91 protein-coding genes, 2 tRNA genes and 1 pseudogene are annotated in these 115,343 nt (G+C 40.0%); 54 read left to right on the top strand and 40 right to left on the bottom strand.

Annotated elements, in window-relative coordinates:
• Positions 1–367: 367 nt before the first annotated feature.
• A complete protein-coding gene (locus IPI99_00470) occupies positions 368–577 on the top strand; it encodes a hypothetical protein (GenBank protein ID MBK7338979.1) in 210 nt (69 codons plus the stop codon).
• A 655-nt stretch (positions 578–1,232) separates the two neighbouring features.
• Here the strand turns inward: IPI99_00470 and IPI99_00465 are convergent.
• From IPI99_00465 to IPI99_00455, 3 genes are all read right to left on the bottom strand, one after another.
• Positions 1,233–3,062: a T9SS type A sorting domain-containing protein gene (locus IPI99_00465; protein ID MBK7338978.1), complete on the bottom strand. Its 1,830-nt coding sequence runs from the start codon at positions 3,060–3,062 to the stop codon at positions 1,233–1,235.
• The gene (locus tag IPI99_00460) at positions 3,059–5,782 is read right to left on the bottom strand and encodes a hypothetical protein (GenBank protein MBK7338977.1); all 2,724 of its coding nucleotides are present in this window, start codon (positions 5,780–5,782) and stop codon (positions 3,059–3,061) included. The genes IPI99_00465 and IPI99_00460 overlap by 4 nt, the downstream gene beginning before the upstream one ends.
• 797 nt (positions 5,783–6,579) lie before the next feature.
• Positions 6,580–6,954: an activator of HSP90 ATPase 1 family protein gene (locus IPI99_00455; protein ID MBK7338976.1), complete on the bottom strand. Its 375-nt coding sequence runs from the start codon at positions 6,952–6,954 to the stop codon at positions 6,580–6,582.
• A 208-nt stretch (positions 6,955–7,162) separates the two neighbouring features.
• On the opposite strand from IPI99_00455, the gene IPI99_00450 reads away from it, so the two are divergent.
• From IPI99_00450 to IPI99_00440, 3 genes are all read left to right on the top strand, one after another.
• On the top strand, positions 7,163–8,032 hold the full coding sequence (locus tag IPI99_00450) for a sigma-70 family RNA polymerase sigma factor (protein MBK7338975.1): 870 nt from the start codon (positions 7,163–7,165) through the stop codon (positions 8,030–8,032).
• Between the two features lie 73 nt (positions 8,033–8,105).
• Positions 8,106–9,575, top strand: a complete 1,470-nt coding sequence (locus tag IPI99_00445; protein ID MBK7338974.1) for a glyceraldehyde-3-phosphate dehydrogenase — start codon at positions 8,106–8,108, stop codon at positions 9,573–9,575.
• A complete protein-coding gene (locus IPI99_00440; GenBank protein MBK7338973.1) occupies positions 9,575–11,110 on the top strand; it encodes a hypothetical protein in 1,536 nt (511 codons plus the stop codon). Before IPI99_00445 ends, IPI99_00440 begins: the two co-directional genes overlap by 1 nt.
• 29 nt (positions 11,111–11,139) lie before the next feature.
• On the opposite strand, the gene IPI99_00435 is transcribed toward IPI99_00440, so the two are convergent.
• Positions 11,140–11,727, bottom strand: coding sequence for a Sua5/YciO/YrdC/YwlC family protein (locus IPI99_00435; GenBank protein ID MBK7338972.1), 588 nt, complete (start codon positions 11,725–11,727; stop codon positions 11,140–11,142).
• Between the two features lie 601 nt (positions 11,728–12,328).
• Between IPI99_00435 and IPI99_00430 the strand changes: the two genes are divergently transcribed.
• The 7 genes from IPI99_00430 to IPI99_00400 all read left to right on the top strand — a co-directional run bounded on the left by IPI99_00430 (position 12,329) and on the right by IPI99_00400 (position 20,011).
• Positions 12,329–14,632, top strand: coding sequence for a gliding motility-associated C-terminal domain-containing protein (locus IPI99_00430; protein MBK7338971.1), 2,304 nt, complete (start codon positions 12,329–12,331; stop codon positions 14,630–14,632).
• 82 nt (positions 14,633–14,714) lie between these two features.
• Positions 14,715–15,077: a 50S ribosomal protein L19 gene (gene rplS / locus IPI99_00425; GenBank protein MBK7338970.1), complete on the top strand. Its 363-nt coding sequence runs from the start codon at positions 14,715–14,717 to the stop codon at positions 15,075–15,077.
• Between the two features lie 175 nt (positions 15,078–15,252).
• On the top strand, positions 15,253–16,536 hold the full coding sequence (locus IPI99_00420) for an aminotransferase class V-fold PLP-dependent enzyme (GenBank protein MBK7338969.1): 1,284 nt from the start codon (positions 15,253–15,255) through the stop codon (positions 16,534–16,536).
• A gap of 57 nt (positions 16,537–16,593) precedes the next feature.
• Positions 16,594–17,793, top strand: a complete 1,200-nt coding sequence (locus IPI99_00415) for a glucose-1-phosphate thymidylyltransferase (protein MBK7338968.1) — start codon at positions 16,594–16,596, stop codon at positions 17,791–17,793.
• Positions 17,790–18,494, top strand: coding sequence for a hypothetical protein (locus IPI99_00410; GenBank protein MBK7338967.1), 705 nt, complete (start codon positions 17,790–17,792; stop codon positions 18,492–18,494). The genes IPI99_00415 and IPI99_00410 overlap by 4 nt, the downstream gene beginning before the upstream one ends.
• Positions 18,495–18,532: 38 nt before the next feature.
• Positions 18,533–19,495 (top strand): TerC/Alx family metal homeostasis membrane protein, encoded by a 963-nt coding sequence (locus IPI99_00405; protein MBK7338966.1) that lies wholly within the window; start codon positions 18,533–18,535, stop codon positions 19,493–19,495.
• 348 nt (positions 19,496–19,843) lie between these two features.
• Positions 19,844–20,011: a hypothetical protein gene (locus tag IPI99_00400; protein ID MBK7338965.1), complete on the top strand. Its 168-nt coding sequence runs from the start codon at positions 19,844–19,846 to the stop codon at positions 20,009–20,011.
• Positions 20,012–20,014: 3 nt separating this feature from the next.
• Here IPI99_00400 and corA read toward each other — a convergent pair whose 3' ends face one another.
• Positions 20,015–21,058 carry a magnesium/cobalt transporter CorA gene (gene corA, locus IPI99_00395; protein ID MBK7338964.1) on the bottom strand — a complete coding sequence of 348 codons (1,044 nt, stop codon included), beginning with the start codon at positions 21,056–21,058 and terminating at the stop codon, positions 20,015–20,017.
• A 182-nt stretch (positions 21,059–21,240) separates the two neighbouring features.
• Here corA and IPI99_00390 point away from each other — a divergent pair, with 182 nt between their 5' ends.
• The 3 genes from IPI99_00390 to IPI99_00380 all read left to right on the top strand — a co-directional run bounded on the left by IPI99_00390 (position 21,241) and on the right by IPI99_00380 (position 24,320).
• The gene (locus IPI99_00390) at positions 21,241–21,678 is read left to right on the top strand and encodes a hypothetical protein (protein MBK7338963.1); all 438 of its coding nucleotides are present in this window, start codon (positions 21,241–21,243) and stop codon (positions 21,676–21,678) included.
• An 85-nt stretch (positions 21,679–21,763) separates the two neighbouring features.
• Positions 21,764–23,782 (top strand): T9SS type A sorting domain-containing protein, encoded by a 2,019-nt coding sequence (locus IPI99_00385; GenBank protein ID MBK7338962.1) that lies wholly within the window; start codon positions 21,764–21,766, stop codon positions 23,780–23,782.
• Positions 23,783–23,828: 46 nt separating this feature from the next.
• Positions 23,829–24,320, top strand: coding sequence for a hypothetical protein (locus IPI99_00380; GenBank protein MBK7338961.1), 492 nt, complete (start codon positions 23,829–23,831; stop codon positions 24,318–24,320).
• Here the strand turns inward: IPI99_00380 and galE are convergent.
• A complete protein-coding gene (galE, locus tag IPI99_00375; protein MBK7338960.1) occupies positions 24,317–25,345 on the bottom strand; it encodes a UDP-glucose 4-epimerase GalE in 1,029 nt (342 codons plus the stop codon). The genes IPI99_00380 and galE overlap by 4 nt on opposite strands.
• A 69-nt stretch (positions 25,346–25,414) precedes the next feature.
• Here galE and IPI99_00370 point away from each other — a divergent pair, with 69 nt between their 5' ends.
• The gene (locus IPI99_00370) at positions 25,415–25,903 is read left to right on the top strand and encodes a thioredoxin family protein (protein MBK7338959.1); all 489 of its coding nucleotides are present in this window, start codon (positions 25,415–25,417) and stop codon (positions 25,901–25,903) included.
• An 11-nt stretch (positions 25,904–25,914) separates the two neighbouring features.
• Here the strand turns inward: IPI99_00370 and murA are convergent, their stop codons facing one another.
• Positions 25,915–27,228, bottom strand: coding sequence for a UDP-N-acetylglucosamine 1-carboxyvinyltransferase (gene murA / locus IPI99_00365; GenBank protein MBK7338958.1), 1,314 nt, complete (start codon positions 27,226–27,228; stop codon positions 25,915–25,917).
• 212 nt (positions 27,229–27,440) lie between these two features.
• Between murA and IPI99_00360 the strand changes: the two genes are divergently transcribed.
• From IPI99_00360 to IPI99_00340, 5 genes are all read left to right on the top strand, one after another.
• Positions 27,441–29,102 carry an Omp28-related outer membrane protein gene (locus tag IPI99_00360; GenBank protein MBK7338957.1) on the top strand — a complete coding sequence of 554 codons (1,662 nt, stop codon included), beginning with the start codon at positions 27,441–27,443 and terminating at the stop codon, positions 29,100–29,102.
• A 98-nt stretch (positions 29,103–29,200) separates the two neighbouring features.
• Positions 29,201–29,611 carry a RidA family protein gene (locus IPI99_00355; protein MBK7338956.1) on the top strand — a complete coding sequence of 137 codons (411 nt, stop codon included), beginning with the start codon at positions 29,201–29,203 and terminating at the stop codon, positions 29,609–29,611.
• Positions 29,612–29,658: 47 nt separating this feature from the next.
• A complete protein-coding gene (locus IPI99_00350; GenBank protein ID MBK7338955.1) occupies positions 29,659–30,660 on the top strand; it encodes an amidohydrolase in 1,002 nt (333 codons plus the stop codon).
• Positions 30,661–30,770: 110 nt separating this feature from the next.
• The gene (locus IPI99_00345) at positions 30,771–32,039 is read left to right on the top strand and encodes a PQQ-like beta-propeller repeat protein (GenBank protein MBK7338954.1); all 1,269 of its coding nucleotides are present in this window, start codon (positions 30,771–30,773) and stop codon (positions 32,037–32,039) included.
• A 207-nt stretch (positions 32,040–32,246) separates the two neighbouring features.
• The gene (locus tag IPI99_00340) at positions 32,247–33,716 is read left to right on the top strand and encodes a hypothetical protein (GenBank protein MBK7338953.1); all 1,470 of its coding nucleotides are present in this window, start codon (positions 32,247–32,249) and stop codon (positions 33,714–33,716) included.
• A gap of 112 nt (positions 33,717–33,828) precedes the next feature.
• Here the strand turns inward: IPI99_00340 and IPI99_00335 are convergent, their stop codons facing one another.
• Positions 33,829–35,247 carry an HD domain-containing protein gene (locus IPI99_00335; protein ID MBK7338952.1) on the bottom strand — a complete coding sequence of 473 codons (1,419 nt, stop codon included), beginning with the start codon at positions 35,245–35,247 and terminating at the stop codon, positions 33,829–33,831.
• The gene (dusB, locus tag IPI99_00330) at positions 35,244–36,263 is read right to left on the bottom strand and encodes a tRNA dihydrouridine synthase DusB (protein ID MBK7338951.1); all 1,020 of its coding nucleotides are present in this window, start codon (positions 36,261–36,263) and stop codon (positions 35,244–35,246) included. The genes IPI99_00335 and dusB overlap by 4 nt, the downstream gene beginning before the upstream one ends.
• Before the next feature lie 224 nt (positions 36,264–36,487).
• Between dusB and IPI99_00325 the strand changes: the two genes are divergently transcribed.
• Positions 36,488–39,664, top strand: a complete 3,177-nt coding sequence (locus IPI99_00325) for a SusC/RagA family TonB-linked outer membrane protein (protein ID MBK7338950.1) — start codon at positions 36,488–36,490, stop codon at positions 39,662–39,664.
• A gap of 71 nt (positions 39,665–39,735) precedes the next feature.
• Positions 39,736–41,178, top strand: a complete 1,443-nt coding sequence (locus IPI99_00320) for a RagB/SusD family nutrient uptake outer membrane protein (GenBank protein MBK7338949.1) — start codon at positions 39,736–39,738, stop codon at positions 41,176–41,178.
• Here IPI99_00320 and IPI99_00315 read toward each other — a convergent pair.
• A complete protein-coding gene (locus tag IPI99_00315; GenBank protein ID MBK7338948.1) occupies positions 41,175–42,686 on the bottom strand; it encodes an amino acid permease in 1,512 nt (503 codons plus the stop codon). The two genes, IPI99_00320 and IPI99_00315, sit on opposite strands and share 4 nt — an antisense overlap.
• Before the next feature lie 112 nt (positions 42,687–42,798).
• Between IPI99_00315 and IPI99_00310 the strand changes: the two genes are divergently transcribed.
• Both IPI99_00310 and IPI99_00305 read left to right on the top strand, forming a co-directional pair.
• Positions 42,799–42,871, top strand: a tRNA-Arg gene (locus tag IPI99_00310).
• A 370-nt stretch (positions 42,872–43,241) separates the two neighbouring features.
• Complete coding sequence (locus IPI99_00305; GenBank protein ID MBK7338947.1) at positions 43,242–43,988, top strand: hypothetical protein; 747 nt, start codon at positions 43,242–43,244, stop codon at positions 43,986–43,988.
• Between the two features lie 5 nt (positions 43,989–43,993).
• On the opposite strand, the gene IPI99_00300 is transcribed toward IPI99_00305, so the two are convergent.
• Positions 43,994–44,899 carry a DMT family transporter gene (locus IPI99_00300; GenBank protein ID MBK7338946.1) on the bottom strand — a complete coding sequence of 302 codons (906 nt, stop codon included), beginning with the start codon at positions 44,897–44,899 and terminating at the stop codon, positions 43,994–43,996.
• Positions 44,900–44,953: 54 nt separating this feature from the next.
• A complete protein-coding gene (locus tag IPI99_00295) occupies positions 44,954–45,367 on the bottom strand; it encodes an SET domain-containing protein (GenBank protein MBK7338945.1) in 414 nt (137 codons plus the stop codon).
• Positions 45,368–45,498: 131 nt separating this feature from the next.
• Between IPI99_00295 and IPI99_00290 the strand changes: the two genes are divergently transcribed.
• The 8 genes from IPI99_00290 (at position 45,499) to IPI99_00255 (ending at position 55,170) form a co-directional block, all read left to right on the top strand.
• Complete coding sequence (locus IPI99_00290; protein ID MBK7338944.1) at positions 45,499–48,357, top strand: hypothetical protein; 2,859 nt, start codon at positions 45,499–45,501, stop codon at positions 48,355–48,357.
• Positions 48,276–49,169: a LamG domain-containing protein gene (locus tag IPI99_00285; protein ID MBK7338943.1), complete on the top strand. Its 894-nt coding sequence runs from the start codon at positions 48,276–48,278 to the stop codon at positions 49,167–49,169. Before IPI99_00290 ends, IPI99_00285 begins: the two co-directional genes overlap by 82 nt.
• Positions 49,166–49,444 carry a T9SS type A sorting domain-containing protein gene (locus IPI99_00280; protein MBK7338942.1) on the top strand — a complete coding sequence of 93 codons (279 nt, stop codon included), beginning with the start codon at positions 49,166–49,168 and terminating at the stop codon, positions 49,442–49,444. Before IPI99_00285 ends, IPI99_00280 begins: the two co-directional genes overlap by 4 nt.
• A 133-nt stretch (positions 49,445–49,577) precedes the next feature.
• The gene (locus IPI99_00275) at positions 49,578–50,732 is read left to right on the top strand and encodes a HAMP domain-containing histidine kinase (protein ID MBK7338941.1); all 1,155 of its coding nucleotides are present in this window, start codon (positions 49,578–49,580) and stop codon (positions 50,730–50,732) included.
• A 195-nt stretch (positions 50,733–50,927) separates the two neighbouring features.
• A complete protein-coding gene (pckA, locus tag IPI99_00270; protein MBK7338940.1) occupies positions 50,928–52,520 on the top strand; it encodes a phosphoenolpyruvate carboxykinase (ATP) in 1,593 nt (530 codons plus the stop codon).
• A gap of 141 nt (positions 52,521–52,661) precedes the next feature.
• Positions 52,662–52,736, top strand: a tRNA-Val gene (locus tag IPI99_00265).
• A 30-nt stretch (positions 52,737–52,766) separates the two neighbouring features.
• Entirely contained in the window at positions 52,767–53,333 is a 567-nt protein-coding gene (locus IPI99_00260) for a hypothetical protein (protein MBK7338939.1), read from the top strand.
• 199 nt (positions 53,334–53,532) lie between these two features.
• Positions 53,533–55,170, top strand: coding sequence for a vanadium-dependent haloperoxidase (locus tag IPI99_00255; GenBank protein ID MBK7338938.1), 1,638 nt, complete (start codon positions 53,533–53,535; stop codon positions 55,168–55,170).
• 370 nt (positions 55,171–55,540) lie between these two features.
• Here the strand turns inward: IPI99_00255 and IPI99_00250 are convergent, their stop codons facing one another.
• The 5 genes from IPI99_00250 to IPI99_00230 all read right to left on the bottom strand — a co-directional run bounded on the left by IPI99_00250 (position 55,541) and on the right by IPI99_00230 (position 59,491).
• Positions 55,541–55,969, bottom strand: a complete 429-nt coding sequence (locus tag IPI99_00250) for a VOC family protein (protein MBK7338937.1) — start codon at positions 55,967–55,969, stop codon at positions 55,541–55,543.
• Positions 55,970–56,013: 44 nt separating this feature from the next.
• Entirely contained in the window at positions 56,014–56,424 is a 411-nt protein-coding gene (locus IPI99_00245; protein MBK7338936.1) for a VOC family protein, read from the bottom strand.
• 121 nt (positions 56,425–56,545) lie between these two features.
• Positions 56,546–57,088 (bottom strand): GNAT family N-acetyltransferase, encoded by a 543-nt coding sequence (locus IPI99_00240; GenBank protein ID MBK7338935.1) that lies wholly within the window; start codon positions 57,086–57,088, stop codon positions 56,546–56,548.
• Positions 57,089–57,355: 267 nt separating this feature from the next.
• The gene (locus IPI99_00235; protein MBK7338934.1) at positions 57,356–58,735 is read right to left on the bottom strand and encodes a tryptophanase; all 1,380 of its coding nucleotides are present in this window, start codon (positions 58,733–58,735) and stop codon (positions 57,356–57,358) included.
• A 435-nt stretch (positions 58,736–59,170) separates the two neighbouring features.
• Complete coding sequence (locus IPI99_00230; GenBank protein MBK7338933.1) at positions 59,171–59,491, bottom strand: hypothetical protein; 321 nt, start codon at positions 59,489–59,491, stop codon at positions 59,171–59,173.
• A 711-nt stretch (positions 59,492–60,202) separates the two neighbouring features.
• Here IPI99_00230 and IPI99_00225 point away from each other — a divergent pair.
• The 3 genes from IPI99_00225 to IPI99_00215 are packed head-to-tail and all read left to right on the top strand — an operon-like array spanning position 60,203 to position 61,458.
• Positions 60,203–60,448, top strand: coding sequence for a hypothetical protein (locus IPI99_00225; GenBank protein MBK7338932.1), 246 nt, complete (start codon positions 60,203–60,205; stop codon positions 60,446–60,448).
• Between the two features lie 25 nt (positions 60,449–60,473).
• Entirely contained in the window at positions 60,474–60,806 is a 333-nt protein-coding gene (locus IPI99_00220; protein MBK7338931.1) for a transposase, read from the top strand.
• Positions 60,748–61,458, top strand: a complete 711-nt coding sequence (locus tag IPI99_00215) for a transposase (GenBank protein ID MBK7338930.1) — start codon at positions 60,748–60,750, stop codon at positions 61,456–61,458. The genes IPI99_00220 and IPI99_00215 overlap by 59 nt, the downstream gene beginning before the upstream one ends.
• A gap of 640 nt (positions 61,459–62,098) precedes the next feature.
• Here IPI99_00215 and IPI99_00210 read toward each other — a convergent pair.
• Together IPI99_00210 and IPI99_00205 are read right to left on the bottom strand one after the other, a co-directional pair.
• Positions 62,099–63,052, bottom strand: a complete 954-nt coding sequence (locus IPI99_00210; protein MBK7338929.1) for a putative sulfate exporter family transporter — start codon at positions 63,050–63,052, stop codon at positions 62,099–62,101.
• 212 nt (positions 63,053–63,264) lie between these two features.
• Positions 63,265–63,678 (bottom strand): MaoC family dehydratase, encoded by a 414-nt coding sequence (locus IPI99_00205; GenBank protein MBK7338928.1) that lies wholly within the window; start codon positions 63,676–63,678, stop codon positions 63,265–63,267.
• Positions 63,679–63,786: 108 nt separating this feature from the next.
• Here IPI99_00205 and IPI99_00200 point away from each other — a divergent pair, with 108 nt between their 5' ends.
• Both IPI99_00200 and phaC read left to right on the top strand, forming a co-directional pair.
• On the top strand, positions 63,787–65,232 hold the full coding sequence (locus tag IPI99_00200; GenBank protein ID MBK7338927.1) for a hypothetical protein: 1,446 nt from the start codon (positions 63,787–63,789) through the stop codon (positions 65,230–65,232).
• A gap of 91 nt (positions 65,233–65,323) precedes the next feature.
• Positions 65,324–66,376: a class III poly(R)-hydroxyalkanoic acid synthase subunit PhaC gene (phaC, locus tag IPI99_00195; protein MBK7338926.1), complete on the top strand. Its 1,053-nt coding sequence runs from the start codon at positions 65,324–65,326 to the stop codon at positions 66,374–66,376.
• A 711-nt stretch (positions 66,377–67,087) separates the two neighbouring features.
• Here the strand turns inward: phaC and IPI99_00190 are convergent.
• Both IPI99_00190 and IPI99_00185 read right to left on the bottom strand, forming a co-directional pair.
• The gene (locus IPI99_00190; GenBank protein ID MBK7338925.1) at positions 67,088–68,161 is read right to left on the bottom strand and encodes a regulator; all 1,074 of its coding nucleotides are present in this window, start codon (positions 68,159–68,161) and stop codon (positions 67,088–67,090) included.
• Between the two features lie 185 nt (positions 68,162–68,346).
• A complete protein-coding gene (locus IPI99_00185) occupies positions 68,347–68,850 on the bottom strand; it encodes a hypothetical protein (protein MBK7338924.1) in 504 nt (167 codons plus the stop codon).
• A gap of 261 nt (positions 68,851–69,111) precedes the next feature.
• Here IPI99_00185 and IPI99_00180 point away from each other — a divergent pair, with 261 nt between their 5' ends.
• A complete protein-coding gene (locus tag IPI99_00180; GenBank protein MBK7338923.1) occupies positions 69,112–69,414 on the top strand; it encodes a hypothetical protein in 303 nt (100 codons plus the stop codon).
• Positions 69,415–69,832: 418 nt separating this feature from the next.
• Here the strand turns inward: IPI99_00180 and IPI99_00175 are convergent, their stop codons facing one another.
• Positions 69,833–70,858: a hypothetical protein gene (locus tag IPI99_00175; protein MBK7338922.1), complete on the bottom strand. Its 1,026-nt coding sequence runs from the start codon at positions 70,856–70,858 to the stop codon at positions 69,833–69,835.
• A gap of 82 nt (positions 70,859–70,940) precedes the next feature.
• On the opposite strand from IPI99_00175, the pseudogene IPI99_00170 reads away from it, so the two are divergent.
• Positions 70,941–72,401 (top strand): annotated as a pseudogene (locus IPI99_00170) (IS1182 family transposase).
• A 723-nt stretch (positions 72,402–73,124) separates the two neighbouring features.
• On the opposite strand, the gene lon reads toward IPI99_00170, so the two are convergent.
• Entirely contained in the window at positions 73,125–75,542 is a 2,418-nt protein-coding gene (gene lon, locus IPI99_00165) for an endopeptidase La (protein MBK7338921.1), read from the bottom strand.
• 134 nt (positions 75,543–75,676) lie between these two features.
• Positions 75,677–76,042 carry a hypothetical protein gene (locus IPI99_00160; GenBank protein MBK7338920.1) on the bottom strand — a complete coding sequence of 122 codons (366 nt, stop codon included), beginning with the start codon at positions 76,040–76,042 and terminating at the stop codon, positions 75,677–75,679.
• A 211-nt stretch (positions 76,043–76,253) separates the two neighbouring features.
• Here IPI99_00160 and IPI99_00155 point away from each other — a divergent pair, with 211 nt between their 5' ends.
• Entirely contained in the window at positions 76,254–78,164 is a 1,911-nt protein-coding gene (locus IPI99_00155; protein ID MBK7338919.1) for an amino acid permease, read from the top strand.
• A gap of 26 nt (positions 78,165–78,190) precedes the next feature.
• On the opposite strand, the gene IPI99_00150 is transcribed toward IPI99_00155, so the two are convergent.
• Positions 78,191–79,090 carry a M23 family metallopeptidase gene (locus tag IPI99_00150; protein MBK7338918.1) on the bottom strand — a complete coding sequence of 300 codons (900 nt, stop codon included), beginning with the start codon at positions 79,088–79,090 and terminating at the stop codon, positions 78,191–78,193.
• A gap of 152 nt (positions 79,091–79,242) precedes the next feature.
• Between IPI99_00150 and IPI99_00145 the strand changes: the two genes are divergently transcribed.
• From IPI99_00145 to IPI99_00130, 4 genes are all read left to right on the top strand, one after another.
• Entirely contained in the window at positions 79,243–82,200 is a 2,958-nt protein-coding gene (locus IPI99_00145; protein MBK7338917.1) for a hypothetical protein, read from the top strand.
• Between the two features lie 70 nt (positions 82,201–82,270).
• A complete protein-coding gene (locus IPI99_00140) occupies positions 82,271–83,002 on the top strand; it encodes a shikimate dehydrogenase (GenBank protein MBK7338916.1) in 732 nt (243 codons plus the stop codon).
• A gap of 109 nt (positions 83,003–83,111) precedes the next feature.
• Positions 83,112–84,200, top strand: a complete 1,089-nt coding sequence (locus tag IPI99_00135) for a proline dehydrogenase family protein (protein MBK7338915.1) — start codon at positions 83,112–83,114, stop codon at positions 84,198–84,200.
• Positions 84,201–84,238: 38 nt separating this feature from the next.
• Positions 84,239–84,964 carry an outer membrane beta-barrel protein gene (locus tag IPI99_00130; GenBank protein MBK7338914.1) on the top strand — a complete coding sequence of 242 codons (726 nt, stop codon included), beginning with the start codon at positions 84,239–84,241 and terminating at the stop codon, positions 84,962–84,964.
• 189 nt (positions 84,965–85,153) lie between these two features.
• Here IPI99_00130 and IPI99_00125 read toward each other — a convergent pair whose 3' ends face one another.
• The 4 genes from IPI99_00125 to hemW form a co-directional block, all read right to left on the bottom strand.
• On the bottom strand, positions 85,154–86,389 hold the full coding sequence (locus tag IPI99_00125; protein MBK7338913.1) for an MFS transporter: 1,236 nt from the start codon (positions 86,387–86,389) through the stop codon (positions 85,154–85,156).
• Between the two features lie 445 nt (positions 86,390–86,834).
• Positions 86,835–87,674 (bottom strand): SPFH domain-containing protein, encoded by an 840-nt coding sequence (locus IPI99_00120; protein ID MBK7338912.1) that lies wholly within the window; start codon positions 87,672–87,674, stop codon positions 86,835–86,837.
• Positions 87,675–87,813: 139 nt separating this feature from the next.
• On the bottom strand, positions 87,814–88,857 hold the full coding sequence (locus tag IPI99_00115) for a hypothetical protein (protein MBK7338911.1): 1,044 nt from the start codon (positions 88,855–88,857) through the stop codon (positions 87,814–87,816).
• A 117-nt stretch (positions 88,858–88,974) separates the two neighbouring features.
• Positions 88,975–90,096 (bottom strand): radical SAM family heme chaperone HemW, encoded by a 1,122-nt coding sequence (gene hemW / locus IPI99_00110; protein MBK7338910.1) that lies wholly within the window; start codon positions 90,094–90,096, stop codon positions 88,975–88,977.
• On the opposite strand from hemW, the gene IPI99_00105 reads away from it, so the two are divergent.
• Positions 90,095–91,858, top strand: a complete 1,764-nt coding sequence (locus IPI99_00105; protein ID MBK7338909.1) for a BamA/TamA family outer membrane protein — start codon at positions 90,095–90,097, stop codon at positions 91,856–91,858. The two genes, hemW and IPI99_00105, sit on opposite strands and share 2 nt — an antisense overlap.
• Here IPI99_00105 and IPI99_00100 read toward each other — a convergent pair.
• The 7 genes from IPI99_00100 to IPI99_00070 form a co-directional block, all read right to left on the bottom strand.
• Positions 91,844–92,713, bottom strand: coding sequence for a hypothetical protein (locus IPI99_00100; protein ID MBK7338908.1), 870 nt, complete (start codon positions 92,711–92,713; stop codon positions 91,844–91,846). The two genes, IPI99_00105 and IPI99_00100, sit on opposite strands and share 15 nt — an antisense overlap.
• Before the next feature lie 8 nt (positions 92,714–92,721).
• Positions 92,722–93,366 (bottom strand): class I SAM-dependent methyltransferase, encoded by a 645-nt coding sequence (locus IPI99_00095; protein MBK7338907.1) that lies wholly within the window; start codon positions 93,364–93,366, stop codon positions 92,722–92,724.
• A 10-nt stretch (positions 93,367–93,376) separates the two neighbouring features.
• Positions 93,377–97,681, bottom strand: a complete 4,305-nt coding sequence (locus tag IPI99_00090) for a gliding motility-associated C-terminal domain-containing protein (protein MBK7338906.1) — start codon at positions 97,679–97,681, stop codon at positions 93,377–93,379.
• A gap of 272 nt (positions 97,682–97,953) precedes the next feature.
• Positions 97,954–98,301 carry a 4Fe-4S dicluster domain-containing protein gene (locus tag IPI99_00085; protein ID MBK7338905.1) on the bottom strand — a complete coding sequence of 116 codons (348 nt, stop codon included), beginning with the start codon at positions 98,299–98,301 and terminating at the stop codon, positions 97,954–97,956.
• Positions 98,302–98,371: 70 nt separating this feature from the next.
• Positions 98,372–99,631: a metal ABC transporter permease gene (locus IPI99_00080; GenBank protein ID MBK7338904.1), complete on the bottom strand. Its 1,260-nt coding sequence runs from the start codon at positions 99,629–99,631 to the stop codon at positions 98,372–98,374.
• A gap of 227 nt (positions 99,632–99,858) precedes the next feature.
• Positions 99,859–100,341, bottom strand: a complete 483-nt coding sequence (locus tag IPI99_00075) for a hypothetical protein (GenBank protein ID MBK7338903.1) — start codon at positions 100,339–100,341, stop codon at positions 99,859–99,861.
• 11 nt (positions 100,342–100,352) lie between these two features.
• Entirely contained in the window at positions 100,353–100,955 is a 603-nt protein-coding gene (locus IPI99_00070; protein MBK7338902.1) for a PorT family protein, read from the bottom strand.
• A gap of 164 nt (positions 100,956–101,119) precedes the next feature.
• Here IPI99_00070 and IPI99_00065 point away from each other — a divergent pair, with 164 nt between their 5' ends.
• The 8 genes from IPI99_00065 (at position 101,120) to gldN (ending at position 109,811) form a co-directional block, all read left to right on the top strand.
• On the top strand, positions 101,120–101,410 hold the full coding sequence (locus tag IPI99_00065) for a hypothetical protein (protein MBK7338901.1): 291 nt from the start codon (positions 101,120–101,122) through the stop codon (positions 101,408–101,410).
• Positions 101,407–102,177 carry an MBL fold metallo-hydrolase gene (locus tag IPI99_00060; protein MBK7338900.1) on the top strand — a complete coding sequence of 257 codons (771 nt, stop codon included), beginning with the start codon at positions 101,407–101,409 and terminating at the stop codon, positions 102,175–102,177. Before IPI99_00065 ends, IPI99_00060 begins: the two co-directional genes overlap by 4 nt.
• The gene (locus IPI99_00055) at positions 102,174–104,144 is read left to right on the top strand and encodes a thioredoxin domain-containing protein (protein MBK7338899.1); all 1,971 of its coding nucleotides are present in this window, start codon (positions 102,174–102,176) and stop codon (positions 104,142–104,144) included. The genes IPI99_00060 and IPI99_00055 overlap by 4 nt, the downstream gene beginning before the upstream one ends.
• Positions 104,145–104,206: 62 nt before the next feature.
• On the top strand, positions 104,207–105,100 hold the full coding sequence (locus IPI99_00050; GenBank protein ID MBK7338898.1) for a type IX secretion system membrane protein PorP/SprF: 894 nt from the start codon (positions 104,207–104,209) through the stop codon (positions 105,098–105,100).
• Between the two features lie 238 nt (positions 105,101–105,338).
• The gene (locus tag IPI99_00045; GenBank protein MBK7338897.1) at positions 105,339–106,577 is read left to right on the top strand and encodes an SUMF1/EgtB/PvdO family nonheme iron enzyme; all 1,239 of its coding nucleotides are present in this window, start codon (positions 105,339–105,341) and stop codon (positions 106,575–106,577) included.
• Between the two features lie 130 nt (positions 106,578–106,707).
• Positions 106,708–107,301: a gliding motility protein GldL gene (gldL, locus tag IPI99_00040; GenBank protein ID MBK7338896.1), complete on the top strand. Its 594-nt coding sequence runs from the start codon at positions 106,708–106,710 to the stop codon at positions 107,299–107,301.
• 48 nt (positions 107,302–107,349) lie between these two features.
• On the top strand, positions 107,350–108,921 hold the full coding sequence (locus IPI99_00035; protein ID MBK7338895.1) for a hypothetical protein: 1,572 nt from the start codon (positions 107,350–107,352) through the stop codon (positions 108,919–108,921).
• A gap of 11 nt (positions 108,922–108,932) precedes the next feature.
• Positions 108,933–109,811, top strand: a complete 879-nt coding sequence (gldN, locus tag IPI99_00030; protein MBK7338894.1) for a gliding motility protein GldN — start codon at positions 108,933–108,935, stop codon at positions 109,809–109,811.
• 12 nt (positions 109,812–109,823) lie between these two features.
• On the opposite strand, the gene IPI99_00025 is transcribed toward gldN, so the two are convergent.
• The 4 genes from IPI99_00025 to IPI99_00010 form a co-directional block, all read right to left on the bottom strand.
• The gene (locus IPI99_00025; protein ID MBK7338893.1) at positions 109,824–111,185 is read right to left on the bottom strand and encodes a hypothetical protein; all 1,362 of its coding nucleotides are present in this window, start codon (positions 111,183–111,185) and stop codon (positions 109,824–109,826) included.
• Positions 111,186–112,667 (bottom strand): glycosyltransferase, encoded by a 1,482-nt coding sequence (locus IPI99_00020; GenBank protein MBK7338892.1) that lies wholly within the window; start codon positions 112,665–112,667, stop codon positions 111,186–111,188.
• Positions 112,668–112,899: 232 nt separating this feature from the next.
• Complete coding sequence (locus tag IPI99_00015; protein MBK7338891.1) at positions 112,900–113,643, bottom strand: glycosyltransferase family 2 protein; 744 nt, start codon at positions 113,641–113,643, stop codon at positions 112,900–112,902.
• Entirely contained in the window at positions 113,633–113,788 is a 156-nt protein-coding gene (locus tag IPI99_00010; GenBank protein ID MBK7338890.1) for a hypothetical protein, read from the bottom strand. The genes IPI99_00015 and IPI99_00010 overlap by 11 nt, the downstream gene beginning before the upstream one ends.
• Positions 113,789–113,869: 81 nt before the next feature.
• Between IPI99_00010 and IPI99_00005 the strand changes: the two genes are divergently transcribed.
• Positions 113,870–115,342: a right-handed parallel beta-helix repeat-containing protein gene (locus tag IPI99_00005; GenBank protein MBK7338889.1), complete on the top strand. Its 1,473-nt coding sequence runs from the start codon at positions 113,870–113,872 to the stop codon at positions 115,340–115,342.
• Position 115,343 lies beyond the last annotated feature (1 nt).

Raw genomic sequence — 115,343 nt, 5'->3', positions numbered from 1 at the left:
CTACAGGATAGTTGCCAAAAGCAGTGTCTGAATGATGGTAGTGTATCCCTGAGGGGTCGAGCAGCCAGAACAGCCACTCGTTGCTGTATTGTTTTTTCTTGAGTATCCACCAGTCCCGACCATTGGCATGCCGGCAAGCGCGCAGATGGCCCGCCTCCAGACTGTCATTCTGCTGCCCCGGCAGGAGGTAGCCCGCTCCGATACCGTCACCTGCCCCTGCGGCGAGTCTGTCATCCAGATGGACGTATTTTACCTTGGCAGTATTGATCAGTGACCTACCAAAACTGCTGTCATATAAAAATGCCATGCTGTCGCATAAATAAAAGCTTCGATGCGGGTCTGCAGGATCGGGCAAAAACAATGCACCTTGATCCGTTGCTTGGCCTGCATTAATTATAACTTTCGTCAGATTCGAGCCAAATTTGACCGCTTTATCATTTCGATTGTTGATCGTGTATCCGTTGCTGTAGTAGAGCAATTTTCCGCTGTCGTCGGAGTACATATTGCTGGTGATGTAGAAACTCTTTTTGCTTTTGTGGTCGGGCAAGATCAGCGGATTTCCTTCCCGAAAGTCTAAGGTCGTCACCCCAACATTTGGCTCAACACCTGCTGGTAGCCCGAACATCCAGATAAAATCATGCTTTTGCGCAAGTATTCTGAGTGAAGCAAGTAAAATCAAAATAACTAGTCTGTGTTTCATATGAATGATACTATTTTTCTGTATTATCTGTCAAAATTGGAAGTTCATTTATAATTTCCTGTCATGATAAATTTTGTACCGTACAAAACACAAGCCTATTGGGTAGAGTATTGAAGTGAGACAAGCGCTGTATGAAGGTATAATTTTTTTTGGGATCAAGTCCAAAGAAAAATAAAATCGAATGTGGAGACAATAATCAGTGCCAACGGAACAAGCTAATTGAATGAAACTGTACATGTGAAAAAAGATCGGAATACAATAATCCCCACCAAATCAATTCTCTATTGAGTTTGCACTTGAATCATATATTTTAATCTCATATTTCTTGATGAATACAAGACCTAAAACAAGTTTGAATGCTGTCGTTAACCCAAGAATTGACCCTGTTCCGGTTCGATCAGAAAACCAACCGGAATTCAACTGACTATGCAAGGGTATTTGTCAACAGGATGAAAGAAAAATTTCCCATACATGATCCGTGAAGTATCCATGAAGAATCCCTGAAACCCTATAAGGAGACGTGCGGTCCCATTCAATGTTCGATCAATATCTTCTCAAATCTGTCCCTTCGATTTATTTCAGAAATCTTGAGAAGGTACATGCCTGCCGGAACGGAGCGGACATTGAGCACATTGCTACCGCCAAATAGTCTTTGATGCAAGAGGGCTTGGCCTTGAATGTCGAGTAGAGTACAGCTCATCTTTTGAGGGATATAGTCCAACACGTTGACTATGAGATCAGAGTGAGCAGGTTGTGGGAAAGTCTGTAGATTGACCTGAGAGTGTTCAGCATACTCATCAGTAGAAAGCGTACCTATGTGCAAGGTCCTGCAGAGAGTGTCAGCGCCGTGGCGGTTGTTTACGATGAGGCATACCCTGTACACGCCGTTGGAGTCGAACTGATGCACAGGATTAGGCTCGGTGCTCTGGTGGCCGTCACCGAAGTCCCAGAGCCAACGGTTGACCTCATAAGCACTCGCATCGGTAAACTCAAAGAGGAGATGGTCCGAGCTGTCTTGATCATGACGCCACCAGCACCAGGGCAGAGGGTCTATGCCAAGACTGTCGCAGTCAGAGTCCTCTACGGGCCCCAGTCTGTAGTTGGGAAAGGTGGGCATGCACCGATCCACCTGACATTGGATATCCATTCCGGCGATATCCAGACCGCAGGCACTGCCTTCTTTGTTGGGGTGACGGATGCGATGGAGCAATGAGGTGTTGAGCGTGAAGGTATTGAGATACAATCTCCCGTCGGGTCCTGACTGCCCACTCCAAAAAGTATGGTAGTAGAGGTGATCTGCCGGATTGCGGCGGATGGAGTCTAAGAAGACCCGATCAGTGAATACATTCGGGCCCAGTTCTGTCTGCTCCATGCTGATCCCATCCTGGGACATATAAATATACTTGGAGTCCGGCGAGAAAATGGCTGCACCGGAAGCGCTGAACTTAAAATCTATGCTGTGGAATACGCGGATATTGCGAAATCTCCCTACGCAGCGGTCAAAGTCTGCGAAGTAATAAGTCACCACCGTATCAAAATGCGGACAACTCATCGAGAGAAAATGATTGCCATCCAGAGAGAAATGGCTGTCGCAGACGCTACCTACAGGATAGTTGCCAAAAGCAGTGTCTGAATGATGGTAGTGTATCCCTGAGGGGTCGAGCAGCCAGAACAGCCACTCGTTGCTGTATTGTTTTTTCTTGAGTATCCACCAGTCCCGCCCATTGGCATGCCGACATGCGCGCAGATGTCCCGCCTCCAGACTGTCATTCTGCTGCCCCTGCAGGAGATAGCCCGCTCCGATGCCGTCACCTGCCTCTGCGGCGAGTCTGTCATCCAGATGGACGTATTTTACCTTAGCAGTATTGAACAGTGACCTACCAAAACTGCTGTTAAAAAAAGATGCGATGCTGTCACAAATATAGTAACAACGATGTGGCTCTGCCGGATCGGGTATGAATAAGGCACCTTGATTTGTAGCTTGTCCTTCAAAAACATTTATCTTGGTTAGATTCGAGCCAAATTTGACCACTTTATCATTTCGATTGTAGATACTGTACCCATTACTATAGTACAGCAACCTTCCGCTGTCGTCGGAGTACATATTGCTGGTGATATAGAAACTCTTTTTGCTTTTGTGGTCGGGCAAGATCAGCGGATTTCCTTCCCGAAAGTCTAAGGTCGTCACGCCAACATTTGGCTCTACTCCTCCTGAATTTCCGAACATCCAGATAAAATCATGCTTTTGCGCTGAAGATTCCAGCGCAAAAAGCATGATAAGTATAACAACTGAGGATTTTTGTCGCATTTTAATCAATCCAATGTGGATCAGGTACAAAAATAAAGTATTTTGAACCATCATTTGATGTGATTAAACAGTTTAAAGCTATCCTTGTATCCATCCGAGTGGAAAACCAAAGTAAAAGGTGCTGTTGGCAGGGTACCGGTATTGACTTCCCATCGCCCAGCACCGAGACTTCTAAATTCCGGTATGATAGTTCTGCCATCCATTGCCATGATGGTGATCGTCACATGCTTTACCTCCGGATCGGCCGCCACGACCATCATTCTATCTTTGCTAGGATTTGGATAGATGTCGAACAAGGACTCGCGTTTAGGAGCGACAACTGACAGTATCTGTTGTTGTTGTGCGTTGCAATTGTCCATATAATCCAATTCCAGATCTGCATGACGGTTGAACAATACTCTTGCAAGGCCCACTGCGTATTGATTATTCAACATACATTGATTTGCAATCGAATACACACTATCCCACAATTGCGCGGGGAGGCTATCGTGCTGGATATATTGGATGATGAGTTGAGAGATTGACTTCTCCAACTGTTGAGCTTCTGTAGTAGCAGGGATAGATCCCCAGTTAGCCGACATCTGTGCCAGTATGCTTGATTTGACTGTGTTATATAATGTTTGGATTGAGTCTTGAGAGTGGGTGTATAGAGCTAATCCGTCAGCAAGCTCATCCCAGCTTTGAATGTAGGATTGTGAGAAAGTGTCTCCGGGATTTAATGTAGCTTGTAATTCTGTTAATTGATTTTGCAAACTGAATATGCTGTCTTGCACTGCTGAGACAGAGCCGGAGAGCTGGCTGATCTGTGTCGAGTAAATAGAGAGATTTCTCCTCATCTGAGTATAGGTAGATAGCTCGTTTCCCGAGTTTTGTTGGTAAAAAGCAGCAACGTTCGTATCCATTGTAATGAGTTGTGGGTAGCGGACCAGCTTGTCGTACAAATAAGAGCCTGTAGTCCAGTTGATACCAGTAGCATAGGTTCCTGAGCCAATGCTTCCCGTGGCAGCATTCTGATCAACTATGCTGATCTGAGGTGTTCCGTCAGAAAAATAAAAATACTCGTCGTCACCACCACCGCCTCCACCTCCTCCGGTGCTGATAGAGCAACCTGCATCGATTGTGCAGTTACTTTGATAGTTGTTATTGTTGATAAACCACCACTGACTCGCCAAATTTGGATCATTAATTGGTGAAGGGTAGTAGGTAGAATTCGATCTTACAGTAAAAAGTGAACTTCTTAATTGCAAAGGATCGATGTTCCCATTTTCGGCTTCTACAGATGCTGTCTGACCAGGCCAGGTATTTCCATGTAGGAATTGCTCGCCGATATGCCCATATCCAATCCACAATGCTTGTTGCATATCTGAGATAAACTTGCTGTATTTGAGGATATTGGCATCCTGATCCCCGTCGAAATACATTCCGGTCTTTATCTGCTGTACAGAATTGCAACATAAAATATTGCTTGGAGATCCCGTGACATAAATACCTGTATAATCAACTATTTCCGGAGTACCAATCAAAGAAGTGCCAATTCCTCTGATTGAGTTTCGCATGATGCTGTGCTCTCTTGAGCCATTGATAAATATCCCCTTGCCTGCTCTCTTTGTAAGGCCGTATATTCCTCGACTCACTTCCAAATCATTGTTCCAAATATCTACATTCGGGTATTCGAATGCTGATATACCATTATGAGTTCTAGCCAAATGTAACTTATTGTTTAGAATAGCACTTTGTCCATTGCCATCATCTGATAAGCCATCGAGACTTATTGCAGTTCCACTGGTGCTGAGAGAGGAGACTATCGAATGGAATTTGCTTTGATAGACTTTAAACAGGGTTGGATTCTTAGAGTTTGAAATAGCCACTCCTCTGAATGCAAAAGCTATAGTGTCGTTAAAGATTTCTCCAGATTTCATATCATGTTGAAGAACAGCATATCCTTGGTACAACTCCATCTGGTTGTTCCTAGATTTAAAGTTGCTGTTGACAGCAGTTACGCCTATACTAAGAGGTGATTTGAAAAAGTTGTTGTTGAGATAAAGATATGGACTGGATATGCTGATGATGGAATTTCCACGCCAATCTGATGGAGGATAAAGGGCATACTGATTAGAACCATACAAGTTTTCAAATTTACTGTCCAATACTGATAATGTAGTATTTCGGGAAATGATACCATTATAGAGCAGATCGAATGTGCATAAATTAACAACTGCATTCATATTGTCAGTTTGGATACCTGCATAAGAATAAATTCCTTGTGAAGCATCATGCAATGGCCCGTCACAATAGAATTTACAATTCCTGATATCAGCTCTAAAATGAACATCATCGATTTTCAATCCAATTTTATTGCGAATAAATGACATACTAGTGATTGCCAAACTAGACCCTGGTTCTCCGGTGATACCTACTACCGCATCATACATTTTACAACCATTGATAAAAGTTGCAGAACTACCCGGCTTCATGATGACACCCTTATGCATTCCAGATCCACAGGAATAAAAGTAATTTTTAAGAAATGGGACATGACCTGTACCAGGGTTAATTTGAATATACGCCCCATCTGCTAGATAAAATTCAGTTCCGCTTTGAAAACCATAATAAATATCAACAATCAATTTTGTTTGAATACAAATTTTAGTATAAGTCGTTCTGACAAGGTCTGTTTGGGAGAGTAGTTCGTGATTACTATCAACTATTAGAACATCAGGACCTTGAGGACAATTGCAAGTACTCTGAGAATATGTTTGAAATGAAGAGATCAAAAAGATTTATAGGATGACGTTTGAAAAAACTGGTATCCGTGTTAGTACAAAAATTTTATTCAAATTATAAGCATTCATAGGGAAAAATTTTAATTTTAAGGAATAAAGGATTCGTTCAAATTGAAAAGTTCATATCTCAAATCCCTTTTGGATTTGCGATAAGGTTTAATTTGCAAATTACTTCGTCAATAAACAAATCTACGAAAATTTACAGTAGTATATGTCGAAAAATTCAAAATTATTGAAATATTTTACTTTATAATATCTTTTTTAAAGAATATTAATTTGGTATAAATGGATTAATTATATATATAATTTAAAATTCAATATCAGAATATTGATTGTTTTACTGTTGTATGGTAACCTCAATTGCTCATAAAAGCGAAACATTCTTGGTTTTTTTATTTTAGATTCAGATACAAGAACATAGAATTGCAAAAGCAGAGATTATCGAGGATATCAACTGAGCGTCTTCCAAGGAAGTTATTGCGATAAGCTTATTTTAATATGCTGTAACTGGACACAAACACTACATCCGTGATGTATCCCTGAAACCCTATAAGGAGACGTGCGGTCCCTTTCAAGATCTTATCTAAGGATTTACGCATTTACTTGTAGAAAGATATAGCACTTATGCCAACAATTTTAAGCTCTCACAAGGGAACATAAAAATGTTTCGCGCAAATAAAATTCAGGTACAACTCAAGGCTGAGCAAAATCTCTTTGAAGCAGCATCACCTTTCTCTATGCTCACGGTACTTGTGTTGCGAAAAGGGCGTTTTATTTACTTCAGAGGCTTAACCTCCACAGAAAGTCTTGAACTTACGGATATACATCTGCCAGATGTCCTGTTGCTCTTTGACTTCGTCGTCATCACAATAGTCCGTCACCTCCAGTATAGTTTCATTGGTGATGTCAGTGCGGTAAATCCTGAACTGCAAGAATTCATCCGGCCTTTCATCCCAAACATACTTGACCAGTTCTTCCTCCAAATCATCTACCATGACAGCTTCTTCCTCATCCCCTTCCCAGGAAAAGGTATACCTGTCGCCTATGTTATCCACCTTGTCACAAAACCAACGGACCAGTCCGGTGGGCTGAGTAACAAAGAGATAAAGTATGGAAGGAGATGCTTTAAACATAAACTCCATCTTCACTTGTACTCTTGCCATGCTGTGTGTTAAATCAAATAAGTGGGCAATATTAAAATTGTTTCTATATTTTTTTAAAAATTGATGAACATTTTTTATCCAATCCGCATTAATTCTTTTTTCTTCCGACGAAGCAAATTGGCATATTATTGGATCAAAGGAGAAGTTCCAAGGGTTTGGGAAGAAAGTAATCTATTGGTTTTCAGTAATTTAAAATTATTTCGAAAAAATGAGGCAGCTCAAAATCACAAAATCGATCACCAACAGGGAGAGTCAGTCATTAGAGAAGTATCTCCAGGAAATCGGAAAAGTGGACCTTCTCACCCCTGAGGAAGAAGTGGAGCTCGCCAAGAAAATAAAGCAAGGTGACCAGATCTCTTTGGAGAAGTTGACGAAGGCCAACCTGCGTTTCGTAGTTTCCGTTGCAAAGCAATACCAAAATCAGGGTCTATCGCTTTCTGACCTCATCAATGAAGGAAATCTGGGCTTGATTAAGGCCGCTCAGCGCTTTGACGAGACAAGGGGATTTAAGTTCATCTCCTATGCAGTATGGTGGATCAGACAGTCCATATTACAAGCCTTGGCAGAACAATCCCGTATTGTAAGACTACCGCTGAACAAAGTAGGTTCCCTGAATAAAATCAACCGCGCCTTTTCAGAACTCGAACAAGAATATGAAAGGGAGCCATCAGCAGAAGAATTGGCTGCACTTCTGGAGATTCCTACCGAAGAGGTGGAGACCACTCTGGGAGTTGCAGCGCGTCACGTATCTATGGACGCACCATTTGTCGAAGGTGAAGACAACTCACTGTTAGACGTATTGGAAAACGACAGCACTCCTGCCACTGATGCTTCTCTGGAGTACAAAGATTCATTGAGGAGGGAAATAGAACGCGCTCTTGGCACTTTGACAGACAAGCAAGCCGAAGTCATCAAACTTTACTTCGGACTGGGAGTTGAACATCCGGAGTCCCTTGAAGACATCGGTGACAAGTTCGGATTGACCAGAGAAAGAGTACGCCAAATCAAAGACAAAGCCATCAATAAATTGCGCAGCACAACCCGTAGTAAATTGCTCAAACAGTATCTTGGTATCTGATTTGGTCTTTTTTTAGAGATCGATCTAAGCTTTGCGCTTTTTTTGCAAACTTTGCAAAAAAATTGAATAGAATATGTCCCAAATTGCTTCCACAGATCAGGCAGACATAGCCCTCGCTTCCTGGCGCGAAAAGGAAAAGTTGGCCTTAGAATTACTTAAAATCGTCGGAGAACTCCGATTCGACAGATCCATCGAGCTGGTGTTGTTCAGGCGCGATTTATACGATTCTAGACCAAGCCAGGTCATCGCAGACCATCAAGTTGGCAAACTTTATATAGACCGTCCGATCACCATTCAGACCAGCCTGGACATCGTGAAAGAGATCCGGGACATGCAGAATCTGGCACCTTCAAGACTGGACATAGGCAAACTCGCCTCGGAATGGATCACCAACCAAAATCAATTCCCTGACCTGAAGACATTTTTGCGACAGGCGCTCTCCGAAGGTCTTGAAAGTAATATTGACAAAAATGCTTCACGTGACGTCGTCCTCTATGGTTTTGGGAGAATAGGTCGTCTCGTTGCAAGAAGATTGATCAATCAAACCGGGGCAGGAGAGCAACTTCGCCTCAAAGCTATTGTAGTTCGGGCCGGAATGAAGGTCAAGCTGGATGAAGTGAGAAAGCGGATGTCGCTGCTGGAAACGGACTCCATTCACGGCACATTCCAGGGTACGATCAACATCGCAGAAGACGGCGACAGCGTGGAAATCAACGGCAACAAAATCCACATGATATTCGCATCTGATCCTTCAGAAATAGATTATACCCACTACGGGATACACGACGCACTACTCATAGATAATACCGGCATGTGGGATACTAAAGAAAAGCTCAGCGCTCACTTGCGACCTGGTATCAGACAAGTCATATTGACAGCTCCGGGCAAGGATATTCCCAATATAGTCGTAGGTGTAAATCACAGTACTTTGAACATGGAGGACGAGCAGGTATTCTGTGCGGCATCATGCACAACCAATGCCATCGTACCTATCATTCAAGTCATAGATACAGAGTTTGGCATTGAGAAAGGTCACCTAGAGACTGTACATGCTTATACCAGTGATCAGAATCTGTTGGACAATTTCCACAGAAAACCTCGCAGGGGGCGTGGTGCTCCTATCAACATGGTGATCACCAGTACCGGTGCTGCCGGTGCTGTAGCCAAGGTCTTGCCTCATCTCAAAGGCAAACTCACAGGCAATGCTGTTCGCGTCCCGGTTCCCAATGTCTCCTTGGCGATATTGAATCTCACCTTGAACAAACCTGCAGCGTTGGACGAAATCAAAGTAGCCATGCGCAAAGCAAGCCTTCATGGAGACCTCGTCGAACAAATACTCTACTCAAACTCTGACGAATATGTGTCCAGCAATGCGGTAGGCACGACAGTAGCATGTGTGTACGACGCACCTTCCACCATCATGTCCAATGATGGGCGGACAGTGACCATATATGCATGGTACGACAATGAGTTCGGTTACACTTGTCAAGTGGTCCGACTAGCCAAATATGTCGCCAAAGTAAGGCGATTTACCTACTATTAATGGGCTACGGCAGTCACAATAAAATCACTACATGGCTCCCACTGATCGTTGGATTGAGTGCAGCTTTGGGGATGTGGGCAGGTCTGAAAGTTCAGCTCCCAAGGACCGAGCCACTTACACCACCCGACCAGGTCACCAATTATGAAATTGCAAACCAGAAGATCACCGACGTACTTCATTATGTCGAATCAGCATACCGTGACAGTTTGAACCCCTCTGCATTTGCAGAGCAAAGCATTCAGAATATTCTCACGGGATTAGATCCATATTCCTTTTATTGCGGACCTGCCGACACCGAAGGTCTCAGTGACGAGCTTGACGGTGATTACAGCGGATTTGGTTTCAGTTTTGTCCTGATCGATTCAGGAATTTATGTTCAATATGTTTTTCCATTGAGCAGTGCCTCAGGGGTAGGAATGCAGGTAGGAGACCGCATCACCGCCTTAGATCATCTGAGGGACGATAAACTGCGGCAGTTTGGCGTCGAAGACTTGGATTCTATGATCCGGCATTGCGGCAAAATACTGCGCCTGGAAGGGTACAGGTTCAGCAAAGGAGGCAAGGAGACATTCAGCAAGTCCCTCACAAGAAATCCTGTACTCATCACCAGTGTGGATCTGGGACATCAGGCTGCTCCTCATGTCCAGTACATCAGGTTGCAATCCATTGCCCAGAATTCTTACAGGGAGTTGATGAATGCTATTGAAGAATTTCAATCAAAAAATTCTAAGCCTCATCATTTGATCCTCGACCTCAGAGACAACGGTGGAGGTCTTATTCCGGTAGCGGCAGATTTGCTCAATCAGTTTATTACTACAAAAGATGAATTGCTTTTTTATTCCAAAGGAGCGTACAGGCCCAAGCAGGAGTACAAAGCAAACGGGAGGTCCTTCTTTACTTTGGGAAAAATCGTGGTCCTGATCAATGAAAATACCGCCTCAGCTGCGGAGCTCCTTGCGGGAGTGCTCTCTCAAAAAAAGAAAGCTTATCTCATCGGATCACCCACCTATGGAAAATCTACCATCCTGGACCAGTTTGGATTGTCAGATGGTTCCTTGATCCGTCTTGCGACATCCAGGTATTTCTTTGCCAACGGGGTGGATATCCAAAAGCCATTTTTTCCCGGAACAGCAGACAGCCTGGATTCAAATCCACAGAATATTGTCGGACCGGTACCTCATAAGGGATTGTGGCCCGACGAACTCATCAAGACGGATTCTCAGCTCATTGCCACACGGACGATATTGTCTGAGTGGGTGGAAAGAAAGATTTTGCCACAGTCCGAAAAATGGAAGCTGTGGACAGACGAGGATTTGAAAAAAATGGAGTCGAAAGAGGAGAGCATCACTTGGTTTAAGAGCATGGTGCCGACAGAAGAAGCGAACAGGATAATCCGGTCAGTTGGAGAAGATGAATTGCACAAAATCATTTATTCAACAATAATTAGTGTCCTGAAAGGTAAAGCAGAATCACAGCTTTGGATGCTCAAGCAGGATGAACCCTACAAAAGGGCTTTGCAATATCTACAATCTTGAGTGATTTTGATGAGCCAATGAGGATCATATCACCTCAGAAATTCAATTGAATCATCCTTGCCATATTTAATCAGCGTACTGGGTTCTCCGATCGCTTTGTCCCACTGCCGGTGCTTGACAATACAATCCACCGAACTTAGAACATCACTTGACACCTCTCCAAAAAATCTGGGGAAAGGCTTCCCTGATACATTCGCCGAAGTAGAAATGATACATTCATCTAATTCTTGGATCAACTCCTTGCAGAAGTTGTCCGCACAAATCCTTATCGCCACACTCCCGTCGTCTGCAAGACAATGTGAAGGTAGATTTATAGGATAGGGATAAATGACCGTAATGGGTCTGCTGGTCACCGAGAGTATGTTCTCTATTTTTGGTGGAATCGGATGGATATATCTCGATAACATAGTCACATCATTGACGAGCAAGATAAAACTCTTGGATGGCGGTCTTCCTTTGATATCAAATATTTTTTGACTCACGGCAGGTATAGAGATTGATCCGCCGATACCCCAGATCGTATCCGTGGGGTAAAGGATGACTTTGCCCGCACGCACGCAATCAGCTATATGCAATATTTCTTCAGAAAAGGACAGGGAGGATTGGGAGAGGTTCATTACATTGGATTTTGAAGTAGAATTACACACGCATAGCTGGCATTTATGTTTTGAATGGTGCGAATTTATATCGTAGCAGAAACGCTAAAATTTTAATTTGAGTATAACTCGGTTTTTGATAACAAAATTCAAACCAATGATCCAAATATAAACATCTTGTCAGGGATATTTAAAACCGATCAAAAAGGAAATCACTATCGAACGCAGAAAAGATTTTGGTATAATTTTTTAATCGGAACATATATTCTTGGACAATCTGATACTCGTTTTCATTGAGCTGAACTATGCAGTTTGGCTCCCATTTAAATTATTCTAGCAGATAAGATAAACTTTGACGATGGGGGTAAATTTGGCCACAATAATCCATAGCAAATAATTGATACGAATGCAGGAGATTCAATTTTAAAAAATTGATTTGCTTTCATGCTTTTATTAAAGTTGGGTCCTGACAATGATTTGGATCGGTTTACGTGGAAATCACAAGATTGGCCTGCTTATCGTTATTGCGATTACATTTGAAATGAATATCGATGCAACATAAAAGGGGTTCATCCAGACAAACCCTGATTTTGATTGCAGAACGTCATGAAAATGCAACTTAATGCAGTTTTTTTTCGTTATTTGGCTGAATAATCCGGTTTTGAGAAAGAAACTATTGCTCGCAGCGGTTCATCTTTTGCTTGTCCTTGGAATAGGACAGGCCAAACACATAATTGGGGGTGAATTTTATTATCAGGTTGTCAGTGTGGATACAGTCAAAAAGATAACGAAATACCTGTTTACGATGAAAGTTTACCGCGACCCTAATAGTCTTGGTGCTGACTTTGACGATCCTGCAATCATCGGTATATTCACCAAAAACAGTAATAACGTTTATAGCTATTTGAACAGGCTGGAGGTAAGATTGAAATCCCACCGCAATCTGGATGCTGTGATTGACTCTTGTTACGTAGTACCACCCAACATTGAAGTAGAAGAGGGGATTTATCAATTTGAGATGAACCTACCCATCATCAGTAATTCTTATGTTCTCTCATATCAGAGATGCTGTCGCAATGAGACGATCACCAATATCATTAAACCAGGGGATACGGGAGCTGCTTATGAGATTGAGATTACTCCTGAGGCACAGCGTTTATATAATAATAGCCCTCAGTTCGTTAATTTTCCTCCAATAGTGATATGTTCAAACCAGCCGATTGACTTTGATCATTTTGCTTCTGATATAGAAGGTGATAGTATGGTCTATGAGTTTTGTGCTCCGCTCACTGCCGGAGGTACCAAAGGTTCAAGTACTTTGGACGGCGGCAGAGCCACAGATTGTGATGGCGTCACCCCGGATCCCGCGGGTTGCCCTCCACCTTTCAAAACAGTAAGCTTTAGAAATCCGATATACACTTATAATCAGCCCATGGGAGGAAATCCGGTTGTAGCCATTGACAGCAAAACCGGAAAAATCACCGGGACACCAACAGTTCAAGGGCAATTCGTGGTAGGGGTATGTGCCAAAGAATATCGCAATGGGCAACTGCTGTCGGTGATTCGAAGGGATTTTCAGTTCAACGTAACCTACTGTCAGTCTGCCGTGAGCGCGCTGATCACCTCTGATTCTGTCAATATATCTAACCAGGAATTCGTTATCAATAGTTGCGGAACCAACACTGTGAAGTTTTTCAATCAATCGACCCTGGAAAAGAACATAAAAAGCTATCTATGGGAGTTCGATATCAAGGGTAATAAGGAAATCCAGACTGGTAAAGATGCTGAGTTTGACTTTCCCGGACAAGGGCAATACTCAGGTCTCATGATCATCAACAAGGGGACGAGATGTTCTGATACAGCAAAATTATCGGTGCGCATATATCCTGCTATAGATGCTGATTTTGATTACAGTTATGACACTTGTTATGCCAATCCGGTTATCTTCAAAGACAAATCATATACAGGTAGCAAGCAAATGGAGTCTTGGAATTGGAGTTTGGAAAGTGGGGTGAATGCTTCAACCAAAGACGTCAACCATATTTTCCGAAAACCCGGTACAAAGTCGGTCACCCTGCAGGTAAAAGATATCAATGGCTGCGTCGATTCACGGACCAAGACATTTGATTATTATCCTGTGCCTGCTTTGATCGTAGTTGATCCTACTACAACGGAGGGATGCCAGCCGGTCACAGTATTTTTTGATAACTTGTCTTATCCTATAGATAGTACTTATGACATCCTTTGGGATTTTGGTGATGGTAGTACAAGTACTGAAATATCGCCCAAGCACACCTTTAATTCAATCGGAACTTTCAATGTCAAGTTGAACATCAGATCACCGATCGGATGTGAGACTCAAAAAGATTTTCCTTCCTGGATTCAGGTTAAGCAGTCTCCGATTGCAGGATTTAGTTATACACCTGACGAATTGAATTCCCTACATAAAACGATTCAAGTAGTGGATGAATCTAAGTTTGCTTCACAGATTGATTATTTTATCAATGGGAAGCGGATATTTGACGGCAGCAATCCGAGATATACCTTTAGGGATACCGGTATCTATCTTCTGCGACAGATTGTGACACACAGCAATGCATGTGCGGATACGCTGGATCAGTACCTCGATATTGAACCCTTTATTTCATATTTTCTGCCCAATGCCTTTACCCCAAATGGTGATGGAAACAATGATGATTATTTTGGTAAGGGATATTTCGATGGTATGAGCAGTTTTATGCTTTCTATCTGGGATAGATGGGGCAGTCAATTGTTTAAGACTGAAGACCCTTATATAGTTTGGAGGGGTACATTTGGTGAAAGCGACAAGCAAGTGCCTGATGGAGTGTACGTCTACCGTTACCAATACAGAACTCCGAGAGGCCTCTGGGTAGAAAAACAAGGCACAGTTACTTTATTGAGATAGAAATTCTTTAGAATATTTGTTACAGTTTGAATAAAGTGTTTAACTTTGCAGCTCTTTTTATCAGGCCTTAATCTTAGTTGCCATGGATCTTATCAAATACGTACAGGAACAGTTGCTCGATGTGAGTAATATACCAGCATTCTCTTCAGGAGATACAATTATTGTAAGCTACAAAATCATCGAAGGAAACAAAGAAAGAATCCAGGATTTTCGTGGTGACGTGATCAGCATCAGCGGTCAGGGAAAAGCTAAGTCTTTCACCGTTCGCAAAGTGTCAAGTGGTGTTGGTGTGGAGAGGATATTTCCATTCTCTTGTCAGAATATCGTGGAGATCAAAGTGGTAAAGAAAGGTCACGTGCGCAGAGCAAAGCTTTTCTATCTTCGCAACCTTTCCGGTAAAAAGGCTAAAATCAAAGAGTCTACTGCATCGACCAAAGCGGAATAATTCATCTCCTCTCTTTCATTTTATTTGGGTTCATTGTTTGATAAATAAGCCCTTCATTATGGGATTACAGCTGATTTATTGATTTAGCTGTGAACTTTGTTCAATTTGTTTCAGAAATGCTCTCTCTGATAAGAATTTAATTCTACCTTGCCCTAAGTAAGACTTCATCTACGATATGATACGACGTAAAGCAATCGGATTATTAGGATCCTCTATGCTCTTAACTCCTTCGGGTGTACTGCAAGCCATGGAATCGAGCTTGTTGCAGGAACGACGCAATTTGGAGCAAATCAGTGCATTTGCATCCGATTCGAATGACGACGATTTTTGGTCCCAAATTCGGATGGCTTATCCGATTTCTCCAAACTTGATCAATCTCAATAATGGCGGTGTAGCTCCTTCACCTAGGGTAGTACAGGAAGCTTTAGATTTTTACAATCGCCTTTGCAATGAAGCACCATCCTATTACATGTGGAGGATATTGGATTCTGGTAGAGAGCCTATGCGGGCCAGGATGGCACAAATCGCTGCTTGTGACACTGAAGAGCTGGCTTTTGTACGCAACAGCTCCGAGGCTCTTGAAACGGTAATTTTTGGCCTACCACTTAAAGCCGGTGATGAGGTCATCTTGACAAAACAAGATTATCCCAACATGATCAACGCCTGGAAACAGCGCGAAAAAAGAGATGGGATAGTTTTAAAATGGGTTCATCTCAATCTGCCCTTAGAAGATGATGATGTCATTCTAAAGGCCTATCAAGAGCAAATTACAACGCGTACAAAAATACTCCACGTCACCCATGTCATCAATTGGGTGGGACAGGTGTTGCCGGCCAGAAAATTGGCCGATTTGGCTCATCGACACCAAGCTGAGATCTTACTGGATGCAGCACATAGTTTTGCTCATCTGCCATATGCGATCAGAGATCTCGACTGTGACTATTTCGGGACTAGTCTGCATAAATGGTTGAGCGCTCCCATCGGTTCTGGCTTGCTCTATATCAGGAAAGATCGCATTTCAAAAGTGTTCCCGTTATTGGCAGCAGCGGATCCAATGAGCGGCGATATCCGAAAATTTGAAGCATTGGGTACACGCTCATTTGCTATAGAACAAGCGATTCAACAATCCATGGATTTTTACCAAATGATAGGAAGCGAGCGAAAATTTGCGAGATTATGTGCCTTAAAAGAAAGATGGATCGATCAGGTAAAATCTCATGCGAAAGTAAAGCTTTGGACACCGCTCAGCAGGCAGTATTCAGGAGCGATAGCGAGCTTGGCGGTTCAAGGTAAGAAATCAGCAGAATTAAGCGATTATCTATACAATAAATACAAAATACATACAGTTTCCATCGTTTGGGAAGATATAGAATGCGTTCGTATCACGCCCAATGTTTATCACACCATGGCAGAGATGGACTTGCTCGCTAAAGCCATATTGGAGTTTGCCAATTCCTGATCCATGCTTGTAAGGAGCAATCAATTTTGCCTGTCATAACCAAACTCATTGCCCACCATGTCGTATTATTTGATCGATCCCACAGAAACCCAACAACTATGGCCTATCAGTAGAACGAGACCGGTTGCTGAAATCCTGCTCGGAATTCTCACAATCCGTCAGAAATGGGAGAAATACCTAGTGGCTGCTGTAAGTCATATCTGCAAGCCTCCTTTGTCGTTGCATTATAACGAAAACACCGGACCTTCTGAACACATTTTTATCGCAGGCAATCTCTTGCCTGACGACATATTGGCAAGTAAGATCAGGGAGTTGAAGGTCGGACAAGGCTTACATGCAAAAGGAAGGTTGTTGGCTGCACATTTACCAAGCTTTGACAGAGAGTCAGAATTTCACCTCAATATGCCTGGCATTTCGACGATGCTGGAGTGCGATTCGGCAGTTTTTTTAGATCAGCTCTGGCAGATTTTTCAATTTACCGACCGCGAACTTCGCAAAGATTTTAACTTGCTTACCTCGGGAAACAAGTCAGCATCACTGAGTTCAACGAACACCATTCTTGGCGAACAGCTGTACTGTGCAGAAAACGTAAATGCGGAATGTGCCATCATTAATACCAGGACAGGTCCTGTGTTTCTGGATAGTGGTGTTGAAATCATGGAAGGGGCAATGCTGAGAGGTCCAATTTATCTTGGGAAGAATTCTCAGGTCAAATTGGGTGCAAAAATTTATGGTGCAAGTTCCTTTGGGCCCGAATGTCGGTTGGGTGGTGAAATCAATAATTCTGTGGTTTTGGGCTACAGTAATAAAGGGCACGATGGTTTCCTTGGAAACGCTGTAGTAGGGGAGTGGTGCAATATTGGGGCGGATAGCAATAATTCCAATCTGAAAAACAACTACGAAGAAGTCAAAATTTGGTCCTATGTCCAGGAGAAATTTGTGAGGACAGGGAGCCAGTTTTGTGGCTTGATCATGGGAGATCACGCAAAATGTGGCATCAACACCATGTTTAATACAGGCACTGTAGTCGGTGTAGGTGCCAATGTTTTTGGTGAAGGCTTTCCAAGGCAGTTTATTCCTGATTTTGCTTGGGGTGGCGCTTCGGGTTTTAGCACCTTTCAAGCTGCCAAGTTTTTCGTGACTGCAGAAAACATGATGTCCAGAAGACACAAAAGTCTAGCGGAAACTGAACGAGAAATACTTGAACTGATCTTTAGAGAGACAGAAAAATATCGCAGCTGGGAGCGCATCGCATGAGGAATGGCGACTTCAAACTCATGATGTGGAAATGGCTCAGTCATTTGATCGATGTGCCCATTGTTCGTACCTCAACAAGCCAAAATCCGGAACTACAACTCGCCCTGTCAAGAGGACAATGGAAGCTGACCACACAAGGTGCGATATACTCATACGGCATTTACTATTCGAATTTTAGAGATAGTTTCCGGATACTGCACAAACAGCTGGAAGATGCCGATAATTGTCTGGTACTTGGTTTTGGGATGGGTAGCATTGTTTTGCTCCTGGAGCGTGAGTTCAAGAGACCCTGGACCATCCTTGCCGTAGAACACGACAAAACGATCATTGAGCTATTCACTAAATATCAACAAGCCTCCCTGGAATCCAAAGTAAGCTTTTTGGAACTTGACGCAGCACATCTACCACAAAGTACTCAAGACAGCTATGATCTAATTTGCGTCGATTTGTTTGAAGATCAGTTTGTACCCGATTTTGCCCAAAGCACTTCATATTTGCTCCATCTGAAATCTATGCTGTCCGATAAAGGAACTTTAATCTTTAACCGGCTTGCCGAAAATGAAAAAGATCTTAAACAAAATGAATTGTTTTTTTCAAGAGCTTTTTCTGTGGTTTTTCCCCAAGCAGCAATATTAAAACTGGCAGCCAACTGGATGTTTGTTTCACATCAGACCGGAACGAAGCATAGAAATAGTGTTTGAAAGTCTGAACCATAGCAGTTCTTGTTTATTTTCTTGAAATGATCTACTGGTTGGTGTATCTTATAGTGCTAGCTCTGGCAGTCTTTCTCGATTACAAATTTTTTGCCTCCTCTCAGAATCAAAGCACTTTTCGGAAAGCATTACAATCGATTAGCTTCTGGGGATTGATCACTTTGAGTACTGTGATATTTATTTTTATTGCTTATGAGCACGACCTGTTTCAATCATTTTTTTCTCATGACACGGAGTTTGGTGGTTGGCAGGCAGTGGGGTATTTTATCACGGGATATTTGGTGGAGCAGTCACTCAGTATTGACAATATCTTTGTTATCGCTTTTCTCTTGAGTTATTTCAAGGTGCCACAACGCAATCAGGCCAGCTTGTTATCCATAGGTATTTGGACGGCAATCATCCTCAGAGGCATACTGATCATAGCCGGAATTTGGTTGATCCAAACGATTGATTGGATGGTGTTTGTTTTGGGCATTTTATTGATCATTTCAGGTATCAAAATTTACCAGTCAGACCCGGAAAATCCCGATGATCCCGCCAAGAGCTGGATCATCAGACTGGTGAGACGATTGTTCCCTGTAACCAAGGGTTATTTCGGTTCGAGGTTTGTTGTTCGTCGCATGGGTAAATTGGCTGTGACACCTTTGTTTCTAACCCTTGTCGCGATAGAATTTACGGATATTCTCTTTGCTCTAGATTCTATCCCTGCCATTTTTGCGATCACCACAGATCCTTTCTTGGTATTGTCTTCCAATATTCTGGCAGTAGCCAACTTAAGAGCGCTGTACACCATTTTGTCGAGGATGCTGGAGAAGTTAGAATACATCCACTATGCACTGGCAATACTGTTGGTCCTAATTGGTATAAAAATAATTGTAGGACATTATGTAAATGTACCGGAGTGGATCAGCTTTGGAATGATTGTCCTCTGTATCGGAGGCGGTGCATTGTATTCCCTGTGGAGGACCAGTTCAGAAAAAGAAGATTGATCTCTACCGGCAGAAATTCCTGAATTCTAGTGCAGTTTGATCATTTACTTTTTTGCATCCAATTTCAGGCGCGAATTTTCCTCTTTGTAAATCAAGTGGAATTTATTTCAGTTAAAATCTGGTTTTGAAGGGCTGAAAATGTTCTCAGAAAGAGTTTGTGTAGATCGCCTCTACAGTCAATAAATATTGATGGTTGAGAATGGAATTTGGAATTGATTTCCAGCATTAAAATTATTTTAAAATAATTTTGAAAAATGATGTAACGAAAACTAAATGTTAACGTCTAAAATAATATCGCGATTTTGAATTATATTTGCGATATCCATGAACAATTAAAGCCGATATCCAATGCGTAATATCTTCAAGTTAAAGGCAAACAAAGAAGGTGATAAAGCAAAAGAAAAAAGAGCAGACATTGAGAAACTTCGCACAATGGACGAAAAACTCGAAATGGAGTTGGAGTCTCGCCCTAAAGGTGACTACTGCGAAGATGACGATGATCTTGGTTACTGTTAATTTCTAAAATAGCTTTCTCTTCTTGAAAAATGTAATCATCGAAATGATTACTACAATGATGGTTACCCACCACAACAGGTAGCCATATTTCCATTTTAATTCCGGCATGTAGTCGAAATTCATTCCGTATACTCCGGTCAAAAACAATATTGGTATTGAAATGGTAGATACCACTGCCAGCCACCTCATATCTTGATTCAAGCGGAGATTCACACGTGTCATGGCCATTTCATGAATGCTGTTGACGAGATCTCTCTGATTGTCTAAAGTGTCTGCGATTTGAATCAAATGACTTTCCAGATCTCGGAAATATAACAGATTTTCTTTGTGGAAGAAAGCAGACTCTGACTTCAACAATTGATTGATACCTTCCCGCAGTGGTAATATGATTCTGCGTATGGCTGAAATTCTACTTCTCATATGATACAAGTCCTCTTGTATTTTTTCGAAAGACAGCTTAGAAGCTCTTTCTTCAAGATCCTTGAGCTTGTCTTCAGTATGGTCCATTACGAGGAAATATTGGTCTGCGACATAATCAATGATCGCATAGAATAAGTAATCGGGCTTGCGGCTTCTGGTTTTACTTTGTTCGGCTTTCATCCTGGTGCGCAATGTGCGAAAGGTGTCGTCAGCATTTTCCTGAAAAGTGATCAGAAAACTCTCACCTAGAAAAATTCCAATCTGCTCGGTATAATGCCTGTCAATCGTCTTATCGATATCTGTATATTTTAAGATCATGGAAATCCCATTGTCATAAAAATCTACAGAGCCCCTGACGGATGGATCCAAAATGTCCTCAAGAAAGAGTTTGTGAAGACTATATTTTTCACCGATTTCCTGAATCAATTCGACATTGTGAATTCCTCTGATATCCAGCCAGAGATAATGTTTAGTGTTCTTAAAATCAGGTGACAGAATTTCGTTGAAATGTTCTTTGTAAAAAATATCACTATATTCTACACTTAGCAATATCGGATCCTCCAATCGCTCCGGCCCTTCGTATATCAGTGTGCCGGGGGAAAGTCCAGTTTTTTTCCTTTTTTTCATATGCTGAAAGCAATAGAACACAAATGTAAGTGAAGGCGTGCTCATTGAAGCCCAATCAATAGAATTTCGATCTTTTGATCCGGCTGTCAATTCATCTCTATGTTCAGGAATCTACCACACCTGACTTGAACTAAAACTGCAATGATTTCGTTTCATAGTCAGTCAAAATAGCATCTTTATTGATGAGGAGCGTAAGCATATTTTTCTTTGTGAGCCTATTGGCATCGGTAGCTATCGCACAATCTTCTGCCGGAGGCTGGATGAGCTTGTCTAGAGTAGCTTACAAAAAGGAGTATGACCCCGTGCTCGGGATAAAGGTGGATCGACCCATCTTCGCTCCTGAAATTAAAGCGCTTGCAGGAAAAGAAATTACATTGAAAGGTTATATCATACCCACGGATGGTTTCAAAAGTCACAGCGAATTTGTTTTTTCTGCCTTTCCTTATAGTTCTTGCTTTTTTTGTGGACAGGCGGGGCCTGAAACTGTGATTGAAGTCAAATGCATTACACCCATTCAGTACACTTCAGAGTCGATAACTATAAAAGGTATTTTGTCTCTCAACGACAGTGATATAAATAGATTGATGTTTTCACTGCGCAATGCAACCAAGGTGAATTGATTAATATTTTTACCTTTATACCCTAATCATTGCGCTCAAAGGCAAAGCGCTATAATTTTCCTTTTTTCATTGATTAATCATTTTTATGAAGTTCATTTTGACCATATTTTGGATTTGTTTTTCAATCTCACTGGGGCTAGCTCAAACTGCCCGTAATGTGTTAGTAGAAGAATTCACTCAAGCCTCATGTGTACCTTGCGCTTCTCAAAATCCGGATTTCAATAAACTTCTGCTCAGAAAAGCCGATAAAGTGATCCCGATAAAATATCAGGTTGCCTGGCCGGGCTTTGACCCAATGTATGAATCCAATCCTGATGAAGTTGACCAAAGGGTAGATTTTTACGCGGTAGAAGGCGTACCTGAAGTAAGAACAAATGGAGTCCTCGTACCGGAGCGATTTAATTATGAAGGAGCACCGAGTGATCTAACTGAAGGGGATATAGATATGGCGTACAACAATTTGACTCCTCTTCACATAGAATTGAATCATAACTGGTTGGGTGTAGATTCTATCGAAATAAACATCAGGATTTACAACAGCTCGAATTCAGATTTTACCAATGAAAATTTACATCTGTTTACCGCTTTGGTAGAAAAGGAGATTATTTTCCCTATTGCACCCGGATCAAATGGTGAGAAAGATTTTAGTTGGGTGATGCGAAAAATGATTCCCAGTGCATCGGGTTTAGATATGGGCAGCCTTACAATAAAAGCTCATGACTCATTGTTTATTCGTCAAACTGTAGCCTTACCTGGAAATTTTTATAGTAAAGGACAAATTGCTGCTTTGACGTTTGCTCAAGATATACTGACGTATGAAGTAATCCAATCTGCGGTAAGCCAACCTATTAATATCCCTGACGAGTTGAACAGCGATATTTCCTTACAGAATTTGTCTACTATGCCTGACAACGAAACTGATGGTTATTGTATTCGTGAATATTCACCAATTGCAGTCGTTAAAAATAAAGGAAAAGCTGTGATTCATTCGTATTCCATCTATTTATTCAGAAACCGGGATTTCTCGGATACGATTATTTTTTCAGCTAATACGCCTTTAGCGCCGGGTGAACAATTTACATGGACGGCACCAACAGAAACTGTGGAACCATTTTCAATCGGGGAAGTGGAATTTCAAGTTGACAATGTAGTTGCAACAAATGGAATCGAAGATGATAATGTTTTAAATAATTTGACTGAGTTCAGATCTTTCAAATATTTATCCAAAGCTGCAGTCGCAGACGTCTTTGAACATGATTTTGAAGGAGAACAAGCTTTAGATGCACCGGATCAGGCAATACAAAATGCAAGCGAATTTTCTTTGGCAACTATTGTAAATAATGAATTGCTGGATGCTCTTGAAATCAATGATGTACTGAAGACTGATCCAATAGGAGGATTTGGTTTGTCTGAAAATAGTTTTTGTTATTTCTTCTGGGCTTCAGCAGAAGGTGAATCCAGTGAGTTGATATTTTCAAATATTAACCTCAGCAATGCGAGAAAAAATATGTTTCTCAAATTTGATCGGGCGTACGCTACTTTCTCGGAGCTTTTTCCAGAAGATGACCAATTTTATATAGACGTATCATTGGACTGTGGAGTAACCTGGGAAAATGTTTATACAAAAAGAGCAGCGGAACTCATTACGGCAAATGCAGTAATGAGTTTTGATTATCCATTCAAACCTCTGACAGAAGAGTGGGTGGAAGATTCAGTGTCCATCAGTCAGTTTGCAGGTAAACCTGAAGTGATGTTTCGTATGAAAGGCGTTTCTGGATTTGGTGATAATCTATATGTTGATAATTTCCATATTCCTGGACTCATCTCTTCCCTGCAACCGGAAATAAATTTGACCTCAAAACTGGAAATTCTTCCTAATCCATCCAGAAAGGATTTGCACATCAATTACGAATTGAAATCCACTTCAGATGTTAGGATAGAAATACAAAATATGGATGGTAAAACTGTGTATCATTCAGAACTTAAAAAACTTCCTGCCGGTGAGCACCATTTTGATTACACACCTGCCTTACCGGGAATCTATGTGGTCAAATGCAGTACAACAGAAGGAAGGATGAGCAAAAGAGCTATAGTCACAGAATAATTAAGCGAGTCTTGCACATCCAAAGCAAAATTCGAATACTTTCAACATGGATCCGGAGTTCAAACAATTATTGACCTATTTTCCTCAATTGGAATTTCCTTTGGTGTTGCAAGAAGGATCAGAGCACCATTTTGGAATGAATGATGCTGTACCGGATGAATTGTTGGCGCGGTTTATCATTCCTGCTTTGGATTTTGAAATCAACGAATTTACAGAGTTTATTCCATGCGGGCATTGGATGCAGCAAGGTCAAATCCCTTGTTTGGTCATTTGGTGCGCCAGGCTGATGCGATATTCATTTTATTTGATCAGCTATACACCACAAGGTACGGTTTGCGATACCATGGAAATTGCAGGATTTTTCTCTGATAATGAGTACTTGTTCAGAAGGATGGCAAATATTGATGAAGAAGGCACCATCTTCATTGTTGAAGGAGGACATCTATTGGAACAAAAGGAATTTGATCAAAGCAAAAACAGGAAACTCATCGTAGAAATATTACAGGACGGAAAATTGCTCAAAATGCCTGCACTTTAAATAACGGATTTTTTTTTCTGTTCCCAGAGCCAGGCAGTTCGCATGATGTCTTTAATATTTAATTCCGGAGACCAATGCAGCAAAGTTTTTACTTTGTGAATATCTGCATAAATAGCAGGTAGGTCGCCGGCTCTGCGGGGGCCATAAAAGATCGGTAGTTTAATTCCGGTTTCATGTTCAAAAGCATGAATAGCCTCCAGAACACTCACACCCTGACCCATTCCCAGATTGAAAACTTCCAAAGTTTGAATTTGATTGCCTCTCATAGCAAATTGTAAAGCCAATGTATGCGCTTTTGCAAGGTCACTGACATGGACATAATCTCTTATGCAACTCCCGTCACGAGTATCATAATCTGTGCCATAAACAATGATTTCCGGTCTGATGCCAATCGCCGTTTCTGTTATAGCAGGGATTAGATTTTGTGCTTTTGATCCCGGACTTTCGCCCAGCAGAATTGAAGGATGAGCGCCAGCGGGATTAAAATACCTGAGTGAAATGGCTTTAAAATGATTTTTCTGACTTGCACAAAAATCTTTCAATATCCATTCACACATTTGTTTGGTACGTCCATAAGGCGATCCTGTAGCATGAAACTCTGAATCTTCTGTGACCGGAAGCTGATTAGAGTTACCATACACGGTACAAGAAGATGAAAATATGAAATAAGGTATTTGGAGCAAGTTTACCATTTCAAGCAAATGGAGCATGCAATTGATATTGTTGTGATAATACTCTAATGGTTTTTCAACGGATTCAGCTACGAATTTCAATGCTGCAAAATGGATGATACCATCGATCTTACCCAGTTCAGGCAATATGGAAAACAAGGTTTTTTTATCTGCAAGATCTACGTTAAAATTTTGAACTCTTTGGCCTGTAATCTGCCTAACCTGTTCTAAGACAACAGGCTGACTTTGGGTGAAATTATCAATTGAAACAACTTCAAATCCGGACTGAATCAAGTCAACCAAAGTGTGACTCCCAATATATCCACAAGCTCCTGTGACTAAAATTCGACTCATTCACGAAATTATCCTGTTCCTGCAAATTATTCACAAAATCCTTCTAATTTCAGAATAATTTTGTGCAAAATGAGAATTATAATCTGTCTGATAGCGACAATCCTGTTGCTCAGTATGTCGTGTCAGCGAAAGCAAATCGTGATGGTCGATCATAAGACAGAATCCGAATTCCATGAGCTAACCCCACCTGTAATGCCTGAAACAGGCAAAGAACTGCGCTTCAAAGACATCCTACAATGGAGCGACAGCTTAGGTAAAGTGATCCTGATCGACTTTCATGCACAGTGGTGCCAACCCTGTAAATGGATGGATGTAAATGTCATGACAGATGAATTGGTCGCACAAAAACTAGCGCAGATAATCGTTTGGAGACTTGACGGCGAAACCCCATTGGGTAGTGATCTTCGCGTCATTTTTGAAGTAGGAGCATATCCCACTTACTTGATGATCAACTCTGATGGCGAGGAACTGTCAAGGCAAACGGGTACCTGCGATGCCATGAGCTTCAATATCTTCTTGCAAACAGGGATTGACAAGTACGCAGCGAACAGAAATTGAACCCATAATTCTTATATCCTTCGAATGTCAGCTCCGATTGCATTCAACCTCACATCGATATGTTCATATCCTCTGTCTATCTGATGAATAGAATGAATAGTTGACTTGCCTTGAGCTGATAATGCAGCTATCAGCAATGCAACACCTGCCCTGATATCAGGAGAGGTCATTTCGATACCTCTGAGTTGGGTTCTTTTGTTCAAGCCTATAACTGTAGCACGATGTGGATCGCATAATATGATTTGGGCACCCATATCGATCAATTTGTCCACAAAAAATAATCGCGACTCAAACATCTTCTGGTGGATGAGCACGCTGCCATTTGCCTGTATAGCCATGACGAGTAGCACACTCATGAGATCCGGCGTAAATCCGGGCCAAGGCGCATCATAAATGGTCATGATCGAGCCGTCCATAAAGGAGCGGATGGAATAAGTCTCCTGAGCCGGTATGAATATGTTATCCCCTGAGATTGTAAAATCTACACCCATCCTTTCATAGACGAAAGGAATAATACCTAAGTGCTCTACACCTGCATTTCTGATCAAAATCTCTGATTCGGTCATTGCTGCCAGACTGATGAAACTTCCGACTTCGATCATATCGGGCAAGATGGTATGTCTAGTCCCGGAAAGTTTGCTCACTCCATCAATCTCCAGGAGATTTGAACCTACGCCACTGATTCTCGCACCCATGTTGATCAACATTCGACAGAGTTGTTGGATATAAGGCTCGCAAGCAGCATTGTAGATGGTAGTCTTTCCTTCAGAGAGCACCGCAGCCATCAGGACATTAGCGGTGCCTGTGACTGAGATTTCATCCATCAAAATATAAGTACCCTTCAGGGCATGGGCTTTGATCTCGTATTGAGCTTTGGATTCGTTGTAATCAAACTCTGCACCCAGTTTTTGCAATCCGAGGAAGTGTGTGTCCAGCCTTCTTCTTCCTATTTTGTCGCCTCCGGGTTTAGGTAAAATAGCTTGTTTGTATCTGGCTAAAAGTGGTGCGAGAAGCATGACGGATCCTCTGATCTTACGCGCATTTTTTTGAAATTCTTCAGTACCAAAAAATTCAATGTTTACTTCCTTTGCTTCAAAAGTGAAAGAGTGTGCGTCATGTCTGGTGATTTTTACCCCCAAGCCTTCTATGAGTTCGATAAGATGCCGGATGTCCAGGATGTCGGGAAGATTGTCCACTCTGACTGCTTGATCCGTGAGGAGTGTAGCGCATAGAATCTGGAGCGCTTCATTCTTTGCACCCTGAGGTATAATTTCTCCTTTGAGTCTCTTTCCACCGATGACCTGGAATGTATCTGAATATGCCATATTGCCAATGATTGGTGCAAAGATTGGGAAAATCACCGACAATGCATTCAGACTGACATTCCTTTGTTGTTTGAAACTTAAAACAAATTGTTCAGAAATAACTCCTCATGCTTTAGCACTACTATATATTCAAAAAAAACCTAACTTCGCATATCGGCACGAATATTCCATAAAGCAGTCGATACTATTAGCACAATATTAAACCAATATAAATGAAAAAATTCTACTCCTTAGCAATTCTGTTATTGTCCGGTCTTTACCTATTTGGACAGACAACACACAAAGTACTTGTTGAGCACTTTACTCAGGCTTCTTGCCCTCCTTGTGCACAAGTCAATCCTATCATTCATCCCATCATGGAACGCCATGCAGACAAAATTGTAAGGATCACGCATCAGGTCAGTTGGCCGGGTATCGATCCGATGAACAAAGACAATCCGGGGGAAGTCTCCACGAGAGTCCAGTACTATGGAATCAATTCAGTTCCTAATTCTGCGGTAGATGGTATTAAGGGTGCCTCTACAGATCTTATTTCTGATCAGTCTCTGGAGGAAGGTTCTACAAAACCGGCGTCATACGAAGTTAAAATCAACTATAAATTAGATCCGAACTATAATGAGATCGACGTCTTCGTCAATGTCAGTTTAAAAGGAACAAAATTGAACAGACCGGTACTGCGTGTAGCAATGCTGGAAAAAGTAATCTCATGGACCACTCCTCCAGGTACAAATGGAGAAAAAGAGTTTCATCATGTTATGAAAAAGTATCTGCCAAATCCCTCAGGCACAGCACTGACTGATTTGGAGAATGCCGGAGATACTAAAGAATATTCATTTCATTACAAGTTTGATAAATTATACAACTTCAAGAATCTTGAAATAGCGGCTTTCGTTCAAGATGACGCTTCGAAAGATGTAGATAATGCAGAACATAAGGAGGTCGATTTTCCTGTGAACACCGGAGTTGATGCAAGTATAAAAGGAGCAAATGTGAGCGCAAATGCTACATCCAATGTAGTCTGTGGTTCAATGATAAATCCTACAGTGACAATCATCAATACTGGAACGGAAACGATCAATGAACTCGTTTTTGAAGTTTCTGCTAATGGAGGTCCAAAGTCAGAGATAAAATGGAATGGAACAATCAACACTTTGGCTGAAAAAACAATTGACCTAAATGCAGTGGAAGTACCCGAATATTATCCACAACAAAATGCAATTTTGATAAACATAAAAAAAGTAAACGGAAAAGAGGATGATTTTGCAGGGGCAAATCAAATCTCTCTAGCTTTCCAACTTCCGGTGCAAACTACACAAAAATCCAGATTCGAATTTAAAGCTTTCTCAGATCCTAAATTGATCCGCTTTGAAATCAAAAATAGTGCAGGCACTATAATTTTAAAAGATGGGCCTTTTGCTGATAAAAATAACAAAGTTTATGAGTTGAATTTGGACACAAAAGAGTGTTTTACTGTGCATGCCTACAATCAACACACATCAGTCAATGCGACCTACAAACTTTTCAACGAAAGTGGAGTGCAAGTGTTAACTGGGAGTGTCATTCAACCAGGAGAATCGATCAATATGTTTACTACATATTCTACCGTGACCGGTTCAGAAAATATTGATGCCGGTAAAACGGAATTTATTTTAGTCCCAAATCCAAGTACAGGAAATGTAGAGATCATCTCTGAAATGAGTGGTATATTGAACTACTATATATACAATTCTCAAGGCAAATTACTAATGAATGGTTTACTTCCAAATGCAGGAATACAATCAGTAAAAAATATACAAATTGCCGAGCCGGGAGTTTATCTCGTGGTGATCAAGAATGAGAAGAGCGTATTTTCTAAAAAACTGATCATTCAGTAATATATCCAATTTTAAAATGCGGCTTTTGGAGGAAAAATGATCTTCCAAAAGCCGTTTTTATACCATCAAATCCTGTCCTCAAAAACTCATATTCATTCATGGAGTCGAAAGTATTGCAAAACAAAGCGAAACCAAGGGGTAAATTTCCACATGTAAAAAGAGTTGGGGATTTTATTTTTGTTTCAGGTACCTCTTCACGCAATCCGGATAATACTATAGATGGAGCATCGGCAGATGAGTTCGGAGCGGTAAGTCTTGATATAGTCAAGCAAACCAGATCGGTCATCAGGAATATTCAGGATATTTTGCAAAGTGTAGATGCAGATCTCCAGAATATTGTGGAACTAACTACATTTCTTGTGAATATGAACGATTTTAAATTGTATAATGAGACATACGCTGAATTTTTTGATGAGAACGGACCTACGAGAACCACTGTGGCTGTGCACCAATTGCCACATCCACATCTTTTAATAGAAATAAAAGCGATCGCATTCAAAAAGCTTTAAGAGCAGGTGATCTTGATGCACGAGAATTTAAAGTCCGCACAAGCCAGATGAAAAAAATAGACATTCACACACATATATTACCGGAGAAGCTACCGGACTGGGCTTCAAAATTTGGATATGGCGGTTTTATCCAACTGGATCATCATGCACCTTGTAAAGCACGGATGATGAAAGATGGGAAACTTTTTCGTGAGATTGCCTCTAATTGCTGGGATCCAAAACAAAGAGTTCTGGAATGTGATGAAGTAGGTGTCAATATTCAGGTACTCAGTACTGTGCCGGTGATGTTTTCATATTGGGCAAATGCTAAAGATGCCTATGATGTTTCTCGTTACCTCAATGATCATATAGCAGAGGTCGTGCGTTTGTTTCCTGATAGATTTATAGGTCTGGGTACAGTGCCTTTGCAGGATCCGGAGTTGGCGTGTATGGAAATGCAACGATGTATGAATGATCTTGGATTGGCAGGTGTGGAAATTGGTTCTCACGTAAACGATTGGAACCTGGATGAGGCCGCTTTATTTCCTTTTTATCAAACGGCAGAAGAAGAATCTGCTGCAATTTTTGTACACCCGTGGGAAATGTTGGGAGCAGAAAGAATGCCTCGATACTGGCTGCCTTGGTTAGTGGGTATGCCTGCAGAGACCTCTCTTGCGATATGCTCAATGATTTTTGGGGGAGTGTTTGAAAAATTTAAAAAATTGAGAGTGGCATTTGCTCATGGCGGCGGATCCTTTGCGGCGAGCTATGCCCGGATCAGGCATGGATTTGAAATGAGACCCGATTTGGTTGCAGTCCGCAACGATATTCATCCTGATCAGTATTTAGGTAAATTTTGGGTGGATTCATTGGTTCTTGATGCTGAGATATTACAGAAGTTAATTCAATTGTTTGGTGTGGAGAAAGTCGCTATGGGATCAGATTATCCCTTCCCATTAGGGGAGCATCCACCAGGAAATTTATTTGAGAAAAATAAAGTTTTTACAACTGAAATTAAAGAATGGCTGAATTATAAATCTGCAGAATCCTGGTTGGGTATGAGTTTATGATGTAATTTTGATTAGAGCATTTTGCCTGAATTGCATTTGCTGTTTTTGAATCGATTTTATGAACGATGAAGTATAGCTTAAAATTTACTTCATGAAATAATTTTTTTGACATGATAAGAATAATCCGACTTTTAATCTTGATTCAATTAGTTTTTGGTTTTTTTGCTTGTCATCCCGATCCCCCGGATTGTATAAATCCACCATGCAATCCAAATCCTGTGGATACTTCAAAGAAGGGGGATACCAATATCGTGTGGCAGTACAATGCAGATACCTTGAGAAATTCATGCATTTCAATGACACCCATTTTGTATAAAAATACGGTATTATTCAGTAGAAGAGGAACTGACATCGCAGATGTATTTTTAATGTTTGATAAAAAAAATGGAGCATTGCTGAATACTTATTTTGATCCCACGAGCCAAAACTGGAAATCAGGGGCAAGATATCAGTATAATAATGTATGTGCCATAACTGATTGGTATGAGATTTATTTTCTAGATCTGTCTACAAACCAGTTTCTTCACAAAATTAATCTTCGCAATTTGGGATATGAAGGCCTACCTAGAATAGGTGGCAATGAGGAGTGGCTCTATGTACCAGTCCAGCAAAATAGTAACCCACGTAAAGATTATGCTAATACCTGGATTCGGATCAATATGATCAATTATAAAATAGAAGAAATCCTGACGATCGAAGACAAGGGTAGCTTTGAAGCCGGCTTCGAATCGCTTGCCTTCTGGAAGAACACCAAAGGAGAGCAAATCATGTTTTTTCAGAATCGTCAGTATGACTTTAAGAACAGAGAGAGGAGGATCGATCTGTATGCCTACAATATGGCATTGGGTAAGATGGAGTGGCGGGTAGATTCATTTACGATCACCGGCAATACCAGTGTATTCCCGATTATTGTAAATGAAGACAGGCTTTATTTTCAAGGCAGCAATGAGGCATTTTGCTTCAGTTGTCACGATGGCAGCCTGATATGGAACAGATATTTTCCCGGAGAAGGATTTTTCAGGGCAAATGCTATCCTCGCAGAGGGTAAGTATATTTTGAAGAGTGAATCTGATCAAATGTTTGCAATGGATGAATATACCGGTAAAGAAGTTTGGGTCAATGAAAATGCGGGATCTTCACAAAGTAATATGGTCTATCACAAGGGCTATGTGTACTACGAGACAGATCAAGATGGCTTGGGTGTGATCAGGAGGATAAGAGTGAGTAGTGGTCAGTATGATTGGACTTACTTTCCAAGTAACTATCCTAGGTACTCGAATGCATCCTTTGGATTGTCCGGTATAGCCATAGACCCGGAGACGGACTATCTGTATAGCAATGACAGGATATTTCACATGTGTATCAAATTGCCAAAGTAAAGCTGAACATCATCATTGCCTAAGAAAGTAATGATGAGGTATTATTATATTAAAATTATAATATCTGGTACCGTGCAATGGATAAGTCTGTCATTGGATTGAGATGAATTTCCCTGGAATAAAAGAGTGATTGAGATAAATTTTTTTTCAGTTGAAATATGAGCTACAGTGGGATTTATTTAATCAGAATTACAATGAAAGATGGAAATGAATATATTCGAAAATTTGACAAGTTGCCGTAAGAGTAAAGGTTACTCCGTGAAGGGTTCGCTGCAGATATCGGCGACCCTTCTCTTTTGTGGTTGGATATCTTCATCGTATTCACAGGGTATGAATGACCATACCTGGTTGATGTCAGAGTATGGCAGAAATCTGATCGTCATCGATTTTGAAAAGTCTTCACAGAAAAAGATCAGGATAGATAGCGTCATCAGGAGCATCACAATGATTTATACCAATGCCATGATCATCGACGAAGAGGGCAATCTCAAGTATTATACCAACGGATGTGAGATAGAAGGCTCGGATTATGATCTGGTGCTGAATGGAGACAATATTAATCCGGGATTGATACACAAGCACAACTGCGCACTGGGATACAATGCGGGAGAAACATCTGCCCTGTTTTTGCCAGGTGCGGAAGAGGACACTTATCACCTGATTCATACTTCATTGGTATATACTGACAATTTTACAAATATATTTTCTGATGCCTGCAGGCATACATTCATAGATGGCAGGCAGAACTTCGGAAAGGGCAAAGTGGTGTTTAAAAATCGCGCAATATTACTAGATACATCAATTTCTTCAGAAATAGGTGCAGTAAGGCACAAGAACGGGGCTGACTGGTGGATCATTTTAAAAAGACTGGTAAAAAATGAGTATGTACGGTTTCTGCTGAGGCAGGACAGCATCTATGGCCCCTTTGTCCAGACCAATATAGGAGATTCTATTCATAAATACGATAATGCTGATGGTATATTGCTGTTTGATCCTTCAAATGGGGAAACCATGGTTCGTAGATCACAACTCCACGACAGTATATCTGTATTTGACTTCGACAGAAACACAGGAATTTTGAGCCATCACAGGAGGATAAGATTTAGAGATAGCACAACGGTACGAGACGGTGGAGTTTGTTTTTCGCCCAGTGGGAGATTCTTGTACGTAAGCACTTACTATGATCTGTATCAATACGATCTGTGGGCATCGGATGTACAGGGTAGTGAGGAGCATATAGGGCATTACGACGGTTACAAGTCGAAGGGTTTTTTCCCTACATGGCTGGGAAGAATGCAACTCGGACCCGACTGCAAGATATACATGAACTGTCGCAATAGTATCGATGCACTGCACGTGATCCATCGACCTGATGAGAAAGGTAAGGCCTGCGACTTTAGGCAGCATGATTTGAAGTTGCCATCGACGCATGCAGGTATTGTCCCGTTTTTTCCGGAATACAGGCTAGGGCATTATCCGGTATGTGACAGCTCGTTGGTGATTTCTGTACAATCCTATCCCATCGGTTCGTCTATCAGTATATATCCAAATCCTGCTACGGATTATGCGATAGTCAGATTGAACAACACAAATGAAAGGGATGTATGGATCAGCCTTTACAACAATACCGGCCAATGTCTTTTCAAGAGTAAATACTATGAGCCTTCAGCAAAATAACGAACTATTGTTGGATACAAGATCCTATCCGGCAGGCATCTATATGATTGAAATTAGCGATCAGAACCATGAAGTGCAATTCAGAAAAAAACTGCTGATAGAATAGTCCATTTTATTTTTTCAATTCCAAGCCCAGTTCATCAGCTCGCTGAAGCATAAGCGCATGCGCAGCTTCATAATCATTGGGAATATGACCATCGAGAATAGCTTCCCTGATGGCAGTTTTGATCAGACCAACTTCTTTGCCGGGTTTGATATCGAAAGTGCTCATAATCATTTCTCCGGTAATCGGAGGCTGCCAATTTCGGATGCGATCCTTTTCTTCGACTTCGTGTAATTTTTGTCTGACCAGCTGATAATTAGTCAGAATCCGCTTGACCTTAGATTCGTTTTTGCTCGTGATATCCGCTTCGCAAAGCGTCATGAGATCGTCCAAATCTTCACCTGCATCAAACAATAATCTGCGCACTGCGGAATCGGAGATTTCTTCCTGAATCAAGGCTATCGGACGAAGGTGCAGACGCACCAATTTCTGCACATATTTGAGCTTGCTGTCCAGTGGCAATCTCAGATTCTTAAAGATGCGCAGCACCATAGCTGAGCCCAGTACTTCATGGCCGTGAAAGGTCCAACCGATTCCGGGTTCAAATTTTTTTGTTTGCGGTTTTGCAATATCATGTAGAATAGCTGCCCAGCGCAACCAAAGATTGTTTGATTTTAGTGACAATTGATCCAGTACCTGGAGTGTATGATAAAAATTATCCTTGTGTCCTTTCGATTCGTGGTAATCTACACCGATAAGTTGTACCAATTCCGGAAAAAATTGTTCCAACAATCCTGTTTCATTCAAGAGAATAAATCCTTGTGAAGGCTTCCTGGAAAGGATGATTTTTTCGAGTTCAGTGGAAATTCTCTCTTTTGAAATAATTTTTAATCTGTTCTTGCATTGTTTGATCCCTTCCAGACAGCTTTCATCCAGTTTGTAGTCCAGCTGTGTTGCAAATCTTATCGCGCGCATCATCCGCAAAGGGTCGTCGCTAAATGTCAATTCAGGAGGTACCGGAGTTTTGATAATTTTTTTACTGATATCATTCAGTCCGTCAAATGGATCGATGATTTCTCCAAAATTCTCAGGGTTTAGGCTGATAGAGATGGCATTGATTGTAAAATCTCGGCGCAGCTGGTCATCAGCAAGAGTCCCTGTACTCACTTCAGGCTTCCTTGAGTCCGGATGATAGGACTCTTTTCTGGCACCTACGAACTCAATCTCAAGATCCTTGTGTCTGATCTGGGCCGTACCAAATCGCTCAAAGAAATTAAGCTTCGGGATCGGTCGCAGCATCGAAGATACTTCTTCTGCCAGGCGTATCGCATTGCCCAGACAGACGATGTCTATGTCCTTTGACTCTCTTCCGATAATTTTATCGCGTACAAAGCCGCCGATGGCATAGACCGGAATTTCACACCTTTGGCCTGCAGTTTCGATGAGTTCGAGAATCTTTTTCTCCAGAGGATTCAATTTCAGGATCATACTGCACACATGTTTTGGTCTGTGATCAGATCATGGCCGGCATAGACGTTTTCCATTTCATCCAGAATGGAAAGGATTTGGATATGATCAAACTCGGTGACCAAGCGGTTGCGAAATTCTTTTACGTGGGGAAGGCCGCGGAAATAGTTGGTATAATGTCTTCTCATCTCGACGATTCCTACTTTGGGACCTTTCCATAATATAGATCGTTCGAGATGCATCCGGACAGCTTCAAGGCGCTCGCTCATTGTTGGTCCAGGCAATAACTCTCCTGTTTTGAGATAATGTTTGACTTCTCTGAAAATCCAGGGGTATCCGATACTGGCTCTGCCGATCATGATACCGTCAACGCCATATCTGTTCTTATATTCCAATGCTTTGGGAGCGGAGTCTATATCTCCATTGCCAAATATGGGAATCTGAATTCGAGGGTTGTTTTTGACCTTAGCAATCCAAGACCAGTCAGCTTCCCCTTTATACATTTGTGAACGAGTCCTTGCATGGATGGTGAGGGCTTTGATTCCAATATCGAATAAGCTTTCGGCGACTTCTTCAATATTGATCGTATTATCGTCCCAGCCTAATCGAGTTTTGACGGTAACAGGTAATGATGTCGCTTTGACAACTGCCTCCGTCAGTTTTACCATTTTTGGAATATCTTTCAGGATACCAGCACCTGCAAGCTTGCACACTACTTTTTGAACAGGGCATCCATAATTGATGTCCAGTAAGTCGGGTTTGGCTTCTTCGACGATTTGGGCTGCCTGCACCATGGAGCTCAATTCCGAGCCAAAAATTTGAATGCCTATTGGTCTTTCGGATTCTTCTGTGTCGAGCTTTTTGAGCGATTTCTCTGCATCCCGGATCAGTCCTTCGACGGAGATAAATTCGGAATACATCAGGTCGCAGCCCTGTCTTTTGCACACTGCGCGAAATGGTGGATCGCTTACATCCTCCATCGGCGCAAGCAGGAGTGGAAAATCCCCAAGATCTATAGTAGCTATTTGCACAGACATTCGGGGACAAAGTTAGCTCATTTACCCGATCTTGATCCATTTTATCCCCTCAGGTTAACTCTTCAAAAGTTGAAGGGTTTGGAATGTAGAGAAGCTTTTTGTCAATTATTTTCAGTGTTTCACATAATATAAGGCTTGGATTATCCCCACATTATCCGAAATTGGAATATGAATGGATGTTATGGATCACCCTGCCCTTACTTTTATGGCAAAATTCAATTCTCATGGAGTGCAGAAAAACATATCACTATACCCAAAATCTCTTACTCTGTCTTTCTTTGATAATCATAGGTTCTTACGGCCTTCAAGCTCAAAAAATCAATCTGAAAGGGGTCGTTAAAGATTATGTGACGGGATTGCCTGTAGAAAATGCCATTGTGGTCGATTCTGCTGAAGCTGTTTATTCGACTACTAATGCACTGGGAGAATTCACCTTGTTGATCTCTCCACGCTTTCCCCTTCAGCTTAACATCAGTAGGATAGGATATCTAAGTGAAAATTTTAAAATCAACAATTCAGAGCCCGTGTTGATCAGGTTGCAGGAGTTGCAAACCGAACTGGAAGAAGTCCTCATTACTTCAGGTTATACAGTTCAGAGAAAAAGCGATTTTTCCGGTTCTGTAGCCAATTTATCTTCAAAACAAATATTGACCCGTCCTGCTTTGAGTTTTGATCAGTTGCTGGGTGGCGTAGCTCCGGGTGTTGACCTCATCCAGCCTACCAATGCTCTGAATAATACTCCGGTACTTCGGATCAGAGGCCTCAATTCCATTACAAGTGGTCTTTTCCCTTTAGTAGTAGTAGATGGAGTGAGCATGTTTGTTGGTGCCATAGGCGGTGTCATAGGAAATAATCCTCTGGCAGAAATCAATCCGCAGGATATCGCCTCAATTGACATTCTAAAGGACGCTTCTGCTGCAGCAATTTATGGATCACGTGCCGCCAACGGTGTCATGGTGATCAACACAAAAAGGGGAAGAAAAGGACGCGTCAGAGTCAATTATGATGCATGGGTTTCTGTAAGCAAGCCATACAATCTCCCTGAACTTCTCGGAGCAGAAGATTATGTCACGATCAAAAATGAAGCTATGGTGAATACCGGTAGAACTCCGGGATATAAGCTCATGACCAACCCCGACGGCAGTGTGGTGAGCACCAACTGGTTCGATGTTGCGTTTAAACCCGGATGGTCGCATTCTCACCATTTTAGCGCTTCCGGTGCCAACTCGAATACAGCATACTATTTTTCCTTAGCATATTTGGATCAGGATAATTTTATCAAGACGAATACCTATAAGAGATATTCACTCCGAGTAAACCTGGATCAAAAGGTGAACAGTTTTATCAATACGGGAGCTAGTCTTTCTTACGCAAATGGCAAGAATACCGGGCCTATGACAGGAGCGATCCCGAGCAATACTTTGTCCTCTTCAGCTTATAATTCGCAATATATTTTCAATGAGCCACTGGGAAGGATGACTTATGTTTTGCCCCCGAATGTTCCTGTATACAATGCTGATGGCTCCTATCACATACAGAATGGTACAAGTGTAGGTTACGGACTGAATAATCCATCAACGATCGGTACCATCAATGCTTACAATCTGGCTTGGATACTGGATAATGACGTCAACACTTCTGAAAATAATCTCGCCTTTGGAAATATTTTTGGTGAGCTGAGTATTCTACCTGGATTGAGTTTCAAAATGAATTATGGAATTAATCACCTACTCACTGACAATCGGACCTTTAATAATCCGATACATGGTGGAGGTGCATCTTCTAACGGAATTGCAAGCAATATTTCAACTAAATATCTGAGGACGGACTGGGTAAATACATTGAAGTATCAAAAAGTATTTAAGTCTGTTCACCAAACGGAATTGTTGGTTGGATACGAACAAATGAAAACTACGATAGATTCCTGGGGAGCAGAGAGGTCCAATATAGCTGATCCATATTATAAAAACTATCAGGGAGGATTTGTGAATATTTCACCTATAGGAAATGTCTTATCAGAGAATGCTTTGTTGTCCTATTTTTCAACATTTAATTATGATTATGCAAAAAAGTATTTTGCAAGTTTAAACTTTCGCAGAGATGGATTGTCCGCCCTGGCTGATGGAAATAAATTCGGAAATTTTGGAGGAGCTTCGGTCGGATGGAATATCCATAATGAAGGATTTTTCAAAAATTCAAATCTTAAAAATATCCTGAATTTTGCAAGGTTAAGAGGTAGTTATGGGATTGTTGGAAATAGTGAAATCGGAGATTATCCGGCAATTGGCGCTTACAATTCTGCTACCTACGGAGGCCTTCCCACATTAAAATATGCTCAAAGCGGCAATCCTAATCTTCAATGGGAAACCAGCAAGAAAATGGACATTGGTGCTGAGTTTCATTTTTTCAAAGATCGTATATCAATTGAGATAGATTATTACAAAAATCTCATCGACGGATTGGTACTTAAATCACCGCAAGCGCTATCAGCAGGAATCCCTGGAAATTATATCAATGAAAATATTGGGAGCATGTACAATCAAGGAATCGAACTTGCACTCAACGGTCAATTGATCAGAAATAAGGATTGGTCCTGGTATTCGAATCTCAATTTTTCTACTCTAAAGAATAAAGTTACTTCTTTGGTGAGTGATGTGTACGTTCCGAGCATTTTTGGAGTTCAAAATATGACAAGAGTTGGTTATTCCATTGGATCTATTTTTGCAGTTCCTGCCATCGGTGTCAATCCTGACAATGGATTCATGATCTTTCAAAATAGTGAAGGCAAGATGGTGCAGTATAATCACAGCGGATCGCCAAAATGGACCTATTTGGATGGGAGTCCTGCCCCTGCAATCGATAACTACAAGGATGGTGTCATACAGGGACCATCACTACCGACTTTTTTTGGCGGATGGAATCACAATATCCAATATAAAAATTTTGAGTTGAATATCAATCTCACATTTGTGGGGGGAAATTTATTATACAATGGAACAAGAGCGACCAATTCTGATGGTCGATATTTTAATAGTGGTACTTTCATTAAATCCCGTTGGCAAAAACCCGGTGATATTACAGAGATTCCAAAATTACAATACACGGATAATGTCTCTTCAGGTTTTTCATTTGCGGCGACTTCAAAAGTTGAGAAAGGAGATTATCTAAAATTAAAGAATATTCAATTTGCCTACAATGTACCACTTCAAAATGTAAAATTGCAAGGTAAAATCAGTAGTGCAAGAGTTTATGTGCAGGCCGTCAACCTGTACACTTTAACCAAGTATCGAGGATCCGATCCCGAAATTTCGATCAACGGTAATTCTATACATTCCGGGAAAGATCAAAATGTTCCTCCGAATGCACAGGTATTTTCCGCAGGCGTTCAAGTTGGTTTTTAATTTTAATCGACAACATTAAATAGAAAATTGTCATGTCAAATTCCGTTACTTTTATTTCAAAAAAAATATCCATGATTTATAAAGTATTTTCTGTATTACTTGTCTTTTTGCTGATGTCTTGCAATGACCAGTTTCTGGACTTGGATCCGAATACCAGTATTCCGGAGAGCGAAGCTTACAATTCACCTACGAAAATTGCAGCGCATGTCAATAATCTTTATGCCAAGTTGCAAAATCCAAATTTGTATGGAGGAAGATGGATTATTTTCAATGAACAAAGAGCAGATGAATTTGGGCAGAATGATGGAAACGCTGCGACAGGTTCTGCAGTGTGGAATCAGAATGTGGCATCAACAAATGAGTACATCAATGATGTATGGTCTGCTGCATATTCCGCAGTCAATTCAGCAAATCTACTCATGGAGAATTTGCAGAATTCAAATGTGGTGAGCGATAGTCTAAGAAAAATTTACATTGCAGAAGCAAAATTTGTCAGAGCACTTTCTTTTTTGATCCTTACCCAAACATATGCAAAACCTTATTTCGTGGATAAATCCGCACCGGGTATTCCGCTGCGATTGGCCGCTATCAGATCTTCAGGACACAATGATCTGGTGCGCAGTCCTGTAGAGGAAGTCTACAATCAGATTATCAAAGATCTGGATGAAGCAGAACTAGACCTGCCAGTAAGTTTTTCAAGTATTTCGCTCAATAAATCAAGGGCACACAAGGCCACCGCTGTAGCTTTGAAGACCAGGGTCTATTTGAATATGAATATGCCGGATAAAGTCATCCAGGAAGCTTCAAAAATAGTTTCTTCGTCACCGCCTTACCAGTTCTCGGCAGGAGCTACTATTCATGCTTTGGAGCCTTCTGTAGCTGCATTATTTACAGGAAGCTATACGGGTGTGGAGTCAATATTTTCTATTCCATTTATAAATTCTACTACTGAAACACCAGCTGCACAGTATGCACTTGCTTTCAACTATGTGACCCAACCTATATTGTTTTTGACGCCGGCGGGAATTGTTGCAAATGAAGTGTTTCAGTCTGCTGATGACGCAAGGAACTCTTTGATTGGACTGAGTCCGGCAAAGCACAGGATTTTAAAGAAATTTAGCATCACGACGGCACCTTTCAGAGACTATGTTCCTGTATTGAGATATGCAGAAGTGATATTGAACTATGCTGAAGCAGCGGCAAAGATGGGCCAACTGACTCTTGCTTTGGATCTGCTGAATTCTGTGCGCCACAGATCATCAGCTCAGTATGTTTTTCCTAATGATCAAGTATCCACTTCTGATGCTTTGGTCCAGACGATATTGATGGAGAGGAGGATCGAATTTCTGGGAGAAGGATTGCGCCTGCAAGATATCCAACGCAATGGGCTTGCACTGCCTTCAAAGACTGGAAGCATAGGTCTGGCTCCTGAAGTGCCGCCTACAGCAAAGAATTATATGTGGCCTATTCCAAGTGGTGAGTTGACAACAAATAAACTGTGTGTTCCAAACTAATCTAGCTGCTCCGGAGGATTCTTTTTGAGAATGAAATAATAAAGAGGAATTCCAAGGAGCACGATTCCCAGGCCTGGCCAGGTATATTCCGGTTTTTTGACCAAAAGTATAATGCAGATGACGAGTGCTGATGCTATGTATATTAGGGGAATAAAAGGGTAGAAAGGAGTGCGGTAGGGTCGATTTGAATCAGGTCTTTTGATTCGCAAGATGATGACACCTGCGACGGTCAAAATGTAAAATATTAAAACAGCAAAAACCACATAATCTAATAAATCTCCGTACCTGCCAGAAATGCAGAGAACAGATGCCCAGATGCATTGCATCCATAATGCCCAGGCAGGCACACCCTTGGCATTGAGTAAGGCAGCTCTGTTGAAAAACAAACCATCAAGAGCCATAACTCGATAAACTCTCGACCCAGACAGTATCAATCCATTGTTGCATCCAAAAGTTGATACCATGATTAAGCCAGCCATGATGAAGACGGCTATCGTACCAAAGATCTGATGGGCAGCAGCAGTCCCGACACGATCATAAAGGGCGTACTGTATACCTCGTTCCATGACATCAACGCCATTCGCCTGTCCGACCAGAGGAAGCAAGCCCAGATAGACGATGTTGGTGAGGATATAAATACCTGTGACGATCAGCGTTCCGATCACCATTGACCGAGCCACGTCCTGAGAAGGATTTTTCATTTCTCCTGCTACAAAGGTGACATTGTTCCAAGCGTCACTGGAGAAAAGCGTCCCTACCATTGATACACCAATAGCCATCAGTAATGACATTCCTGTGAGACTTTGCAGGGAGAGCAATCCTTCTTCATTGGGTTTTACTAAGTGGGCAGTCCAAAAGTATGACCAGTTCTGAGACCAGATATGAGAGTCAAAAAAGACAAATCCTAGCAGGATTAGACCAAATAATGCAAGTAATTTGGCAGTGGTAAAAACAGTTTGAAATGTCGATCCTGCGCGTAATCCTCTAGTATTGTACCAGGTCAGAAAAACTATTGAGGCAATGGCCAATAGTTGAGCAGCTGAGAGTTTAAATGTACCTATCTGCAGCAAGATGTTCTTTTCACTCAATTCCGGGACGAAAACACCAGTAAACTTAGCAAAAGCCACACCAACGGCAGCTATTGTTCCGGTTTGGATGACAGCAAACAAGCTCCACCCATAGAGAAAGGCAACTAAAGGATTATATGCTTCCCGAAGATAGACATATTGTCCTCCTGCATTTGGAATCAGAGACGCAAGCTCGCCATAACTCAGAGCTGCCATGATCGTCATCAATCCCGCTATCAACCACGCCATCAACAACCATCCACCGCTTCCAAGATTTCGTGCAATGTCTGCGCTTACGATGAAAATTCCGGATCCAATCATAGAACCGGTTACCAGCATGATACCGTCGGTTAAATTTAATTTTTTGGTTTGCACTTCCTGTAATTTGATTGACAAGATAGTGTTTTCTCGACATGCAGCGAAAATCCTATTGTGACCCATCAAATGAGCAATGCCGGGTAAGAATCCTCAGCTGCGGAATGGTTTGCGAGTCAGTTGCATTTTTAGGATTTTGTTTTTTCTTATAGAGAATATACTACCTTTGCTTTCAGTTGGTCGGGTAGTTCAACGGATTAGAATATCAGATTTCGGCTCTGATGGTGAGGGTTCGATTCCTTCCCCGATCACTTTTCAATAAACTGCAAAAAAATTGAGCATTATCCTTATCCCAAATTGATTCCTGCATTAATATTTTTTATTTATTATTGAATTATATAATGTTTATAGGTCTGATTTGTAATGAATTGTGCCTGGAATTTCAAATTGAATATAAACCGTATGAGCTGCATGGATGTTTGCTTTATTCGCCCGGTCCTCAATCCGGAATTTGCTTGTGTGAATGTTTCAAATAACCAGAGAAGATACAGCCATTTTTTTGCTGCAAAATTTGGTTTAAAGTCGATCAATTCAATAAGATTGTCAATCCATCTCGAATGGTGCCGAAAAAAAATATTATTATCGAAGATGAATCACCTATTTGAATCGTTATAATCTATTATGAGATTGGTTTTTCTGGTTATTTTTCAACTGTGGCTCGCCGATGTTCCTGCAGACTATATTTGTCATCTGCGCAATGTTTCAATGAATTATATCTATAGCGACGCCGTAGCTATCGTTGAAATTAAGTCAGCGTACAGCAACTCTGCTAAGGATAGATATTATAAATCTGAAGTGGTGGTAGAGCAAAGTTTCAAAGGAAGTCCATTTCAGTCAATACTGGTGAGTGGAACTATTTCAGGTCATAGCGCATGTGGTGATCGATATTTTCCTATCGGGAGCCGGCTACTGATTTTTGGGTCCAAAATTAACGGAAATGTTATGATTGATAAGTGTAGCTTGGTTGTGTACATAAACGAACTGGAATTATCCGAGTTGACACAGATCATGAATTTGCTATTGAAACTTCAGAAACAGGAACATGCAAAAATTCCATTTATAGCAATGGAATGGAATGAAGATGATGTCAACAGTAAATTAAAATATCAGCTCGGAGGTAAAAATATAAATGAGAATCATGAAGCAGTATTCAAAGTTTATCTCGATCTGGGACTACATGTCACTAAAGTGGAAACGATTCAATCCTGGGGTGAGGAAAATGATCAAATCGTACAAAATATTTTGAAAGAAGCTATTTTTTCTCAATCAAAAATGTTTGAGAGAATTTTTATTTTAGATAATTATTATTGGATTCTCCATGTGAAAAGACAAAAAGCTGATCGAGGAATTTGGTTTCGATGTTACTGAAATTTTCAAACAGCAGTCTCTGTAGATTTCCATCGGATCACTTGATTGATGATTAATACTCCAAACAAAATAAATACAAAGCCAGCAATGTCATTCCATCCTATCTGCTCACCGTCTAGCCAACCGACTATGAGCGAAACGCATGGCATCAAATAAGTGACTGAAGCTGCAAAAAGGATATGAACTCTTTGGATCAAGATATTGAATAGTACCATTGCAATTGCTGATCCAAATGCGCTCAACGCAAGTAAATGATAAAATGCATTTCCGGATTGGATAGCGACCGGAATCTGACTAAAGGCACCGGAATAGATCGCCACAGGAATGCTTAAACCGGCCATCATCACATACATCAATGCAGTCAATGGCACTCCTGATATTCCGGCAAGCTTTGACTTTAAAATATTACCATTAAAACCATAAAGAAAAGGTACGATAAAAGCAATCAAGACATACAAACCTTCTGCTTTGAAACTTGCATTCGGTTTGAATCCAATTAAAATAATTGCTCCCAACAATGCTATGATGGAACCAGCAATTTTTGATTTTTCCTTAGCCACTTCGTAAAATAGTATCCCGATGCTATAAGTGCAGATAGGCGTGAATGCATTGATGATTCCAGCAAGGCTGCTGGAGATTTTAGTTTGTGCAAATGGATATAAGAAAGCAGGCAAGAAGCTCCCTATAAATCCACAAACGAAAATAGACCAATATTTATCAAAAGATATTTTTTTAAAAGCATGGGGAATAAAGGGTATCAGCATGACAAAGCTGATGATCATTCTCAATGCAGAAATCTGTGTAGGTGAAAATGAGATCAAACTATGCTTGATGAAATAATAACTGAAGCCCCAAATAAGGGTGAGGAGGATCAGTATTGCCCATGATTTGGCATCAGGCCTGTTTGACATTTTTACAAGTTTAAACGATGTATGGCGTTAGTGGAAAATATGGTATCCGGTAATTTACTCTTTACTATCACAAATGGTTCCGTAATCGACAAACAACTCTTCACCCGCACAAATTGTTCTGGTCGATTCAAAAAATTCACCATCATTTATACTCACCACATTTGGTTGATCAGAATGATTGAGATACAAACTCAGATCCATTTTTTTGAAACCATGTGAAGGAACGAAGTAGGATGTTTCATCAAATAAGCAGAAATTTTCTATCAATTGTTGAACATGAATGGGCAATAGATCGACTTCTTCAAAACCCAATTTTTGCCATTGCCCATCTTCTTCACCAAAAAGGTCTCTACAACCGGCAGGAATATCAACTAAAGCAAAAACTCCAATCCCATGAATGGATGAAGGTCTTAATGCAATGTATTCTGATTGTTGAAGTTGTTGAATAAGCTTTTGTTTGTCGTTCATAAAAAATTGAATGATCAAAGATAAGAGTTGCACAATATTTATGTTCGGGGAAAATAGAATGCCAATGAATGCACCTGATTCCTGATAAACTGTTCTGTAAGACTTATATTTGCAAGATAAAATTCTTTAGGATGAAGTTCAAATTATGTTTAGTTTTCCTGATACTAATTATATCGCAAGCAGGTGCACAACTTTCTTTGACACTCAATCTACCAGCTCAGACAGATGACATGCCGAGTTGGGCTCTTCTACTTTATAAGCAGCCATTGAACCTGTTGGAAATTGACGCTGCATTTCAGGATTACTACAAAAACCACCCATTCGAGAAGAATCACTATACCCGTTTTTATAAAAGATTGATCATGAAACATCAGGCTGCTATGCTTCCTGACGGCACTGTCGATTCCTCTGATCCAATGCGCAAATATGAAAGCTCCAAAGCGCCGAATTCATTTCGCTCTGCACCAATTTGGAACGTTTACGATATGGAAACATTTTTTCTGGAGAAAAACAGAGAAGCCTGTCCCTGGCAAGTCAACGTTTACAGAATGGATGTTTGTCTCTCTAATACAAATATTATGGTGGCTGCTGCTGAAACAGGTGGCCTTTATAAATCGATAGACAAAGGTGCCAACTGGAAACAGATTGGCAAAGAATATTCTCTGGCCACTGAAGCAATAGTTATAAACCCACTATATCCGGATACAATGTATGTAGGTACAAACGGCGCGATCAGGCGCAGTTCTGACGGTGGAAATACCTGGGTAGACGTGTTCAATCTTGCAGGTGTTGGATTTTACGAAATTGTAGCTCATCCCAAAAAGCCTTATATTGTGCTTGCGGGCAGTAATCAGGGACTTTATCGCAGCACAGACGCAGGTAAGAACTGGACTCGTCTGAGTACGGAGCCGGTTTGCGATATCAAATTCCATCCCACGAACCCATCTATAGTCTACTGCCTGAGAGAGAACAGCTCTCCTAAACAATACAGAGTATGGAAATCAGTCAATGAAGGCAAAGATTTTACTATGAAAAATAGTGGTTGGCACGCTTTAGCAGATGGTGGCGCCCGCATGGCTGTTTCTGCTGCGGATCCAAGCAGAGTGTACGTCATCTGCCTGACAACGACGAAAGGACCTTATTTGATGAGGAGCAATAATGCAGGTGAATCATGGACAATACACAATACAGGAAGTTATTCAGGATATACTTCCACGACACTGCCTATGGAAAATTGGCAAGGGTATTACGACCTGGCGATCATGGCATCACAAACCGATGCTGATCAGGTAATTACAGGTACGGCAAGTGCTTTCAAATCCACAGATGGTGGGGCCAGTTTCAAAATATTAGGTGGATATGGAGGAAGTTTTGCATTGCACCCTGATGTCCAATCTTGCATTTCCGTAGCGGCTGAATCCTGGATTACTACTGATGGAGGTGTGATTTACAGCACAGACTTTTTTAAAGAGACTTCTGCTTCAAAAGCAACAAATTTCGGGTTGAATGGATCTGATTTTTGGGGTTTTGATCTCGGCTGGTACGAGAAGATATTTGTCGGTGGACGATATCACAATGGGAATACAGTCTATCATGAAAATTACAAAGATAAATTCCTTCGGATGGGGGGAGCAGAAAGCCCTACGGGATATGTCAATCCGATCAACAACCGTCAGGTTTTTTTCTCTGACATAGGAGCTTATCAGATGCCTTTGAATTATGATACGAGTTGGTCATACCACTCCATACCTGCATCAAAATTTCCCTATGAATCTTATTATCAGATGCATGGAAGTAGGATGGTGTGGGCTCCTGATTGTTACAATAGAGTGTACCTTAGTGAAGGGAATAGACTGTGGAAAAGTGAGAATAATGGTGCAGGCTATGAGTTACTTTACTCTAGTGCTTTTTCTGATGACAATATTGAAACTATTGAAATCTGTAGATCTAATCCCAAAGTTATTTATATATCCATACGCAACAATCCCAGAGGAGATGGATCTGTTTTCAAATCTAAAGATGGGGGACTGACGTTTACAAAGCTGAATAATCCCGCCGGGCCGAGTGCCGGACAAAGAAGGGTACACACTATTGCTGTCAGCCCGACGGATGAGAATGAAATTTATCTTGCACTTTTGACCGGAGATGCAAACAACAAGGTCTTTTTGTCAAAAGATGGGGGTGATACCTGGTCTAATCTCACTACTAAAGTGTTGGCCGATAAAACGATATCCGCCATCGCATATCAGTATGGCACAAAAGGCGGATTGTATTTGGCTTGCAATGGTGGATTTGTCTACTATCGCAATCAAGAGATGTCAGATTGGGATTCCCATAGTGAGGGGCTGGCGGTAAATCACTATACCAGAGGGATCAAAGCATTTTACAGGGATGAATCCATAATAATGGGTAGTAGTGGAGGAGTATGGGAAGCGAAACTATACGAAAAATCAAAACCATTGGCGCAGGCTTCTGTAGACAAGCAGCTGACTTCCTGTAGTCGGGATACATTTTATTTTGCCGATTATAGTGTTTTAACTTTGGATAGTACAACCACTTGGGAGTGGGAGTTTCCCGGAGCTACATACGTCAGTGATATCCATGCCATGCGACCTAAAGTTATATATGGCAGAGTAGGTACGTATGACGTCAAACTCACTGTAAATCATGGAAATGACAGAGATTCACGCGCATTTCCCAAGATGATAACTATACTGACAGATGAATGCAGCATAGACTCAACAGCGCAGAAAGCTTTGGATATGTCGGCTTCAGGAGATCAGGTTTCCATTCCTGCAATCCCGCAATTTGAAGGAGCTGATGGATTTACAGTAAGTGCCTGGATCAAGCTGGACAGGCCTCAGGATTGTTTTACACAGATTATCTCAAACTGGGATTGTAACGTGGGATTTGGTTTTGGATTTGCTTTTCAGGGTTACGTGCGCACGCGAAATCTCACTTTTTTTGGAAGAATGTACCTTATCAACTGACCTCGTCCTTCAATCTGGACACACTAAAATGGACGCATGTGGCTATGGTGGTCTATCCTGATTCAGTGCGATTGTATGCTAATGGTGAATCATGGACAAGAAAAGGTGATTTTAGAGGATTTGATTTTTCGAAAACACCATGGGTTGTAGGGAAAGGAGTTCCCGGTCAATGCGGTGATTTTACAGGAGAAATCGATGAGCTCAAGTTGTATAACAGATCACTCTCAGAAACCGAAATTCGTCAAAATATGCATCTCATCCACCCGGAAGGAGAAGCCGGATTGATGGCTTACTATCAGTTTAATGAGAATGACAAAACCACTGCGTACAATCGTGTGGGAACGAGTCACGGTTTGATTGGAGCTGCTGAAAAAATCAGCTCTACTATCCCAGCTTCCAATGGTACCGGTGAATTGCGAATGCTGCAGACGGGTTCAAACGATTTTGCAAGCTGCGGGCTTGGTCTTGAAATAACTACTGGGGTTAATGATAAAATTCTATGGTCTGCAAACGCATTGCAGGGATTTCCGGATTCAATGTTGAGCACCAAGGGGACATTCCTTCCCATGTATTGGATTGCCCGAAATTTTGGACCTTATCAAAATGTGCTTGCTGCTCATGCCATCCTCGAGTTGCCGGCTTTGGTTTTAGAACAATACAGGTACCATCCTGAACTCATTCGCCTATATCATCGCGATCCGGCCAATGCGCATCTCAATCAATGGGTTCCTGTAGCAGTCGGTGAGTCCCTTGATTTATCAAAGAATAAGGTCAGTTTTCCAATATTCCGGACATCAACGGTCAATACTTGATCGAGTTGCTTGAAAATCCTTTTGTGGATGTAGCAGATCCATCTGCCTCAGTAGGAAAGTTACAGGTAGTACCAAACCCGGCCACTCAGGAAATCAGAGTGTTTAAAATTGGCAAGGATGAAAGTTACAAGCTCAAAGTGCTCCATTCGGATGGGAGGGTTGCGAAGGAAATAAAGGACTACCAACAAGGTGATGCCATAAGAGTGACCCAACTAGCTTCTGGAGTTTATATCATCGAAGTAGCATCAAAAAGGACCATTTTCATTAAATATTGATCTGTTCAAATGTTTACGAAAACGGGCTATGAAGGACTGAGGTTGTAAATTGAAATAAAACTCTATCAAAGACCGTTTGATTGCGGCATTGAAATTGATACTGAAATGCAGAAATGAGCTTGGTTAACTGAAAATGGATTTGTATCAAAAAACGAGCCGCTGGAAAATATATTTGTTCCTTGTAGGGATTGTAATCTTATTAATTCCCTGGCTATTCGCTAATTATCTGGCTAAAAAGCTGCAGGAAGGAGAACAGAAAAAAATGCAGATCTACGCCAGGACGATGGAGGAACTGACAAGAAATACAGATAATCAAGCCGATTTTACCTTTCACCAACAAATTCTAGCATCGCTCAAGGACATTCCCATACTTGCGGTGAGCGAGACCGGTAGGGTAGTGGATGTGATCAACTGCAATTTTAACGAAGATACAGTCAGCTTACTCAAAGAATTCAAATCAACAGGCATACCACCAATAGAGAGCTTTGGATATGCGAGATATATCTATTACAAGCATCCTCAGACGATGCAGTTGCTCAATTATTTTCCATGGTTCCAACTCATACTGCTCGTAGCTTATGCACTGATCGGGTATGCGGTTTTCAACACTTCGAGAAGGGAGGAGCAAAATCGTGTATGGGTTGGTATGGCAAAGGAAACTGCTCATCAATTGGGTACCCCTATCTCCGGGATTATGGGCTGGATTGAGAATTTGAGAATGAGCGATGATATCACTCCAGAAGAACGAGAAGAAATCCTCAAGGAACTGCAAAAAGATAGCTTTAAGTTGCAACAAGTTGCAGATCGTTTTTCCAAAATAGGATCCAAACCGGAATTGACGGCGAGTTCCCTCAGGGAGCAACTCATGATGTGTAAGGAATACATGCAGGCTCGGTCTCCCAAAACGATAGAGTACGAATTTTTTGCACATTCTGACTGTGACCCCCAAGTGATGATCAATAGTAATCTCTTTCAGTGGGTCGTTGAAAATATCCTGCGGAATTCTTTGGATGCCATGGATGGGAAAGGAAAAATTAGCGTAGATTGTATCGACGAAAAGACTCATATTGACATCTTAATCAAAGATACGGGTCATGGTATCCCCAGTTCAAAACACAATGCAATTTTCAGACCCGGCTTTACGACAAAGCAAAGAGGTTGGGGACTTGGGTTGTCTCTCGCAAAGCGTATCATAGAAAATTATCACAGGGGTAAAATTTTCGTCAAAGAATCAAAGATTGGAGAGGGTACCACTTTCTGCATCCAGCTACCGGTATACCAACCGTGATCCTGCACTTCTGCTCCGTCAATGAGAGCAATAAAATTATGAGATCTTAAATTTTTCATCTACAAAATCGGGAAAACGCCTACTCAAATTTAAGTATATGTTAATATGAGTGATAATAAGAGAGGTAGAGATACTTAATTCGCGTATGGCATGTAGCTTTGCCGATCATTTGCTGACTATACAAATAGCTGCACCATGGATCAGAAAAATCAAATCCAACTCAATAATTACCACATCCTTAATCCTTCACACATTTTCTACCAACTTAGCCCTGAAGAGCTGGTTCAACAAAGTATCAACAGAAATATTGCTACTTTGAGTGATACCGGAGCGCTCTGTATACGGACAGGTGAGTTTACGGGCAGGAGCCCTGAAGACAAGTTTACAGTTGACAATCAGGTCAGTCACGATAAGGTAGATTGGAACAAGTTCAATAAGCCTTTTCCACAGGAAAAATTTGATCAATTGCTGTTGAAAGTTGCAGCTTATTTCGATGGAAAAGATGTTTTTGTGCAGGACAATTTTGCCTGTGCAGATGACAGATATAAGATTTCTGTGAGAGTGTTTGCAGAATATCCATGGAGTGCTCAGTTCGCAGGCAATATGTTCATAAGACCTACGGAAGAGGAATTGCAAGGCTTTGAACCGGATTGGTGTATTTATTGCGCTCCCGGGTTTCATGCCGATCCGACTGTGGATGGAACGCGCCAACATAATTTTTCTATCATCGACTTTAAATCCAAGAGAATATTGATCGGTGGCAGTGGATATACTGGAGAGATTAAGAAATCAATTTTTACCATTCTCAATTTTGTATTACCGGTTCAACACCAGGTATTGTCCATGCATTGCTCAGCCAACGTAGGTTCCGATGGACATTCCACAGTGTTTTTTGGCTTATCTGGTACCGGAAAGACCACTTTATCGGCTGATCCGAACAGGAGTCTGATAGGTGATGATGAGCACGGATGGTCTGACCAGGGAGTCTTCAATTTTGAAGGAGGGTGTTATGCAAAAACGATTGACTTAACTGAAGAAAAGGAACCGGACATTTTCCATGCAATCAAACCTGAAGCGATATTAGAGAACATTGTGTTCTATCCCGGTACGAACAAGCCGGATTACACCAATGCATCTATTACTGAAAATACCAGGGTATCGTACCCATTATCACATATCAAAAATGCGATCAAGCCTTCCAAAGGAGGCCATCCCACCGATATATTCTTTTTGACTTGTGATGCATATGGTGTTCTACCTCCGATATCGAGACTTACTACAGGTCAGGCTATGTATCATTTTATCAGTGGGTACACTGCTAAAGTAGCCGGTACAGAGACCGGGGTAACAGAACCAAAAGCTACATTCTCAGCTTGTTTCGGAGCGCCTTTTTTACCTTTGCATCCAACCATATACGCGCAGATGTTGGGAGAAAGAATTGAGCGCTACAATCCAAAAATTTGGCTTGTCAATACAGGCTGGACAGGCGGATCTTACGGGGTGGGCAGCAGGATGAAACTGAAATATACCAGGGCAATGATTACAGCAGCACTTGCAGGTCAGCTGGAGAATGTCGAGTTTGCTCAGGATGATATTTTTGGTTTGAGCTATCCTACATCTTGTCTCGATGTTCCTCCTGAAGTTCTCAATCCCAGAAATACCTGGACGGATAAAGAGGCCTATGATAAACAGGCAAATATGCTGGCAGGCTTGTTTAATACCAATTTTGAAAAATATAAAAATAAAGCCAGCGCATCAATATTAGCAGCGGCTCCGAATCAGAAGTAATTTGCTGCGTAAGGGTTCTGGATAAAGCTTTTTTGGACGAATTTTGCGAGCAATGATGCTAGATGGAGAACAGCCAAACTTGTGTATCTTTGTGTCCCTTTCATCCAAAAGATCTCCAAAAAGGGAGTTGATCATAATAAAGGGTGTTTAGCTCAGTTGGTTCAGAGCGCCGCCTTGACAGGGCGGAGGTCACTGGTTCGAGCCCAGTAACACCCACTGTTGGTTAAACTGACAAATTCAAGAACGATGCGATTTTTCTTTTTATTTGTGGCTGTCTGCTCCTTACTTGACTGTAGGAATCAGGCACGCACTGCCGAAAATGCTGATGTTCCACAGGTGCAACATTTAGCTAATTATAGAGAAAGGCAGGCATTTCTGGAAGCGATAAATAAAAGGGATGCTGCGGTGAGATCTGCTGTTTCGGCTTATGATCCCCGGTTGTCAAAAAACACTCCTGAGTATGCTGCACTGGAACGCAAACTTCAAAGTACGGATGAAGAGAATCGCCGCCTGATCGAAGATTATCTGAGCATTTATTCTTATCCAGATATCGACTCTGTAGGAGTCACAGCAGCTCTGACACCTTGGTTGATATTGCACCATTACTTTCATGTGGCAACAAAAATGAAATATGTTTCCATGATGGCTAAAGCTTGGAAAGATGGCAATATCAGCGCCAATGATTACTACCTTTTTCTGAATGGCATTTATAAACTTACATCTGAAACCGAACTATCATTTAAACCTGAGGATCGGGATGAAGATAAAATTAGGATACTATTGGATAGTCTCGGGATCGACATTCAGATCTGATTTCTGCAAGTTTTTCTATTTACCCTTTCTTTTGTGCGTTTAGTCAATTTTTTTTGACTGTTTGCATGATCAAACAAAAACACACACATCCTCTGGTTAATTTTGGTCCTATAATTCACAATCAGGAACATTTGATTTTTGAAATTGACGATGGAAATTTGAAATTTCAGAATGCATTTTTCATTTTTATAAACCAACCATGAAAAAGACTATTGTTTTCCTCAGCTTATACCTGTTCTTGGCTTCCCAGCCTTTTTTGAAAGCACAGGTAGATGCAAATTATAAGAAATCTCTCGCCTATGATTGGCTCGATATTGCGCTTGAAGTGACCGCAAATGATGTAGATAGAGACGGAGCAAGACCAACGATTCAATCAAGAAGTTTAGCCATCTTAATGACAGGCATGTATGACGCTTGGGCCGCTTATGATGATCTGGCTGTTGGTACTATTCTTGGAGATGACCTTCGTCGCCCTATAGCAGAAAGAAATATGCAGAATAAGGAAAAGGCAATCAGCCAGGCAATCTATAGATTACTCCTTGAGCTGCATTCTCGTGATGCGGACTATATCCGTTCTAAGATGAAGCAAATGTCTTATTCCACAGACAACAATAGCCTTGATCCCACTACTCCGGAAGGAATAGGAAATCTTGTCGCTGATGCAATAATCCAATTTCGACGCAACGATGGCAGCAATCAATTGGGCAATGAACCTGGATCCAATGGTGTAGCTTACAGTGACTATACATATTACCAGCCAATTCAAAGCTGGGATCATGTAGTCGATCCGAATAGATGGCATCCATTACCTTTTGTAGATGCTCAGGGAAAGACATTTTTTGTTGGATTCCTGACTCCCCATTGGTATAGAGTGAAACCCTTTGGTCTTGAATCTTCAGCGCAGTTCAGAGCGCCGGACTATCCAAAATACGGAAGTCAGGAGTTAGAAAAAGAAGTGAACGAAGTCATAGACTTCAATGCAAACCTGGACCATACAAGAAAATCAACAATTGAGTTTATGCGGGATGGTCCGCGATCTACGGGTCAAGCCGGCCATTGGCTGCGATTTGCACAAATGGTGTCAGTTAGAGACCATAATAATTTGGACCGGGATGTAAAATTATTTTTTACAGTAGGAGTTGTAGCTATGGATGCGTTCATTGCTTGTTGGGAGACAAAGCGTTACTACGATTCTTCCAGGCCTTGGACTTTAGTACGTTATTACAACAAAGGTAAGACAATCAAAGGCTGGGGTGGACCTGATAAAGGGACACAATCTATTCCAGCAGAAAAATGGCACCCATATTCACCTGCAAATTTCGTTTCACCACCATTCCCGGCCTATGTTTCAGGACATAGCACCGTAAGTGGAGCCTGCGGTAAGATTCTTGAATATTTTACAGGAAGTGATCAGTTTGGCGCGGTAGAACATCGTATTTGTGGTCAAATCACAGAGACTCCCGGAGATCCTGTTTCTTTGCCTTTGCCTACTTTTTCAGGAACGGCTGAAATGGCAGGTATTTCGAGAGTTCTTGGAGGTTATCATATACAGGCAGACAATATCGAAGGACTGAATTTGGGTCGTAAAGTAGCAGAATGGGACTGGAATGTCATTCAAAAACACTTCAACGGTAGCTTAAAAGTGGGTAATCACAAGATGATGAATTCCAGCGAAACCAATGCGCATGTTTGCACACCTGCATGCAAAGACAAATGTGCTGCAATGCACAATGCAGGAAAAACATGTCCACCTGATTGTACAAAACCTTGTTGCAAGGATAAAAAGAAAGCTTGCAAACCAGGATGTAAAAAGGACTGTTGCAAAAAGAAATCTTAAAGAAGAGTTTACTAAGTGTTTTGTTTAAAAATAGTGGCCAGATTTTGTTTTGATTGATTTAGTGTAATATTGTTAGTGATAATACGCGCAAAAAATGGCTGAAAGGCATGCCGAGATCCAGGATCACCATACTTTCCAGCCATTTTTTATTTTAGTTCGATATTCATTTTTGTCTGAGCAGAACTTTGACTCGTATTGAAAGAAGGGTTTGCCTTCAAATCACCCTTATATATTTTACCGTGAATCAATTGCAAGGTCAATGACAACGAGACTCACTTAATACACCAGGAAGGAAACCGATTCATTTTGGTTTTTATTAAAGACATATTCTTAAACCCAACACCAGCTTTTAGATCCGGGTTAAATTGAATTATTGATTATGGTTGTACTCAATCATCCATTCAAGTCCGAATTTATCTCTTAACATCCCAAAGTAAGTACCCCAAGGACTGTTGTCTATGGGCATTTCCACGTTTGCATTTTCTGCCAGACCATTGAAAATATTATCGGCTTCTATTTTACTTTTTGCGCTGATAAATAATTTACTTCGAGTCTCATTTTCATTATGTTTTCCCATGAATTCCGGTGTATCACTACCCATGAGAAAATTGTGTTCTCCAATCGGTAATGAGATATGCATGATTTTATCTGCTTCCGGATCTGGATCCGGTCTTCCCGGCATAGGCATGTCTTTAAACCGTACTAGATTTTGGAATTCACCTCCAAAGATAGATTGATAAAATTTGAAGGCTTGTTCGGCATTACCATTGAAATGAATGTAAGGATTAATTTTAGTCATGATTTTTATGAATAATTTGTTAGATTCAAATAATGAAATGCGAATTACTTTTCCGGAAATTTGGAAAGATCCATATAAAATAATTCCCAAGTATATCCATCAGGGTCTTCGATGGTTCTTTGTTGCATAAATCCATAATCGCGCATTTCGTTGGGTTCGATTCCTCCACCCTCAAGGCCTTTACTCATTAAATTGTTGAGTTCTTCTGTTCCTGATACAGACAAGGAAAAAATACCAGAAATATGTGATTTTGAATCAGATATGGGTTTGTTCGTGAAGCTCTTGAATTTCTCATGGTTGAGCAACATCACAAATATTTTGTCACTCCAAACCATACACATCCCATTTTCGTCAGAAAATTGAGGGTTAATTGAGAAGCCCAGCGCCTGATAAAAATCACTTGATTTTTGCACATCCCTAACTGCCAGGTTAATGAAAATTTGCTTTGTTTGCATAAGATAATTGTTTTTGGTGTGAAGGACAAATTGATTTGATGAGCATGAATGAAGAGATACTTCAGTATGATTTTAGTTTGGCGTCTATGTCTGCTTGACTCTATGTTGCAGCAATGTAGAATCAGGAAATTGATTTTTCGTTTGGGCTGATCCTATACCAATTGCATTTTTCATTTTCATAAAAAAAAGTATTGACAAATTTCATTCCAATCTTTTGTAAGATTTTATTCGAAGCGGCATTTTCACAAGATGCCGCTGCAAAGACCTCATTGGCATGGAGTTTTGCGAATGCATAATCCAGACTCGCTATGGCAGTTTCGCTTGCAATACCTTTACCCCAGTGTTTTCTGATTATCCTATATCCGATATCATAATAATTTTGGTGATCGTTTGTAATTTCTTTGACCAACTTCAAGCCCGACCAGCCTAAAAACGAAGCTGAACTTTTATCTATTATTGCCCAGCGCCCGATACCATTGTCTGAATATTGCTGCCGGATGAAGTTGATCACGTCGACGATTTGTTGTTTATCTTTTACCGGATTATTTCCCAGAAATTTATGGACCTCAGGGTCAGAATCCAATTCGAATAATCCATCGACATCAGATAATTCAAATTCGCGTAATAAAAATCTTTTTGTTTCGACGACAACTTTAAATTCCATTTATCAATATATAAATTTAAGAAGATAATCAGTATTGGCGATGATCTCGTATTGATATCTAAAAGATATGATGTTTAACAAGTCATGAAATTAATTGTTTCGATTGAGTTGAAAATCAACTCCTGCAGTAGAATCACTTAAGAGGTGATCAATCTGTTTACAATCAGTTTTGATCATTTTATCTCTTGTATTTTATTTTATTGAAAATAGTTGTCTCATTTTATTTTTTTGGGTTGCATCCTCCATTTTTTATTGGAGAGTTATCACTTAGTCAACCGGTTTAAGCTTCGCAGTAAAATGTCTCAACAAAGGTGCTTCCTCTGTGATCACAAAACCATGATATTTTTTTCGATTTTGATAAACATAAATGATTACCTCAGCTACATAATCCAGATGGCTTTGTGTGTAAACTCTTCTTGGAATCGCGAGCCTGACGAGCTCCATTGAAGCAGGTATGAGCTTATGGTTTTGGTCGTATTTCCCGAACATGAAGCTGCCAATTTCAACACTGCGAACTCCTCCCTCTATGTATAAAGCGCAGGTTAAGGCTTGTCCCGGATACTGAGTTAGCGGTATGTGTTCCATAAAATTTTTAGCATCTAAATACACTGCATGTCCTCCGGCCGGCAGCATCACAGGGACGCCAGCGGATTGAAGCTTTTCTGTGAGGTATTCTATGCTTCGAATTCGATAATGCAGATATGATTCATCCATGATTTCTTGCAAGCCAATAGCTACCGCTTCCAGATCTCTACCTGAAAGGCCTCCATAAGTAGTAAATCCTTCAGTAATGATCAGTAGATTTCTACATTCATTAGCTAGATTTTCATTTTTGAGTGCCAGAAAACCTCCCATATTGGAGAAAGCATCTTTTTTTGCACTCATAGTTGCCCCGTCAGCATAAGAGAAAATTTCCATGACTATCTCAGAAATAGATTTTTGATCATATCCCTTTTCTCTCTTTTTTATGAAATAAGCATTTTCTGCAAATCGACAACAATCGATGATGAGAGGTATGTCATGATTTGAACAAATGTGCCTGACCTCGCGAATATTTTGCATGCTTACAGGTTGACCTCCTCCAGAATTATTGGTAATAGTTAGAATTACCGCAGGGATGTTTTTTGCACCGATTTTTTGAATATTCAGTTCTAATGCTTCTATATCCAGGTTTCCTTTGAAATCAGCCGGAATGGAGGGCAATTTTCCTTCTTTGCACAATAAATCAATGCCTTCCGCTCCGGAATATTCTATATTAGCCCTAGTGGTATCAAACAAGGTGTTACTTATAAAATACTTTCCTTTGCCACCAATGATGGTGAACAGTATTTTTTCCGCTGCACGGCCTTGATGCGTAGGGATAATGTGGGGAAGCCCGGTTATACTTCGGACAGCGTCTTCAAATTTATAAAAACTGGAACAGCCTGCGTAGGATTCATCACCTAACATGATTCCGGCCCATTGTGCATTGCTCATAGCACTCGTGCCACTGTCGGTAAGCAGGTCTATAATCACGTCTTTTGCAGCTAGCCCAAAAACATTGTAATGCGCTTTTTTTAGAAATTCTTCCCGCTCTTGACGTGTAGTAAACAAGATGGGTTCTACCATTTTTATTTTGAATGGTTCAATGATGGTTTTGTGAATCATGATCTGTACAAATTTGGGTCAAATATCGTCATTTTATACAAAAGATAAAAAGATATTATAATCAATTAAAATTTGAATGCGTGTTTCAAACATTGTGAAGGGGATTATATTAAAGCCCGTTTCTATCTAATCGATATTCTTTTATTTTAAAATTATTCTGAGTGAAACTTTTTCAAATTATGTGGCCAAAATCCAAAATGAAATTATATCACTGACTCGATTAGAAATAGGAAATCTCCTATTTCACCAATGTACAATATAATCGATAAATATGATTCTAAATAAAGAGTATAATTTGACTAGTGATTTCTTAAAGCATCCGTGATTTATTTATTTTTAAATGGTATAATTCCAACTTCAAAATAATAACCAATAAAGATAAGGTGAATAGGTATATAGATCAGTCTATGAAACCATTGTGTTTTTGAGGCAATTTTAAACTGAATCCTTATTTTTAGCCACATAGTTCATTGCTTCTTTTGCATAGTTTGCCCATTTGTCAGAGTTCATCTTGGAAACCTGGACCCATTCTTTCATAGGACGATTTTTACCTGAAGGATCAAATAATTTTGAGCCATCCAGGCTAAGTGCATTTTTGTGTATGTCTCCTGACAATTTAAATACCATCTCGTTTTGAAAGAAGGAAATAAAAGCCTTCCCATTTATTTTGAAACATGGCTTTCCAAACATTTGGCCGAGTTCAGCCACTACCAGGTTTTTGCCTATAGATTGGTAAAGTTTTTCCTCTTCTGTCATATCGCAATATATAAATATAATAGCAAATATAGGAAAAGTGAAAGATTTAATTATTGAAAATAATAATTAGTTCTATTTGTGTATTTGGATTTAACTATTTTCTTGTTGGACAAGCTACAGTATTCATACGGATAGACACTATTTGTTTTTAAATTCATATTGTATCCAATCCAGAATTGAAGGTTAGATTTTTAATGAATGACAACACAAAGTGCTCTGTTATTGGTACTGGATTCAGTTATATTAAAATAGCAAAATCTGAAGTATTATTTCGTAATGATAAAACCAATTTTGCACTTGTTTCAATTTTATAAGGCGATCTAAAATCAGGGTTGAGGATATTTATAGAATAAAGCGCAGTCCAATCGGTGCTGTCTTTCCTTGTTTTTTTGACCCATTTTTTTGAAAAATGTTTATGGATATCAATAGCTCTTTATTTGTATCTACTTAGGTCAAAAATAATATTTTATCTCGGAATTAAAAAATAGGTATATTTGTGTTCCTACCAATAGAAGATAATTGAATCAATACTCATCAAAAGATTCAAGTTATCCATAAATTAGAAGAAATATTATTAGAATTAAATAAACTACGGCAAGAAGTAGTTGAACTTAGAGCAGAGAATGCCCAGCTTCAGTGGAGAATGCAATACTAAAGGAGAGAATAAAGGTATTAGAACTTAAAAATAAGCAAAATAGTAAAAATAGTCATATGCCTCCTTCTTCGGACCTATACAAGACTAAGAAGATAAAGAGTGCATTTACCAGGAAACAGAATAAGAATTCAGGTGGGCAAAAGGGTCACGAGGGAAAGACTTTAGATAAAGTAGAATTTGTGGATGAGGTTATAGTTTTGGAACCGAAACGATGTCAATGTGGAGCAGATCTTACAAAAGTCAAAGGTGTAATAATTGAAACAAGACAAGAATTTGATATTCCTCCCAGGAGATCCGGATAATAGAATATCAACGTAAAGAATGTATATGTCCGTACTGTCAGGCTATAACTGCCGGACATTTTCCAAATCACATACAAGCGCCGACGCAGGTGGTTCAACCATAAAGGCTGTATGTGTAATAATGAGTGTAAATTATAAAATTCCACTGGCAAAGATTGTCCAGTTGATGGAAGATCTATATCAGATCAGAATAAACGAATCCAGTATTATCAATTGGTTGAAACAATCTTATAACTTAATGAAACCAACAGAAGATCAGGTAAAAGAACATTTACTGAATAGCAAATTAGTGCATGCGGATGAAACAGGAGTTAATATCAATGGTAAAAAATTATTGGAATCATGTAGTATCGACTGACAAACTAACTCACCAGTTTATAAACGAGAAAAGAGGTCAAAAAGCAATTCGAAATGAAGCTTCCATATTACCATATTATAAAGGAATACTAGTGCATGATTGCTGGTCTAGCTATTTTACATTAGAACAAGTTAAACATGTAATATGCGGAGCACATCTCATAAGGGAACTCAATGCATTAATAGAAGATAAATCAAAGTGGGCTTTTCGATTTCAAAAATATTTATTAGAACTACATAATTCACCGATAGCTAAAAATAAGAAAAATAAAAAACAAATACTTCTTGACTATAACAAAATACTACGACAAGGAATTCATGAAGAACCGCCACCAAGAAGAACAAGTTACAGAGGTCGAATTAAAAATTCAAAAGGATTGAACTTAATCAACAGACTAATTAAATATAAGGAATCTGTATTGGGATTTGCCTTCAGCAACTTAATACCATTTACAAACAATCAAGCAGAACGCGATATTCGCCATTGCAAAACAAAACAAAAAGTGGCTGGATGCTTTAGATCTCTGGAAGGTGCGAAATACTATATGCGTATTTCCTCCATAACAATCACTTTAAGAAAAAACTCAGTGAATGTGCTCGATTGGATAAAATCTCTATTTGCTGAAGGTATTTTTACCTTACCTTTGACCTAAGTAGTTACCTTTATTTAATGAATTGTTATAAAATGCAAGAATGAGATCAACGTAGTCATAATTCAATTTTGTGTAAGCTGGGCTGGGTATGTTTGTAACTTCATAGCCTTTGATGCTGAATTATAAAGTGATTTGTGCTTCAATGTTGTACTTGATTTGTGCATTCGGAGCGATCCTGCAAAGGAGGCTACTCCAATAATGTGCATTGTAGTATACTGAGTTCTCAAATTTGAAATTTGAATGGATTGCACCAGTAGTAACTTGTAGATTGAATTAGCTGATTCCAACCTTGCATTTTATTATGGATTATAGAACAAAAGAAATTTATAAAATTTTATATATTGCTAACTTATGGATGATAAACCGCAGCCATGATTGTATTAAAGTTCTTGTTATATTCAGGATCAGTATTGAATATACGATTAAGGAATTACATGCGATGAAACGGATAGTAAATGGGACCTTTTATTTTTGCTTTTTCTGTATTGGAGCAAAGCGTTGTCCTGTGTTTTGAAATTCACTGCATGTCATATTGTTTTAACCATTTCCCAGATTGTAATTGAAGTTTGATTTTTATTGCAATGTAATTGCTACCATGTACCAAAAAAATATTGGGAATTTCAAATTCGAATTTCTTATCTCAGAATAACAGAATCGCAATAAGCGAAAATACAGAAATTGATATCCATAATATCGTACCTTGGAAAATGGGAGAAATTCCAACTGATTTTATAAGTTTGTATGAAAGATTTGTACCTATCAAAAACAAGGTCAGTGTTAGTCCAGCTTTTGCTAATTTGACAATAATAGGACTTAGGTTATGAGCTGCAGGAATATAGGTGTTGGCAATTATTGCTAAAATAAACAAACCAATAAAATAAGGTATTTTAATTTTTAGATCTTTTTGTTTAAATAAGAATGAGCTTGATAAAGCAATGGGAATGATCCATAATGCTCTTGCTAGTTTTACTGTAGTGGCGGTCCCTAAAGCTTCATTACCATATTTAGCCGAGGCACCTACCACCGAGCTCGTATCGTGTATGGCAATGGCACACCACAAACCAAAATCACTTTGAGACATATGCATTAAATGTCCTAAAGTAGGAAAAATGAAAAGGGAAACGGAATTGAGAATAAAAATAACGCCTAAGGCAATGCTTATCTGATCAGGATTAGCTTTTACGATCTGAGAAAATGTAGCTATTGCGCTGCCACCACATATGGCTGTTCCACCTGAGATGAGAAATGAAATCGTTTTATCGACTCGGAATATTTTTCCAAGAATGTAACCCAATAAGAGTGTTCCGAAAATCGTAAATAGGGTAAAAATAAATCCTTCTTTGCCGGCTTGTATAGCACTGGTAGTTGTCATTCCAAAGCCTAATCCAATTACTGATATTTTCAGGAGCCAGTTAGTTGCTTTTTTAGTGGTTTCCGGAAATGGATGTTTAATGAATTGAGCGAAAATGATGCCAAGCAATAAAGCAATAGGAGGTGATATGATGGAGCTTAGGCATATTACTGAAATAACTAACAATGTGATTTTGCTGTACAGTCCTGTTAATTGATTTTCAGAGCTTGCTGTTTTCATCATTCTGTGCAGTAGGTATAAAATTGAAAGATTAACCCAAAGTCTTGGCGAGCTAAATTTTAATCGGATTTAATTTTTTGTTGCCAATTGGACCCAGCTTAAAAATCATTTCAGTAGGTACCAACATTCAGTTTTGCTCGCCTATTTGAAGTGAAATTCATCCAAACTACACCTTTGTATGGTGCCAATTAGACATAAATTCAAGATCCTGACAATTATTCCCAGATGTATTGCTTCTTGTTCATCAGAAGCGCTTCACCTGTAAACACCTGTTCGCCGCTGCTGAGTTCAAAAATGCTACAATCGTACAAGACACGATTTTTTTCTTTATACACCTCTTTTACGGTTATCACTGCTTGATAATCCGTATCGACAAACATGGGTCTGAGCCACTGCATAGTCTGCTTCAAGTAGACATGACCATCAGCTTTCCAGAGTGCTCCAAAAATCTTCGTAAACACTGCCCCACCTAAAAATCCATGAATTATACACTTCCCGAACATGCTATTTTTACCAGCTTCAGGGTCGATATGAAGTGGATTGGTATCTCCCGAAACCCGGGCAAAAGTGTCTACATCCGACTGAGAATAAGCGAAAGTATGCTTAAATTGATCTCCTATTTGTAGCATATTCAATAAATTTAATAATTTGTTGACAATTAATGAGTTACTAATACCTTATCTTTGCGTCGCAATATTACAATTTTAATCTTTTCATAAACAAATTATTTTACTAAAATGGCTGAATCAAATAAAACCAACGGAATTCTTGATCAAATCCTTGAAAACCAGGCTAATTTCGTCGCAAATGCCGTAGAATATACTAAAAAACTGACAAAAGACTTCCCTGTAGCGCAAGAGTCTCTTGACAAAGGCTATAAACTATACAAAGACAGCGTTGACAGTCAAAAAAGTATTCTGGAAAATTCTATTTCAAATTTGGAAAAAACAACAAAAGAAATGAAAAATCAATCTGAAAATACTCAAAATTATTTCAATCAATGGTTCGAAAATCAAATGAACTATGCAAAGAATGCCTTCCAGTTCACCAATTCAAATCAGCAGACTCAAGATTGGTTTTCTAATTGGCAAAACTGGATGAATCAGAACCAGAATATGATGAATCAAAATCCATGGATGAATATGATGAATGGCAATCCGTTCAACTATTCTAACCAGAATATGGCAAATGAGTATATCAATAACTGGAGTAACTACACTAAGCAGTATTTTGATATGATGAATCAAGCTTATGGAGAATGGACAAAGTCATTTAATAACATGACTTCTGCTGAGTCTTTCAAAGGAATGAAAGATATGCAATCGAATTTGAGTAAATTCTTCGAATTGTGGATGCCAATGTTCAAAAGCATGCAAGACAAAACTTTCAATAATGAAATGTTTATGTCAATGATGGATACTCAAAAGTTCAAAACATTCGTAGATGGATTCTTCAAATTTATGCCAGATGGTAGCCAGAAAATGGTAGAACAAATGAATGTTCAGTTCGTCAATATGATGAAACAAGCTGCTGAGGCCGGCCTTCATAATTATGAAGGAATGAAATCCCAATTCAACCAATTCCAGTCCAATACAGCCAATCCATTCAGTAATATGATGAACATGTATTCTAATTGGAAACAGGCGTTCGATAATGCAATCTCTCCATTGTCGAAGGTGATCAACGAGAACGACAGTGTGAAGACTGTAAAAGATTGGAATCAAATCGCGGATCAAATGATGGAATTCTCTATAAAAAATAGCGAACTACAGTACATGATTTATCAACATGCTACAAAGGCGATGGATACATTGGCGACAAAAGTTGCAACAAACCTCAAAGAAGGTAAAGAAATTGATTCCATAGTGAAGCTGTACCAAGAATGGTTGATGATAGGAGATGACGTGTTTACCAATTTGTTTCAATCGGATTCTTATAGCAAATTAATGACTGAAGTCAGCAGTCTTCAATTGAAAATCAAATCCGCTATAGATGGTCAGATGGAGAAAACTTTATTTGCCAATATTCCTGTAGCCACTAGAACTGAGATGGATGAGGTGTACAAGAATCTTTATGACTTAAAGAAAATGTACAGAAATCTTGAGAAAATGTTTGAAACAGCTAAGTCTCAACAATCTGCAGCTTCTGATCCTGCTCCAAAGGCAAGTACAAAGAAAAAATAAATTACTGAAAGAATTTGAAAAGCCAGTCAGAATTTTTGACTGGCTTTTTTTTTAAAAATAAGCTTACTTTTGTCCATTCAAAAAAAACGAAATGTTCAATACAGCATCTATTCTCAACGAAGTTCAAGAAATATCTACCAAAATCCAAAAAGGATATAAGACCCTCGCATCGATAGAATCAGTAGAAGTAGCTGTCACTCCCAAAGAATTGGTATGGCAGCAAGACAAGGTGAAGCTCTATCATTATCATAGGGACACGCCAGCCAAATGCAAAATTCCGGTACTGGTATCATTTGCGATCATGAATCGTCATGATGTTCTGGACCTTCAACCTGATCGCAGTTTGATGAAAAAATTGCTAGAGGAAGGCTTGGATATTTACATTATGGACTGGGGTTATCCAACCAAAGCAGATCGATATCTGACTATGGAAGATTATATACTTGGGTACATGAATGATGCTATTGATTTTATCCGTAAGAAACACAAAGTAGATAAAATCCATAAAATGGGTATATGTCAGGGTGGTTTATTCAGCATGATTTTTGCCTCCCTGCACCCAGAGAAATTGAAAACCCTGACTACATATGTTGCACCTTACGATTTTAATGATACGAACTGTAATATGCTCTACAAATGGACCAAGTATGTAGATGTAGATACCATGGTCGATACTCAAGGAATCATCAGTGCCAATATGCTCAACAGCGCATTCAGTATGTTGAAGCCAAGTATGGATATTGCAAAGTATTTTGGTGTCATGGATATGATGGAAGATCGTGATAAAATCATGAATTTCTTGCGTATGGAAAAATGGAAGGCGGATTGTCCAGACCTAAGCGGCGAGATGTATCGCAAGTATATCAAAGATCTATTCCGGGATAATAAATTGATCAAAGGCGAATTTGAGATGAATGGAGAAAAAGTGGATCTCAAGAAAATGACATTGCCTTTCCTCAATGTGTATGCTACAGAAGATAATATCATTCCAAATGAATCAACAATAGCTGTAATGGACAAAATAGGCTCTAAAGACAAGCAAGAGTATGCTTTTCCGGGAGGTCATATAGGAGTTTTTGTAGGTGCAAAATCTCAAAAGGAATTGGCACCGGCGGTAGCTAAATGGGTGATGGAAAGATCTTAAATAATCCTCCCTGTAGGGGGATAGGAATTTTTAAATTTTGACCGGTTAAAATAAAGACTGCGTTGTCAATGAGTAAGTAACAATGGCTGCAAGGTAATGAGCATGCTACAAACCTTGATCAATTAGTGACCTTCGGACATTGGATTTTACAGCAGACATGATCTGCTCATCCATTTAAAATCATATGCATTTGAAATGTGCGATTGCGATGTTATAAAGAATTTTTATATCTCCATGACTTGAAGCACACCCGATTTGCTTTACCAATTGTTTAAAAAAATTATCAATAAATCTTCGTGCAAAATTGATTTATCCTTCATTTGACGATTGCTTCGAAGGGTTTAGAAATGGTACCATAAATTATTGGCTTACCGATTAAGAAGCCCTTACATTTAAAGTTTTAGCTAACCTGCCAATAAGTACAATCTTGAAATACCTGCATGATATAAAATGTATTTGAAATAAGCATACATAATCTAGCTATAAGAATAATGATTTTTTTCTAGTATAAATAATTCTCAATTTGCAGTGTAGGTTTGATGAAGAGAAATGAATTGGCTAAGATATTCCCAAATATTTGTAAAGTTAGTCATTGGATTTACAAGTGTACAGCTATATCTGCTAGCTCCAAATATTTGCCCTTAAGACGTCGAATGTTTGGTTTATTATGAGCTTTATTTTCAACTCTGCATTGTCTGCTAGTTGAGTAATTTACCAAGGACCCATTTGTTTAACCTGGTAAAATCGTTTGCCATCAAATCGAAAGAGTCCTGCTCCTGTACCCCACCACATATTGCCAGATTTATCTTGGTACATACTTTGTACGCAACAATTCAAACCATCATCCGGTGTAAAAACTGTAAAGGCTTTTGTGTTTGGCAATGGAATGGAAGGGTCGAATCTCGTCGTACTTCCTCGGGCTGTGACCCAAACAACACCTGACTGTTCAATATTTATTCCCCAAAACTCTGTACCGCCTAAGCCGTCTTTAGGAGTGTATTCTGTAAAATTATTTCCATCAAATTTGCAAATACCGTTTTTCATTGTAAACCACATATTGCCTATTTGGTCTTGTGCAATACCACCTGCATAGTTATCACTTAGACCTTTTTTCTCATTAAAATTGGCAACCGTCAACCCATTGTACCTGAAGACACCTTTATCAGAAGTAGCAAACCAAATATTGCCATTGTTGTCTTCCATTATACCTGCAACATCTATTGATGGAAGTAATGGAAATAGATTGATGCATTGTTCCCCATTGTTATCGGCAGTAGGGTCATATTGGTAGACTCCACCATGAGTTCCTATCCAAATTGTACCTGATTTGTCGACATGAATTCCTTTTCGGCTTATCTCAATATGATTTAAACCATCTTTTTGTTTGTAATTTCTAAATACTTTTCCATTGTATTTGTAAAGCCCTTGATCGGTTCCAAACCAAATATTTCCATTTTTATCTTCATTTATGGCAAAAACGGAGTTGTTAATAAAATTATCGGGATAAGAAAAGTAGGTCAACGTTTTTATATCATATCTCACAACGCCTTCTCCTAATGTACCAAACCATAAATTCCCTTTCGAGTCTTGAAAAATACTGCGAATATATTGGCTGACTAAAGTAGTGTCAAAATCAGGGGCAATGGCAACAGCTTTAAAGTTTCTAATTATTCTCGGGCTTGAAGTGGAATTATTTGGGTCTTTAGTTGTGTTTGTTTTTTCTTGTCCTTTGCAGGAAGCAAAAATTGTCAAGCAAATTAAAAGGAATATTTTTCCAGCTGTCATAGTAATATCCTTAATTGTTGGTAATTTCAATTTTTGTATGATTTAAAACGACTGGAGGGAAGGCGATGAGACGAAATTCGTAGCTCATAAGATAAAATAATTTGTAAAGTTAACTTAAAAAACACGAGTTGAGTTTAAAACATAATCCGACATTTTGTCAAATTGCTGTTGAATACAGGTTATTGTTATTCAATTAATATATCACCATGACCAATAGCTTCACAGTTATTTTCAATCATTTTATAATACAACCTAAGGATTCCTTTTTGATTAAATGAAGTAACGTTAATTTGTATTCTTTTGTAGTTAAATGTGTCTTTTGTAAAAATTGAATCTAATGAAACTAATTTATTAAATTTTTCATCTACAAGTCTAAATTCTGCCAATGAAGTTTTTGGCATTACAGTTGATATCATAAAGATTCCGTTATTGGGATTTGGTGATGCAATTATGTTATAGTCCAATGTATTTAGGCAATTTCTATTATTTCTTGAAGTAAATAGATTTGTTTCTTGATCAATCCATAAATCATTAAAATTCCAGTCTGTACTGTCTTTTGAGATAATATATCCCTGAATATCAGTCTTCGTTATTCCAGTAAATGTAATTTTATCTTCGCTTTTATTTTCTTTGGCACAACTAATTATTAATGTTGTACAGAGTATTGCAAATAAAATGTTGTTTTTCATAGTTCAATGTATAAATGCGACCACATCAGACTGTAAATATACCTTTTTTAATGTATCCAAATACATAAAATACCATAAAGATTCAATTGACTGAGTTATTTGACCAATAAAGGCAACATTATGTTGGAGGTCAAATAGTTTGCTTAAGAAATAAGAGCTTCCACAGGCTTAAAACAGGCCAATTTTGAGAAAAATTTGGGTCTTTCTTGTGACTATTATGTTAATCAACTTACCATTTGCTTATCCAAAAGTGAACTTTCTTTGGTGGGAACCCTTGCTCCGAATGATACACATCATGCGGGATATTTGTCCCATCGAGGTAAAAATGAACGTATTGCAAAGTTGCATAATCTATTGAAACTGCCGCCACCAATGCCAAAAGTGGAAATACCAATTCAATTGCGCGTATTGATCAAAACAGGAATTGACATAAGTCTATGTCCCATCTGCAAAACTGGAAAATTAATCCTGATCAAAACAAGTATTTGCATCAACGGCATTTTGATCGATGTCCAGACCATACAAAACAAAGGCTCTCCATTAATAAACATCGACATTCCATGAAAATTACCCTAAATAAATATTGTTATACATTTACTTCCAGAAAAATTAATGTAGATTTTTCTGTGGCGAAGCTATGCAAAAAAACTAATAATTGTACTACTAAAAAAGTAAAAGCTTGACCTAAAAAAACTCAATTGATATACTATGACACCTAAGAAGAGGTCTCGTTGAATATGAACGAATGAAGTCTTGAATTTTATTCAAGACCAGATGCATAGAGATGCATCTGATGAGAGAACTGAGAGACCCTTCTCTCAGCTTTATAGCAGAAAGCCCGTTGTAGTTTTATTTTATCATTATCTGTAAGTGACGATTAGCTTTTTATTGTATTTTTCCTTTGGACTTTCTTCTATACGGCTAAATGTTAGCGGTTCGTGCTTCTCTGCCCAAGCAACGGTGTCGTTTCAAGTTTATAACTTCAGTATCCAAAGAAGTTAATACCATAAGGGTTATTTAAATAGTTACTTGGTGTAAAAGAGAAGTCCACATTCAGTTTGCTATATTCGTCAATTGAAGCGTAGTCCATTTGTGATTGAAACATTATTACTTCCAACTCCTTTTCATATTTTTCAATAAATGTCGTGTAGTATGTTGGATTAAAATATACATTTTCAGTATGTGCGGCTATAAGCATTGTTATGTCCGATTTTAAATTATTTCTCTTTGTCAATTGCTCACCTAAATGTCCATATAAGTTTTTGTCCTGCTGAAAATAACTTAATAAAAAATAGGTCTTGTTGTCTGTTGGCAATAGGGTTACAAAAATATCCTCCATTCTGTCGTCAGAATGTTTGATGGGATTTCCTTCAAAGTCAAAGTCTAAATAGAAGGAGGATGAAACTGCAATTGGATAAAATGCAGGTAATTCAAAAACATGTGTTTCAATTACAGAAAAGTCGTTTGAAAGAATTGCCGCATCAAATATTTTTCGATTTTCTGTAATGTCATTGTCGGATTGTGTTCCGTAATTTATCCAATTTGAAACCTCTATTTTTTTGTGTGATGCAACTACAAAACCTCGGTATGCAAATAGAAAATGTTGCTCTGCTGTTCCTGCATATGGTGCAATTTCAATTGGCTTGAAAATAGCGTCATGAATGTTACAGAACCCCCAAAATATTGAAGCATGGTTTTTACCAAGTTCTTTGCCTTCAAACTCTCCTTTGTCAAATGCATAACTCATTACATGTCCGTTCTTCACAATTTTACTCAAAACTCCATTATTTTGAATAGAGTGTGCAGCACTAACGATAATTTTCCCAGAACCATCAACTTTACATGTTGTATTGCTTGCTTGTGGATGCCAACAAAACTTACTTTTCTCAATACCACGTTTCATTACCTCCCTTATTATGGCTGAAAAATCTTCTTCCGTAACGTCAGTCAAGTTGAACCTGTCAAATATTTTGTAGTCTTTTTCTTGTCTGACGAAAATTGCTGGCAACGTCAGGTTGTGAAAAAACTCCCAAAAAATTAATATAAATAAATCGTGGCAATATTAATTGTAATGTGTATTTTTATACATTATGAATCATGTTACCGGCATACCAAGATTACAAATGCAGATGAGTTCATTGGAAGACTCAATAGGACAGGATAATCCCGTTCGATTTATTGACGCATTTGTAGAGCAATTGGATTTGTTAAAACTTGGATTTGAAGTAAAGACTTTAAAGAATGAGGGTCGACCAAGTTTTGAATCTGCTACACTTCTTAGAATTTATTTGTATGGCTATTTAAATGGTTTGAGAAGTAGTCGCCGATTAGAAACAGAATGCTGTCGCAATATCGAACTTCAGTGGTTAACATTAGGCTTGAAACCAAATTATCATACCATTGCTGATTTCAGAAAAGACAATCCTAAAGCATTAAAAAAACGTGTTCAAATTATTTGTTTCATTTTTGAAGGATATCGATTTAGTCAGTGGACAAGTTGTTGCTATTGATGGCACAAAGTCAAGAGCCCACAACAGCAAAAGAATAATTACAATCAAAAGAAAATTGAGAGACATTTAGCCTATATTGAAGAGAAAAGTACAGAATACATCAATCTACTTGAACAAAACGATTCTCAGGACGACTTAATCAAAGTTTCTGACATCCAAGAAAAAATAAATAGACTTAAGAAGAATAAAATTAAGTATGAAATTCTTCAGGAACAACTCCTTACTACAAACGAACAACAGATAAGTACTACTGATCCGGATTCCAGAGCATTGTTGGTTCATGGACAAGTCGTGGAGGTATGTTACAATGTCCAAACTGCGGTTGATGAAAAACATAAATTGGTCATTGCCACTCATACCATAAATCGCAATGACAGGAATGCCTTAACAGATATCGCACTCGAAGCAAAAGCAAATTTAGCAGCAGATAATTTTATTGCTATTCTAGATAAAGGCTATCACAATGGGCGAGAAATTCAGCAATGCAAAGATGCAAATATTGTTACAATCGTTGCACCTTCTGAAATAGTGAATAACAACACACATGGAACCACACCAGAATACGTAGTAACGAATTTCATTTATAATGAAGAAAGCGATTGTTATACATGCCCACAAGGAAATATTTTAAATACAACCGGTTCCTGGCATAAGAAATCAAGAGATAATCATAACAGTTATAGATTTAAAAAATACCGAACACCCGACTGTAAAACATGTCCGGTAAAACATCTCTGTACAGGAAGAGCAAGTGGAGGTAGAGAAATAGAGAGAAGTGAATTTGCTTCTGCGGTGGAAGAGAACAATAAACGCTATAAAGACAATGCAGTATTGTACCGTAAGCGACAAGAAATTAATGAGCATATCTTTGGAACCATAAAAAGAAAATGGGGATATTATTACACCAACCTTAAAGGATTAGTAAAAGTGAATGGTGAACACAGTTTAATAATGCTTGTATACAACATCAAACGATGTTTCTCTATACTTGGGGTTCCGATGCTTATCGAAAAATTGAGAAATTGGGTTTCTCCTTACAAGAAAGACCCTAATTTTTCTCAAAACTGGCTTGTTTTAAGCCTTTGGGAGAGCTTATTTTTTTTCAAACTACTCGGCGGTCTATAAAAATAGTGCCTGTATCATGTCTAAAATTCGGTTATATCAAATTTTACCAGGTGTTTTATGTTCTTGAAAACAAAAAATATGGTATTTTCACAGTCTGACGTTTGAATAGTTTGCATAAAGTCATCAAACATTATCGGATTTAGTCCTCCTTTTCGGAAGTCCCGCATGACAGTAAAAAACTGTTCATAGTTTATTTGTGGGTTTTCTAACTGTCTTAAAAAATTTGCCATTTGTTCTTATGTTTGATATTTGTACGGGTCGTAATAGCATGACCGCTAACATCTTTATCTACGCCATAAAATATATACGCCATATGGCGTATATATTTTATGGCGTAGATATCTTCTATGTGACCAGGGTTTCTTTTCATTTTTAAGGGCGGTTTGAGCTTTGACAAGCAAATATAAGGAGGATTTAGTCTCATTTTGTTGAGTGGATTCAGGATTATTTTCTCAGATTTCTCTCATCTGAGTGAGCCTGCCGGAGTGCGGCGCAGATGGTCAGCCTTATGAGGCTGACGGAGCGAATAGCGAACCACGAAGGACGGCGACCCCAAGGACATCGGACGACGGGGTCACTCCCTGATGATTTTCTACAGTAAAGCTCAAAGGATTGTCAATTTTGGTTCGACATTCACCACTAAAACATGTTCAAGCCCAAGGCATGATGCAGGACTTCTGTCATACTGTCCACATATATGAACTCCAGGCCCTTGAGATGCTCTGCAGGGATTTCCGCTACATGGTCTCGATTCTGCTGGCTCATCATGATATTCTTGATGCCGGCTCTCTTGGCTGCTAATACTTTTTCTTTGATACCTCCTACGGGAAGAACCTTGCCCCGCAGGGTAATCTCTCCCGTCATCGCCATGAAGGCCTTGATAGGCTTCTGCTTGATCACCGAAGCTATGGCACTCAGCATGGTAATGCCGGCGGAGGGTCCATCTTTTGGAATAGCGCCTTCCGGAACGTGAACATGGAGGTCGTGCGTCTCAAAAAACTCATTGTCTATACCCAGATCTGCTGCATGAGCCTTGATAAAGCTGAGGGCTGAAGTTGCAGATTCTTTCATCACGTCTCCCAGATTTCCGGTGAGGGTCAGTTTGCCCTTACCTTTGGAGATACTGGTCTCGATATAGAGTATGTCTCCACCTACTCTCGTCCAGGCCAGCCCGATAGCGACTCCGGGTACAAGGTTGTGTTGGTAAGTGTCGTTGTTGTACCGGATCACACCGAGCATATCTTTCAGCTTGTCGGCTTTGATCTGTACAGATTTTTGGCCTTCCATCACCACATCTCGCGCCGCCCTTCGCATGACTGAGGCGATCTGTCTGTTGAGCGACCTGACCCCTGACTCGCGGGTATACTCTTCGATGATCTTTCGGATCACGGTCTCGTCTAGCTTGACTTGCTTGGGTTTGAGGCCATGCTCGCTGAGCTGCTGAGGAATCAGGTGCCTGTTGGCGATTTCTACCTTTTCCTCTGTAGAGTATCCCTGCAGTTCAATGATCTCCATCCTGTCCAGCAATGCCGGTTGTATTGTGCTCAGAGAGTTGGCAGTAGCGATAAACATCACCTTGGAAAGGTCATACTCCAGATCCAGATAGTTGTCGTGAAAGGTGGAGTTCTGTTCCGGATCGAGTACTTCCAGGAGCGCAGAGGAAGGGTCTCCTCGGAAATCCTTGCCGATCTTATCGACTTCATCCAGGATAAATACTGGATTGGATGTTTTGGCCTTCTTGATAGATTGCAATATCCTCCCCGGCATGGCACCGATATAGGTTCTGCGATGCCCTCTGATCTCGGATTCGTCGTGGAGGCCTCCCAGAGACATTCTGATGAACTTTCTACCCAGTGCAGTCGCAATGGATTTGCCCAGAGATGTCTTGCCGACACCCGGAGGGCCGACGAGGCAGAGGATAGGAGACTTCATGTCGCCTTTGAGCTTGAGTACTGCGAGGTGTTCGAGGATACGCTCTTTGACTTTTTCCAAGCCGTGGTGGTCCTTGTCCAGAATCTGTCTGGTCTTTTTCAGGTCATATTTATCTTTGGTCAGTTCGCCCCAGGGCAGGTCCACCATGAGCTCCAGATAATTGAGCTGTACAGAGTATTCCGCTACCTGAGGGTTCATGCGTTGCATTTTTTGCAATTCGCGAGCGAAATGCTCTGCTACCGGTTTAGACCATTTTTTCTTTTCCGCTTTTTTGAGCAATTCTTCGACCTCTTGTTCCTGTGGGTCCTGACCCAGCTCTTCCTGAATAGTCTTGAGTTGCTGATTGAGAAAATAATCCCGCTGCTGCTTTTCCAGATCGCCCCTGACTTTTGACTCGATCTGATCTTTGACTTCCAGCAGATTGAGTTCTGCAGCGAGGTAGGTGATCAGTTTATCTGCTTTTTGATCCAGTTTATCCATTTCGAGCAGGGCTTGCTTCTCCTGAATAGGGATGCTCAGGTGCGAGCTGATAAAATTCAGCAGGAATCTGTCATTGTTGATATTGCGCAGGAGTAGCTGGGCTTCGTTGGGTATTTGAGGAGAGAGCTCGATGATATTCCTCGACTTTTCGTGGAGGGACTTGATCATCGCATCGTACTCTATTTTGTTGGAGGCGTTGACATAGTCTTTCAGATTGATTTTGCACTCCAGATAAGGATCTTCTTTGATGGCTTCAGCAAGGGTAAATCGCTTGCGGCCCTGCAAGATGACTGTCTGACTGCCATCCGGCATTTTCAGGAGTTTGACAATGCGGGCGATGGTTCCGGTCTTGTACAGGTCACCGAATCCCGGATCTTCTGTTTTGCTGTCTAACTGTGTGAGTACGGCTATAAATCTGTCTTTGTCATGAGCTTTGAGTATCGCTTTCATGGACTTGTCCCGGCCTACGGTGATCGGTATGATCACTCCGGGAAAGAGTACCGTATTTTTCAGTGGCATGACGGGAATGATCTCGCCGAAAACCTCATCTTTGGTCGGTTCTTCATCGTCTGCTACTGCGACAAAAGGGATCATCTCGGTATCACCCAATGGATTGCCTTGAAAGTATATTGGATCTATTTTCATATTTTGCTGATTTTGAGCTCGGGTCATTGCAGACCTCTGCCATTGTGTGGGAGAAACACAATCCTTGTGCCATTGAAAAAATCCTGACACTATGTCAAGTTAAATGACAAGCTGACCTGGGGTTTGGAAAAAATCTATTGTGGAGCGCCGTTCTGTACCCAGCACTTGAAGAGCTTGATGGTGTTTACATCCATCTTAGCAGCACCATCAGGCATAGGAGTACAGCCTGAACCATGCTCTATGGAACAGATGAGGTTGCCGTTCAATGCTTCATTTTTAGCCTTGGTGTATGTGCTCAGATCCAATCCGCCTGCAGGATTACTAGCAGCATGACATCCTGATTGATTGCAGGTCGTGTTCAGGATCAACTTAATATTGGAGTCATACGAAGCGACGATACCTGTACAGTCTATGTCAGAAGAACCGCTGTCTTTCGAGCAGCTGAAGTAAAATAGCACACTTAAACCAAAGATCAACACAGCAAAACTTTTTCTCATCATGGATTTCGATTTGATGGTAAAGTTATATAAAATTTCTCAATGATATGAATCAAATGTCTGCTCCTGCGGACGGCAGCTGAAATTATTTGGAAGAAACACTAACAGATTCTGCCTGAAAACAGATATCATTGTCATCCGTAGGGATTTCGGATTTTTACTGATCGCCTCAGGGACGAAAAGCATAGATCCGCCCCGCCAAAAGCGAATTACGATGAAGAGATTATTCCGAAAAAAAGATTTCCACAAAATCCATGACGATGATCCGCATGCACCTGCGGTCAAACTGAACAAGATCCTCAAAGTAAGGGATATCACTGCTTTGGGTATCGCAGCAATCATTGGAGCCGGTATTTTTAGTACGATAGGTACTGCCAGTGCCGACGGTGGACCGGGGGTGATTTTTTTGTTTTTATTTACTGCCATCACCTGCAGTTTTGCTGCGTTCTGCTACGCGGAATTTGCCAGTAGATACCCTGTGTCAGGCAGCGCTTATTCCTATGCTTATGCCAGCTTCGGAGAGCTCGCTGCATGGATTATCGGCTGGGCTTTGATCATGGAGTATGCCATAGGCAATATCACTGTAGCCATCTCCTGGAGTGACTATTTGTCGGGACTGCTTGAGAGTATGGGCATTCGCTTACCTCTCTGGATGCAAATGGACTGGGTGACCGCCAGGACTATGTCTCAGGACGCTGAGTCGCTGATCCGAGCAGGCAAGACATTGGATAGTCTTCCAACCAATATGCAACAGGCATACCTGGCTGTTCAGGAAGCTCCACATCTGTTCTCAACCCCGGTCATCATGGATATTCCGGCATTATTTATCATCATCCTGATCACCTGGTTGGTGTACAGAGGCATGAAGGAATCCAGAAATGCCAGTAATCTTATGGTTATTGTAAAACTCGCCGTAGTGCTGTTTGTCATCGTGGTAGGTGCTTTTTATGTCAATACCGCAAACTGGTCCCCATTCACCCCCAATGGTATCGGAGGCATCCTCAAAGGAGTTTCGGCAGTTTTTTTTGCTTATATCGGCTTTGATGCGATATCCACTACAGCAGAAGAATGCGAAAATCCCCAGAGAGACCTGCCAAAGGGGATGATGTATGCTATATTGATCTGCACTGTACTCTATGTGCTCATCGCACTGGTGCTCACAGGGATGGTGCCTTACAATGAACTTGGGGTTGGTGATCCGCTTGCATTTGTGTTTAGTAAAGTAAATCTCGGTTGGATCAGCGGCATCATTGCCGTCAGTGCACTTTTTGCTATGGCCAGTGTGCTTTTGGTTTTTCAGTTAGGACAACCGCGCATTTGGATGGCAATGAGCAGAGATGGATTGTTGCCGAAGAAATTTGCAGAGGTCCATCCGAAATACAAGACTCCTGGTTTTGCTACTATTGTGACCGGATTCGTGGTCGCTGTTCCTGCACTTTTCCTCAATCTGACTACAGTGACTGACCTTTGTAGTATAGGTACCTTGTTTGCCTTTGTACTGGTGTGCGCAGGAGTTCTGATGCTGGAAGAAAACGAAAATGTCCAAAGGGGAAAATTCCGGATACCCTACTTCAACGGAAGAATCTACATGCCTCTACTCGCCGCTCTGGCAGTCCTGCTCTTATCTTGGTACGGCAAGGATTGGTTGAGCTCTTTTGTAGGCAATGATCCTGAAATCAAGTCAGCTTCTGAACTGATCACAGACCTGAATCAAGGCCAGTTGGAGACCTTCAAGAATGGCCTCTTGACTTCTGATTTAGAGGGCATGAGCAAGAGCGGAGATGACGTCGTTTCATACCTGGAAACGATGCCTCAAGACAAATACGAGCAGCTCCTGAGATCTCAAAACTGGTCCCTTGATACGATACAAAAATCAGGTTGGCAGTTGTTCAAACACAAGATTCCGATGTGGATCTTCATCTTTACATTTGCACTCATGACCTTGCTTTCAGTACTCTACAAGTACAGTATGATTCCCGTCCTCGGCGTATTGAGTTGCCTGTACATGATGGCACAGATTCCTTTGAAAAACTGGATTGGTTTCACAGTTTGGCTGATCATCGGCTTGATCATCTATTTCAGCTATAGCATCAGAAACAGCAAACTCAACAGGGTATCCGCCTGATCTGTCTCGAAGCACAAAGCTTGTCGTCAATCAAATTTGAATACGAGTGCCGGATTAATGGGCCTCCCGTTTTGCCACAGCTCGAAGTGAAGATGAGGACCGTTGGTAAGCGTACCCGTATTGCCTATGATGGCGATCACCTCGCCTGCTTTCACTTGAGCGCCTGTTTTCTTGAGCAGGGCGGAGTTGTGCTTGTAGATGGATACCAGATTGAAATCATGCTGGATGGAGATCATATGACCATTTTCCAGTGTCCAGTCAGATTGCAGTACGGTTCCTGCCAGTACCGCTTTGATAGGGGAGTTTGCAGGCGCGATAATATCGACTCCAAGGTGGTCTTTGTCAGGGCCATATCTGGCTCCTTGAGGGCCACTTAGCGGAGGAAAAAACTTAATATCGGCCAGATCGATCTGACGGATCGTTGCTTTCGCGCCGGAATAAGTACCACTTATGGTGTTGACCTTTTTCAAGGGTTGGCTTTCAAACTCATTGCGCAGTAAGGAGTCTTCTCTGATTCTTTTGACGGGTTGTGCAGATTCCTGAACCAACTTTACATCTTTGGTGATGTCCTTGGAGGTCTGTGGGTTGCCGGTAAGAACTCTTTGGATACCCTCAATATAGACTTCCTGTGCTTTCAACTGCTCTTCAACTTCTGTCAGCTTTTTTTGCAGTTTGGTGTATTCCGGTTGGTAGCTTACATCTCCATATCCCGGAATATATTTTCTCAGGGGGGTGAACACGATGAGTAGCCACAAGAGAATCCCTACGACGAGCAGTATCGAACTCCCCAGAATATAGATATTCAGGAGGGTCAGTTTATATGAAGCAGTTTCTTCAAAAGTCTCCTCATCTCTCAGGATGAGAAGGAAACTTTTTTCCAGGTGGGTCCGAAGTTTATTTTTTAGAGAAGACCATTTGGAAGACATGAGAAATATTTAGCTTTTTTAAAATAAATTTGCCCTGTTTTTAGTTGTACAGTATTGTATTTCAGTAAAAAATAAATCACAAGATTCCGGAATGCAGGACTCAGCAAAGTTCGCCCGACAGAGGAGTGTGATGACTATTTAGCTTCAAACGTATGAAATTTTTGAGAATTGTTGTAGTACTTTCCCTGATCTCCCTGCTTGCCTCAGCCTGTGTGACCAGAAAGAAAAAAGGCGAAGTTTCGGGAATCAAGAAGTTTTATCACAACACGACTTCTTACTATAATGGTTATTTCAATGCCAATGAATTGGTACACGAGACCGTCTTGGCGATGGAACAATCCTACAAGGACAATTATTCCAGAGTGCTTCCTGTATTTCCGTACAATGCGCTGCCCACAGTCGAGTCCCACAAGCCCAATCTTGACAAGGCGATTGAAAAACTATCGGTGGACCTGACTCTCCATAAAGTGGCTCGTTGGGCCGACGATTGCTACCTTTTGCTCAGCAAAGCTCAATACTATAAAAAGGACTACGAGACTGCAGAAAACTCATATCGGTTTCTGCTGGAAACATACAATCCTTACAAGAACAAGACCAGCCTGAAGAAGATAAAAGCAAAGACAGCCAAGCAGAAAAAAGAAGAAGCAGCTGACCGTAAAAAAGAACTCAAAGAGAAAGCCGAAGCCAAAGCCAAGGCAAGAGAAAAAGCCAAAAAGGAGGCTCTAAAGCAAAAGAAAAAAGCAGCCAAAGACAGGAAAAAAGGGATAAAGACCAGCAAACCAACAGTGCCTACGGAGAAGAACACAAAAACAGTCGTCGAAGACAAGATCGAAACACCCAAGCCCGTCAAAGCTAAATCCAACAAAGAAATTACAAATGAAGGCAACTGGTTGGTCAAGCACACACCGGCATACTGGGAGGCATTGATCTGGTCGGGTAAAAACCTGATAGAAAGGGGCAAGTATTATGAAGCCGAAAGATTGTTTCAGGATGCTGAAAAGGATCCTCTGACTCCAACAAAACTGAAGTCGGAACTCTATGCCTCAAAAGCTGATCTGTATATAAAATCCAAAAAAGACGAAATGGCGATTCAGGCATTACAGCAAGCGATTTCCGTCACCAAAAAGAAAAAGAAAAAAGCGAGGTATGCTTATATCGTGGGGCAACTGTACCAGAAGCAGAAAAACTTTGCGGCGTCACAGGAAGCCTTTAACCAATGTCTGCATTTCAAGCCTGATTATTACATGGAGTTCCATGCTCTGTTGAGCAAGTCAGTAAACGAATCAGACCTGGGAGGATCTCAGACAGATATCGCCTCTCAGCTCCAGAAGATGTTGAAAGAAAGTAAGAATGAAGAGTTCTTCAGCGAAATTTACCATTACCTGGCTTTGATCAGTTTGAAAAATAACCAGACAGCTGATGCCATCAACTACCTCAACCAATCGCTCCAGTCACCGCAGATTACCAATGACCTGAAAGCAGAAAACTATTATCTTTTGGCGAATCATTTTTTCGATCAGGAGAATTTTGTTCAGGCCAAATATTATTACGACAGTACACTGAGTTTTATTCCGAAGAATGACGAGCGACGAAAGGATGTTTCTCTTCTGGTTGCCAACCTCAGTGAAATCGCAAAAAACACCGAGGTCATTGTTTTGCAAGATAGCCTTATCCGGATGTCTCAGCTTCCGGTAAAAGAAAAGCGTTCACTTGCGATACAAATGAAAAATGCCAATAAGCCAAAATTGGCAGAAATCCCCGGCCCATCCGGAAAAAAATTCCCGAGATTGGGAAATCGGGTAGAGGATATCGGAGCCTGGGCTGAAAGTGGATTGAACAATATCAACGAACAGAACGAAAAAAATAACTCAAGCAGCGGAAAGCTGAGCACATTTTTTGCCTACGATATCCGTGCAACAAATCGCGGTAGGAGTGAGTTTCAACAATCTTGGGGCAACCGACTTCTGGAAGACAACTGGCGCAGAAGCAACAAAACCAGCTTTAACATAGCCGAAGAAGTCAAGTCCGGAGTCGAAACTACTGAAAACCAGGACAGCTTGGAGGCAGATCTCGCACAGATACTCAATGCTCTGCCGGATACTCCTGAAGAGCTCAGAGAAGCCAACCAAAAGATTGAAGAAGCCATGTATCTGTTAGGCTTGAATTACAGGGACAAAATACACGCCTACCAGAAGTCTAAGGACGCCTTGACAGCATTGTTGAAGAGGTATCCTGAGTCAGTCCACAAAGCAGATGTGTTGTACATACTTTACCTGAATTGCATGGATCTGAATGATGCGGGTTGCGCTAATTCCTATGCTGACCAAATCAAGAGGGAGTTTCCGGATACGCGTTATGGTAAATCATTGATGGATCCGGAATATTCAAAATCACTTTCCATCCGCAAAGATTCCATCGCTGAAGACTATAAAATGGCATTTGAAAATTACAGCAAGTCAAATTACGCTTTGGCTTATGAGCAATTGCAGAGCCTTCAATCAAAAATGAAAGGACCACACCCCTTGCAAGCAAAAATAGCCTTGCTCACGGTTCTCTGCGTAGGCAGTACTCAGGGGAAGGACGTATACATCAATTCACTTCGCGATGTTGTGGCCAATTATCCATCAACTCCTGAAGAGACCAAAGCCAAAGAAATTCTTCGCTTCCTGAAAGGTGACAAAGACGCATTTGTCGAAGTGACAAATCTTACAGAAAATAGTGCAAAATTTACTGCAGAAGATAACGTGCTGCATTTCATCACGATTCAGTTGTACAATCCAAGCTCAAAAGATGAACAGAATATCAAACTTTCAATATCCGACTACAATGTGAAATACCACAAATCAGACAATTTAAAAATGAGTACGGTGCAATTGGATATTGACGACAACAATCCGGTATATCTGATCAGAAAGTTTGAAAGCAAAGATGCAGCGATGAACTATTATCGCAATGTGATCAAAAGAGAATTGGAATATATCAACGGCTTTACAAATTACGAGATCTATGTCATTAGTCAGAATAATTATCGGGAAGTATTGAAGTCCAAATCCTTTAAAGAATACAAACCTTTTTTCGACAAAAATTATTCTATCAAGAAGCCGGAATAATCCAGATGCAGTGGTGAGTTCTGTAGATTATCTTTCTGCAAATCCTGATTAGTATAAGAACTTTTGGATCATGCAGCAGACCTTTGGATTAATAGGCAAATCTTTATCACATTCTTTTTCACAAAAATATTTCAATGATTTTTTTGAAAAAGAAGGGCTGCACGATCACAAATATTTCAATTTTCCTATTGAAGATGAATCCGGATTGGAAGCTTTTCTGTCGGAATACGATCACCTGAAAGGTTTCAATGTTACCATACCGTACAAGACAGCAATTTTGCCTTTTCTGGCCTCGCTGACACCGGAAGCTCAAGAAATCGGGGCCATCAATGCTGTGAAAAATGTGGACGGCAAATGGAAAGGTCACAATACAGACGGACCGGCCTTTTTAGACAGCCTGAGCGATTTTCTACCTCAGGATTTTATGGATTCGGCACTCGTTCTGGGACAGGGTGGTGCTTCGAGAGCAGTACAATGGGCGCTGGCGCAGCGTGGTATCCCTTTTCTGGTGGTCAATCGCGCATCTCCTGACACTGCGCTACAATTGGATCCTTTCTTTCTGAACAGATTCAAACTGATCGTCAACACCACACCGCTGGGGATGTATCCACATACTCAGACCGCAGCATTGTTGCCGTATGAGCTTTTGGATAAAACATTCTATTTCTATGATCTGGTGTACAATCCCGAAAAAACATTATTTTTGAGCTTAGGATCTTTACATCAAGTCCACATCAAAAATGGCCTGGACATGTTATGGAGACAGGCTGCATTGTCGTGGAAATTTTGGACGAAGCTTTAAAATTATGACCGAACCAGGCGAGCCGAATATTGACTTTTTAAATACTGAAATAGCCTTTTCTCACAAGTCAGACAGAGAACTCAGACAAACGCATTATCTGTTCAGATTGATGAACAAACCGAGTTTGGTAAAAATGGGAAGTTTTTTTGGTAATCTATTAGCCAATCTGCCTTTTCATATCGGAGACCAGATCATTAAAGAAACAATTTTTAAGCAGTTTTGTGGTGGTACCAGCCTTCTGGAATGTCAAAAGGTGATCGACAAACTGTATTCAAAAAAAACGCTGACTATACTTGATTATGGTGTTGAAGCAAAGGAGACTGAAGAAGATTTCAAACACACCTTAGATGAAAATCTAAACGCAATAGAATTTGCATATTCAAGTTCAAATGTTCCTGTGATTTCAACAAAACTGACGGGATATATTCCATTTTCTGTGTTGGAAAAAATTCATGCCGGAGCTGAGTTAGACAACTATAGTAAAGTGTGTTTTGAGAGATTGGAAGAGCGCTTCGAATTATTATGCGAGAAAGCTTATGAGCTCGGTGTTTCCATATTTGTAGATGCAGAAGAAAGCTGGATACAAAATCCTATCGACCAGCTGGTTATGAGATGTATGGTAAAGTACAATAAAGAAAAACCAATTTTGTACAATACTTACCAGATGTATAGAAAGGGTAGGCTTGATGCAATGAAGGAAGATTTTGAATCTGCGAAAAAACAGAATTTTATTTTCGGTGCTAAAATTGTCAGAGGAGCCTATATGGAGAAAGAAAGACAGCGTGCCTCACAACTCCAGATAGAAGATCCAATCCAGGTAAATAAGGAAGCTACCGACAATCAGTATAACGATGCGATAAGATTTTGTGTGCAGTTTCCGGAACAGATTTCTCTGGTCAATTCTTCGCACAATTGGGAAAGCAATGCTCTGCAGGTAGAATTAATGAAGCAGAACAATATTCCTGTAGACCATCCTCATATGAATTTCTGCCAGCTGTACGGCATGAGCGACAATCTCACATTCAATTTAGCTGCACATGATTATATTGTGGCCAAATATGTTCCTTATGGCCCCATAAAAGATGTCATCCCTTATCTCATACGTCGTGCTCAGGAGAATAGCAGTGTGACCGGTGACATGAGCAGGGAATTAAAATTACTGGACAGCGAAATGAAAAGAAGAGGGCTCATCAAATAATGACTTGTAAATTTATTAAACGAAATAAAATGATATCGATGAAAAAAATTGTATTTCTATTTTTTCTTGCATTATTAGTCAATCAAACTTCCCAAGCGCAGAAAGTTTACGCATGGATGGACGCAGGTCTCAAGGGAGGTTATGGTTTGACCGGCTTATTGAACTCAAATCTTTTTGATGACAAAGACTACGAACATCACTTGAATGGAGGCTATTCTATAGGAGGGAAGGTAGGTTTGTTCTTTGGTTTGTACAATGGTATTACTATTGATGCATTATATTCAGGATTTAACCAAAAGTTTGATTACCTGAAATCAAATACCAGATACGATCACAAAATTTCCTGGAATAATATAGACCTCGCTTTGCTCTACAGAATGCAAAAAGATGGTGTTTATGTAGAGTTAGGTCCGCAGTACTCTTTGGTCCAGAAAGTTAAAAATAATGATCCCAACGATCCTAATACCGATGTGACAGACTATTACAACAAAAACTATCTATCCGGAGTATTTGGCATAGGAGGATATTTGTTCAACTATGAAACTTTCACTACTATGATTGGATTGCGCATGGGCTATGGATTTGGAGATATGATTAATGCTGATGGAAAAGCAGCTAAATATCCGACACCAAATCAGGTAGCACAATATTCATCTAAATCGACAAATGCGGCTTTCGTTCAAATCATGATGGAAGCGAATTTTGCCTTGGGTTTCTATGGAAAATCTTCTTGTAGCAAGAGAGCTACGATTTTCAGTTTCTAATCAGAAGATCAATTTATTTATATAGAAAAGGTCGTCATAGTTTGACGACCTTTTTTCTTGATGTGATTTTTTTGTCGCTTATATCCGGATGATACATTCAATTTGTTGCGCATCAGATCCTCATCTGTAATATTTGGATTATGTCCTAAAGTGTTTGCCCACAACAAATTTCTACTGCAAAAAACAGATTTAATCGATATTCTGAGATGTCACCACTTTCTGTGATGTGCGTTTGAATAGTAGGACATAACCAAATGCTGTGAGAATACATAATCCACACACACACCACCACAAAAAATTGAAGCCATAGTGATCTGCGATCATAGAACCTGTCAATGGTCCAACCACATTGGCACCTGCGAATGCGAGTACGTACAGTGAGGCATACTGCCCCAGATTGCTTGGGTGAGCGCGATTGAGCATATAACCCATCATAAATGGCATCGTCAGGATTTCTGCAGCTGTAATGATGATCGACGAAATCAATGCCATAGCAAATAAATTTGTAAACACAAAATTCAATATGATGAATGAAATTCCCATCAGAATGGTGCCTATAAAAATATAAGCTTGATAATTGTTTTTTTGAGAAAGCTTAAATACGATGACCATTTCAAATATAGCTATCAATAGTCCGTTGAGTGCCATCACCCAACCAATTTGATGTTCTCCTAATACATAAATTGTTTTTAAAAAAACCGGAAGTGTACTGAATAATTGAAAAAAACAAATTGCATACAAAAACTTCAATAGCACAAATATCAGGTAGTCAGAGTCTTTCCAAACTGAATTCACCAATCCTGTTTCATCAGATTTTTTTTGTCGCTTTCCTTCTTCTGTTCCCTTTGGTAAAAAAATCATGGCAAAACCGGCTGCGACCAGATTCGTTGTGCCATCTACCCAAAACAACCATTGATAATTGTGGGCTGCAATCCATCCTCCGATGCTGGCACCTACTGCCCATCCCAGATTGACGGAGAGACGGACCAATGATGAAGACCGTGTGCGATTGGTCTCGTCACTGTACGATCCTATGGCTGCCATATTTGCCGGTCGGAATGCTTCATTGATTGCAGATAATAGGAAGGAAAACAGGCAGATCAACTGGTAGTTTTTTAAATAACCTAGGAAGATGAAAAAGATGCCTCCGGCAAAAAGTGATCCGATCATCACTTTGCGGTGTCCGATATTGTCTGTTAATTTTCCACCTGCAAAAGAGCCCACGATTGCACCCAGTCCAAAACACATCAAAACAACTCCTGCCTGAGATAGTGTCGCACCCAACTTTTGGGTCATGTACATGGACATAAAAGGCAATACCATGGTCCCACTGCGATTGATCAATTGCAGCGCAGAGAGCAACCACACGGTGGATTGCAACCCACCAAAAGAATCCTTGTATATACCAATTGTGCGTTGGAGCATAAAAAATGAGCAAATGGATTTATAAAATCCAAGCTTTAAAGTAAAACACAAGGAATAATGCCCGGACTATCCAAATTGTTACAATGAGTATGTATTTTTTTAGTCGGGATTAACTGAGCCTACCATGTAATTCGGAGTTGTACGAAGTAATTTAATTTCGCAGAAAATCCTGAATTCAATGCAGTTGATTCTGGCGAAAATTCAAAGAGGGCGGCATGGTTGGTCTCAAAATGAAATCAGATGCCATGTAATCAATGAGGATGCAGGGTGTTGTAATTTCATCCATTCTATATTTTCAAATTAATTGTCAGAATGATTAAGCGAATTTGCTATCAAAAAAAAATGCGTGAGTGAACCCACGCATTGAACCGACTTTCATTCGGTAATTTTATTGTTATCCAAATTTGGATGAGCCGCGCTTCAATTGTCTGGAGTGTCCGAAAAATTATCGCTCATTTGCAGACATTTCAATAGTTGGTACAGCCTCTTTGTCGGAACACAAAACCACCATGAGATTGCTGATGAGGTTTACTTTCTCTTTATCATTCCAACTGGCTAATTTTTTATTGTCCAATTGAGTCAAGGCACCATCTACCATTCCCAGTGCACCTTCAACAATTTTGTACCTGGCAGCGACGATAGCTTCAGCTTGCTGCCTTTTGAGCATAACGGCAGCTATTTCCGGAGCATAAGCGAGATAGCCTATACGAGCTTCCAAAACTTCAATACCTGCAATATTCAGGCGCTCTTGAAGTTCTTTTTCAAGCTGTTCATTGATCTCCTGGTGTCCCGACCTAAGCGTGATTTCGTCATTATCATCAATATGATCGTAAGGATAAATACCAGCAAGCTTTCTTACTGCAGCATCTGTTTGCACCCTGACGAAAGACATAAAGTCTGTTACTTCAAAAGCTGCTTTGAACGTATCACGTACTCTCCACACCAAAATGACACTGATTTGGATCGGGTTACCTCTTTTGTCATTGACCTTCAACCTTTCGCTATCAAAGTTATTGGCACGAAGTGTTAGTCTTTTCTTGAAGAAAAATGGATTTGTCCAAAAGAAGCCGTCTTCTTTGATAGATCCCACATACTTTCCAAATAAGGTCATGACGACCGCATTGTTTGGAGAGATTATAGTAAATCCAAGCGTGATAATACTCGCAGTTACACCTAAAATAACCCATAGAATAGGGTTTTGAAAAATAAAGCCTGCCGCCAACAAGGCGAAAACTAAGAATAGCACAAGCCAACCGTTGATTGCTTTGAAAATTTTTTCTTTCATGTGAATTGTTTAATATTTCAATACATTTGAAATATAAGAATACTAACGAATCAGATCAAAAATAGATTCCTCTTCGCTTTCAATTCATGCAAGAAAGCAGCTAATTGTTCGACCAAAATTCAGAAAAAACCGACTAGAATTAGTTTGGTTTGGAAGTCCCACGGATGTCGATCACGTCGGTTTTCGGGATCTGGATTTTACGTATGCGAAGAGCATCGGATTCTGCAAGGATATAAGGATACTGAGCCCAGTAGCCACAGCTCAATATTTTGTTGCAATATTCCAAAGCTTTGTCGTTTTTCTTTTCGATCATGGCTTTCACCACCAGAGCATAAGCCTTGATGAGCCACGGTCTGGCTTCTTCGGAGGAATGTGGCATTTGATCTAAATCCACAAGGTCATCTTCTGCAATATCTCCTTTCCAATATAACAAAGCATCCAGATAAGGCTTGAAGGGTGGTAGGGTCTGCTTTGATTTGTCCACAGTAGCCATCACTTCCTTAGCTCCTGTTTCGTTCCCTGAGCGCGCATAATTTTGATACTGGTAATAATAGGATACTGTCCATAAATCCGGATTGGTGGAAAAATCGCCACACACTTCATACATCTTATCAGCGCTGTTGAGTTCTCCGGCTGCTTGGTAGCTCATCCCCATGCCCTGATAGTTCAGATAATGCAAGGATGGATTGAGTATAGAATCAATACCTGTCAACCTGACGAGTCCTTTATATCCCTGTTGAGTTTCCATTAATTTAGCGGCTTTCCAGAAGTCTGAGTTGGCTTCTGCAAACTGGCGTCCCTTTATTTTTGCCTCACCTCTCCAATAGAATACGTCTGCAGTGTTTTCAAATTTTGCCGCAGCTTTGTCCAAAATTGAAATTGCATTTTCAACATGTCCGTCCGCTAAATAGGATTTTGCGTATTCCAGATATCTTGTGACATCATTTAGACCTTGTAAATATCTGGTCCTTGTGTTCGATATTGCAGCATCATTTTTGGCTTTAATTTCTGCGGGTTCATTCCACTCCATAAGCTTTTTGCCATCCAGAGTCATCGAATAGGCTTCACCTGATCTTGCAGGGTCGGTCGCTTCCGGTGGCATTTGTTGAGCTCCTTTTGGATCATTCTTACATGCACTGATCATCAAAATAATCGCTAGGAGGGACAATATCACTTTATTCATAATATCTATTTTTGAACACACAAAATTGGGTTTATTTTAATTCATCATCAGTTTTGGACAGAGATATTAACAAATACTTAATGTGTATGCAATCTAACTTTGATCCCCGGGACGCTTTTACACAAAAAGTTCTGATACCAGATGATCAGCAATATATTTTCCTTTGCGGGTAAACCTAAATACCTCTCCCTCACGAAGTAAATAGCCGTCATCAACCAATTGATTGAGATTATTGAGGAGAGAGCCATAATGAGGACTTCCATTCAGTGGCTCAGTGTTCAATCCATCTTTCGTTCTCAATCGCAACATAATGTGTTCATTCCACCTGGTGTCATCTGTCATTTCTTCAGCTTGCCTGGTATCCAAACCGGATTCGACAGCATTCATGTACAATGCGTTATTTTTGAGAGATTCGTATCGTATTCCATCTACAAAAGAATGTGCAGATGGGCCAAATCCAAAATACATACTCCCATTCCAATAATTCGAATTATGTAATGATCGAAATCCTTTTTTTGCGTAATTGGAAATTTCGTAATCCTCAAAATGGTTTTCAAAACAGAAATCAAGAATTTCATCAAATTGATTGATTTGAAAATTCTCATCCGGTGGTAAAGATTGTCCCTTCTTAATATCATAAGCCAGTTTCGTATTCTCCTCAATAGTCAATGCATAAGCCGAAAAATGTGGAACTGATAAATCATTCATGATGGACAAATTGTAAGCTAAAGAAGAAGGCTGAGCGTGGATCAATCCATAAATCAAATCAATGCTCAAATTATCAATTCCCTGGTCTTGAGCTTGTAATATAGCTGTCCGAGCTTGATTTGAATCATGTATTCTGTTCATCCAAACTAACTCTTCCTGCACAAAAGACTGTACACCGATGCTGAGTCGATTGACTCCTAGCTGTCTCCAGAGTTTAAGTTTATTGCCATAGATGTCGTCCGGATTTGCTTCAAATGTAAACTCCTGTACATCGGACCAGTTTACATATTGTGAAATCTTGTCCAGTAATGAATTCAGTTCAAATTCGTCAAGAATCGAGGGAGTGCCTCCACCAAAATAAATAGTCCGGAATGCAATTTGATCGCGGTTGGATAAGCAATTTTGAATTTCTTTCGTTATACAATCTATCATTCTTTTGCGGTAAGACAGATTTGTAGAAAAATGAAAATTGCAATAATTACATTTACGACGACAAAATGGTATATGCAGATAAAGCCCCGCTTCAATCATGATGTGCAAATGTAAGTATTTACTTGCGTTTCTTCTGACGTGTATTCATCTCAATCTGTTTGCACAGCCATTGGTTTTGGAACAGCATGTCCGAGATCAAAATAAAGTAAGTTTGTCCAAAATTTATTTGGTATATTCAGATAGCGTTCAATTGGTTCAATCATTGCAATCTAAATATCTACAATTGTTGAAGGAAGGTTACTTGTCAACAGGGATGGATCTCAGTTGGAAGACAAAGGATACAGCTGTAGTACTTTATTCTCTGGGTAGCAAGGTGCAGAATATAAAATTTGTAGTGCATGCAACGGATAGTTCAACACAATTTCCAGAATTAAACTCAAATCATCATCCGATTGATGTACAAAAAGTAGAGTATGAAATTTTATCATATATCAAGCGGAATTCAGAAGTAGGTTACCCGTTCAGTGTAATCAGGACAAATACTCTGATGTTGTCAAATGATTCTCTGCAGATGGAGATATTTATAGACAAAGGCAAAAAAGTAAATTTCAGTAGATTGTACCAGAAACCAAAAGAATTATTGCGAGAGAAATATTTAAACTACGAATTGGACTTTCATTATCAATCCATTTTTGATCAATCTAAATTGTCACAAATGGAGAAGAAAATTCGCCGATTACCATATCTGGATTTAGATCATTCTCCCCGTTTATTATTTTTTGGAAGTCAGGCACAGGTCTGGTTATATTTGAAGAAAAAACCTTCAAATAAATTGAATGTCCTCCTTGGATTAGTCAGGATAAATTCTCAATCGACTCAGAAATATAAATTGGCAGGAGAGGCAGAAGTTGATTTATGGAATTCATTGAAACTTGGTGAAGAAATTTATCTCAAATATGAGAATCTCGATCCTGCAACCAGTCAGTTTTATAGCTTTTTTGATTTTCCTTATATTCAAATACTACCAATTGGAATTGCGTATTATTTCAAAATGATAAAAAATCAGGAAAATTTCTTGTCCCTTGAACATGATGGCCGTGTTCAACATAAATTCACAGGGGATTTATTGCTCGGGATGAATTATAAATTTTTACAATCATTCATCATCCAGGCAGATAGTAGCTCAATCATTCAATCTGGGAGACTGCCGGATCAACTGGACTTTGTACAGAGATTAGGAGGATTTTTTGCTAAACAGAATTTATTAGACGACATCAGATATCCAGGAGAAGGATGGAAATGGAATTTTGGATTGCAATTGGGAAGAAAAAATTATAAGCTACCACTCGCCCTGAATAAATATCTGGAAGAAAATGTACAGTTAATGCATGAATTGGATAGCCTGCAGCAAAACAAATGGAACATTGTAGCTGATATTTCGGGTGAATATTTTCATCCCTTGTATAAAATTTTCGTTTCCAGATCAGCGATCAAAGTCAAATACCATTATTCAGCTCAAAACCTGAGATCTAATGAGCTATACCGCGAGGGCGGCTTCAATTCCATCAGAGGTTTTAATCAGGGAGAATTGTGGCTGCAAAATTATGCATGGTTGTCCCAGGAAATCCGATTCAAACTGGACAGAAAAAGTTTTTTACAATGGTTTGTTGATTATATGTTCGCACAAACTCCATTACAAGAATCTTTGATCTCAAGGAATTACTTTGGTACAGGCATTGGTATGCAATTCGGGACAAAGGTTGGCGATTTTACATTTCAATTTGCCTGGGGAAAGTCAGGATCTCAGCCTTTGCAGTGGGATGCGATAAAAGTACATTTCGGATATTCAAATTTTTTTTAGAGCCAGGGTCCATTTACAAAGCGGATGGTTATTCCATTGATAATTATAGTAGGCTTGAGATTGAGGTGAAAAACCTTGTATAAATTGTCTTACTCCGGGTAATTCTGAACCTTCAAAATCAAAAATCAAATTGCTCTTTGAATTCCGTTTGATCACCTGATTGATCAGTTGGGCCATGGCATGCGACCTCATTCCTTCCGAGCTGCTCACAGGTATCAGATAAACAATTCGATGATTGTCACGAATAAAAAAGCAGGCAGCCAAACATGATCCAGCAGATATATTGGAAATAAAGCCGCTATCATGCCGTAGATGAAAATGAATCAGTTTTTCGAAAAATTGCCGATCCAATATTTTTTTTTGGATATTTTGGTTTCTGTTCGAAAAATAAAAATCTATAAACGCAGCAACATCCATATTTTCTGAGTATTCAAGATGATCACTTTTTGCAATTGCTCTCCGGTGATGCGTGTTGAATCTGGAGTAGATTTGTTCGTAATCAGATTGAATCGGAATTATAAAATTTGTTTTTTGAGCTAAATGTACTTGAGTAGGAGTAGAAATTTCCGCATCTAGTGATATGGATCCACATGAAAAATGATTCATAAGAAAAGCAAGAAGCTTATCCTTTTCTTCTGGTGTGCATTGTTCGCTAATGAAATATTTTTGAATAAATAATTCCTGAATCAATTTATTCAGAAACAGTAATTTTTTACTATGAAGAGGTAGAATGATTTTGCTGTGAGCTGCCTGTATGAAAATGGAGTTTGTCTTATATAACATATGCATATTTGCATTATGTTCAAAAAAATCGGAATCGTATGAGATGTCTTCCTTGTGAATAATTTTCCACATTGGGCAAATTATTTGTTTTTAACGGAAATAGATAGGCCATCACGAATTGGTAGGATGATGCTTGTCCAGTCTCTGTCCGCCACTCTGCTTTGATTATACGAATCCAGGGCCTGAGCTGAAGCATTTTTATTTTCTTTGAGAACTTCAGCATAAAGTAGTACATTGTCAGCGATAACCACTCCACCGGCTCTGACTTTGTTTTTGACCATTGAAAAATATAATGGATAGTCTTGCTTGACTGCATCAACAAAAACCAGATCCCATACATTTTCCATCTGTGGCAAAATTTCCTCAGCAGGATCTTTGTATCTGATGATATTTGAAAAATATGGAGACTTTGATGCGACATTCATGATCAACTCATCATAATCCCTGCATGGATCGATGGTATGTACATTACCGTTGACTTCCAGCCCTTCTGCAAGACACAGCGCACTGTAGCAAGTAAATGTACCGATTTCCAAAATATTTGTCGGCTTGATCAACCGGCTGATGACGGACAACAATCTGCCTTGATAATGACCTGATATCATCTGTGGTGAAAGTGTGGTGAGATGAGTTTGCCTTTCCAACTCATGCAATACCTCGTCTTGTGGCGATGTATTTTTATCGCAATAGTCGAGTATCTCAGAAATTTGATTTATGAAATTCAATTTTATAATTTTATCTGATCAAATTAATTTCCCCGCTCAGAATCCATTCCTGCAGAGGATGTTTTGCTTTAATGACATAAACAAATACTGCCGGATTGAGCAGAGCACCTTTATAAGTTCCATTCCAACCATCTTCAGGCACATTGATTTTTGCTTCACTTGTTCTGAATACTAAACCTCCCCATCGATCGTAAACTTCAAATAATTCAATCTGGATTTGTTCATTCCCCTGAGGGTAGAAATAATCATTGATTTGATCGCCATTTGGAGAAAAAATATTTGGTATACTGATAAACGCTTCCTGATTGATTTTTATGTTGATCTGCGTTTGGTAAGTACAGCCATTTGTATCGGTGACCGTCAGATAAATCGTTTCATCTTTTGTTCCAGTAACTACAGGTGACCAGCAATTTTCACAGGAGAGTTGATCAGAAGGGGACCACAGGATATTTACAAATGCTGTGGAATCCGAAGAAGACTGAATTTGAATTGTTTTCTTTTCATCTAAAGATAAGATAATTTCATTTCCCAGCGCTACTTTGTGTCCCAGTATATCTTTGATTTCTATTTGCCTGGAGAAACTACAACCATTGGCATCTTGAATGACCAATTCATAAATTCCCGCAGGTAGGTTTTCAAATAACGCAGAGTTGGAAAATGATTTTCCGCCATCGATTGAATACAGTAAAGGCTCAGTTCCACCTATAATGTCTTTGAATTGAATTGACCCAGTAGATTTATGGCAGTAATTATCCTCCTGGGTGAGTCCGATATTCTTAATATTGTTTGTATCTTTTTTGATGTCAACGGTGATAAGTGTAGAGCAACCATTTTGTGGGTCTGTTGCAATGCACAAATATGTACCAGTATCGACCGTAGAAAACCGATCGCTATTCGAAAGGAAAGATTGAGGTCCACTCCATGCATATTGCGTATTCGACTTATCCGAACTCATTAGGACGAATGCACTATCTCGTTGACAAGAAATATCTTGCTTTGCAATTTTCAAAACTGGTCCGGAAGTATCTGCTGACAAAACCACCTGCTCTACCAATCTGCACCCTGCAGCATTTGTAATACTGACTGAATAGATTCCGGGAATGGAAATGATCGGATTTGATATATTGGATTGAAATCCTCCAGGGCCCATCCAACTGAACTGCAAGTTTTTTTCAGTGCTGATTGGATTAATTTGTTGCTCTTTAATTAGGCAATTGATACTCGTATCCGGAATTTGAACTTGAGGTAGCTTCCTAATGTCATTGATAAAGATGGAATCCGACACAGAACAACCCCATTGATTGGTGATAATATATTTATACCAGCCACCACCGTTTGCTCGTGTGGTGCTGTCTTTGATAATAATATTTCCTGGTGTCGTCCAGTAATAATCCGTCAGCAATTCTCCTGCAAGTCCGGTGATTTGAATTCCATTATTTATACAATTAATGACTGTATCTGATTTGATGATAAACAACTCGCTCGCTTTTTTTCTAAGAAAAACTTCTATCTGTTTTTCAGATACACAACCATTTGCGTCAATCACTTTTAGAGTATAAATGCCCGGAGAATCAACTACCGGATTTCTTAGTCTGGAAAAAAATCCAGGTCCACTCCATTCAAAACTTACGCCATTTGTGGCGGATCCTCCCTGAAGAATGACTTGGGTTCTATTGCAAGTCAAACTGTCGTCAAAGGCAAATATGTCCGGCAATTTATCTTTTTGGAATACAAAAATGGAATCCGTTTTTTCACAACCGTTCAAGCCAACAACTTTAATAAAATACCATCCGGAATCCGTTACCGGAGTTTTGGCTTGTAATGAGGAAAATCCTCCAGGACCGCTCCATTCTATACTTTCGTACAGTTGCGCTCCACGCAATTCGATATAAGCTGTTTTGCCGCATGAAATCGTATCCGCTGATGTGAAAATAGGGGCTATATTTCTGTCCTCAAAAACTGTAAATTGGTAATTATTTTCACAACCGTTTTTTCCTGTAATTTTCAATTGATAAATGCCACCCTTGTTAATTCCTGGATCGGCATTTGAGCTGCTAAAACCGCCTGGTCCATTCCATTCAAATACAAATTGAGTACTATCTCCAACGAAATTCACCGGAGCAATTAACCTCTTGCAATCGATACTATCAAGGCTCAATAGGATGTCCGGTTTGATGGTATCTGCATTTACCCGGATACTATCAGTTTGAGAGCATCCATTCAATGCCGTAACTACAACTTTATAGATACCGGCTTGCATTACAAATTCAACACTATGGTTTGCAGAAAACTGAGAAGGACCTGTCCAAACGATAGAACTTGTATCATTTTTTTGTTCGGTAATACTGATGCGTGAATTAGATCTCCTGCAAGTAATCGTGTCAGCTGTCAGACTGATGAGGGGATGAGCGGTGTCCACTGAAATATTCACCGATTTATTGATTAAACATCCATTTTTTCCTTCTACGAATAAAATATATTCACCCGGATCCAGTACCGGAAAACTATCCAAATCTCCTATGATTCCATTTGGGCCCATCCATTCTTTCTTGGTACCTGCAGTGTTGCTCCCACCTGAAATGAGTACCTGCTTCCGAATACAATTGAGCGTATCATCTTTACTGACAAAAATGTCAGGGACATCAGCGGACTTCACAATGAAAATAGAATCTTCACCAACACATCCATCATTACTTAAAAAATGAATAAAATACCAGCCTGAATCTGAAACTGTGGGCTCCATATCATAGGACAGAAATTGGTTTGGTCCTGTCCATCTTGCCTGACCTGTGAGTGGTACGATTGCAAATATTTTAACACTCAAGTTCAAGCAATCAATGGTATCTGCCACCAGGTCAATCAGGATATTGGACTTAAAGTCGAGTACATAAAAAGAATCTTTTGTTATGCAGCCCGAACTGTCTCTTGCAAAAACATAATAAAAACCCGTGTCCCTCACAACTACGAATGAAGTATCTGAAATTTTTGAGCCTTTGTGATACCAACTGAAATCAGGTTTGCTGAGTTGATGCGTCACTTTTAGTAAGGCACTGTCCTTCGAACAGCTGATCGTGTCTCCTTTGATGGCTAGAGCTCCTGAAGACCTAAAATCTTTTACTGTCACCTTGCCTTTGGTTTCGCATCCATATTGATCCGTGACCAATACTTCGTAATCGCCTTCTTGAGTTACATCATTCACAGGATCACTACTGAAATAATTATCGGGTCCTGTCCAAATGATATCCACAGGATTTGTGGCTGAGCGCACTTCGATCCTTGCAGTGGGTTTAGCACAAGAGAGGTCAGTGTTGGTAAGTATGATATCGGGTGGAAGGACATTGCCATCTACAGTGATGCTTTCCTCTTTTTCACAACCGTTGGGTCCTTTTATTTTCAAAGTGTATGTTCCCGGAGCATCGATGACCGGATTCAAAGTGTTCGCTCCGGAGAGGATCACGCCATCTTGAGTAGTCCACTCATAGCTTATTCCAGGCCCCGAAGAAGAGCCTTGACCATTAAGTCTCAAAGGCCTATTTCTGCAGTTGATCTCTCCAGGATCCTGTAGGCTAATGTTGAGCTTGAATACCTCCACTCTGACTTGATCTTTTTCAACACAACAAGCTTTCATAGTGATATCATCTATAGCGCAAATGTTTCCTAGTCCGCCACTGGTTGTATTTGTCAGGCAAATAGTGGCCGAGGTGGCAGCTCCGGAATTCCACATCCCGGTAAATTCATCCCAACTGCATATACCTCCTGAAGTAGCCTTTGACCCGACTACAGTGTTGTTGATTTTTAGTTGTATAGTTGGTGTAAAGAAAAAATTGAGCACACTCATCAACCAAAAACTGAGTTTGTAATCAGTGTTTGGACTTACCGGTATGGTTTGGCACCAAAAGGTGGTGCCTGAACTTCCATGGATGACCAAAGAATAAGTCCCCCGGGTGTCACAACCAAACTGTGCAGATATCGCGGGATAGTCTATGATCGTGTAATTGTTGGCGTAATTGGTTGCGATCTGAACAGCGTCGGGCACATAGACGTAATTGGTTAATCCAGGAGCTATAGATCCATTTTCAAAATCCCCATTATTGATCAGATTGTCTGAAGTTGCCATTGCGGTCAGCGTATAAGTTGTGGTCATAGACGGAGAAGCAGTGGGCTTTAAAGCAGTAGGATCATCCAAACCATCAGCTGGAGTCCACTCAAAACTAAAATTGGAGCCACTCACGTCTCCATCGAGCATCTTCCCTGAGCCTTCACACACGGTGATATCAGGTCCTGCGTTGACTACCAGATTGCAGGGATTAAGCATCGAGGCATTTGCCACAATAGTAGGCTTACTCGAAAGCGTTTGGCCAAACAAAAAACTGCCGGAACAAATAATATAAATATATATTAGATAATATTTGTTATGTAAAATATTGTATTTCAATTAGTTGGTTTTATTATTTTTACATTCTGCATAAAAATAATGACTAGCAGGTAGTTTGAGGTAGAATGGGTCTAAAAATATTATTTACCACCTACAACCAAATAGGAATTTACAGCCCAAGAGAACATTCAAAAAAATAAAACTCAGCTTACTTACAGATGCAGATTGGCCTTTCTTTGGAGCAATTCTTCTTCACTTTCCCGATGAGCGGGGTCTGGTACACAACAATCTACCGGGCAAACAGCAGCGCATTGCGGCTCGTCATGAAATCCAACACACTCCGTACACTTTGAGGGGACGATAAAGTAATATTCGTTGCTGATTGGCTTTTGTTTGGAATCGGCATCAACCACTCTTCCATCCACAAGAGTATATGGTCCCCGAACCGTGTTACCATCTGATAGGGCCCAATCTATTCCACCTTCATAAATTGCATGATTTGGGCATTCTGGCTCACACGCTCCACAATTGATACATTCTTCTGTGATTATAATAGCCATAATGCAAGCCAAACATCAAAATCTATCAATATGTTCTTCAAATCGAAGAAATTGCACCAACCGCTCTGATCTAAGTGCGTTCCTTGGGAATCGTCGAACCATGCGGATCACGCGATGGATATCCGAGTTTTTTATCTACTTCTTGCAGAATTTCGTCAGGTAGATAATGCTCATATACCTCTGCTTCAGAATGAATTTGATCTTCGTCAAGCCCTAATTCATCAACCAAAAATGTTTCCCACAATCTATGTGCTCTGATCAATTGATTAGCTCTTATTTTGCCTTCTTCCGTAAGTTTGATTTCATTATTTTCCCAGATCACTAATTTCCTTTTTTGTAAAACATTGAGCCACTTATCCAGCTTTTTTTTTGAATGCCCTGTCAAAGATTGAATGGTCTCCGGAGAGACATGATCAAATTCAAGTTTATATAAATTTTTGACAATATCTTCAATGATGACCCTGTTTTCTACCTGCCTTCTGATCCACCAACGAGAGAATAGTCCTTTTCCCGGTGCAGCCACTACGATCATGAGATAGAATAAAGTCGTCACTACAGCCATAGAAGGTCCGGGAGGAAAGTTGAACTGAATCGCAATGATGAGTCCACTGATGGATGATAAAATACCAATAATAGCAGACAATAGAATCACCCTGGGCAATTGGGTGGCTAGAAGCAGGGCAGCAGAAGCAGGCGTAACGAGCATAGCTACCACGAGAATCACACCAACACTCCTCAATGAGGCCACGACAGTGATAGCCAGCAGGAGCATCAATAGGTAGTGTATTTTCTTGGGATGAACTCCCATAGTCCTGGCAATGGTGGATTGAAAACTCACTACAAATAATGTTCTGTAATAGATGGCAATCACCATCAGGACCGCAATGGCCATTATCAAACTCGCAACAAGATCCTGAGGTGAAACAGCCAATATATTTCCGAATAAAAAATCTTTGAGATCCAAATGAACTCCTTGCCTGTGACTCAAGGCAGAAATGCCTATCACACCTAGTGAAAACATCATCGTGAATACAATACCGATGGCTGCGTCATTTTTAACCTTAACCTTATCCTGTAACCATGTGATCAACAGTGCACACAAAAGACCTGAAATAACAGATCCTGCAAAGAATGCAGATGTCGAGTATCCAAAAAATACAAAAGCAACAACGATGCCCGGCAAAACTGCATGAGACAAGGCATCTCCAATCAAAGACATATTTCGAAGCACTATGAAACAACCCAAAACACCACAAACACCTCCTACAAGAATAGCTGCGACAAAAGCTCGCAATCCCGCATCCAGAATAAAAAAGTCGTAAATATTCATATCGGATTAAGGCTTATTTTTTTTGCTGATCAAAAGAATTTTATTTGAGTAAAGAATCAAATTAATTTTGATATAACATACTTGCTCAAATCATAATTTTGAGATCTAACATTTACGCATCGTTAAATGTTGTAAAGTAAATCCTATAAGAAGTCAAGCTAATTTAAATTCACGACCGAAATTTATTCAAGCTTAATTTCTGCGAACTGTGAGACGGGAAATCTGGATTAATGCGGCGTTTGGGTACTGTCTGTCAATGGCTTTGCATTGGGTTTAAGGAAATTTTTGAAAAAATCAATTCCCTCAGGGGAGATCTTTGAAGATCCAATTCGTTGACCATTTTTAATCCATATATACGAATTACAGTTTCCAGAAAAGTAAACTTCGGCGTCATATGAATTTTCACCATTCTGAAGGAAAACGACTCTTCCATCTGCGGGACAAGTTCCATCGAATTCGCCTTTTTCGTCTTGTGCAAAGGAAAGTACGTATTGCACCGCCTGAGGATTGTCGAAACTCATGCTGACATTGACATTCTTCTTCAATGAAATCAAGTCAATACTGGTTACTGTCTTGGTCAATTCAGTGATAATATCTTGAGAAATCATCTCAGGCGCTGAGTTTGCAGCAGATTTGTTACTTGATTTTAAACCTTCTTTACAAGAAAATGCGATCATCATCAACAAAAACAAATAAGTAATCCGTGACATAGGTTTTGTAATTAATTAAATTGATAATTCAGCGTCAAAGATAAATAATAACTGATCATTTTTCTTTCAACGTTATTGATGCTGTATCGGTATACAGGTGTCAAAGATCTCGTATATCTCAAACCCATCCCGAAATTTTTGTGGTAAAAATATTCCACCCCTGCCAGCCAACTGATGTCGTTGGTTTTAAAATCCTCATCTATATTGTTGAATGCATCAGCAGAAAACAATCTGCCTAATGATAGTCCTCCGTCAAACTTCATACGATAATAGCTGTTTTCTTCATCTTTTGATTTCCAGTCTTTAAGGCTAAGGATCAATGGTACTTCCAAATACCTTAATGCGATATTGACGGGATATTGATTGGGCGTAGACTTAGAACCTCGTTGGCTGTACATAAACTCTATCTTAAAGTCCAGGTAGGATTTAATTCTGGCGGTTCCATATACACCCCCGCAAATTCCCAAACGATTGAAACCCGCTACATCATCGCCGTCAATTTGAGAAAAATTCCCTCCTGCTTTGATGCCTCCGCCAAATCTTTGCGAAAACAACTCTTCACTGAAAAGTAGAAAAACCAATGAAAGTAGGGCGTATTTGCCGGTTTGATTCATATTATTTGTATTAGTAGAGACAAAAGTAAGGCGTCAGGTCAACTTCCCCCAGAATCTTTATTGCAGGATTCAAACATTAAAGAATCTAACATATTTAATTTTTTTTAATGCTTGCTTTGGTATACCTTTACCGCGACGTCCTGTTATTTAGAACGTTTGGAATCATGAAATATACACGTGCCAATCTGAAGAAATTAGAAGAGTTGTGTAGCCTTTTGGGCTACAAGGTAAGATACGAGCAAGGTCACTTCCAATCCGGCTATTGTAGGGTAGAGTCTCGTAAAATATTGGTGGTCAACAAATTTTTTGACGTGGAAGGTAGAGTGAATTGTCTGATAGATCTGATTCCGGAACTGCCCACTGATGAAAAAGCCCTCGATGAAGGACAGTTGAAGTTTTACAAACAGGTAATTCGTTTTGAAAAAGAAAAGATCCCAGAACTGTTAGAGAGTTGAAACTAAAAATCTTAGGTACCGGTACATCACAAGGAGTCCCGATCATCGGGTGTAATTGTGAGGTATGTACCAGCTCGGACCCTAAAGATAAAAGACTCAGAACAGCAGCTCAGATCACTTCAGAAACGAGCAGAATCCTCATCGACATTGGCCCGGACTTTAGACAGCAAATGCTTGCCATGAAATCCGCATCAGCAATTGATGGTATATTAATCACCCATGAACACAGTGATCATACTACCGGCATTGATGATATCCGACCGTTCAATAAGTTCAGTCCCCATTCGATACCAATTTTTGCTGAAGATCCCGTAATAAAAGATCTTAAATTGAGGTACAGATACATTTTTTCTGACCATCCATATCCGGGTGGCCCTCGCTTGGAACTAATGCCTGTAGATGTAGACCAACGCTTTACAGTGGGAGATATTGTAGTCAAGACCTTTCGAGTCTGGCACGGAACCCTGGGTATACTGGGTTTTCAATTTGATAAATGCGCTTATATCACTGACGCCAGCCGATTGGACGAAGGTGTCATAGACAGTCTGAAAGGAATTTCTGTATTGGTTATCAATGCTCTTCGTTATCAGCCTCATCCCACACATTTTTCTGTCGAAGAATGTCTGCATATAATCCAACGGATACAACCTGTAAAAGCAGTCATAGTCCATATCAGCCACCAGATGGGTCGACATCAATCAGTGAATCAAACTTTGCCCAATGGCATCGAATTGGCCTGGGACGGGATGGAAATTGATATCCCATGAACCGGTTAAAAAATGAAGAAAGTGTTTATCTCCGCTCTCATGCAGCTCAAGCGGTAGATTGGTGGCCATGGTGTGATGAAGCTCTGGACCATGCAAAGGCATCTGATAAACCGATCCTCATCTCCAGTGGATATTCAAGTTGCCATTGGTGTCATGTCATGTCACATGAAAATTTCGAAGATGCTCTGACTGCTGAGATGATGAATGATTTTTTCATTAATATCAAGATTGACAGAGAAGAAAGACCGGATTTGGATAGATACTTCATGGAAGTAACACAAGCTTTAGGACAGCAGGGAGGCTGGCCTCTTCATTGTTTTTTGACTCCGGATTTGGAGCCATTTTTTAGCGGTACTTATTTCCCTCCACAACCTATGCATGGAAGACCTTCATGGAAACAAATACTCTTGGGAATACATAATGCTTACAAGCACAATAAGGCTGATCTTTCAAAAAATATTGATCATATCAGGCTATATTTTGAAACATCAAAATCAAACATAACAAAGGAGCGCCGGTACGCACTTCAAGCTGACTTCCAAGAAGCTCTGGTCAAACTCAACGAATGGACGGATTGGGAATATGGAGGTTTTGGTAATGGCCAAAAATTTCCCGGTGTATTGCCTGCCGGACTTTTGATAGAGGGATTTTTTGTCGCCGGAGCTGAATCCTTCTTAAATGCTGCAATCCTACTTGGAACTCAACTCTGCCGATCTGCAATATACGATCAAGTGGACGGAGGTTTTTTCAGGTATACTGTAGATAGAAAATGGACTATTCCTCATTTTGAAAAAATGCTATATGATCAGGCGCTGAATATTCATTTTCTGTCGGATCTGTCAACATTGACACAAAGTAAAGAATTCAAGGCTATAGCTTTGGACGCATTCAGTTTTATCACCCGAACCATGAAGGGGGAGAATGGTCTCTATTTCGCTTCAATTGACGCCGATACGAATGCAATAGAAGGTCTAAGCTATATCTGGACTTTGAAGGAGTTGGAAGAAATCTTGTCGGCAGATGAAAAATTAGTATTTGAACAGACTTACATACTCCATTCATTTGAAGGTGATTATCTGACACTTTCAGCAAAAGAAGCTGCTGACACAAAAAATCTAAGCTCCGGTCTAAGGCAAAAACTTTCGGCTTATAGAGCAATGCGACCTCAAGCCGCAATAGATAGAAAACAAATTTTATCCTGGAATGCAATCTTACTTAGGGCATTCTCAAGACTTTACAGATGTACCGGAAATGAAGAAGTGTTGACCCAACTGGAAGCGCTGGGATACAGGATATTGAAGCACTTCAAATCTCAAGGAGAGAAGCCGGATAAATCAATTTATACCAGAATAATAAGTTCGAATCCAGACAAGCATCCTGCCTTTCTTGAAGATTATGCTGCCTTGATGGAAGCTATGGTGGAATGGTATCAGATCCAAGCAAAGCCGGAAATATTGGATGAAATTAAAGCTATTTCGGATTTCGTAGAGCAGAACTTTAAGAAGCAAAATGGACAGTATGCTTTCTCTGCGAATCTTGATCCACGCATGAAGGAGATTCCTCAACTTGAGGATAGTTCTTTGCCAAATCCACAGGTGAGTTTGAGAAATGCCCTTTGGACTTTGCATCATATCACAGGGGATCGAAAATGGTTGGAATCTATTGATCCGATATTGGATTATGATTTGTCAAAAGCGTATGCTTCGCCATATGCAATGGCAACATATTTGATGTGGGTGGAAAAAAATAAATCCGGCGGGATACAGCTGCACTACAATCCGGCAGATCAGGCCAAATTGTTTCCATTGCCTGCATATTTATGGAACAGTTTGTTGATAGAAGATAAAGGGATAAGGGCATCAGAACTGATGGTTTGTAAAAACTTGTCCTGTGAAATGATTACTTTTACAATATCGGAATTGAACCAATGTTTTTCGAACTATCATATAGGCAGGGATACTTTCTGAGACGTCTGTGGATGTCGGCTATTTTTTGTGGGATAAGACTATGTTATGCACAGCAAATACCAATGCCTGGCATACAGCTTTTGGATCCGGCTAGGATTTTCCCGGCCTTTGGTGTTTGGGAAGACAAGACTGTAGTATCTGGATTGTATAAATCACAAATGACAAGCATCGACGGTGGTCCTGTTGCAAAAGATATTTACCTGAGGACAAGTCTTCCCAGATTTAAATCTGCCATAGCGATGCATTTAGATGACCATAGTTCAGGTTTGGAAAGTACCCAAGGAGTTTCATTGCAGTATGCTCGTGCCTGGACCTCAACAAAATTTGGTTTGAGCTTAGGCCTAAAAGCCGGATGGAAAAGATTTGTATTTGACGGAGCTTCGGCGAGGACTCCGGAAGGCAATTACACAGCTGGAATAGATCATCAGGATCCCGAAGTTCCACTTAGTGAGGTGAGTGACAATGCTTTCGAAACAGGACTAAGTATATTCGTGAGGACTTCATTTTTGGACTTTGGTTTGGGGATGGACCACATCAGAGGAGGCAAGTTTGTGGAGAATAGTAAAATTTACAGAGTAAAAAATATTCTAAATTTTGCAATAATGAAAGAATGGAATATGGGTAATATAGGTATAGTACCATATTTTATTTTATATTCTGATTTTATTCAATTTCAGGAAGAAATATTATGCAGGATTCGGTTTGGAAAGAATATTTTTGGAGAGCTTTTTGCAAGAGGTATTAACCGCGAGTTGTTTGGATTTTGGGGAGGAACTATAGGCCTGGCACCGACGGGTAATTGGCAAATTTTTTATCGATACGAGACCGAAATACATCAGTTTGGAAAAAAAATTTCCGGACCGGGGCAGGAGATTGGGCTTAGGTTTGATCTGCCTGTGATATGGGGAAAAGGAAGCGGTAGAGGTTTTATTTATAATCCGAGATGGTCGGATTAAATATTGCTAATGAAAGTATTATGCATATGCTAAAAGTTTATTGTGAAATATTTAAGAAGATTTAGAAGTAGTGCACAATAAATAAACGAATATTAAGTTGATGTACAAAAGGAAGGAGTTAACGATTCAGATGTAAAGTTTGCTGCCTTCTGACCAAAATATTTTGTTGTCGTAAAAAGAATAGGTATTATATTTACGCAACTTTTTTTTAAAGACAAAGTAGGTAAAAGTGAACCAAATGAGGAAATTGAATCTTTCTCTTATGGTCTTGACTGTAGTTTTTATCTTTTCGTGTGGAAAGAAGCAGCAAGACGGACAAGTAACCGGGGTTTTGGATCGTCCAAAATGGAACGGTATTAACCCTTACGGCATGGTTTATGTGCCGAGTGGAACATTGGTAATAGGTCAGAGCGATCAGGACTTCTTTAATACCAATATTCAGAAGGCAAAATCCATTTCCATTTCAGGATTTTACATGGATGAAACCGAAATCACAAACAACGAATATCGGCAGTTTGTGTATTGGGTGCGTGATTCACTCGCTCATGCTGCATTAGGTCACTTTGTTGAAAGCGAAGATGGCACAAGCGAAAATATCGATTGGGAGCAAGAGATTGATTGGGAGGACGAGACCCTCGATGGGTTGTTCTTTCAGGGAGCTGATGCTTTCAAAGGTATGAAAGAAGCTGACACAAGACAGTTTGTGTATGAATGGGAGTGGAAAGATTGGCAGACAGCCGCACACTCTCGGAATATCAAGAGATCCTCTATCGTTCACAAAGAGAAAACCAATATTTATCCTGATACCTTGTCTTGGATCAGAGATTTCTCATATTCTTACAATGAGCCAATGACCAGAAATTATTTCAGTCACCCGGCTTTTGACGATTATCCGGTGATTGGAATTAACTGGAAGCAAGCAAGAGCTTTCTGCTTTTGGAGGACGCTTCTCTGGAATACCTACAAAGGAGAGGATGAGCCCAATTCTGAGGAGTTTCGATTACCTACAGAACATGAGTGGGAGTGGGCAGCAAGAGGCGGACGTGAGTTAGCGCCATTTCCTTGGGGTGGATATTATCTCCGCAATGCCAAAGGTTGTTTGCTTGCCAATTTCAAACCTGGAAGGGGTAACTATCCGGAAGACGGAGGTCTTTATACTGTGAAAGCTGATGCTTATTTTCCGAATGAATACGGTTTATACAATATGTCCGGAAATGTTGCTGAATGGACAGAAAGTGCTTTCCAAGATAATGCCTACAATTTTGTGCATGACCTGAATCCGGATATCAAATACGAATCTAAACCTGAAGATCCTGAATCTTATAAGAGAAAAGTGATTCGGGGAGGTTCCTGGAAAGATATTGGGTATTTTTTGCAGACAGGTACACGCTCTTGGGAGTTTCAAGATACTTCTAAGTCATATTTAGGCTTTAGATCAGTGCTTACCTTCCTGGGTAGATCTGCCAATGACTTCTAGACATATTATTATTTAGATTGATAAATTAAGTACAATAGAGCAGGAGATACAAATCCTACTCTGCCACATGTGATAAGTCTTAATCCATTTTGTCAAACAATATTCTTTTACTAACAAAAAACTTCTAACAATGGCTTTTTACAAATCTAATGGTTTTAAATACCTCAAAAACTTTATCATTGGTGCCGGTGCAGCGGTAGTTATGCTTGGTGCTCTTTTCAAAATCATGTCATGGGAAGGTGGTGATTCAATGATCACAGCCGGTCTGGTGACTGAAGCATTCTTGTTCTTGCTCCTTGGAGTGATCCCGCCTGAAAAAGATTTCTATTGGGATAAACTTTATCCGGGATTGGATGATTACCATGCAAGAATAAACCCTTTGACAGACGGTCCAACAAAAGGTGCAAACAGACCATTGAATGCAGACAACGTAGAAACTCAACTTTCAGGAATGTTGGGTGAATTGCAAAATATGTCAAAAAGTCTTGGTTCACTTAAAGCTCTTCAAGAAGTTGATTTTTCTAAAACGGGAGATCAAATGAAATCAATGGGCAACTTTTATTCTAAAATGAACGAGGCTGTAACACAACTCAGCAATTCATTGGATGATACCAAAGCATATAGCGAGCAAGTAGCAAATCTGAAAAAGAATTTGACCAGCCTTAATGGCGTTTATGGTAACATTCTTTCTTCTTACAAAAACATGGGTGGAGGCAATAATTAATTTGCATCCCATTTGGTATTCATTGTTTAACGTTTAAATAGAAAAAATATGTCTATACCTAAGGAGCCCCGGCAGCTCATGATCAATATTATGTATCTCGTATTGACAGCGTTGCTGGCATTGAACGTATCAGCTGAGATATTCAACGCGTTCAAATTGGTGAATAAGGGCTTGGTAGAGTCAAATAAAGCTTTGGATCTTGCGAATAGCAAAATGCCTGAATCAATTGAAAGAAGGGCAAAAGCTAAACCGGAATTCCAGAAATACGCAGACAGAGCTAAACTACCGGGGACTTATGAAAAGGAATTTACAGAATATGTGAACGGTATCGTAAATGATCTCATAGACAAATCCGGTAACAAAAACGGATCTGTGGATGATGGCGACTATATCGTACACGGAGATAAAAAAGATCTTAAAGGAAAGAAAAATAAAGACGTTACTACCAGAACTATGGTTAACGAAGGCAAAGGTCAGGAGTTGAAAGGGAAAATAGAGGAATATCGTCAGAAGTTTCTTGCTCTTGTAGATACTGCCGATCGCGCTAAAATGGAAAGCGAAATTTCACTTGCCATAGACGACGAAACCTGGAGACATTCGAAGAATAAGAAGAGCTGGGAAGAATTTACATTCAAACAGATGCCTCTCGGGGCTTGTGAACCTATCTTTACGAAGTTCATCAATGACGCTAAGGCTTCATCAAACTCAGTTCTCAACTATTTGAGTGGGAAACTAGGAGGAGAAGACGTAGTCCTTGACAAATTTACCGTAATTTCTTCTCCGAAGAAGAATTACATCATCAAGGGCGAACCTTTCGAAACCAGTATAAGCCTTGCTGCTTCCACATCAAAGAATACAAGTACGAAAGTGAGTCTTTCGGTAAACGGAAGCAGTATTCCAGTTAATGCCGATGGTGAAGCATTATGGAAAACAGTTCCCGGAGACGTCGGAGTGAAGAAATATTCTGCTATAGCTACAGTGACAAATCCGGTAACCGGAAAAACTGATACCTACAAAAGAGATTTCGAGTTTGAAGTAGGTGAGCGTTCTTGTAACGTATCCGCTGAAAAGATGAACGTTTTTTACATTGGCGTTGACAATCCGGTGTCGATTTCTGCTGCTGGTGTACCTTCAGCTCAGTTGCAGGTAAATGCAACCGGTGGTGGCATCAATTTATCGAAAGTAGGAGGTGCTAAGTACAATGCAACTGTAAATACGCAAGGCGAAGCTACAATCACACTTGCTGGTGGTGGACTGACTGCTACAGCATTCAAATTCCGTGTGAAGAGAATTCCGGATCCTGTTCCGATGCTTTCCGGAAAAAGAGGGGGGGCAATCGGAAACGGAGAGATCAAAGCACAATCCGGTGTCATCCCGATGTTGGAAGGTTTTGACTTCGATGCAAGATGCCAGATCCAAGGATATACTGTCGTACGCGTTGCTCCACGTCAGGATGCCGAAATCGCACAGAATGGAGGTGGAAAATTTGAAGGTGGCGCTACATCTTTGATCAACAAGGCTAAACCGGGCGATCGTTATCTATTTGAAAATATCAAAGCTCGTTGTCCCGGTGATGCTGCTGCTCGTAACATCGGAGATATGTCATTTAAAGTTCAATAAATTATTTTGTCATGCTTAAAAAATGGTTTTCAATTTTATCCCTGTTCTGTTGTCTTAGTCTTCCTGCATTTTCACAGATGGAAGAAGAGATGACGGAAGCTAGCAATCCCGAAGATACTTCAGGTTATCTGGATGATATCGTTGAACGTAAAATACTCCAAGAGCAAAGATTCTTAGCTTACGAACCCATTCGTGAAGCTGACATCCTTTGGTCAAAGAGAATCTGGCGCGTAATCGACGTCCGGGAGAAAATGAATATTGGGTTCATGTACCCCAATCGTCCGTTTTTTAAGATACTTTTGGACGGAATTCAAAATGGAGATATAGCAATATTCGACACAGACGAATTCAAGAAAAAAGTGACAGGCGAAGATTTGGACAAAATGCTCCACAGCGTTGACACGCAGTCGGTTTGGGACGCAGAGACTTATCAGGAAGAAGTCAGGATCATCAAAAATGACTTGGACTATACCAACATCAAAACTTTCAGAGTAAAGGAAATTTGGTATTTTGACAAAGAATCCTCCAGATTGAATTGTCGTATTTTAGGTATTGCTCCAATTCAGGAAAAGAAAAATGCAGAGACAGGAGAAGTAGAGTATTCACTTCCAATGTTTTGGATTTATTATCCTGAAGCGAGGAAATATCTGACGAAAGAGATGGTGTTCAATGACCGAAACGACAGTGCGCCAGGATCATGGGCTGATTTGTTTGATTCAAGATTTTTCTCCAGCTATATCTTTAAGCAATCCAATGTTCAGGATATGCGTTTGCCGGATCTTTTTACCGGAGAGAAATATGGAGAGCAGGCAGGTGTGAACATGTTGTTGGAATCAGAAAAGATCAAGAACGAATTGCTCAACTTCGAGCATGATCTCTGGGTCTATTAATTAGATAAATAATTATTCTCGATAGAAGCCATGCCTAATCAGCATGGCTTTTTTGTTTTCAAGAATGAACACCGACAACACAACGAGGTATTCGATCAGAGTAAAGAGATCTTGATAATTAATCCAGTGAGGATCGTAATGTGAATAACTGACGATCACCATTCCCGACCAGCATACTGCAGTCCTGTAATAAGAAAAAATACCAAATCCAACAATCATGCAGATGTACCAGGGATGCACTGTAGAACTCAACAAATAAAAACAAAAAGCCAAAATAAAAATGGAACGATACCATGAATCATCTCCTTGGTGATTCCAGAGACTGACTAATTTTTTTAGATAAATCACTATAAAAACAAGCATAAGGATAAGAGATGTAAATTTTTCTACTGAGTATAATTGTGCATTATGAAATGAATAAATGATCGGTTTATATAAAAATGAATTGAATTCAAATTGTCTGAAGAATAGACTTACACTCTGCAAAAAGTGATCCGGATAGGTTGCCGCAAGTGGTAAAAACATGACTGCTCCAACTAAGAAAGCGTTTAAACCTGAAATATGGGGAGCCTTTATCCATTTAAGAAAGAATGCGGGAACGAATATTACCGAGCTTAGCTTGCTAGCGATGGATAAAGCGAACAAGAAAAATCCTGTGTTTTTGAAATGATCAGAATTGATGCTTACCACGGCCAGAAGTAGTGCAACAAGCATGATTAACTCTATGTGTGCATTCGCATAAGATTCAAAAATCCACAAGGGATTGAGGAACAATAAACCGATATACGCGGAATTTCGATTACTTGTTCTAAAATATTGTATGAGAAAGTATATTAAACCAAGTTCAATGCTGAGGTATAACAGCCGCAGCACCATGGCGAATCCCAAAATGGATTTTCCTCCTAAGGATGCTGAAATAAAAAACAATAATTGCGATGGCGCCGGATAAATACTGAAGTATTCGGAAGAGCTGAGATGAGCGTAAACCTGAGCGAACAATGGATCAATATTTCCTGCATGTTGTAAAAATTCTGTTGGGGTATATTGGAATGGATTTATACCATGGCTGCACATCAATCCATCCCAGAAATATCTATAAATATCCGGACTCCAATCGGCTAAAGTAAAGCTGCATGCGATTCGAAAAAATAATCCCGGAATTAACCACAGGAGGACATTGCCTGAATATTTTAATATTATTTTCCAAAACAAAAGGTAAATAATAAATGCACTGCCGAAAAAAAACAAAATACTGAGAAAATGGCTCTGCCGGCTGTAAAATGGGGTAAGACAATAAATCGTTACAGAAAAAGCGATGCTGAAATAAAAGAACAGCCATTGCTTCGGATTCAGACTGGCAGATGCCGCTGGCATTTACTTGATACTCAAATGTCTGAGTGCATAAAAGAAATTAATGCCAAATCCAAACATCAAAAGAACATGGAAAAGGATAAAAGAATAATACTCTAAATAAATGCCCAATCCGATGGCGAAAATAAAATACAAGCAGATGATGGCTTCAAACCAAGTCGTCCAATCGATCTTGTGGATCATATATTTATTATTGTGAAGCTTGTCTTTCAAATTCAATAAATTGAATTTTGGAGTTCGAACAAATGATGATTTTTTCCCGCGGTAGCCTTGAAGCACTGCAATGCTGTTGTGCAAACTCATGCCCATCGACAAACCCATAAATACCGGAAACAAAAATAAAAATCTAAAAAATGGATATTTTACATTTTTTTCTTTCCAGCAGGTCATGATGTTCGCTTCATAAAATACTGAAACGACAGCTAAGGTACCTAATAGACAAAAACCTAGAAATGTAGCTTTGAGATGATAGTAATCCAAGGCATAAAGAACCGGGACACTTGTGATGGCTACACCGAAAATGACAAGGAAAATTCCACTTGCCATGAGGTGCATGGTAGAATGAAATTTGGTCACAAATGGTAAATTTGATTTTAATATCGTAGGTAAAAGTTTGCGTGAATTTTCTGCACCGCCTTTCATCCATCTGAACTGTTGGGATTTTAATCCGTAGATTTCAGCAGGCAATTCGGCAGGGCAGGTGATATCTTCGATATAATTTATTTTCCATCCTTTCATCTGAGCCCGGTAACTCAGATCCAAATCTTCAGTGAGCGTATCCGCCTGCCATCCTCCGGCATCATCAATCGCAGAACGTTTCCAGATTCCTGCCGTCCCGTTAAACTGTAAGAAATGCCCTGCAGCACAACGACCGGCTTGTTCAATAGTAAAATGAACGTTGAGCTGGAATGCTTGCAATTGGGTGAGTAAACTATAATCTTCATTGATATGTCCCCATCGGGTTTGAACTACCGCAATTTCGGGTTTGTCAAAATAAGGCAATGCTTTGAGCAGGAACTCAGGTTCAGGCAAGAAGTCAGCGTCAAAAATCGCAACATATTGGCCTGTAGAAAAGCGAAGACCATTTTTTAAGGCACCTGCTTTGTACCCTTCCCGATTTTCTCTGTGGATATAGTGAATATCGAATCCCTGGTTTTTAAAATGCGCTACACGTTCTTGTACATGCTCCAAGGTTTCGTCAGTGGAATCGTCCAAAACCTGAATTTCTAATTTATCTTTTGGGTACTGGAGTTTTGTGATATTGTCCAGCAATCGATCCACGACGAACAATTCATTGTAAATGGGTAATTGGACCGTAACTGTGGGCAAATCCGGATCTGATTCTGTGTAAGAAGATAAGGATTTTTTTTCCCTTTTTTGCCTCCGGTACGCTCTCAACAGGTAGAGTTGCAAAAGACAGAAAAGTGTTATATACAATAGGGCAAGAGTGTAGATTGCGATCAGGATATAGCCTAAATTTTCCATTACTTGTAGCTCAACAAATGTAATGAATGTCTGCTTCGACAAATTCATTTGGTTTGGGTATTTGGAAATAATTGACAAAAAGAAATCAATCGTTAACTAGCCAAGACCAAAAGCTCATTTGCGATATAATTAAGATAAAAATGTCGTAAATTAATTGACATGAAGTTCAGGACCTCAAGTTTGGATGCAAGATTATGTGAATGAGTGAATTGTAAGAATGGGGAGCAGAGCTTTACTCCTGAATCCATTTTTCACGAAAAATGGTGAGGAGTATTTTTTTACCTGCGAGAAAACTTCCTTTGATAGTACCGGAAACTTTTGATTGTCCTATCCGTCTTCGATATCTTACCGGAACTTCGCCACAATTTAGACCCATTTTGGCCGCTTTGACTTGCATTTCTACTGTCCATCCAAAATTTCTGTCGGCCATTTTCATCCGGGCTAAGGGATCATATTTTATAAGTCTGAATGGTCCAAGATCGGTGAATTGGTATCCGAAAAGGTATTTGATCAATTTTGTTGAGAGCGCATTACCAAATTTTTGAATGGGCGTGAGGGATCCTGATTCTGGATCGCCCAGCACTCTGGATCCGATTACCAGGTCTAAATTCCTTTTTTGCATAGCTTCAGTCAGATCTATCAAGTCCTCAGGGAAGTCAGAATAATCAGCATCCAAAAATCCAATAGCATCAGGGAGCCGGACCTCACTTTTTGTGTTGGAAATATATGCTAATGCTTTGAGACATGCTGCGCCATATCCTTTTTCGGGTTCATGCAGCACAACTGCTCCATGAGAAGATGCAACCCTCACGGTATCGTCTGTACTGCCATTGTCACAAACGATTATTCTTCTAACTAAATTTATAGGAATGGCTTCTAATACAAGACCAATGGCCTTAGCTTCGTTGAGAGCAGGAATGATGAGGTCAATGACCAGAGCTTTGTCAGAAACAGTGGTGTTTGGATTACATTGCATTCAATGCCTTCGTCAGATAAGTCAAAACGAAGGGAAGTGGTACCCAAAACCAAGCCGGAAAAAACCACAATAAGGCCAGCATAAGTACAGTCGAAACGATGAATATCAACCAGTTCTGAGAATTCGATTCTTGTCTTTGAGACATAGGATATATTTTGTACAAAGTTAATATAATTTTGTCAGCTATCTTCGTTCCTGATTCAGGAATTCACCGGAACTATTAATCATGCAAAAATTATTACCTCTTTTTATTCTGCTGATCATGTGGATGTCTTGTACTAAAGAGGACTTTACCACCGATCCCGGTGACCGGCTCAGTTTTTCTACTGATACAATATCATTCGATACCGTGTTCACGACATTGGGTTCGGCAACGCACCTGATCAAGATATACAATACCCACTCTAAGTCTATCGAAATCAGTTCCATCCAAATCAAGTCTGGAGTAAATTCTAAATTCAGAATTAATGTGGATGGACTGGCAGGAGAAAAATTTGAGCACGTACAAATCCGTGCAAAAGATAGCATTTATTTATTTTGTGAAGTGACGGTAGATCCGGATCAAAATGTCAGCGAAAGCCCATTTGTGATCACTGACGAAATCGTATTCATCACCAATAATAATTCGCAATCAGTTGTCCTGGAAGCATGGGGACAAAACGCCAATTATTTTCCTGCTAAGTCAAATAAAGGGAAGGTGTACGAATTGGACCTTCAGGGCAAAGAACTCATCTGGAATGACCCGAAACCGTATATCCTTTATGGTATAGTATTGATCAAGAACGGGACCCTGAGAATAAGTGCGGGTAGCAAAATTCATGTCTATGGAGGAATAACGAAATATCTGGACAGTCTGGGTAATTCATTTTATTACAATGACGGACGGCTAATCATCGCTTCTGATGCGAGGATTCTGGCAGAGGGAACTTTTGATAGACCTATAGTATTTCAGGGGGTTCGATTAGAGGAAGAATACAGGGATGTCAGTGGCCAATGGTCCACGATCAGCATAGCAGGGGAAAGCTCGGGCAATCTTTTTAGAAACGTAAAAATATTGAACAATCAAATTGGCTTGACGATTGATTCTCTGGCATCTTGTGATCTGATCAATTGCACCATTGCAAATAATTCTTCATATGGCTTGTACTGTAATGCAGGGGTGGTATATGGCGAGAATTGCCTCTTTCATTCTCAAGGCCAAAATTCCTTGGTGGTAGAGACCGGTGGGAGCGTTAGTTTTCAATATAGCACATTTGCGAATTTTGGTAATACCGAATCAGCTCTTTTTCTATCGAATTTCAGGTGCCCGGATCCCACGGACTGTAAATTTCCAATCATTGGGGAGTTGAATGCTGAATTTAATAACTGTATTTTTTCAGGAGGAGACAGAGATGAATTTATTTTCAAGAAAAATGAAAGTGTCGGATATTTCATCCATTTCCGAAACTGCTTTATGAAATTAAACGATCCTGTTATTGCCAAGCTTGACGAATTCAAGACCAGTTACACTCAGGATTGCATTTTTAGTAGTCAGTTAGATCATTTATTTAAAGATATTTCAAAGGCAGATTTTCATCTGGATACTTTATCTCAAGTAGAAGGTAAGGCTTTCCCTATTTCCAGTATTGATAAAGATCTCGACAATCAGCTGCGAGACTCCGGCAAGCCTGATATCGGATGCTTTGAGTATATTGATTAGA

This window comes from Saprospiraceae bacterium (assembly GCA_016710235.1).
Taxonomy (GTDB): domain Bacteria; phylum Bacteroidota; class Bacteroidia; order Chitinophagales; family Saprospiraceae; genus Vicinibacter.
Note: the sequence above shows the minus strand (reverse complement) of the source record. Positions and strands in the feature narration are given on the sequence as shown.

Excerpts from the sequence above, each read along its gene's own strand:
- IPI99_00105 (MBK7338909.1), top strand. The coding sequence starts at position 90,095 with ATGATGTGCAAATGTAAGTATTTACTTGCGTTTCTTCTGACGTGTATT.
- pckA (MBK7338940.1), top strand. The coding sequence starts at position 50,928 with ATGGATCAGAAAAATCAAATCCAACTCAATAATTACCACATCCTTAAT.
- IPI99_00420 (MBK7338969.1), top strand. The coding sequence starts at position 15,253 with ATGATACGACGTAAAGCAATCGGATTATTAGGATCCTCTATGCTCTTA.
- IPI99_00045 (MBK7338897.1), top strand. The coding sequence starts at position 105,339 with ATGAGGAAATTGAATCTTTCTCTTATGGTCTTGACTGTAGTTTTTATC.
- IPI99_00085 (MBK7338905.1), bottom strand. The coding sequence starts at position 98,301 with ATGGCTATTATAATCACAGAAGAATGTATCAATTGTGGAGCGTGTGAG.
- IPI99_00160 (MBK7338920.1), bottom strand. The coding sequence starts at position 76,042 with ATGATGAGAAAAAGTTTTGCTGTGTTGATCTTTGGTTTAAGTGTGCTA.
- IPI99_00015 (MBK7338891.1), bottom strand. The coding sequence starts at position 113,643 with ATGCAATGTAATCCAAACACCACTGTTTCTGACAAAGCTCTGGTCATT.
- hemW (MBK7338910.1), bottom strand. The coding sequence starts at position 90,096 with ATGATTGAAGCGGGGCTTTATCTGCATATACCATTTTGTCGTCGTAAA.
- IPI99_00130 (MBK7338914.1), top strand. The coding sequence starts at position 84,239 with ATGAAAAAAATTGTATTTCTATTTTTTCTTGCATTATTAGTCAATCAA.
- rplS (MBK7338970.1), top strand. The coding sequence starts at position 14,715 with ATGGATCTTATCAAATACGTACAGGAACAGTTGCTCGATGTGAGTAAT.
- IPI99_00255 (MBK7338938.1), top strand. The coding sequence starts at position 53,533 with ATGAAAAAGACTATTGTTTTCCTCAGCTTATACCTGTTCTTGGCTTCC.
- IPI99_00185 (MBK7338924.1), bottom strand. The coding sequence starts at position 68,850 with ATGAAAAACAACATTTTATTTGCAATACTCTGTACAACATTAATAATT.
- IPI99_00025 (MBK7338893.1), bottom strand. The coding sequence starts at position 111,185 with ATGCCAGCGGCATCTGCCAGTCTGAATCCGAAGCAATGGCTGTTCTTT.
- IPI99_00120 (MBK7338912.1), bottom strand. The coding sequence starts at position 87,674 with ATGAAAGAAAAAATTTTCAAAGCAATCAACGGTTGGCTTGTGCTATTC.
- gldL (MBK7338896.1), top strand. The coding sequence starts at position 106,708 with ATGGCTTTTTACAAATCTAATGGTTTTAAATACCTCAAAAACTTTATC.
- IPI99_00390 (MBK7338963.1), top strand. The coding sequence starts at position 21,241 with ATGAGGAGCGTAAGCATATTTTTCTTTGTGAGCCTATTGGCATCGGTA.
- IPI99_00415 (MBK7338968.1), top strand. The coding sequence starts at position 16,594 with ATGTCGTATTATTTGATCGATCCCACAGAAACCCAACAACTATGGCCT.
- IPI99_00240 (MBK7338935.1), bottom strand. The coding sequence starts at position 57,088 with ATGGAATTTAAAGTTGTCGTCGAAACAAAAAGATTTTTATTACGCGAA.
- IPI99_00465 (MBK7338978.1), bottom strand. The coding sequence starts at position 3,062 with ATGATGGTTCAAAATACTTTATTTTTGTACCTGATCCACATTGGATTG.
- IPI99_00070 (MBK7338902.1), bottom strand. The coding sequence starts at position 100,955 with ATGAATCAAACCGGCAAATACGCCCTACTTTCATTGGTTTTTCTACTT.
- IPI99_00005 (MBK7338889.1), top strand. The coding sequence starts at position 113,870 with ATGCAAAAATTATTACCTCTTTTTATTCTGCTGATCATGTGGATGTCT.
- corA (MBK7338964.1), bottom strand. The coding sequence starts at position 21,058 with ATGAAAAAAAGGAAAAAAACTGGACTTTCCCCCGGCACACTGATATAC.
- IPI99_00290 (MBK7338944.1), top strand. The coding sequence starts at position 45,499 with ATGAAGTTCAAATTATGTTTAGTTTTCCTGATACTAATTATATCGCAA.
- IPI99_00135 (MBK7338915.1), top strand. The coding sequence starts at position 83,112 with ATGAACAAACCGAGTTTGGTAAAAATGGGAAGTTTTTTTGGTAATCTA.
- IPI99_00065 (MBK7338901.1), top strand. The coding sequence starts at position 101,120 with ATGAAATATACACGTGCCAATCTGAAGAAATTAGAAGAGTTGTGTAGC.
- IPI99_00125 (MBK7338913.1), bottom strand. The coding sequence starts at position 86,389 with ATGCTCCAACGCACAATTGGTATATACAAGGATTCTTTTGGTGGGTTG.
- IPI99_00050 (MBK7338898.1), top strand. The coding sequence starts at position 104,207 with ATGCCTGGCATACAGCTTTTGGATCCGGCTAGGATTTTCCCGGCCTTT.
- IPI99_00345 (MBK7338954.1), top strand. The coding sequence starts at position 30,771 with ATGATAAGAATAATCCGACTTTTAATCTTGATTCAATTAGTTTTTGGT.
- IPI99_00410 (MBK7338967.1), top strand. The coding sequence starts at position 17,790 with ATGAGGAATGGCGACTTCAAACTCATGATGTGGAAATGGCTCAGTCAT.
- IPI99_00010 (MBK7338890.1), bottom strand. The coding sequence starts at position 113,788 with ATGTCTCAAAGACAAGAATCGAATTCTCAGAACTGGTTGATATTCATC.
- IPI99_00275 (MBK7338941.1), top strand. The coding sequence starts at position 49,578 with ATGGATTTGTATCAAAAAACGAGCCGCTGGAAAATATATTTGTTCCTT.
- IPI99_00020 (MBK7338892.1), bottom strand. The coding sequence starts at position 112,667 with ATGGAAAATTTAGGCTATATCCTGATCGCAATCTACACTCTTGCCCTA.
- IPI99_00335 (MBK7338952.1), bottom strand. The coding sequence starts at position 35,247 with ATGATCCTGAAATTGAATCCTCTGGAGAAAAAGATTCTCGAACTCATC.
- IPI99_00445 (MBK7338974.1), top strand. The coding sequence starts at position 8,106 with ATGTCCCAAATTGCTTCCACAGATCAGGCAGACATAGCCCTCGCTTCC.
- IPI99_00450 (MBK7338975.1), top strand. The coding sequence starts at position 7,163 with ATGAGGCAGCTCAAAATCACAAAATCGATCACCAACAGGGAGAGTCAG.
- galE (MBK7338960.1), bottom strand. The coding sequence starts at position 25,345 with ATGAGTCGAATTTTAGTCACAGGAGCTTGTGGATATATTGGGAGTCAC.
- IPI99_00250 (MBK7338937.1), bottom strand. The coding sequence starts at position 55,969 with ATGACTAAAATTAATCCTTACATTCATTTCAATGGTAATGCCGAACAA.
- IPI99_00090 (MBK7338906.1), bottom strand. The coding sequence starts at position 97,681 with ATGCTTAATCCCTGCAATCTGGTAGTCAACGCAGGACCTGATATCACC.
- IPI99_00300 (MBK7338946.1), bottom strand. The coding sequence starts at position 44,899 with ATGTCAAACAGGCCTGATGCCAAATCATGGGCAATACTGATCCTCCTC.
- IPI99_00320 (MBK7338949.1), top strand. The coding sequence starts at position 39,736 with ATGATTTATAAAGTATTTTCTGTATTACTTGTCTTTTTGCTGATGTCT.
- IPI99_00100 (MBK7338908.1), bottom strand. The coding sequence starts at position 92,713 with ATGTGGAAAATTATTCACAAGGAAGACATCTCATACGATTCCGATTTT.
- IPI99_00205 (MBK7338928.1), bottom strand. The coding sequence starts at position 63,678 with ATGCTACAAATAGGAGATCAATTTAAGCATACTTTCGCTTATTCTCAG.
- phaC (MBK7338926.1), top strand. The coding sequence starts at position 65,324 with ATGTTCAATACAGCATCTATTCTCAACGAAGTTCAAGAAATATCTACC.
- IPI99_00225 (MBK7338932.1), top strand. The coding sequence starts at position 60,203 with ATGCCTCCTTCTTCGGACCTATACAAGACTAAGAAGATAAAGAGTGCA.
- IPI99_00155 (MBK7338919.1), top strand. The coding sequence starts at position 76,254 with ATGAAGAGATTATTCCGAAAAAAAGATTTCCACAAAATCCATGACGAT.
- IPI99_00305 (MBK7338947.1), top strand. The coding sequence starts at position 43,242 with ATGAGATTGGTTTTTCTGGTTATTTTTCAACTGTGGCTCGCCGATGTT.
- IPI99_00295 (MBK7338945.1), bottom strand. The coding sequence starts at position 45,367 with ATGAACGACAAACAAAAGCTTATTCAACAACTTCAACAATCAGAATAC.
- murA (MBK7338958.1), bottom strand. The coding sequence starts at position 27,228 with ATGGCATATTCAGATACATTCCAGGTCATCGGTGGAAAGAGACTCAAA.
- IPI99_00200 (MBK7338927.1), top strand. The coding sequence starts at position 63,787 with ATGGCTGAATCAAATAAAACCAACGGAATTCTTGATCAAATCCTTGAA.
- IPI99_00245 (MBK7338936.1), bottom strand. The coding sequence starts at position 56,424 with ATGCAAACAAAGCAAATTTTCATTAACCTGGCAGTTAGGGATGTGCAA.
- IPI99_00405 (MBK7338966.1), top strand. The coding sequence starts at position 18,533 with ATGATCTACTGGTTGGTGTATCTTATAGTGCTAGCTCTGGCAGTCTTT.
- IPI99_00340 (MBK7338953.1), top strand. The coding sequence starts at position 32,247 with ATGAATATATTCGAAAATTTGACAAGTTGCCGTAAGAGTAAAGGTTAC.
- IPI99_00220 (MBK7338931.1), top strand. The coding sequence starts at position 60,474 with ATGTCCGTACTGTCAGGCTATAACTGCCGGACATTTTCCAAATCACAT.
- lon (MBK7338921.1), bottom strand. The coding sequence starts at position 75,542 with ATGAAAATAGATCCAATATACTTTCAAGGCAATCCATTGGGTGATACC.
- IPI99_00140 (MBK7338916.1), top strand. The coding sequence starts at position 82,271 with ATGCAGCAGACCTTTGGATTAATAGGCAAATCTTTATCACATTCTTTT.
- dusB (MBK7338951.1), bottom strand. The coding sequence starts at position 36,263 with ATGTCTGTGCAAATAGCTACTATAGATCTTGGGGATTTTCCACTCCTG.
- IPI99_00230 (MBK7338933.1), bottom strand. The coding sequence starts at position 59,491 with ATGACAGAAGAGGAAAAACTTTACCAATCTATAGGCAAAAACCTGGTA.
- IPI99_00325 (MBK7338950.1), top strand. The coding sequence starts at position 36,488 with ATGGAGTGCAGAAAAACATATCACTATACCCAAAATCTCTTACTCTGT.
- IPI99_00440 (MBK7338973.1), top strand. The coding sequence starts at position 9,575 with ATGGGCTACGGCAGTCACAATAAAATCACTACATGGCTCCCACTGATC.
- IPI99_00430 (MBK7338971.1), top strand. The coding sequence starts at position 12,329 with ATGCAGTTTTTTTTCGTTATTTGGCTGAATAATCCGGTTTTGAGAAAG.
- IPI99_00315 (MBK7338948.1), bottom strand. The coding sequence starts at position 42,686 with ATGGGTCACAATAGGATTTTCGCTGCATGTCGAGAAAACACTATCTTG.
- IPI99_00360 (MBK7338957.1), top strand. The coding sequence starts at position 27,441 with ATGAAAAAATTCTACTCCTTAGCAATTCTGTTATTGTCCGGTCTTTAC.
- gldN (MBK7338894.1), top strand. The coding sequence starts at position 108,933 with ATGCTTAAAAAATGGTTTTCAATTTTATCCCTGTTCTGTTGTCTTAGT.
- IPI99_00380 (MBK7338961.1), top strand. The coding sequence starts at position 23,829 with ATGGATCCGGAGTTCAAACAATTATTGACCTATTTTCCTCAATTGGAA.
- IPI99_00355 (MBK7338956.1), top strand. The coding sequence starts at position 29,201 with ATGGAGTCGAAAGTATTGCAAAACAAAGCGAAACCAAGGGGTAAATTT.
- IPI99_00400 (MBK7338965.1), top strand. The coding sequence starts at position 19,844 with ATGCGTAATATCTTCAAGTTAAAGGCAAACAAAGAAGGTGATAAAGCA.
- IPI99_00075 (MBK7338903.1), bottom strand. The coding sequence starts at position 100,341 with ATGTCACGGATTACTTATTTGTTTTTGTTGATGATGATCGCATTTTCT.
- IPI99_00385 (MBK7338962.1), top strand. The coding sequence starts at position 21,764 with ATGAAGTTCATTTTGACCATATTTTGGATTTGTTTTTCAATCTCACTG.
- IPI99_00190 (MBK7338925.1), bottom strand. The coding sequence starts at position 68,161 with ATGACAGCTGGAAAAATATTCCTTTTAATTTGCTTGACAATTTTTGCT.
- IPI99_00210 (MBK7338929.1), bottom strand. The coding sequence starts at position 63,052 with ATGATGAAAACAGCAAGCTCTGAAAATCAATTAACAGGACTGTACAGC.
- IPI99_00055 (MBK7338899.1), top strand. The coding sequence starts at position 102,174 with ATGAACCGGTTAAAAAATGAAGAAAGTGTTTATCTCCGCTCTCATGCA.
- IPI99_00145 (MBK7338917.1), top strand. The coding sequence starts at position 79,243 with ATGAAATTTTTGAGAATTGTTGTAGTACTTTCCCTGATCTCCCTGCTT.
- IPI99_00260 (MBK7338939.1), top strand. The coding sequence starts at position 52,767 with ATGCGATTTTTCTTTTTATTTGTGGCTGTCTGCTCCTTACTTGACTGT.
- IPI99_00370 (MBK7338959.1), top strand. The coding sequence starts at position 25,415 with ATGAGAATTATAATCTGTCTGATAGCGACAATCCTGTTGCTCAGTATG.
- IPI99_00350 (MBK7338955.1), top strand. The coding sequence starts at position 29,659 with ATGAAAAAAATAGACATTCACACACATATATTACCGGAGAAGCTACCG.
- IPI99_00235 (MBK7338934.1), bottom strand. The coding sequence starts at position 58,735 with ATGATTCACAAAACCATCATTGAACCATTCAAAATAAAAATGGTAGAA.
- IPI99_00150 (MBK7338918.1), bottom strand. The coding sequence starts at position 79,090 with ATGTCTTCCAAATGGTCTTCTCTAAAAAATAAACTTCGGACCCACCTG.
- IPI99_00455 (MBK7338976.1), bottom strand. The coding sequence starts at position 6,954 with ATGGCAAGAGTACAAGTGAAGATGGAGTTTATGTTTAAAGCATCTCCT.
- IPI99_00215 (MBK7338930.1), top strand. The coding sequence starts at position 60,748 with ATGAAACAGGAGTTAATATCAATGGTAAAAAATTATTGGAATCATGTA.
- IPI99_00435 (MBK7338972.1), bottom strand. The coding sequence starts at position 11,727 with ATGAACCTCTCCCAATCCTCCCTGTCCTTTTCTGAAGAAATATTGCAT.
- IPI99_00115 (MBK7338911.1), bottom strand. The coding sequence starts at position 88,857 with ATGAATAAAGTGATATTGTCCCTCCTAGCGATTATTTTGATGATCAGT.
- IPI99_00080 (MBK7338904.1), bottom strand. The coding sequence starts at position 99,631 with ATGAATATTTACGACTTTTTTATTCTGGATGCGGGATTGCGAGCTTTT.
- IPI99_00035 (MBK7338895.1), top strand. The coding sequence starts at position 107,350 with ATGTCTATACCTAAGGAGCCCCGGCAGCTCATGATCAATATTATGTAT.